The sequence below is a fragment of the Clostridium sp. UBA7339 genome, assembly GCF_002470865.1.
In the GTDB taxonomy this organism is placed as follows: Bacteria; Bacillota; Clostridia; order Clostridiales; family Clostridiaceae; genus Clostridium_J; species Clostridium_J sulfidigenes.
In genome coordinates, this window is record NZ_DKPI01000012.1 from 104,123 (window position 1) to 219,465 (window position 115,343).

Below are 115,343 nucleotides of genomic sequence, written 5' to 3' on the forward strand. Positions count from 1 at the left end.
AGATAAGTTACCTTGTATTTTAGTATACATATTTATCCCTCCTAAATGATGTATCGTACATTATAAACAAAACTTGATATAAATTTATGGTAAAAATTTACATTAAAGATATTAACTATTATACATATTAATGCTATAATTATATAGAACTATAAAATATGAGGGGATTATATCATGGGAAAAATTTTAAAAGGAAGAAAAGTTAAAGCTTTATTACTAATGTTAGCTTTAACGATCACAATGTCATTAGCACCTATAACTAGTGCTTATGCAGCAACAACTCCAAGTCTTAGTGTAACACATATCATCCAACCATAAATTTAACAACAAAAGATGTAGCTGTTATGTTTAAATGGACAGGTTCTTTTGGAAACTCATATGTATCTGTAGACGGTGTAAACTTAGGAACTACAGATTCATTTGATCCAAACTCAAAAGTATATTTTTGGATATCCAAACTTCTGGTAGTACGACTGTAAAAACAATTGTAGTAAAAGATCTTACACCAGGACAACACACAATAACAATTAAAGGAGTAACAACAACTGGAGTTACAAAAACTGATTATGCAACAGTAAATTTAACTTACTAATTATTTTCATATAGAAAAGGTAGAAAGCAATACAGTATTACTTTCTACCTTATTTTTCTTTTGTATAAGCACATAGCTGAGAGTGAACTCAAATAAATTATGGACACTTAGCATTAATTATATACATTAAATGTAAAATAATCAACAATTAGTTATATAAAATCAATGATAATATTGGAAAGTTAGGTTCAAAAAAGACACTTTCGTGCATTTATTAAAGAAAAATATGTATGTTTATGTAATAATACGGTAGATGCAAATAATTAAAGTAGGAAGCAACTTCAAACGAAGATAATATTATTAAAGAAAGAAGGTATCTATATGAGCATTAATAATATCACAGGAAATTATGGTGGATATTTAAATAGTTTATCAATGAAGAACTCTGAAATTAAAGGTGTATATTCATCAAAAAATAGTGTAGGAAAATCTTCAGAGTTTAAGGACATTTTAGATATTTCCACATCAAGAAAAAATATTTTAAGGACAAATGATATTGGAGGAATAACTATAGATAAAGGAACCGCAGCAAATACAACTTTATATGTTGATAGGGCTTCTTTTAATCAAATAATGAATTATACTACTAATAATCCAGCATGTCAGTGGGAAGAATTAGGTATTGATGATGAGAAAAGGTGGATTGTTGTTAATGGGCAACGGTTTGAATGCCCACTTAGCGAAGAGGAAAAAGAACTTCGTAGAAGACTTAGAAAGGGACTTGTTGAGATGTTAGATGAAGCTGATAAGGAAAGAGAAAAACATAAATCTAAATCAGAAAGACATGGTTCTGTTAAAATAAGTTTTGATGAAAATAATAAAATTAAGTTAAATGGTGATGTGAGTTTACAATCAAGTGATAAGATTAAAAATCTTATGAACAATGATAAGGTAATGATGATGTTAACAGATATTATGAACATGAATGGTGGACAAGGTGTTATGTTATCATTGTAATATGTAAATAATAAAATCTATATTTAAAATAGAAAAAGATTATTAAAATAGAAAGTAATTAAAGAGCCTGAATTAATTTCAGGCCTTATCTATTTTATTATAAACATTAATACTAACACCATAAAGAAAGATAATATCCCAAGTATAGATCCTAAAGTTAAAAATTTTAAAATGATATATAATTAAATTAAAAGGTAGAAAGCAATACAGTATTACTTTCTACCTTATTTTTCTTTTGTATAAGCACATGGTTTAAGATGTATTTAGATTATAGACAAAAATATAATATTTAAACATATATTATGATAATTTTTAGAAAAACATATAAAAAAAGGTTGACACCTTATACTATCCGTAGTATAATTAAAGTATAGAAAGGAGGTAGTAAGGTGCTGAAAGACATATTAGAAATAGTGGTTTTAACACTAACAATAGTAAAACTTCTAAAAGAATTAAAACCAAAGAAAAAAAGACAAAAGAAAAAGCGCCCCCACCAAAGGAAACGCTAAACAAAGGACAGAGGGAAATGCAACTTCCCTCTTCCATCCTTATATATATTATACCAGCACCTTAGAAAAATATGAAGAACAAAATTAATCTTAGTATCGACATAATTGTATTAGTAATAACAGCCATATGGATTTCAGACTTGAGTTTCTCCGATTTAACCACTCTGCAGTATATTGGGTTAGCATTAGCTGTAGTAATGGTAATATTAATGATCATTAAATTTATTAAGAAAGGTGAATAAGTATGAATAATAAAACATCAACACAAACTGAAGCTAATAAGAAATGGCAGCAAAAAAATAAAGAATACTCTAATTATTTGAAAAGTAGAAGTACATCTAGAAGCTTTATAAAAAACAAAGCTACACTAGAGGACTTAGAAGAACTAAAAAACTTAATTGAAGAAAGAAGAGAGCAATTAAAAAGCCTAGAATAAATCTAGGCTTTTACTTCATCTATAAATCTTTTATGTTATCTAAATCAGATAGATCTTTTCCAGTATATTCATTAAGAAAGCGTAATAGTTCTGCTCTAGTGACTTTAAGTCTTCCTAATTTCAAACCTATCAATACTTTTTTCTCAATAAGTTCATATACTTTATGTTGGTCAACTTTTAAAATTTTTGCTATTTCAGGAACAGTATAAAGTATTTCTTTACTAGATGAATTGGTAGAACTTTCATTAACATGAATCACTTTTGTAGGTGGTAGACTACGTGATTTATTAATATTGTCTATTATATTTTTTAATTCTATATCTGATATTTGAACATTAATATTGAAAGAGTACAAATTTATCACCTCATTATAATATTTATTAGAACATATAGTTTATACTAAGTTACTGTGACGACAATGTCGTCTATTTGCCACCAACGTACAACATTTGAAACATTGTGTAATATTCGGATATTTGTTATTAAATATTTTTATTTCCTTAAGAGTAGCTAGTATACCTTCTTTAAGAAACTAAAAGATATTCTAATTTACGAAAATATATTTTTATGGTGGCATACTCCGCATGTTGAGGTGGTCACAAAACTTACTAAGAGTTTTAGTATCAGGAAATAAAAATGCCATGAATATAAAGGATGTACCAATAGAGCTTAAAGAGAATTAATAATTTGGGTTAAAAGGGGGATGTGTTTTGAGTTTATTTGAGAATTTTACAGAAGACCTATTAGAAGAGGCAGCTATAGAGATACTTCGGGAGATGGAGTATAACTATAGCTTTGGACCAGATATTGGTCATGATGGGGAATATCCAGAAAGAAAAAATTATAGGGATGTTATTTTGGAGCAAAGAGTTAAGGATGCTTTGTTTAATCTTAATAGACATCTTCCAGAAGAAGCGTTAGATGAAGCTTATAGAAAGATAATTACCTTTAATAGTCCAATATTAGAGGAGAATAATAAGGAATTTCATAAACTCTTAGTTGAAGGTATAGATGTATCTTTTAGAAAAGACGGTCAGCCTAAAACTGAAAAGGCTTATATCATAGATTTTAAAAATCCTAAAAAGAATGATTTCTTAGTAGCTAATCAGTTTACTATAATTGAAAATGAAGAAAGAAGACCTGATTTAATAATATTTGTTAATGGCATTCCTTTAGTAGTTATAGAGTTAAAATCAGCTACGGATGAGAATGTAGGAATAGATAGTGCATATAATCAAATACAAACATATAAACAAGACATTCCATCATTATTCAACTATAATGCCTTCTGTATTTTATCAGATGGAATAAATGCTAAGGTTGGAACAATCACTTCAAATGAAGAAAGATTCATGAACTGGAGAAGTATTGATGGCATAGATGTTGCTAGCTTAGATGTACCTCAATATGAAGTAGTGCTTAGGGGAATGCTACAAAAAGAAAGAATTTTAGATATAGTTGAAAACTTTTTATTATTCCAAGAATCAACTAAGGCAGAGTATGATGTTGATGATAATAAAATAGGAGATAAGAAAACTACTATTAAAATATTAGCTGGTTATCATCAATATTTTGCCGTTAAAAAGGCAGTGGAAAAGACCAAAATTGCAACCAGTGAACAAGGTGATAAGAAGATAGGAGTTATTTGGCATACCCAAGGGTCAGGTAAGAGCTTTTCTATGGTATTCTATGCAGCGAGCCTTGTAAAAGAACTTAATAATCCTACCCTTGTTATATTAACTGATAGAAATGATTTAGATGATCAATTATTTGGAACATTTTCTAAATCAGCAGATATTCTAAGACAGACTCCAAAGCAAGCACATGTAAGAAAGCTTACAGATGATCAAAAAAGGCACAGACCAAGGAGAACTCTAAAGAAGTAAATGGATCATTTGATCTCTTAAATGAAAGAGAATCAGGTGGAATCATCTTTACTACTATTCAAAAGTTTAAGCCAGAAGATGGTGAAATGCCAGCACTTACGGATAGAAGAAATGTTATTATCATTGCAGATGAAGCGCATAGAAGTCAGTATGGTTTAGAAGCAAAAACTGGCACTAAAACTGGTGAAGTTAAGTATGGTTATGCAAAATATCTAAGAGATGCTCTTCCTAATGCTTCATTTATAGGATTTACAGGTACACCAATAGATTTAGAGGATAGATCTACTACATCTGTATTTGGTGAATGTATTGATACTTATGATATGACAAGAGCTGTTGAAGATGAAGCTACTGTTAAAATATACTACGAAAATAGAATTATTAAATTAGAAACTGATGATGAAGAACTTAAAAAAATAGATGAAGAATTTGAAGAAATTACAGAAGGACAAGAGGATAATGACAGAGAAAAATACAAGTCAAAGTGGTCAAGATTAGAAGCTGTTGTAGGTTCACCTAACAGAGTTAAGAAGCTTGCAGAAGATATAGTTAATCACTATGAAGAAAAAGCTAAAACTATTGATGGTAAAGCTATGGTTGTATGTATGAGTAGAAGAATAGCTGTAAACCTTTATGACGAAGTCATAAAGCTTAGACCAGATTGGCATAGTGATGATGTTAATAAAGGTAAAATAAAGGTTGTAATGACTGGTAGTGCAGCTGATAGTGAAAGACTTCAAAAGCATATAGGTGGAAAGCAAAGACGTGATACTTTAGCTAAAAGAATGAAAGATAATAATGATGAGCTAAAAATAGTTATTGTTAGAGATATGTGGCTTACAGGTTTTGATGTTCCTTCAATGCATACTATGTATATAGACAAGCCAATGCAAGGACATAATTTAATGCAAGCAATAGCGAGAGTAAACAGAGTTTTCAAAGATAAATCAGGTGGTGTTGTAGTTGATTATCTTGGAATTCTTGAGAGCTTAAAAAAAGCACTGAAGCAATATACAGATAATGATAAGCAAAATACAGGTATAGATACATCAGCTGCAATAGCTGTAATGATTGAAAAACTTGAAATTCTTCGTGATATGGTTCATGGACTAGATTACTCAGCATATATGGGTAGTTCTCAAGCTGCTAGAATTAGAGCTATAACTAGTGGTATGAATTTAGTTCTAGGTATGGAAGAAAAGCAGCAAAAGGAATTTAAACAGTATGCAATTGAACTAGCGAAAGCTCATTCTTTATGTGTAGCAACAGAGGTCGGTAAAGCTTTAGCTTTAGAAGTAGCTTACTTTAAGGCTGTTAAAGCAAGTTTAGCAAAACTTGACTCAAAAAATGTTATGAAAAAATCAAAAAAAGAAATTGAAGCAAGAGTTAATCAGATGCTTGAAAGATCCATTATATCAGAAGAAGTCATTGATGTTTTTGACACACTTGGTATTAAAAGACCAGAAATTTCAATTCTTTCAGAAGAGTTCTTAGAAGAAGTAAAAACTATTAAATATAAAAATTTAGCTGTTGAAATGCTTAAAAAACTTCTTGAAGGAAATTTAAAATCCATGGAGAAAAGAAATTTAGTTAAGTCTGAAAAGTTCTCAGAAAAACTAAAGAAAGCTCTTAATAAATATAGAAATCAAGCTATAACTAATGCAGAGGTAATAGAAGAGCTTATTAAAATGGCTCAAGAAATAAAAGCAATGAAAGATAAAGAAAAAGATTTAGGACTTAATGATGATGAAATAGCTTTCTACGATGCTTTAACTGCTGATGATATAATTAAAGAATTTATGGATGATGATACACTAAAGAAAATAGCCCATGAGCTAACAATGTCTATAAAAAATAATATTACTATAGATTGGAGTGTAAGGAAAGTGCCCAAGCAGGTATGAGAAGAATAATAAAGAGATTGTTAAAGAAATATGATTATCCACCAGAACAAGCAAAGCATGCCTTAGAAGTAGTTATGAGACAGGCAGAGCTTATGTGTGGAAATGTTGATATGGATGAGATAATTTGTGATAGAGTTGCTGAAAGTAAAGGAGATTACGGAATATATAATAGCTAAATATAGATATAGAAGTAAGGATATTAAATTATTAGAACTACAGAACTGCCTATCAAATAGAAATAATTTAGTTGATAGGCAGTTTTATTACATTATCAGAAGGCAGATTATTCTGAATTACATTAGAATTTTAGATGGAGATGTCGTTGATAAGCTCCAATGAAGCTTCCTATAAATACTTAACTAAATGATTTTTATAGCACTAATATTTTTGCAACATATGAAATGGCTAGACATACTTAGTAGTACTGTACCAGAAAAAGCGGAGCATTGAAAAAAATGATAATTGTTGATAAGAGAGGAGAAGATATTATATGCGTATACAAAAAATAAGAATTATATCTAACAATATCTGTTATGGTCCGGAACCTTCTCAAAAAGATGAAGTGGAACAACATTTAACTATATCAGCAAATGGACGAGTAGTACTTTCTAGATATAATTATGGTCAAGAACCTGGAAAATATGAATTGAGCAGTAGAAAAAAAATTAGCATTACAGAAGAAAATGCTTACATAATCTTAAATGCTATTGGCATATATTTTGAGAGTAATTCTGTAGATGTGTTTACAACCGATATCGGAACATGGGATTTAGTTATTACTGGTGATGATGGGGAACGAACTTATAGTGGTTCTCTCTGTAATTCTCTTGAAGTAAATGGAGATGATCTATCTGATCTTATACGCGATATATTGGGAAGTGAAAACTTGTTTGTTTTTGATGGAAACTATAAACCGGATAGAATTGAGAAAATTAATATGAACTATCATCGGGTTTCCAAAATAAAACCCAAAGCTCCTGTCGTAGAAATTGTTAATATTGAGTATTTCTCTGAAGAGGATGCACCATTTCCGATTGAAAAGACAAAATATATTATCAAAAAATGTACTGATGATGATTTTAATGTAACGAAATTTAATAATGCTGAAGAAAATAAAAGTTATATACATAGTGTGTTGGATAAAAAACTTAAGGAAAATATGTGGACTGAGATTAGAAATCAAGAAGATATTGATAAACTAATGTATGACTTTGGAGGGTTTCATGATGGATGCCTCAAGGAATTGAGGTATTTATCTGGTGAGTATGTTAATAAAGATTTAAGCATGTATCCCCTCAATTCAGAAAGAAATATATATGCTATTTTTCAACGTCAATGGAAAAACCCATCGGTTGTTGAAATGGTGTTTGAGGGAGTAGAATGTATGACATTAAATCCACGTAATGAAGATTATGATGGGATTATATATGGTGCATATATGGTAATCCAAGATGGAAAGTTTATATGGTTTGATTGCGATGATTTCAAAGATGATTATCGTGAACTATATGAATATAATGATGTTACTTGGATAAAAGCTGAAACTGTTAAATGGAGAGTGGTAGACAATTATCTAGGAGATGAGGATGTGTTTATTTACAGGGATTGATAGGTTGACGTATACCCAAGGTTTCTATTCATGTAAGATTCCTTTATGATGAGCAGATATTTAGATTCATTTATAATTTTAATGGAATGCCTTACAAGAATAAACTAATAATACCTTACAATGGTGCCAATGTACTAAGTCCATTTGTAAATTTAGGGGATAGATAAAAATAATAAATTATACTACAAGGAATTATAAAATTGGTAATGTTAATTGTATAATTTTTTTTATAGTGAATTGAAATTATAGAGCAAGTCGATAAATAGTAATTTGAAGAGGTGAGTATTATGACAGAAAGAGAAAAGATGTTAGCTGGTCAGCTTTATGATTGTGGAGATATGGAGTTGATTACACAATGGCATAAAGCAAAAAACTTGATTAGACAATACAATAATACTATGTCTGAGGATGCATATACAAAAAACAATATTCTTGATAATTTGCTTGGTAGTAAAGGAAAAAATCTTTGGATTACTGCACCTTTTTTTGTTGACTATGGAAATAATATTTATTTTGGAAATAATTGCGAAGTTAATATGAATTGTACTTTTTTAGATGATAATAAAATTATTATTGGAGACAATGCATTGATTGCGCCAAATGTTCAGATATATACGGCATTTCATCCTGTAAATGCAAGAGAACGTTTTGGTGAGCCTAAAGAAGATGGGGCTTTTCAATTTTGTAAAACGCAAACAGCACCTGTCACTATAGGCAACAATGTTTGGATTGGTGGTGGAGCAATCATAATGCCAGGAGTAAAAATTGGAGATAATGTTGTAATAGGTGCAGGAAGTGTTGTTACAAAAGATATTCCATCTAATAAGGTTGCATATGGTAATCCATGCAGAGTGGCTAGGGAAAATATTTAGAAAGACAAATTCCAATTTATAGATTAGATTTATCTTGAATAATAGTAGTGTTAATTGAATCATGATGTGTTAGATGAAGGTTTAAATTATGATTAGTTTAGTATACAATGAGATAAATACTAATCAGAGATATGGGGTAATATAATGAATACAATATATGAATATGTTAATCAATTTCAGGGTATAAAAAGGGAATGGCTAGAGAAGCTTGTAATATTTATGAGAGAAGAAACTCAATTACAAGAGTGTTTTGATTACAAGATGCTAACCTATAAGGGTCATAATTTTTATATTGCTTTTGCATCGCAGAAAAATTATTTTTCTTTTTATACAGATGAAGTAAGAGTCCTAGAAATCTTTAAAGCAGAAATACCTTCTACATCACTAGGCAAAAGTTGTGCTAGAATTAAATATAAAGAGCAAGATGCTGTAAATGTAATGATGCATATTATAAAGGAAATTATAGTGATGAACAGAGATACTAAAAAAGGTACTGTTTCGAACTTAAGTGCAATTAAGAAGTGGAAAGCTATTCCTGAACATGGAAGAAATATATTAATGGCCAATGTATTTTGTCCTAATTGTGGTGTAACTATTTTAAAAGATGGATTCATAATTCATGATGATGGTCCATATGGCATTATCTTAAAAGGAAAATGCAAAAAATGTGGAGAGCAAGTGGCACGTTATGTTGAAAGTAATTAAAGAATAGAAGAAATTGAAATGAATACAGAAAAGGAAACTTTATATGATATATTTCTAACCTATTCATATGGGGGAGTTAAAAGAATTATTTAAAAAAGCTAAAACAAGAGAAGAACAAGATTTTTACATGAATTTAGCTAATGTAGTGTTACAAAGAGAACAGAGAAGGATAATTGGTAATTAGTATACCTAGTTATACAATATTTGCTGGCGTTAATGGAGCTGGAAATAGGGGTAGAAACACATGAAATTGCGCAGGCTAGAGTTAAGCATAGAGTTGAAAATCGTTGGCATGTATACCATCTGATATAATTAATAGAAGATACTATGAGTCAATAAAAAATTTAAAAGAAATTATAGCGGTATGTAACGAAGTAAATATTTACGATAATACTGAAATATTCAAGGAAATAGCCTTTTTTAGTGGTGGGAAGCTTATATGGAAAGAGCTCAATGCCCCTAAATGGTTTAAGGAAGTTTTAGAAAAGTATGAAGAAAACTAAAGTGTTGAGACCGTAGTGAAGATAGAGAAAAAATAAATTTTCTTAATTCACTCTTGATTGACTTTTTAGATGTATAATAGTATAATGATAAAAAAATTGAAATTTGAGGTGAAAAAATGATTAATTTTTCTTGCTAATATTTAAAGTACATTTAATACAAAGATAAACAGGTGCATTCTGTTTGTTTTGTTGTACTTATGCAAGAAAGTTATTCTTTTTTCTCTTAATATATACACTTGTGTTATGCTATAATGATTAGCTTAACTACGTATATTTATGAGCTGTAAGAATAATTAATTCTTGCGGCTCTTACTTTTTTTATAAATAATTCGAATAAGGAGGATAAATAATATTATGATAAATAAAGACACTTTGCTAACACATGATAATCTCCATATAGAGTCGGATACTGCAGGCGACACTTATATGGAGTAATAACAAGGTCGCCTATTGTTCCGATTTTGTTATTTATACTATTAAATACAGAGGAGGACAAAAATATGTCTTTAATAAATGTTACAAACCTAACCTTTGCTTATGAAGGTAGCTATGATAATATTTTTGAAAATGTAAGTTTTCAAATTGATACTGATTGGAAATTGGGATTTACTGGGAGAAATGGAAGGGGAAAGACTACTTTTCTAAATCTTTTGCTTGGAAAATATGAATATAATGGAATCATTTCGGCTGATGTGACTTTTGAATATTTTCCTTATGAGGTGCAGGAGCAAAGCAATTTCACCATAGATGTCATAAGGGGGATTAGTCCAAATTCAATGGATTGGGAAATAGTAAAAGAATTATCTTTGTTAGATATGGACTACGATGCTTTATATAGACAGTTTTATACACTATCTAAAGGAGAGCAGACAAAAACATTGTTGGCTGCTATGTTTTTGAAAGAGAACTCCTTCTTACTTATTGATGAACCTACCAATCATTTGGATGCTGAAGCTAGGCAAAAACTAAGTAATTACTTGAAAAAAAAGAAAGGATTTATTCTGATTTCACATGATAGGTCTTTTTTGGATAATTGTGTTGACCATATCTTGTCTATTAATAAAACTAATATTGAAATACAAAAAGGAAACTTTTCTTCATGGTGGAGAAACAAAGAATTACAAGATGGTTTTGAGTTAGCAGAAAACGAAAAATTGAAAAAGGATATTAACAGACTTTCTAGCTCAGCAAAACGTACATCTACGTGGTCAGATAGCGTTGAAAGCAGCAAGTATGGAACTACTAATTCTGGGAGCAAATTAGATAAAGGATATGTTGGACATAAAGCTGCAAAAATGATGAAGCGTGCTAAAAATATAGAAGCTAGACAACAAGACATGATTGAGGAAAAATCAAAGCTTCTTAAAAATATTGAATCTAATGAAAGCTTAAAAATAGTACCGCTTACTTTCCATGATAAAAAGCTTGTAGAACTTACAGGTGTTGCAATTGAATATGATGATAGAATTGTCTGTGAAGGAGTAAACTTCACTATAGAGCAAGGTGAAAGAATTGCTATTCAAGGAAAGAATGGCAGCGGAAAATCAAGTATATTGAAATTAATTTATGGAGAAGACATCCCCCATAGTGGAATTGTAAGAAAGAATAATAAGTTAATCATTTCCTATGTTTCCCAAGATACTTCAGATTTATATGGTAACTTATCTGATTATGCAAATAAACACTGTATTGACGAGAGTTTATTTAAAGCGATGCTTAGAAAACTTGATTTTTCAAGAGAACAGTTCGAAAAGAATATCGAGGATTTTAGTGGAGGACAGAAGAAAAAGGTATTGCTTGCTAAAAGTTTGTGTGAACGGGCACATTTGTATATTTGGGATGAACCATTGAACTTTATTGATGTCATTTCTCGTATGCAGATTGAGAAATTGTTAATTGAACATGAACCTACAATTTTGTTTGTTGAGCATGATAGTGTATTTTCTGAAAATGTTGCAACAAAAATAATAAAATTGTAAAAGTAGAAATGGAAATTAATATGTTTAATGGGAATATACAAGTAACACACAATAGGCTCCATGCAAAGCCAGATGTTTTGAGTGACGCTTGCATGGAGTAGTATAAGTCGCTAATTATACTGGCTTTGCTTCTTAACTATTAATAGTGAGGAGGAGGCCTATATGAAATATACAAAAACAAAGTATGGAAAAATGAAACAAATAATATCAAATCTAAAATTACCTGATTATAGATATGAGCAGCTTACAAAAGCTATTTTCCATCAAAAAATAGATAGTTTTGATGATATGCATATACTACCAAAAGTGTTAAGGATAGCTTTAGTAAATGAGTTTGGAAGTAATGTATCTAGTGTAATACCTGTTTTTTCACAAGATTCTAAGCAAGCTCAAAAATTGTTATTCGAATTGACTGATGGAGAAAGAATAGAAGCTGTTGGACTAAAGTATAAACAGGGGTGGGAATCGTTTTGTATTTCTTCCCAATGTGGATGTGGCTTTGGATGTGGTTTTTGCGCAACAGGAAGTGCTGGATTTAAACGCAATCTTACTGCCGATGAGATAACTGACCAATTACTTTATTTCTATTTTAATGACCATAGATTGAATAGTATTTCATTTATGGGAATGGGTGAGGCTCTTGCAAATCCAGAGTTGTTTGATGCAGTAAAAATTTTAACTGATCAAAGTTTATTTGGGTTAAGTCAACGAAGAATTACTATTTCAACAATTGGCATTATACCAGGAATTCAAAGATTGACCAAAGAATTTCCACAAGTGAATCTGGCTTTTTCACTTCACTCACCATTTGAAAGTCAACGAAGCGATTTAATGCCTATAAATAAAAGATTTCCATTGAATGAGGTAATGAAGACATTAGATGAACATATCATTCATACGGGACGACGAGTGTTTATTGCTTATATTATGCTTGAAGGAATTAATGATTCCAAAGAACATGCAGGGGCAGTTATAGGTTTATTGAAAAATCGTGGTTCATGGGAGAATTTATATCACATTGATTTGATACCTTATAATTCTACGGACAAAACAACTTTTAAATTTCAACCTTCAAGTGCTATCAAGCAATTTTGTAGTATACTAAAGAAAGCAGGTATTAGTGTAACTGTTAGAGCACAATTTGGTTCTGAAATTAGTGCTGCTTGCGGACAGTTGTGTTATGAAAATGAATTATGATGCTAGTTAAAAATATCCACTTAAACAAATAAAAAGTTTAATTTAAATGATATTGAAGATTTTTAATTATATATTGAAGAGTGTTGTATGTCCCTCAAACTTTAGATTTGAGGGACGTTTTGGTTAGGATGGGTAAACTTTTGTGCAAGATTAGAGATGTTTGTGTAATTAGATCTATTTGTATTGAAGTTTATGCGGTATCTTAAGATCATTAAAAGCCTTCGATAAAAAATTAATTCTCTTCTTGATTTATAATTTATATATGTTTTTGAAAGTATAGTAGAAAAAATTATTATAGGTGGAATTGATGAATATGGAAATAAAGACGCTACACAAATTACATTTGTCTACAAAACAGGATTTAAGAATAGCTTAAATTAGGATAAATTTAGATCTCAAAGAAAAAAATAAGGAGGCAGACATAGAATTGATTAATTGTATTTACAGCTTTTCGAAAATCAAATTGAAATGATTATGAATAAGAAGGCAACAAAAGCCTGATACAGGTGATGGTCATCACCACCTGCTTAAAGCTTGCGCTAACCATATTATATAAATTAATATAAGCACCACAAGATATAGACACACCCCAAATTAATTATTAACTATAAACTCCACTGCCTTTAAAGTTTTCTCATCTAAATCTTCTGGGTACCAGTGCCCAATTCCTTTATTAATATGGTATTCATGAGCAAGTCCAACTTCCTTAAATATTTTTAAGAGATGCTGAACAACTGGGTCAGTGTCCTGATCCCCTTCAAGAATAACTATTTTTGTTTTTCTTTCTGCTAATTTCTTTGTATCTTCAAGTCCAATGATATCTAAGTAATCACCAGGGCATAATGCAATAACTCCTTTTATTGGAATAGTGTTATTAAAAGCCATATCAATAGAGGTAGTTGCACCACCAGAGAAACCTCCAAATAATACACAAGTTTCATCAATAGAATAGTCTAATAATAATTGCTCATAGCAATCTATCAGTTCTTTTCTTGATAGAGTGGGATCAGTAAGCCAGCCAAAGCTATTATGGAAATACATTTGTGATGATTGAGGATATACAACTATGTATCCTTTTTCTAAAAGTGCATCAGGCTTCCAATACCAGCTAGTATTTTTTATATTGCAATGAAATCCATCACCATGTAAACAAAAGAATAATGGATATTTTTTTGTTGGATCATAGGGTTTTGGAAGGTGAACTTCATATTGTAGCTTAGAATTTTCTTTAGCTTGGTGAAGTAGCTTTGTATTTAAATTATTAAGAGACTCATATTCAGGGTGGTTTCTTAATAAATCAAAGTTTGGCCAGTGTAGGGGAAATGTATAACCTTTTTCAAGTGATTTTTCTATAATATTAATACAGCTCTCACTATTATTGGTTTGAGTATATACCCTAGATTCATCGATTATAAGTTCAAATAGATTTTCTTCATATTCATCCTTTGGTAAAAGTTCATTTGCATGAAGGAGTATATTTAAAACTTCATCATACTTTTTTTCAGAGAAGAGTATTGAATAGTATTCTTCAAATTCATAAAAATTTCTATAATTCATAGGAATCTCCTTTAATTAATATTTATTTAAAATATTGCCAATAGGTTAATTATAACAGATAAGGGGTTACAGGTATATGGAAAGGTTGGTTGTAAGTGTAACATATTCATAAGTTATGCAGTTTATGTAGATAAATAGAGATAACCTTAACATAAGAAAACTAATGTAAGTAGCTTTATCCATGCCTGGATGGTAAAATAATAGAGAACTGAAGATGATTAGGGGGAATTTTTAAGAAATGAAGAAATTTTTGTCAAGCTTAATTGGAATAGTATTTGCTGTTTTAATTTTTGGCATGACCATGATGCCAAAAGACACAAAAAATCAACAAAATATTGCAAGTAATAAAATTGAAGCTAAAGAAGAGAAGAAAATTGAAGATAGTTCAGTGGATGAATCAACTGAAGCAGTTAAGGAAACTGCAAGTAATTTAAAGGAAGAATCAAAAAAAGAAACTTCAGCTGTTATCACAGAAGATATATTTTCAGGATATAAGCTGATAGTAGTTGATGGTGGAAATCTATCTGGACACAGAGAACCTAATGTTGTAGTTGACATAGGATTTGGAGATAGAGAATATTATGCTTTTACAAATGAATACGGTCAGCTTGTTAAGGTAATAGCAAAGGAGATAATCTTGCAAGATGATTCAACAGAGCCTGTTAATTCAAGTGGAAGATATTATCAAGATGAAGCGAAAGTGCCAGGAGTTGAAAGTAGGACCTTGGATGAGGGACATGTTATAGCAGATTCACTTGGTGGAGTTTCTAATGCATACAATATAACTCCTCAGAATAGTATCCTTAATAGGCATGGTGACCAAACTTATATGGAAAAGGTTATTCGAGATGCTGGAGGTTGTACAGAGTTTGTTGCAATAATAACTTATCCAGATACAACTACTCAGATACCAAGTCACTATAGCTACACTTATACAATTAATGGGAATGTAATTAATGATGAATTTGATAATGTGAATCCTGATGAATATAATGCAAGTTTAGAAACGAATACTTCAACTAACAACTCAAATTCTAGTAATAATACAAATACTACTATCAATAATTCAGGTAGTACAAGCAGTACAGGGAAAGTATATTGGACACCTAATGGAAATAGCTATCATACTACAAAGGGTTGTTCTACTTTATCTAGAAGTAAAACTATTTTAGAGGGAACAATACAAGAAAGTGGAAAGAATGACCCATGTGATAGATGTCATTAGTTTTTATAGATGTTTAGATATTTAGACAGGATTTTGATATTGAAAGCTTGTTTCATTTACTTATTGTAAACTAAAGATAGTTTAAGAGGAAGATGTTAAAAAATTCATTGAAAAGACAGGTGTTTGTACTATTTGTGAAGGGTGCAAAAGTGAGCTTGAGCAAATTCTTTCTTCTGTTTGTGGATGCAAGGGTGTTTCACTTAAAACTGTAGTTGGTGCTGTTAAAAATGGTGCTAATACTGTAGAAAAAGTTGGTGAAATTACAGGAACAGGTACGGGATAAGGTTGCGTAAGATGTAAGGTACTTATTGCAAATATAATTGAACTTGGTAGACAAGTTAAATTTAATAATGGGTAGCTAGAAGTTGTTCGTCGATTAGTTAAAGAAAATTGACGAACAATTTTTTTATTAGAATACCTAATTACAATAAATGAATAACCTATTATTAGCCATGTTATTAACCTAGATATATCTAAAAATCTTAGTGATTATTTACATAGAGCTGGAAAAGTTGGAAGAGCGAGAGAAATAGGGGAAGTATTTTCTTTAATCGATAATAGAGAAAAAAATATAGTAAGATGCATGAAAAGAGCTTTAAAATTAATATTAAAGAAAAACATCTTTATAAAGGCAATGTAGAAGAATAATATGAACTTTGTATGAACCTGTCGCAGACAGCCAAATTAAAGATTAATAATTTAAAAACTCCTGTGGGAGTTTTTTCTTTATAGGCTATTATATTGACACCAATACTACTGCGTGATACTATATACTAGTAATAAGTAGTACTGAGTACTGGTTATACAGAATAGCAAGGAGGAGTTACAGTGGAGAATCTTACAGAAATGCTCAAAGGTGTGCTGGAAGGCTGTGTTCTTGAAATCATCAGACACAAGGAAACCTACGGGTACGAGATCACGCGGCGACTGAACGCTCTCGGTTTTTCGGACATTGTGGATGGGACGGTATATACCATCTTGGTGCGGCTTGAGAAAAACGGATTAGTGGAAATTACGAAAAAGCCATCCGATATGGGGCCGCCGCGAAAGTTTTTCGCACTCAACGACGCGGGGCGCAAGGAACTACAGAAGTTCTGGGAAAAATGGGAGTTTGTATCATTGAAAATTAATGAATTAAAGGAGGGGAAATGATGAATTTTTGGGAGAAAATTACGGGAAGCGATATAACTAAAGAATTGAAAACTTTTGAATTGCGAGCCCAAAAGCTACCGGATGACTATCAAACAGCATGGGAAAAAATTAATGCTAATCTTTGGACACACTCAGATTTCACAGGTCGCAACCTCATGACAATTCTTGACGGTGTGCTTGGCCTGCTCGAAGAAACTGCTGCAGACGGTCAGAGTGTACAAGAGGTTTTGGGTGACGATATCAAAGGCTTCTGTTCAGCGCTGGTCGGCGAAGAAGGGGCAAAGTCTTTTCGTGACAAGTGGCGCAAGCAACTCAACAATAATATCACTAAAAAATTAGGTAAATAGGAGGATACAATGAGAATACAAGATATCATCGAAGGCAAAAAAGAGTGGCGAGCGCACGTGGCGCGTGTCAAAGTGCTCCCAAAAGATTATCAGATTGTTTATAAAGAGATTCAAAAATATCTCTTTAAGGTTGGTCCTGTTGAACTAACCAACGGTATAGGTTTGCTCTCGGGGATTATCGATCTTTTTGAAGAGGGAGCAGTCTTGGGGAAAGGCGTACTCGAAGTGACGGGTAGTGACATAGCAGCTTTTTGTGACGAGCTAATCAAAGATTCAAAAACTTACGCTGACATCTATCAAGAATCTGTTGATCAAGAAGTTAACAAGGCCATGAAAAAGGTTACGGATAAAACAAAGTAAAAGGGAGATATCTGGATTGAAAACTTCCAATTATTTTGTCCCAGGTGCAGTTACTCACCTATAGGGTTAGATTACACAAAAGGTTATTATGTCAATAACCTTTTGTGTAATTGTATAGATATTATGTTCTCACGCACGTTGAGTGTGTAGTGTTAATGTTAAGAAATTAAAGTGCGAAAAGCTATAAAACACTATGTCCTATAAGATATGAAAAATAAAAGTAAATCTGTTCACCCCCAATATACCCTGGATATACGTTCATGGGAACTATCGGGGGTAAAAGTTTAAGTGAAAAATGGGCTTAGTATTATCTTCAGGTGTTTTGGCTATAATTCTATTTACTTGGTGCAATACCTTTAATGAACAATTCTGTCCATTGGGCCGTATAAGGGAGAATCTTTGGGTAGATGTGAGGACTTGAGATACCTTCAACAAGGGCTTGAAAATAAGTCAAAAGAAATTCATCTGAATATTTCAGATCAACCTTGCCTTCTTTACGTCCACGGTGGAATAAATCCAGCATGATACTGTAGCTTTCTTTGACATATTGTTGCATCATCAAGGATAAACCGTCGTCCCCCTTTTTGGTTACAAAATCCATCAAATCCAAATAGAACTGCTTGTCGATTTTTTCTAAATAATTAATTTTGTTCTGACTCATGGCAATGAGTGTTTCTTCGAAAGGATTATTTTCCGCCATAATTTCTCTGGCTGTATTTCCTATCTTATCTAAAAAATGCCTAAAAACCTCGTGGATAAGATTTTCTTTACTACCAAAATACTTAAAAATTGAAGTTTTACCCACATTGGCGTTTTTAGCAATCTCATCCATAGTTAAATTTTCTATGCCGGTGTAGTTGCTCATCAAATCAAGAGTTGCTTCTAAAACTTGATTTTTTTTATGCTGTGTCCTTTTCTCATAACCATTCATTCAATAACCTTCTTTCTATCGAGTATGACTAAACAATATTTAAAAAGCTTATGATTATCGTTTTCTTTTTATATTATATAGTAAACGTTTTGGATTATCAAATGAATAATAGTCCAAAATGTAGTGGTTTTTATTGACATAGCGGATAAAAAGATCTATAATGGAACTTATAAATGAACTTTAGTTTAAAACATAGTTAAAAAATATAGTATATGGACTTTTATCGACAATATAGTTCATATTATGCTCTGTATTTTGAACTTTGGTTTAAACCGGAAAGCACGTTATAAGACTATTTCAAAATATTCTAAGAAGGAGTTTTATTATGAAAGAAATTGTAAAAGTGCAAGGGTTGCAGAAAAGATTCGGTAAATTTAAAGCATTGCATGATGTGAACTTCACGGTAAATGGAGGGGAAGTTGTAGGGTTTATTGGGCCAAATGGCGCGGGTAAATCAACAACGCTTCGTATTTTACTGGGAATTATAAAACGTGATGCTGGGGATGTGAAAATCTTTGGTAAAGATGTATGGAAGGATAGCCTTGAGATTCATAAGCGCATTTCATATGTTCCGGGAGATGTGGCTCTTTGGGGTAGCTTAACAGGTGGAGAAATTATTGATTTATTTATAAACCTACATGGCGGTGGGGATAAGAATAAACGTGACTATTTGATTAAGCGTTTTGAATTAGATCCTAAGAAAAAGGCAAAAGGCTATTCAAAAGGGAATCGACAAAAAGTCGGATTGATTGCGGCATTGTCAGTGGACTCCGATTTGTATATTCTTGATGAACCTACTTCTGGTCTTGATCCTTTGATGGAAGCCGTTTTCCAAGAGGAAATTGAAAACATTAAGCATGCAGGAAAAGCAATTTTACTATCCTCACATATTTTAAGTGAAGTAGAACGTTTAGCAGACAAGGTGGTAATTATACGTCAAGGAAAAGTCGTTGAGACTGGGACATTGGATGAATTGCGTCACTTGACTCGTTCTACGGTTACTTTGATGACGGAAGGGAATGTGGCTGAGATGGCATCAGTTAAAGGTGTTCATGACTTCAAGCAAAAAGGTACCCAAGCTACCTTCTCTGCAGATAATGAATATATCAATGATATTTTGTCAAAAGCATCAAAATTAGGTGTTAAGAAGTTTGAATCTGTGCCACCTACCCTTGAAGACTTATTCATGCGTCATTACGAAGTCTAGAGTCGGAACGGAGGAAATTATTATGAATGAAAAATTTGCGCGTTGGGGTGTATTATTTAAGCTATATCTGAAACGTGATTGGAAAAAAATTATTGTCTGGATTTTGGGTCTGGGCTTATTTTCAGGTGGTTTTGTTCCAGCTTTCGAAGAAATCGGTAAGGGGCAAGGTTTGATGGGAATGTATGAAACCCTCAAAAATCCTGCCATGATTTCCATGGTTGGTCCGACACCAGTAAAGTCGGCAGCGGATTATACGTTAGGAGCTATGTATACCCATGAAATGCTGTTATTCTGTGGTTTGTTTGCGATGATCATGGCTGCTTTACATGTTGTCAGCCATACTCGTAAGGAAGAAGATCATGGGCTTACTGAATTAGTACGCTCCTTCCAGGTAGGTCGTCAAGCTAATTCTTTTGCTGTGATTACCGAAATAGTACTTATCAATGTTTTATTAGCAATTTTTATTAGCGTGGTTATGACTAGCTTTGGTGCAGATACGATTACTGCCAAAGGATCATTCTTGTTTGGTGCATCGATAGGGATGGCTGGTATCATTGGTGGGGTTGTTGCATTAGTTATGGCACAAATTATGCCAATCTCTTCCGGTGCAACCGGTTCGTCTCTTGGAATTCTTGGATTACTCTATATTTTACGTGCTGGTACCGATGTGTCAAATGTTGATCTCTCAATGTTTAATCCTATGGGATGGACTTATCTGACATATCCCTTTACTAAAAACAATTGGGTTCCTCTGATTCTTGCAGTAGTCTTTTGTATCATTGCAGTGATCGTTGCTTTTGTCCTTGAAGGCGGACGTGATATGGGAGCTGGTTACTTACCTGTAAGAGAGGGACGGGAGTCAGCGAAAAAATCATTGCTGTCTGTACCTGGTTTGTACATCAAGATTAACAAAGGTGTAATGATTAGCTGGTTAGTTGCTTTCGTAATCATGGGGGCAGCCTACGGTTCGATTTATGGAGATATGCAAACCTTTCTAAGCAGCAATGAAGTGATGAAGCAAATGTTTACTCTAGCAGATGTTTCGTTAGAAGAATCATTTACTGGGACCATTATGATGGTAATGATTGGATTGGTTTCTGTTTTACCAATAGCCATTGTTAATAAACTTTACTCGGAAGAAGTAAGACTACATTTGAGTCAGCTTTATGCTACAAAAGTGACTCGTGCTCAGCTCTATTGGGTAAGTGTCATTTTGGCAGTGGTTACTGGAGTAGTTGGGATTTTGCTGGCTGCAGGCAGTCTTGGTGGTACAGCAATTTTTGCAATGGGAGATGGCTCAACTATGAATTTGCAACAATTTATAATCGCAGGGTATAACTTTCTGCCTTCTGTTTTGTTCTTTATCGGGCTTGCAGCTTTGGTTTTAGGTTGGGTACCAAAACTAGGTAAAGCTATTTATATGTATCTTGGCTATTCCTTTGCACTAAACTACTTTGGCGGAATATTAAATTTACCGAAATGGTTTTCAAAAACAGCCGTGCAAAGTTGGATTCCACGAATGCCGGTAGATCAGTTTGATGGAGTAATCTTTATTACTATGACTTTGATTAGTATTGCATTGATGATATTAGGGTATATTGGATATCACACACGGGATATGGTTGAAGGAGCTTAACACTTAATGTTGTTCTGAATACTCTCAAAAAAATAAAATGATAATTGTGTAATGGTATTAATCAGTAGAACCTCATACTCCCCTACACCTTATGGGGTATATCTTTATACAAAATCAATATTAATGTGTATTAGTATCATATTTCTATCAAAACACATGTGGAAACTTATGAAGTTGTTAATCATAGAAAGGCATATGGCTATGTGAAAAAGTGTATTGAGGAGATAAAGCTACTTGATGAAACTATTGTGAAAGATATTCATGAAATACTAACTGCTGGTATAATTCAAGGTGGAATTTATAGAAATCAAGAGGTCAGAATTAGTGGAGCAGGTCATGTTCCTCCAGCAGGAAATGATATGTATTTTCAAATTAAGAACTTCTTTACAGATCTTCAATATAAACAAGATATGAATCCAATTGAGCTAGCAGCATGGACACATGCAGAATTTGTAAGAATTCACCCTTTTATTGATGGTAATGGAAGAACATCACGTCTTATAATGAATTATCAGCTAATGATACATGGATTTTTACCTATTTCAATTGCAAAGGAAGATCGTCTTAATTACTATAATGCTCTTGAGGAATATGCAGTAAATGGAAACTTAGATTTGTTTGTAGATTTAATTGGAGATTTAGAAGAAACACAGCTTGATACGTACATTAAATTAATAAGAGAGTAAGTGTTTAAAAGATGATTTAATGTAAGTTTGGTTGAGTAGACTGAGATAGAAGTTGTAATTGAATAGATATTAAGGTTTGACCGCTAACTGAGTAATTTAATATTCTTAGTTAGCGGTCTTTTTAGCTTTTTAAGATCTAGTGGTTTCACCGCTTACTCTATAATGTCTATAGAATCATCTATTCTTACATATAATTCTTTAGGCATTCTTATATAAAAATCAGATGGCAGGTTATTCTCGTTTTGAGTATTGAGTGCATCATAAGGTCTAATTAATGGAGATGATCTAAGGTTTTCGAAAGAGCCTTGAAGATTTAATATGCCATAGCCCCATTGTGGATTAGGATATATATCACCAGACCTTTTACTAGTACCCCTTGTGAAATAAGAAATAGCTGTAGGGCCATATATGTTAGGGTCATTTCCAAGGATGATTCCCCATTCTAGCAGAAGAAGTGTGGCTCCGCACAGTACAGCACCAGCTACAGAGCCGCCGGAAAGTAAGATAGTTTCATTATTTAGTCCTGTAGTTAAAGCCATAACTCCACCTGTAGTTAAGTTAGGTTTTACTCTATTATCCGCAGTAAAGCCTCGACCTGATTCTGCAGCTATAGTATTATTATTTTGATTATAGAAAGAGGTAGTTATAGATTTTTGGGCATTAGCTGGTGCTTGAAGTGTGATGTATGGGTTAGGATTTATTACTCTAGTAGTTAATTGTATAAGTGGTCTTTGAGGCAACCACAGATTATATACTCCATTAACTATATAATCTCCTTTAAGTCTTAATTGCCAAAGTCCAGCTTTGGCATTTTTAATAGTTATATATATAGATTCATTTCCACTAGCAAATTCAGGGTTAAAAAAAGCGATGTTAATTATACTATTTTCAAGAATTAAATTAACTTGCTCAAACTTACTAGAAACAAGTCCAGATTGTATAGGCTTTGCAATCTCACCACTAGGAGAAATTATTTCAATAGATATTACATCAGGTCTTTGAACCCAGAACATGAGAACTAAATTATTTTCATTAGAACCTACAATAATCTCCAAGTTTTGAATTGTATTACTTTTTAGAAATCTACCATAACCATGTGTTAAGCTAGCTCCTTGATTACCAGTGTTAGTTACGAAGATAAGTCCCTTTCTTGTTGAAAAAAAGTTAATATCTTCTTCTATGGATGTAATACCTTCATGTCCACCCCAATTTGTTCCTGCAGAGATCAGAATACTCATAGGTTTTGTCGAAGGTGATGGATTGTAATTTATTACAAACCTCATTGCAATATAAATATCAATACCTTCAAAAATCGGTGTGCTTCTTCTATCATTGATTCCCGCTAATTTAAGATTACTAGTTTTAAATTCCTTAAGTTTTACAATTAAAAATTCACATTCAGGAGCACTGCCTATAACATTATTTAACCCTCTCGCACCAACTAAACCAGCTACATTTGTACCATGTCCTAACTCATCTCTTGAAGGAACTATATCATAAGGATTCCCACCTTGATTTGATACTTGAATAGCTCTATTAATTTCATTTTGGCTATAAACAGTGCCAAAAAATGCTATAGGGTCATCATTATTATTACTTTCAATAGTTTGATCCCATATACCTATAATTCTTGTAGTTCCATCAGGGTTTTGAAATTGAGGATTTAAATAATCTATACCCGTATCTATAATTGCAGCTACTGTACCTTTCCCTGTAAGATTTAAATAGGTTTCTCCGTGAAATTGGGTTATATTAGCAGCTTCTACTGGTTCTATAGCTGACAAGGTGTAAGGAAAACTAAAATCTATGTTAAGTATATTATTAAATCTATTTATGAAGTCAGTATAATTAGCAGTTCTCACAGAAGCAATGTAGGCACCCTCAGATACTTTAACAGCGCATACGTATTCTAGTTCTTTAACCAGGGTATTAAAGTCTCCTGTATACTTAATGAATAAAGTTACATAATCTTCGCTAATGTAGGCCTCTCTACACAGATTAATTTCTCTGGATGTACTTAGAGTATTCATTTATAAAATTACAACTCCCCCAAATATCTATCTATTCATATTATTCAATGAGACTTAAAGTAGTTACAAATTAAATAAATATAGAGTTAATATAAGATTATTGAATAAAAATTTAACTATAGCAGAAGATAGTAATGCTACACTCATAGGTTATAAAAATATAAGGAAGTAACAAGATATATTTTTATGTAGTATAGACCTTTAAAACTAAATTTTATAAAGAGATATAAGGAGGTATTTTTAAATGACAGATCATACAGGACACGTTAAGGTTGAAAACAAATGGGGGACTCCTATCGCATCAATTTTTTTAAGACATAGGAGAGGTAATGAAGAAAGTAAGGAAGAATCTACTACTTTTATTAACATACCTAATAATGAAAAGACTGAAAATATGGACTTTACATATACAACCGGAGCTGCTTCTCCATTTGATTATTGGTGGATTAAATTTGTTACCTCAGCAGGAGTTACATTTACATGCAAGGATAACTTCTATTGCTCTGTTGATAGTGATGATAATGGTTATGTTACTATAAAATTAAATGGTGATGATGAACAAATGTATGTTAACTTCTCACATTCAAGTGGATGCAAGTGTTCTTTAAAAAAGGAATAAAGGGTGTGGAAACTCAATGAAAATAAATTCAGATATAAAAGAAAAAGAATCTACTTTATCAAGTAATATATCCGCTGTAACAGTAGAGGATGTGGTTAGATGTTGTTTCAGTTCTCCACCTAGCTATGATATTTATAGTGGTGCGCCACACTTTATTTATGTGAACGGAGATTTTAATGATATCACTTTTCATTATAATGCTTATCAAAAAGCTCATAATGATATGTATTCTATAAGTAATTGTTATGATGAGGCTGCTTACCTTCAGTGTAATTTGAAGCAATATGGTTATAACTCAAAATATTGTTTTATGAATCCTTTTGGATATATAAATGAAACAAATTTAAAAGGAAGAGGAATGTGTAATAATCCGTTTTATGGGAGTACTGGTGATGCTAAAATTCTAAATTCTAATGACCCTAGGAGAACATCCTTTGGAAATCATGCTTTTTGCTATATAGAATCAAGCAAAAACATAGGAGATTGCTGTGCTGGTCCACATACTGGAAATGAAGATGTTAATAAATATATTCTAAAGTCAATTGATCAAACAAAAGCACATGGAGATACAAGAAATATAGCCTATTATGATGGTGTAAAAAGATTAGGCTACAATACGGGAATAGATGAGATTACTGATTTACAGTTTACTAGAGAGTTTTCAGAAAAAATAGGATATGTTCATAAGGGAAATAATGAAATGTTAGATAAATTTGTTGTTTGTGAATGGCCTAATCCATGTGAGTATCCATACTTAAAGGAACAAAATTGGAAATTGGATTATGAAGACTTGTTACCTGGATCAGATGAGGTAGTTAAGCTATGGAAAATAAGTAATGACAAAGAGAACATAATGGTTAGAGTTTTTGTTTCAAGTAAAGATAATAATATATCTTTAAATAGATTTCTATCATTAGGTTCAGTTACAGAATTATGTGAAAATCCTTTTGAAAAAGGACCAGAATTTTTAGGACAATATTCTGCTATGTTTAAAACTAAATATTACTCTACATATTTATGGGTAGTTAATAATGTTGTATTTGATGTTAGAGCTTATAACTTAACATGGGATGTTGAAGAATTTCTTAAATGGTTAATGTCACTTGCATTAAATAATATAAAGGATAGCATTGATGAATATAGGCCTATTGTGGACACATTAGATATATCAAATATAAGTGAAAAGAATTTTATAGATGACAATCTAAATGACCATATATTGAAATACTTTATTGTAAAAGATAAAACATTGATGATGGCACATAAAGAAGAAAAATCTATAGAAATTGTTGAAGATAAGAACTTAGATAATGAAGTTCTATATATAGCTGTTAATGAAAAAACATTACTAGCTAATGGTAAAAATATTTCTATGAAGATGAATTAATATTTTACTACTTAGTTATTTCAATAGAAATATTGGTTAAATAAGATAATTTAAGTTAAATGCGATAGCTCAATAAAAATGAGTTACCGCATTTTGTTTATATATGGTTTTATGCCTACTTTTAAGTATCCAAGTTTTGAAAAACTTTGCCAGTTTACTTATATAAGCAAGCAGGTTTTCCCATTGTGCAAGTATACTGAGAAAGCTCACTTAAGATAAATTTCTGATTAGCCTAAGGTTTCTTTGTCTCTCTTTAAGGGAGTTATTGTTTTACTTTTCAGCAGCGTCTGCATCAGCTTTAGTTATATGAACTGTATCACGTGGATGCTGAGGTGGAGCATAAATAGAGTACAATTTAATTGGTGTATTACCTGTATTGATTAGATTATGCCATTTACCAGCTGGTATGATGAAGGCAAAATCATCATAGACCTCTTTTTGAAAATCTAAGTTATCTTTTCTGTCGCCCATTTTAACAAGTCCTTCACCTTCTTCAATACGTATGAATTGATCAAGATTAGGGTGAATCTCTAAACCTATTTCTCCTCCAATAGGGATACTCATCAAGGTAAGTTGCAAATGAGTTCCAGTCCATAAAGCAGTACGGAAAGTATCATTTTGCTTAGTAGCCTCATCAATATTTACTACAAAGGGTTCTGGTCCATAATCCTTCAATTCAATAAAACTATTAGTATATTCAGATCTTAAAAAATTAAATCTTGATTCATAATCAATTTCATCAGTATAAGGGATATATTCATTAGGATACATATTTTTATTCCTTTCATAGAACTATAACATTATAGTATTCTCCAAGTTTGGAAAATGTGCTTGATTCACAGGAATACTATGCAACAAGGTCATAGCACTAAAATTAGAAAGTTCATGAATTTCTGATTATGTATATTTTCTATTAGTTGTATTTTTTTCTTGTCATAATTTACTTCTCATTAATATATCTCTTGTACGAGAATATCGTTACTTTTTCTCTACTACAACTATTTTACTATCTGAGGAGAGTATACTTTGATTAACAAATTTTAAAACTAAATTTGTCATATATGCTTAGTATTTCTTGGATATAAGCATAAACTTTAGGAAATAATAAGGCTACAAAGTATGAATGGTTAAGAAAGGATTGTAGTATGTCTAATAAAATACGTTATTTTATAGTTAGTTATATGAATTATTCATGTTTCTGAAAATATAGAGATATTAAAAAAATTAGAAGATTATTTACGAAAGAATGAGGAGTGGATTAAAAAATATCAATTAAAATTCTATGTAAGAGATAGGTGGTTATTATGAATACACAATATGTCCAAGGAGATTGTATATTTACAAGAATTAACAAAACGATAAAACAGTATGAGTATTTAACAGAGGATATAGAGACAGAAGTAATAATAATAGGTGGAGGAGTCACAGGGGCAATTTTAGGATACTATTTTAGTAAAAGTAATATTAATTGTGTTATTTTAGAGAAATCAAGAATAGGTCACGGCAGTACTAGTATAACAACCTCATTACTTGAATATGAGCTTGATAGTAATGCTATGGAGCTAAAGGCATATACGAGTATGGAGAATATAATAAAATCATATAAGTTAGGACTAAAGGCATTGGATGAAATTCAAGAGTTTATAGATAGATATGGTAATAGGTGTGATTATAAAAGAGTAGATAGTTTTTTATATACAGCTAAGAAATTAGAAAAGAAGGAGATGGAAGAAGAGTATTATATTAGAAAAGAGGCTGGATTACCCGTAGAATTTATTGATGAAGATAATAATCCTTTTTTATTTGATGTAAAGGCAGGTGTATTAGGTAAAGGTGGAGGAGCTGTATTTGATCCCTATAAATTTACTCATCATCTAATTGAGGTCAGTTGTAAAGAGGGATTAAGAGCATATGAAAACACAGAGGTTATAGATGCTAAATATAGTAATGATAGTGTTACCGTAGAAACTGTATACGGTTATAAAGTTAAAGGGAAAATTGTTATTATAGCTACAGGGTATAATACAGAACTTTTCACTAAAAGGACATTTGGAACTAAGACTACTACATTTAATATTGCAACTAGGCCAATAGATAACATTGAGGAAATTTATAAAGACATAGTTATTAGAGATAACAGAGTTCCTTATAATTACTTTAGAACAACTAGAGATAACAGGTTAATAATTGGAGGAGAGGATATAAACTTTATACCAGATATATATAATGAAAAGTTATGTAGTAAAAGTTATGAAATATTAGAACAAAGAGTAAAAAGCTTATTTCCAAAATTAAATATAGATATAGAATATAAATATTGTGGAGCATTTGCATCTACTCAAGATAATTTGGGTTTTATAGGTGAAGAGCCTACTAATTCTAAATTATGGTATTGTTTGGGTTATGGGGCGAATGGAATATTATTTGCTATGCTAGGTGGAATGATGTTAAGTAAATTATATTCTGGAGAAGTAGATAAAGATCTGAACCTGTTTAAAGTAGATAGATTTGAACATTAAAATTTGTGCAACCCTATTGATGCAGAACTTGTAATAGGCGTTGCACAAACTATTTCTATGAAAGAAAAGAATGTATTATTGCCTGTTTGTATTATTCCAGCTGTTGTAATAAATATGTTGTGAGATATCCTTTGGCGGATAATGTTCATCATCTTCATTGGTTTCACCAATTGGAGTCATTGCAACTACTTTGAATTTTTCAGGAATATCTAAAATCTTACGCACTGCTTCTTCCTCGAAAGAACCTACCCAGCAAGTTCCATAACCTTCATTTGTTGCTGCCAATACCAGATGTTCCATAGCAATACCGCAATCCAACATAAAATATGATTTATTATCAACATCACCACTTTCCGATGGGTCTGCAACTATAACAGCAATGATTGGCGCTTGTTTAAGTGCATTTGATGTTTTGTCAGTTTTGTTTATAATTGTATTGGAGATTTGCTCTCTTAAATTTTGTTCATTGATAAAAATAAATCGATAACAAGTTTTATTTTTCCATGAAGGTGCCATTAAAGCAGCATTGATAATTTTATCTAATTTTTCTGTGGGTATAGGAGTTGACTTGTAGCTCTTATTGCTTGTTCTGTTTTCAATTACTTTATAAAAGTCCATTATTATTCACCTTCCTTATTACAATAATTTTAAATTTACAAAATGATAATCTAAAGCTCGAATTTATGAAAAGAGCCGTCCTTATGTATTTTAGTATGTGTGAATATGTACTTTTTATACTTTAAGTAAAACTATAAATAATAAAAGAACTACAGATAGTATTTAGGTTATTGAAAAAAATGGTATAACTTATGTAGCTAAAATTATAATATGTTGATAAATAATGCTAGGCAGAATTGTCCTTAGCAGTTAGATTAGAAATTTTAGACGCTGATATAAATTTAAGATGGAATTTATCTTAGTACTATTTTAAATCTCACTCGTAAAAATAAACACAAAAAATAAAATATCATATTGACACTACTACTGCGTGATACTACATAGTGGTAGTAAGTAATACAAAATATCAGTAATACTAGATAGTTAAGAGGTGATTTATTTGGAAAATATTACGGGAAACAACATGACTAAAGAAATGAAAATTTTTGAATCGAGAGCTAAAAAGCTACCGGCTAATTATCAAGAGGCATGGGAAAAAATAAGGTTAATCTTTGGCAACACTCGGATTTCACTGGTCGCAACCTAATGCCAATTCTTGACGGTGTGCTTGGCCTGCTCGAAGAAACGGATGTGGACGGTCGGAGTGTAAAAGATGTTCTGGGTGACGACATCAAAGGCAAAAAAGAGTGGCGGGTGCACGTAGCGCGTGTTAAAGCGCTACCGAAAGATTTTCAGATTGTTTATAAAGAGATTCAAAAATATCTTTTTAAGGTTGGACCTGTTGAGTTAACCGACGGGATAGATTTACTCTCCGGGATTATTGATCTTTTTGAAGAGGGTGTGGCCTTTGGGAAAGGCATCATCGAAGTGACGGGCAGTGACGTAGCGGCTTTCTGCGACAATTTAATCAAAGATTCAAAAACCTACGCTGACATCTATAAAGAATCTGTTGACCAAGAAGTTAACAAGGTCATGAAAAAGGTTACGGATAAAACAAAGTAAAAGAGAGATATGGGTTACCCTTGCTTGATGTATAGCGATAATAGTTGTATTTTATATCTTTGCCATGAGAATATATATAAAATTATAATTTAACTTTGTATTAAGTATAGTTCTTACTCATAGGGATAGATTAATCTAAAAGAGTATTATATTAATAACCTTTTGTATAATTGTATAAGAATAATGTGGTAACACATGTTGAAAGTGTTGTTAAGCTGACTATACAAATTACGAATTAAAGTTGTTTTAATATTAATAAAAATATGATTTGCCACCATAAGTTTTGTATGAAATGTATATAGATTATTTTAGATGTAGGGAATTTGATGAGATATTTAAGATTATGACTAAAAATGCAGGTCAGATTCAATACGTAAGTATATTATCTAGCCTGCAAGTGATCATGTAAATTATACACATAAGATATAAAAAGGAAACTTCATGTAATAGATTTAATAGATTAAAGAAATTTATTTAAGTTCTAATTTACATTTAGTTAACAGTCTTGTTTTGGATTATCTACAGTAACGGATGATAGTCTTGCAGCGAAAACGCCAATATTACCTGTAATAGCACCTTCATCACCTTGACCGACTGTAACTATTACAGTATAGGTGCAACATTCATTTAAACATGAATCGCAATCACATAAAAAGAATGTGAACGTCCTAGCAATAAGAGATGGCGTCGCTACTGTAAAAGAAAATGGTCCTCCTATTGGGAGTGGCTGTTGATTATCACAGAATTTAAATAATTGAAATATTAAGGTTCCGGAAAAACCTACTCCAATTAGATTGCTTGTAAATTCAAGTTTTGTACATGGATTACAGAATTTAGAAGTATATATGGTGAGAGTAGCAACAGTAGCGGTAGTTCCTACTAGTGAGCCAGGTAGTACTACTTGACCAGGTTCGCCGCATTTTAAATCAACTGGACATTGGGAGTCACAGTTACAACTTTGAGTATAATTTAAATCAACTTCTGACATTGGATTCATAGATTATTTCCTCCTAGTATATTGAAAAATATTAATAATACAACTTAGAATTAATGTGAATTTTTTAAGAGTAGGCTGATTTAGTATTTATTAGAAAATTCTTATAATACAGGATATCAAATAAATGAATAATAGTGATTATTTTTTATGAATATTTGCTTTTAGTAAGCGAATTGAGTTAAATATGTTCTTTGAAAATTAAATAGTACAGTCTAAGAGGATTTTTTATGGAGGTATATAAATATGCAAAAGTAGTGAGTATTTTCGAAGGAAAATAATATAACCTGCGGTGCTTGTAAAGATTGTTAGGGGCAAGCTCTTGATACTTGTTATGATTTATTCCAAAATGTAAGCTCTTGTTTTATAGTTAAGTTTCATAATTTATTTTAGTTAATAAGTCTTCATTATAAGATAATATTACTTACTAAATTCATATTTTAAAGATGCAATTTATATTATCTTAAAAATATCACATAGTCAATAGATATTTAGAAGAAATGTGAAATATAACCAATGTTGAAGCTGATAAATTCATGGAGTAGTTCAGCATACTTTTATCATTTGAAATTAAATTACTTAATCTATATAATCGCTCTTATAATGAATCAAGGCAAAATACAGGGGGTATTAAACAATTATGAAAAATGATTTTACAAGAGTATTATTAGAAAATTGTTTAAATATAGAGGATTTAGATATTAATCTTAATAAGCTAAACTTTCAGTTTTCATCAAATCCTTTATTGATAGGTGGAAAAGCTAAGGAATATTATAAGATAAGAGAATCAGGTAAAGACATTGATTTTGTCATAACACAAGAAGATTATGAATTACTATCATTTAAGTATCCTAATAATGTAAAGGAAATATACGATGACTTTGGAGTTTGTAAATATGAATTTGAAATGTGGAAAAGTATTTGATTGTTTGATTATAAGTTTCTTTCAGAGGACGCAATTGAAAAAGATGAATTTTTAATAATATCATTTGAAAAATTAATGTTTTTAAACGTTTTAGCAATGAGACAACCTAAATACTTAAAGGATTTAAAATTAGTAAGAGATAGGATAGCTGAAATAAATACTTTATTGCATGACTTCTATTGATAATAAAACTAATTTTATTAGGTCATAATTTCATAAATAACATTCATTGTTATTTAATAGTAAAAACGCTTACTTTTAATCGTAAGCCTTTTTTAAGAATAATAATATTTTTTACAACCACCCATGCAAGGGCTCCCAAAGAATCCGAGCGGTAATATATCAACTACCCTGAATGTAATAGGGTAGTTGATAGGATAGATTTTAAATTTTTTAGTTTTTATCTCTTCCGAACAGGAATCCAAACTTCACTATAAGCATAATCTTTTTTGTCTCTATCCATTTTAGTAAAAGAAAATGTAGGGGCATTAATTACTGCATAATCGGATGATAGAAGCCATTCAGAGTATACTTTTGCCATTGTATTTTGTAGAGTCGATGGAAATGGACCTTCGTTTGGGAAGATTGCCCAAGTATATGCATCTACAGGCACTTTTTCTAATTGATCACTCACTTGATTTGTAGTTGTTAAAACACCTATCAAGTGAGTTAAATCTCCTTCTTCTTTTAAGAAATTAGCGTCAGCCTCATAAGAAGCATTGACTATTTCATAGGGCTCAATGTTTTGAAGAGAATGCATTTCTTTCCTTTGTTCTTCAGTGATGCTTTGTGCAAGCTTCACAATTTCATTATTAACACCTTCAAATTGCATAGGGATTCTTTTGCTTACACCTACTAAATTAAATGCGGGTTTGTCTTCAATTCTAAATTCCATATTAATTCCTCCTTTAACTGTTATAATAAATGAAAGTTTAGGGAAAGTTTTACTGATACCATTTTTCATAACTTCTGAGGGTAAAAAACCACACCATTTTTTAAAGGCTCGAGTAAAACCATCTATTGATTGATAACCGTATTTTAAAGCAACATCAGTAACTTTTTCTCCATGTAATAAATTCATACTAGCTTCAGATAATTTTCGATTTTTAATATATTCACTAAGCGTCATCTCTGAAAGATAAAAGAAAATTTTCCTAAAATGATAATCAGAAACACCAGCATAAATAGAAATTATTTCAAGAGATAGGTCATCAGTTAAATGATCTTCAATGTAATCAATTACTTTATTTAAATCTTTTAACATTATCTTCTCACCTTCCATATCTACATAATATCAAAGCTGCTTTTTTCATGCTCGACTTTTTTTACATAAAAAATATCGAATTGGACCTATATCAATAACTAAGTCATAGAAACATGCACTATCATAAGGGTTGATTTTACTGATAAAGGAATGAATATTTTTTTATCTGCTATCATTTGTTGAAATTGACTATAAATATATTGATTCCCAAGATCAATGAGAAGTATTATACATTTGTATTAGGTACAGCATATTTATGAATCAAGTAACTTTATACCCAATTAGCACCTTGTCATCGGCATAAATCACAGTTTACTGTTAGATTGAAAAATTACTAAATATTACCTTTATATAAAAATTGTATTGATATTGGAAAAATAATGAATTAATATTTTACTATAGCTTAATTTAATATGAAGTCGAAGGGAGTGTTATTATGACAGCAGTATTTGAGGTGGTTTTGAACTAATTAAATATAGAGCAAAAGGGTTTTTAAAATGGATGAAGATGCCATTTATTCATGTTGCCTTTTGCTGATGTTATGAGTATAACCGTTCGGCCTAAATAATTTTGGTGGTTAACGCGATGCAGGTTATCGTGTTTTTTTTATGCCTATAAATTTATTATCCCGCAGGAGGTCTATTCTCTTTGCGGGATTTTTGTATCCTTTTTTAGAAGACGGATCAAACTAATTTGTTCTAACACTTATAATAATGTTTTATATTATGGAATTAAAATAAATGAAGGTTCAATAAAGCCGTGATATTGTAATAATTTACGAATTAGGCTTAGTGATATAAGTTATTGTGATGAAAGGAAGATTTTATGAATTTAGAAAAATTAGGTTGGAATAATTATTTTGAAGAAGAATTTAGAGTGTATTTTAATAAAGGTCTTATTGCTGGAAGAATAGTTTCACAGCAGAAAAATAACTATTTACTACATTATGAAAAAGGTATAATAGCTGCAAAGCTTGCAGGTAAATTTAGATATAATGTAGCATACAGTAAAGACTTGCCAGCAATTGGTGATTGGGTAGCTGTTCAGTTAATAGAAGGCAGCACCAAAGGAATAATTCAAGGTGTTTTGCCTAGAAAGAATTGTTTTGCAAGAAAACAACCTATATCTGGTGGAAGAAAGATTAGAAATGGAATAATAGTAGGAGGGCACATTGAGGAGCAGGTTGTAGCTTCAAATATAGATACAGCTTTCATTGTAAGTGGGCTTGATGGAAACTTTAATATCACAAGAATAGAAAGATATATTACATTAGCATATAACAGTGGAGTAAATCCAGTAATCATTCTAAATAAAGCAGATGCATGTAATAAAATTGATGAATATAAAACAAAAGTAAATGATATTGCAATAGGAATACCTATTTACTGCATTAGTGCTATAAGTAATATAGGCATGGAGGTTTTTAAGGAGTACCTATCATATGGTAAAACAGTAGTATTCTTTGGTTCTTCAGGAGTAGGAAAATCAACTATTATTAATTATTTACTTGGAGAAGAAAAACAGAAAACAGGCTCTGTTAGTTCAGCTAATGGAAAAGGTAGACATACAACAACTAGCAAGGAACTATTTTATCATGATTCTGGTGCAATGATAATTGATACTCCAGGGCTTAGAGAGCTTCAGCTTTGGGGTGATCAAAATGGAGTTGAAGAGAGTTTTAAGGATGTAGCTAGGTTATCAGAAAATTGCAAGTTTAAGAATTGCAACCATGATAAAGAGCCAGGCTGTGCAATGAAACAAGCTATAGAAGATGGTATCATAAGTCAAGAAAGATTTGAAAGTTATATGAAGCAGTTAGGTGAGATAAAAAGGTTAAGTAAAGAAAAAGGGCAATATGAAATATTTAAAAGTAGGAAAAGTAAGAGGGGATGTATGTAGTATGGTAGTAGAACTTAATAGAGCTGATTTTAATAAGGTTACGGATTTATTTATAGATTTAGAATATAATTTATCAATTTTCAGTGTTATAAATAAAATCAATCCAGGCAGGATTTTTGTTAACAATGTGGACAATCCAACAACAGCATTAATAATAAGTCCCGAGGGTATGTATTTCGCAGGAAATGCAAAAGATGATGACTTTAATTGTGAGTTAAATAATGTATTGAAAGATGATATTTTTAAAAAAGCATTAGAAAAAAGTAAGGTAGATTATATAGTTTTTTATTCTTCAAAGGAATGGAAAAATTCATTTAAAGATATATTTAATTCTCTATATCCAATGGAGGATGATAGAAGATACCTAGAACTAGAAATAGATAAATTTCATAATGTGGAAGTATCGGAAAAGGTAAAAAAATAGATAGAAAAATGTTGCTAGATAGTAATTTGAAAGAAATTGATGATGTAAGAGAAAGTATAATTGAAAACTGGTCTTCCATTGATAATTTTTTAGAAAAGGGATTTGGGTATGTATATATAATTGATGGTGGTGTTGTAAGCAGATGTATAGCTGACTGTGTAGTTGAAGAGAGATGTGAACTAGGAGTAGAAACATAAGAGGATTATAGAAAAAAAGGATATTGCACACAAGTGGTTATTGCTGCTTTAAATCATTGTAAAAATAACAATATAAAAAATGTAGGTTGGCACTGTTGGGATAATAATATTCAATCCTATAAATTAGCTGAAAAAGTTGGATTCCAGCAAAAAAAGAATATTAAAGTATATTTTGGGTGGTATGATTTATACGATAATTATTTAATAAATGGTAATTATTATATCAAGAAAATGTTAATTACAAGCTTTCAGCTGAATTTTATACTAGAGCCTTTGAAAATAACCGTGGGTTTCTATGGCAATTTTATAACGCAGCATGTGCTTACTTTAAAATCAATAAGAGGGAAGAAGCTAAAAGATATTATCAGATTGCCTTGAAAAATGGATGGAAAGGCATTGAGCCATTAAAATCAAGTCCACTATGTGAATATCTCTATGATTTAGAGGATAGCAAAAGGATTGAAGCAGAATTAAAAATGTAGGAGACTATTTTGAGTATTGCATTTGCTCTTTATATGATTTAGAATGGTGTGGAAAATGAAGAAGCTAATTGAGCAATAAAGTTTGTTGCATGTCCCTTCCCTCTGATAGTTTAATGGAGCTTTCTTGAGAATATTAACATGTTTTATAAATATTTAAAGTATAATTTTATTAAAAGGAAATTAAGTGGGGGTATGATTTATGAAATCGCTGATAATATATTGTTCTGATTATAAAAAAAACACTGAAGAAATTGCACGGATATTGGCTGACAAAATCGATTCGGAGTTAATTAATATAAGAGATGTTAGTGATTTAGACATAGAAAGTTATGATCTGATTGGATTTGGTTCTGGGGTATACAGGGAGAGTTTCTCACCAAAGCTTTTTAATTTGGTTGATAAGTTGAATTTAGCAGGTAAAAATGTTTTTGTATTTTCAACCAGTGGAGTTGGGATGAAGTTCTATAATAAAAGGTTAATTAAACTTTTAGAGTCAAAAGGAGCAATAAACAGGGGGAGCTTTGCCTGTAAAGGTAGCTTTATAGCAAAGGATTTTACTAACAAAAAGCTTTTTAATATTATGGGCAGATTATCACAAGGGCATCCCAATCAAAGAGATTTTAAAGAAGCAGAAAGATTTATTGTAAGGGTATTGGATTCACTTTAAACTTATGGGTATTAACTCAGGGTGTTAATCTTCTTACCTAAGAACAAAAGAATATTTATATGTATTATAGTTGAGTAAAAGCAGAAGATATTTATTATAGAAGGGAGAAACATCAATGAATATTAATTTTTCAATAGAAGAATCAGTAAAAAAACGATACAGCGTAAGAAATTATAAAGAACAAGAGGTTGAACTAGATAAAAGAAAGGCAATTGAATCCTTTGTTAATTCATTGGATAATCCTTTTGGGAAAAAAGTTAACTTTCATTATCTTGACAATAGGGAAATGAAGGATGAAGATAAGCTTGGAACTTACGGTGTTATTAAGGGGGCAATGCAATATATTGGAACAACTATTAAATTAGAACCAATGGCATTAGAAGCCCTAGGATATGAACTAGAAGCAGTTATTCTTTATTTAGCTCATCTTGAACTTGGGACCTGTTGGTTAGGGGGAACCTTTAATCGTAAAGGATTTGCAAAGGCTATGAATATAGAAGAAGATGAAATATTTCCAATCATAACTCCCTATGGTTATGCTGCTACAAAGAAGCATATGAAAGAAATTGTAATGAGAAAAATGATAAAAGCAGATCAGCGTAAAGAATGGAATCAATTGTTTTATATAAATGATTTTCAGACAACTCTTACAAAAGAAAAAGCAGGAGATCTAGAGGTACCTTTGGAAATGGTTCGCTTAGGCCCATCAGCATCAAATAAGCAGCCTTGGAGAATTCTAATAAAGGATAATGCATGCCACTTTTATGAGTATAAACAGCCGGGATATAGTGACAGTTTTCCATATGATATTCAAAGGGTGGATATGGGAATTGCTGCAGCTCACTTTGATTTTTCAGTTAAAGAAAAGGGGCTCATAGGTTATTTTGATACAGAATGTGAACCAGAATTAGAATTGCCAGACCATATGGAATATGTGTTTTCTTGGATTAGAGAATAGGATAAGATATTATGTAATTTATTTATGTTTAAACTCCCCTTGGACTACGGTCTGAGGGGAGTTTTTTATAGGGTATACAAAAATGCAAAAGTATTAATTGGTATTTATGGTGTATGTAGTTTTCATACAGTCCTTACTTTCCGAAAACATTATTTATTTTCAAATATATAATCACACTTTTGGCATTGCACCATTATGTGTTCAGAATCTTCTTTGTGATATGCCCCTGACCAGTGACAAATACTTTGAAGTATTGGAACTACTGATTGTCCCTTGTGCGTCAAAGTGTATTCTACTCTGGGAGGAATCTCGTCGTAGGATTGGCGGTGTACAATTTCATCAGCAATCAGCTCTTTCAATGTAGCTGACAGAACAGCATCAGTAATATTCATCATTTCTTTTCTTAAGGAACTATATCGCAAGATTTTCTTTTCAGCTAATACACAGATGATACGTGACTTCCATTTTCCACCGAATATTTCCAGTCCATATTCAAGAGGGCAGCGAATATCTTTTTCTAATTTAGGTTGATACATTTTTTTCACCTCCATTTATAAATTATAATTCTAATACTCTAATGCAACAAGTTGCTATTAAATTTAATAGTAACTCAATAATTTGCTTATATCTTTTGGAGAATGAGTGTGAAGAATATAATAAATCTATGCTTAAGCTATTATCAAATAAAGGAGGAATTTATATGAATGAAAAAGTAATTAAACTATTTAAAGAACAGATGTGGTATCTAGCAACCTATTCAACTGAGCCAAATGCTGTACCTGTAGCATTTAAGAACGTGACAGATGATGGTAAGCTGGTAGTTGGGGATGTATTTTTGGAAACTACATTAAACAACATCAGAGCAAACGGAAAAATTGCGGTTTCAGCCAGTAACACATCCACAATGGAGGGGTATCAGATTAAGGGTACTGCTCAATATATTACTGAGGGACCAATGGTTGACACATTTAAGAACGTAGTTTCTGATATGTTTAAGGGAGAACTTACTGCAAAGGGTGCATTGATTATTACTCCGGAGAAAGTTATTGTCACTACTCCTGGTGCTAACAATAAAAATGAACTCTAATAGCATTTACATTACGGTTAGTTGACTGACACTTTCATAAAGAAAAAAATCGTTCTTAGTGCAGAGAAGTTTCTGCACTCTAATATTTTACTTGCGGTGGTTTTGTGATATCAGAGCCGCCGTTTATTTTTATTTTTAAACCAATAAATAATAAAAAGATATATTGTAAATAAAATAATACATATATTAAAAACAACATGATAAATGCAACACTTTTGTTGAAAAAAAGTATTGGACAAAAATTTCATTCTAATTGCAAGGCGAATAAATTAGTATAAAGTTGATAATTGACGAATACTTTTTGTAGACATACTCCTAAAATATAATTAAAATGTAATTAATGGTAAATTATTCGTTGAGATATTCATTTGAAAATAAACTAATAGTAAAAAAATTAACAATACAAAACTTAATGATACAAATATATTAATAAAATGTTTCTATAGAATGGGCTAAGGTATCGAGGCTTAATAGGCTGAAAGGAGATATAATGATGTATCAAAAATTCAAGGACAGAAAACCGTTAGAAACAATTGAAACGGCAAGAAGAGCACTATCAAATTGGGGAGTTTTTGTGACTGAAACATGGTTCGATAGTTTTCATGGACTATATTCAGTAGCATTAGTGGTGGATGGAACTGATTTCTATACATGCGGGAAAGGAACAGATAAGATATATGCACTGGCAAGTGCTTATGGTGAGATTATGGAAAGATTGCAAAATCTCGCCTTTTTTAGATTTAAAGGGAGAAGTCTTTTAAAAGATAATTGTAAATATAACGATGATTCTTTTGTTGAGAAACAGAATGATGATGTTATTTATTCTAATTTATCTTATTGGATAAACTGTGTGCAAGGAGAGACTGATGATAAAATACTTGAAAAAATGCAGCAGTTTAGTTATTCATCAGGAGAGTATATTAGATATGAAAGATTTCACAATATTCAAAATGATGAAGTGATAGCCCTACCTATAGATATTGTAGATCTTTATTATGGTACCAACGGAATGGTGGCAGGAAACACTAAGGCGGAGGCTTTTGTCCAAGGAATATCGGAAATTTTAGAAAGGTTTGTAATCAAAGAAATTATAGAAAAACATATTACACCACCTACTATTACTACTGAGGTTAAAAATAACATGCCAGATGTTATTAATTGGATAGATGCAATTGAGGAAACTGGAAATTATAAAGTAGAATTAAAGGATTTCTCTCTGGGGAGAGGGATTCCAGCCATTGGTCTGGTTCTGTACAACTGTAAGGATATTTCTTACTTTGTAAAAGCTGCTGCACATCCATCACTTGAGGTTGCTGTTGAGCGTTGTTTTACAGAATTAATGCAAGGTAAAAAGATTGAAGATTTCGAAGGGATGACACGGGGAAGTGATTTCTTAAAAGAAGGTGGCGATATTGATAATTTTATAGAAATATTTGTAGATAGTTCAGGTCGATATCCGTCAACATTTTTTGTGGGAAATCCATCATATGAGGGAAGTTTTGAGAAGAAATCTTATGTTGATAATCAAGAGATGCTATTTGAATTGATTTCTTTGATTAATGATTTAGGTCATTCTATTTTTGTGAGAGATGTAACAAAGTCTGAGATATTAGCTTATCGTATTTTAGTTCCCGGGATGAGTGAATTATTCAATGTTATGGATCCGGTGGTGATTGAAGATTGCATTGATTATGAAAGGCTTCGAAATATCATACAATTTAAGTTACATGACATATCTACTGATGAAGCTTATTTTGTGATTGAATTTCTAAAGAAAAAAAACTATTCTGAAAATCACACTCTTGACATCTTTATTGATGATATTAAGCTTACTGATGATAATATTTACTCCATTGTTTCCATAAAATTGTTCATGTGTCTTCTTTATATCAAAGTTAATGATCTTGAGAATGCTCTTCTATGGATGAGAAAATATAATGAGACGCTAAATCCTTCTGACCCAAGTAGTAGGTATTACTATTGTTATGAATTATACTTGGCTTTAAAAATTGAACATGATAACAATCAGCACATTAGTCAATTGTTATACTGCTATTTTGATGAAGAAATAGTTGATGAGGTTATGAGTGATGTAGATAATAACCCTTTTGAATATTTCTATCCACTAAATTGTAGTAATGATTGTTTGAACTGTGAATATTCTGCAATGTGTAAATGCAAAAATGAAAAGACTATATATAACTTAATAAGAAAATAATTGTAATAGTAGATTGAATTTAATGTTATTTTTAGTAGTACAAGCTTAAATTTAATCAAAATTAATATAAATATTAGGAGTGTTTAATTGCTTTGATGAAACTGGTATAGGATTCTACTTAAGATTTTAACTTAGGATATATACAAATTAATGATGTATATATATCCTAAAGGGAGAAAACTTACCATTTCAATAGATATAAATGTAGCAATGATGCAAGCTATATAGTATTCATCATGCTATATAAAAAGAAAGGAGGAAACCAAATGAAAATTATCAAAGTTAAGAGTAATGTAGTTAAGAAACCAGTTATCGTACCAAACAACTGTGGCGTGCATAAGAATCAAGCTACAACAATGTAAAGTAATAGTCTTTTATTGATACATTCTCAAACATGAGAGTATCATCGTCAAAGTTTTGATTACTATATTTATTTCCATGATTTTACAATAAGCTATTTATGGTGATAAATTAAAACAATAGTGAAATAAATAGACGATACAGTATGTATGGGTTTCATATAGTGCTTTTTACAAAATTTTATGTTGAGTTACTATATAGAGATTTTGAGCACTTATAAATTAATAGTAATGCAAAAGACACAATGAGTTATACGCTTACTATTTATTTAAATGGAAATCCAATCAAAAAGAAGACTTAGCAACTACTGATTAAGTAGTGACTAGGTCTTCTGATGTTTTGAAATGAATGTATTATTATAGATTTAAATTAATACAATGACAATTGGAGGTGCGAAAATGATATATGAATTTCCAGTAAATACATCAAAATACTATTTTGATGGCAATTCCTTGACGTTATATAAAGATTCATTTGAAAATGTTCAGGAAATGCCTAAATTTTACGAAATGGCAGATAGAACATTAGGGAAAGCACTATTTCTAACAACAATAAATTGTAATGGAAACTGTGCTTATTGTTATGAAAAAGGAGATTTTTTTGGAGAGGTAAGTCCTATTATGAGTGAGGAAGCTGCGGATAAAGCAGTTAAATACTTACAAGATAAATATGATAAAATATCTAAGGTTAGCTTTTTTGGTGGAGAACCCATTTTGAATTTTAAGATTATTAAACATATTGTGGAGCAACTTGAAGCTAATTTTATTATTGAAAATTATGATATTGTAACCAATGGTGCATTAATTGATGATGAAATGATTAGTTTTTTTGAAAAATATAAGTTTAATATAACAATAAGTGTTGATGGTCCGAGTTTCATTCATGATACACTTAGAGTAAATTGCCTACATCATAAAATAATTAGTGTTATAAACCGATTAAAAGAAACTGCAATTTCAGATAAGGTTAAACTTAATTGCACATTGACAAAATTTCATCTTGACAATATAAGTAGAGATGAACTTGCTACGTATTTTGAAAGCTTGGGAGTTGAATACTATATTTCTGAAGTAGCAACTGAAATAGATTGGCTTAAAATAAAAGATAATCAAGATGAAGAAAAAGATATTGAAAAGTATATTGATGAATCATATAGTAAGATTTATAAAAATGCACCAAATAAGAATATTAGTATCTTTGTAAAGGCAATAATTGAGTCGTTATTACATGGTATATGCTTTGATGACTTTTGCTGTGAGTTGAGTAAAGGATTTCTAGAAACCTTTGACACCGATGGGAATCGTCACCCATGTGTAAGTTTAATTAAATATGATATTAATGATCCATTGGTAAGGGAATGCAACAATAAAAACAATAAGGTATGCAATGAATGTTGGGCAAGAAATATATGTAGAGACTGTGTAGCACAGTATATTTCAGGTAAAGCAGAACGCCCATACTTAACAGGTATTTGCTATATGAAAGAACATTATGAGTATTCATTAAGAAAAATTGTAGAAATTCTTGAAGAATCAGAAGAAAGATTTCAACGCATAATTGACAATTATGAGCATTTTGCTTAATTTAGATTTTAATAATGAATTATAGGCTATAGAAATTTATTATAATCGCACATGTGACTATTAAGCACTAAAATATTTTAGGGGGATAATTAGATGTCAAATTTTAACTTGTTCACAAAAAAGACACTCGGGATACTTGATATCATTCGCATTCCTATTCATTACTGTCCCTTTTATTCTATTTCAATTGCAGTTGTTAGTTTTTTCAGTGGTGTAGTTCCAACACTTTCATTGCTAGCTGTTTCATACTTCATCAATTCTTCAATCAGATTTTTTACAGAAGGTTCAGGGGCAGCTCATATAAAGTTATCTGTATTGGCAATTGTTTTATGTTCACTGTATTCGAGTTTGTCTCCTTTATTATTAGAGTATCTTAATACTAAGCTTGAAAATATTTTAAGAGAGAATTTTTTTATTTCTTTAATAGGAAGGGTTGCATCACTTAAATATGAATATTTTGAGGATGACCAGAGTTTAGACTTAATATCTAGGGTTTCTAGACAACCTGAGACTCAATGTGTTAAGTCTTATGGACAGGTTTTGGGAGCATTTAGTCTAATACTTAAGATTCTAGGAATTATGGGTGTGCTTCTATTTAAGGTTGCGTGGGCGGCATTAGCAATTGCATTTATAGCAATACCAACATTCCGTATTGCGATAAGAGGCGGTAAGGAAAATTATGAAGCGAATCGAGAGTCTGAAAAACATATAAGGAAAGCTGGGTACCTATCAGAAATTTTGATAGGAAGAAATGCTGCTAAAGAAAGAACTCTTTTTAACTACTCAAAGAAGATTAATGATTCGTGGCATAAGCAATACGAAGTTGCTAGGAATCTCAAGTTTAAAGCCAGTTTAAAATGGTTAAAGGAGTCTGAAATTGGTGGAATTTTAACTTCCTTACTGATAGCGGTTATTATCTTAATTCTTGTGTTTCCGCTGAAAAGAGGTTTATTGTCTATAGGACTATTTATTTCTATTGTTAATAGTACGATATCGCTAATTCCAGATTTGGCTTGGCAATTGCCGGAGTATACTGAAGCAATAGCTCAATCCAAAGAATACTTAGAAGATTTTACGAGTCTATTGTCATTAAAGTATAAGAATGAGTACTTATGCGTTTCATCAGAGAATAGAGTTTTAGTGAATCGCATAGAATTTAGGAATGTAACATTTCGATATCCAGGAACTAAACGCGATGTTTTAAAGAACCTTAACCTTGTTATTGAAAGCGGAAAGCATTATGCTCTTGTTGGAGCTAATGGTTCAGGAAAGACAACAATCACTAAATTACTAACAGGATTGTATGAGGAATTTGAAGGAGATATTCTTATTAACAATATTTCAATCAAGATGTACAGCCAGGAGGAATTAAAATCCATGTTTGCTGTGGTATATCAAGATTTTGCAAAATACGAGATTTCTTTGAAGGATAATATTACATTAGGAAATGTGAATGGTTATAGCACTCAACGTTTTCAAGAAGCAATTGAAGAAAGTGGATTAATTGAGTTAGTACAAGAACTACCTAGAGGCATTGATAGCTATATTGGAAGAATTATAAAAGATAGTCTTGATTTATCAGGAGGACAGTGGCAACGAATTGCAATGGCAAGAACACTGGTAAGTAATGCATCGTTGAGAATTTTAGATGAACCAACGGCAGCACTAGATCCAGTAAGTGAGAGTCGGCTTTACGAGAACTTTGAAAAAATTAATCATGGGAAGACAACACTTCTCATTAGTCATAGATTAGCTTCAACGAAACTTGCAGACGTTATATATGTGATTGAAGACGGAGCTGTAAGCGAGCATGGTAATTTTAATGAACTAATGACGAAAAATGGTTCTTATGCAGAAATGTTTCATAGTCAGAGGAGGTGGTATGAGAATGAAAACTAATAAAAAATCTTCCTTCCTTACAATTGTTCAGGCCTTTCGGAAAGTAGTTGGTGCCTGTCCAATGTACTTCCTATTTATTTGCATTATTGACTTGCTATTGGGTTTAACACTTGCCCTTAATACTGTAGCACTTGACCGCTTTTTTAACGTTATTGGTAAATATATTACTGGTGAAGCAATGTTAGCAAGAATAATTGGTTCTTTTATATTACTTCTTCTTTGCATTTTAGCGAACCCAGTATTGAATGGAATAAGTACAGTTTTTGGTTTGGATTATGAGCGTAAAGTTACAGGAAAACTTGAAAAATTGTTTAATCAGAAATGTGCCATGCAGAAAACAGCTTGTTTTGAGGACACTTCTTTTTTAGATGATATCAATAAGGCTCATGAAGGTGTAAAAAATAGTGTATCACTTATAACAGGAATTGTGGATACTACACTTATCTACATACCATACTTTATGATTATAGGTATTTACCTTTATAGGTTAAAACCAAATTTAGTTATAATTATCTTTCTATTTTCTCTCCCTGTTATGCTTTCTCAAATGTTTAAAAGTAGATTATATGCTCGACTTGAAGATAAGGCTGCACCGTTACGTAGAGAGTGCGAGCATTATGAGGAATGCATCATTGGAAAAGAAAAGTTGAAAGAAACAAGATTACTAGGAGCATATAATTTCTTTATTAAGAGATATAAGAATAAATTAGAAACACTGAATGACGAAATTATTAATACTCAAGTTAAATCAATAAGAATTGAGCTGTTATTTAAAATTTCGGCATTATTGGGACATATACTTACACTTTTATTGCTTATTAAGTATCTTTTTGACGGTTCTATTTCAGTAGGAAATTTTGGTGCTGTTTTAGCTTCAACTGGAATGATTATGAGTATGCTAGAACAGATGATTTGCTACATAATAGGAAACGCAATGAAACGGATTGGTACTGTTGATAACTATCTTAAATTTATGAATATAAAAGAACAAGAAGAAAAGAAAATCAACTATAAAAAAGCTCCACAAATTGAGCTTAAGGATGTTTCCTTTAGCTATCCAGGAAGTAAGCTAGAGGCTATCTCAAATGTGTCTATTAAATTTGAGAGTGGCGAAATCGTAGCAATTGTAGGAGAAAATGGTGCTGGAAAAAGCACATTAACAAATCTAATTTCAGGAATTTACTTGCCCAATAAAGGTGGCGTATATTTTAATGATCAAGATACAAAATCATTAGACCATAAAAGCTTGATGAAAAATATATCTAGTATATTCCAAAATTTCCAACGATATAAGATGACATTACAGGATAATATTATTATAAGTGATACATCAACCACTGTGATAAATCAATGTGTTGAGAACTCATTAAAAGAAGCTGATTTAAATGTGAATTCCAAAGTATTTCCACAAGGTACAAATACAATGCTTTCACGAGATTTTGATGGGGTGGACCTTTCAGGAGGGTATTGGCAAAGAGTAGCCATCGCAAGAGGTTTTTATAAGCAACATAATATGATTCTTCTTGATGAACCTACTGCTGCCATTGATCCAATAGAAGAATCTAAATTATATATGAAATTTATCGAGTTCTCAAGAGGAAAAACATCTTTCATTGTTACGCACCGACTGGCTCTAACTAAGATGGCAGATAAAATAGTTGTTATGGACAAAGGTAAAGTTGTTCAGATAGGAACTCACAAAGAATTAATTAGTATAAATGGAAAGTATCAAGAATTGTATAATTCCCAAAGTAAGTGGTATATAGAAAGCTAATCGTAATTAATAGCAATATCACAAGTGTTTTATTGCTTAGATGAAACTGGTATAGAATTCTCCCTTTGATTTTATTTTAGGATATATCCAACAAAGGAGAAAACTTGCCATTTCAATAGATAAAGATGTAACAATAATGTAGGTTATAGGGTATGCAACTTGCTACATCAAAAAGAAAGGAGGGAACAAGATGAAAATCATTAAAGTTAAGAGTAACGTTGTTAAGAAGCCAGTTATAATGCCAAGCTCATGTGGAGTACACAAACAGCAAGTTTCAACAAAGTAAAGTTGTAGCTATGTTAACAAGTAAACACATTTAGAACCTTGAGAAATCAGGGTTCTTTTTAAGTGCAAAAAGTTATAAGTTTTCAAAGACATAGTAAGGAAACAATGAAAGTGATATAATAAAGCGAATGAGTATGACTTTTGAAGAAGAATACGTGAAAAAGCATAACAAGAAGAATTAAGATTGAATCTTTAAGAAGATAAATTAGAGGAGGATACATAATGAAAATTTCAAAAGAAGATGCGTTGATGTGGTTTGAGTTTTTTGCCATGCTGCCAGAGGATGAGGAGCTTATGACAAAACAGCAGGAAATCATATACGCTACCTTTGCACAAATAGAGGAGTCAATTGATCATAGAAATAATATCTTGATGTCAGAAATTAAAGACTTAAAAACTCTAGGGAATAGAACTTATTTTGTGGGAAATGAAAGAAAGTTTGCAATGGGATGCCGTTCTTGTCTTATGGGAACTGGCTTAAGTGCAATTAGAAAAACAAACAAATGTAACATAGAGTGTAAGTTCTGCTATAACTATGGAGAATTAGAGGATCAGCCTCCTATAGGTGAAGGTATGTGGGAAATCGGAGGTACAAAGTTTTATGATAAGGATATAGATTTACTTCTTTCCATCCATAAGAAGCCTACTGGGGTATGCTATGTTTATTTAGAGCCTTTTATGGAAATTGAAAAGTACTATCTTGTTATAAAGAAGTTTAGTGAGGCAGGGGTTCATCAACATTTATATACCAATGGTACTTTAGCTACGGAAGAAACCTTGAAGGATTTAGCAGAAGCTGGTCTTGATGAGATAAGATTCAACCTAGGGGCAACTAATTGTGCAGATAAAGTTATAAAAAATATTGGACTTGCTAAAAAATATATTAAAAATGTAGGGATAGAAACTCCAATGACTCCTGAGTTTTTTGAAGGATTTTTTGAGAAAAAAGAAGCAATTTTAGACACAAATCTGGATTTTATAAATTGTGCAGAGCTACATTTAAATGAGAATAACATACACAATTATGAAGGCGAAAACATGTATATTTCCAGACATGGCTATATTTCTCCAACTTGGAGCAGAGAATTAACTCTTAAGTTCATGAAAATAGCTGAGGAGGAAAACTGGGATTTAGCAGTTCATGATTGCTCAAATCATACAAAATTTGCGAGAAATTTAAACTTGAGTAGCAAAGAAGGTAAGTGGTTCGGAGCTAGTAGCTATGGCTGTGAGTTTTCAAGGATACCATACGAAGTATTTTTACCAATACTGAAGGATGATAACTTCAAATTTTTATGTGAAGAAGAACTGCCTGAGGGCTATAAAGTAGGAGAGCTGTTTTTTTAATTAGATAAATGGAGTTTATTAAAATCATATCAATGGTTTGAAGCCCTAGAGTGTATTTATGCACACTCTAGGGCTTTTGTGGGTGGAAATATATTTATAACATTGGTTGATGGTATTCGGTTTTCAATGGTATGTAAAGATTATTATCTTGAGAATCATATTTCAAATATGAAAGCTTTTAGAGAGCAGTATAAAGGTAAATTTATATTAGAAGTAACTATTCTAAAGGGCTATAACGATGATGAAGAATCCATACAGAAACTAAAAAGTGTTATTAAAGAAATATCTCCTAACAAGGTAATTATTGAAAGATTAGAAGGTGAAAGATTTAAGAAAAAACTTGGTATATCTGATGAAAGATTTGAGGGAATTTCAAATTCATTACTAAATATTTAACAATGCTCAGATTTAATATAAATAATAAATATTTTAAGAGAATCCTAAATGTAAAAAGGATTCTCTTAATTTTTAATAAGTATTAAAAATCAGTAAGAATATTATGGATTAAGTTGTGTCATTAATTCTTAAAATATGTACATTTATAGTAAATAATGGTATTATATTATGAAGCGTTGTACATATAAAGTTACTAATTCATACGAAAAAGGAGTAAATATAATGAGCGATGGATGGAATATAATAAAGAACAATAATGATATTGAGATTTATTAAATGGATATTGTGGCTTTCATGATTCTTGTATCTGTAAAGTTGACTATATAAGTGGTGCAAGCGTTAATGAAGAAAGAACAATGACAGGTTGTAGTGCTGAAACTTCAAAATTGAAGGTTAATTTTCAAAGCCAAATGGTATTGAAAACTCTTCAGTTACAGTTTATTGGTTTGCGTCGTATGAATTTAATAGGATATGAAAAAAACTATTTTAGTGATATTACATCATGTTATTTATCTATGCATGAGGGATATATACTTTGGGCTAATAATGATTGGTTTGATCCAGAAGCTCCTTGTGAAAATAAACTTTTAAATGAACCTATGGATACATTTATTGTAGCAGATAAGTTGCAATGGAGATTTATAGATGACAACAAAAAAGGTTAGAAGAGTAGGTAAAAGAAAGAGTATGGGGTGGAAATGTTTTTTCTGATTCGGAATTGCGAAACTTAAAGTATCCACCTTTGAAAGATTTTTAGAAAACTTTTTATATAAAAGGAGGAAAAAATGTTTTTTAATAATATAGAAACAGATAGATTATTTCTTAAAAACATATCCAGTGATGACAGAGATTTTATATTTAGCGAATTTTCAGATGATGTAGTTAATAGATACCTATTTGATGCTGAGCCATTAACTGATGTTGAAGGTGCAGATGAAATTATTAATTTTTATACACAGCAGGAACCACGATTACAGAATCGTTGGATTATAATAAGAAAATCAGATGGGATTAAAATGGGTACATGTGGGTTTCATTGTTGGAATCACACAGAGTATAAAGTGGAAATTGGTTATGATCTTAAAGAAGAATTTTGGGGAAATGGGTATATGCAAGAAGCAATTAAAGAAATTATTACATTCGCCATAAGAAATATGAATATAAAAGAAATAAGTGCATGCATTTATATTGACAATAAAAGGTCAATTAGTCTTGTTGAAAATCTTGGATTTGTTTTATCTGGTTCAACATATGAATTATTTAGAGATAAAAAATATTTGCATAATATATATTCCCTTTATCTAACCAATTTAACATAATCTATCTACGGCGTAATGGTGTTGACCAAGCTTTAAAAATTAATCTTCCAGACAAAACATAACAAAAAAAGTCGGGAATAACTGCTTGAAAAGCAATATGATATAAATGTAGACAGGAGTGATGAGTATGGGATGGATTGAATGTATTGGTGAAGCTATTAGTTACATCGAGGAAAATATCACCGAGGAACTTACAATAGAGGAAATTGCAACACAGGCTTTGGTGTCACCTTTTTATTTCCAAAAAGGATTTGCAATGCTTTGTGGTTTTACGGTTGGAGAGTATATTAGACAACGTAGGCTTACTCTTGCCGGCAGTGAGCTTGTATCTACTGATGAGAAAATTATTGATATTGCAGTGAAATATGGCTATAACTCACCAGATAGTTTCACAAAAGCCTTCACTCGTTTCCATGGTGTCACACCTACTGCAGTTCGAAAAGACGGAGCAATGATTAAATCTTTTGGGACCTTAAAAATCAAATTTTCATTGGAAGGCGGTTATATTATGGATTACAAAATTGTTGAAAAAGATTCATTTACAGTTATGGGAGTATCAAAGGTATTTAAATATGATAGTGCAACTAGAGAAATTCCACAGTTTTGGACAGAGCATTATCAAACAGGAAAGGGTAAAGTTGTGTGCGGAATGTACGGTGTATGCATTGATGAGAGTATGGGTTCAGATGAATTTGAATACTTGATTGCCGATAATTATATTCCATCCACATTAACTCCAGAGGGGTTTATTACAAAGATTATTCCTAAGCACACTTGGGCTGTTTTTGCCTGCAAGGGTGCAATGCCAAAATCATTGCAAGATGTAAACCAAAAAATCTTCTCAGAATGGCTACCTAACTGTAAAGATTATGAAATTGCAGCTGGTTATAACATTGAAATGTATACAAATATAGCTGATTATCCAAAGGGTAATCAGGATGAAAATTATTACAGCGAAATTTGGATTCCTATTAAGAAAAAATAAATAAAAGATAAAAAACCAATACTTAGTGTTATTAAGTATTGGTTTTTTATGTAATTAGCAAATATTAATGTGATATACTAAAAGAACACATATAATATAAATATTAAGCATATCTTTAAAGAAATATTTTTTCAAGAATATTGACAAACTTATTGCCAAATTAAAAGATTATATAATATAAAGGAGAAGATAAGAAATGTTTAGTTATAAAATATTAGATAAAACAAGTATTGAAACACTTCATAAAACGTTTTCAGATGCATTTTCTGATTATCAGGTTAAGATGGATTTACCTATCTGGAAGTTTAAGCAAATGCTTCAAAGAAGGGGTTATGTCTCCGAAATGTCCATAGGTGCATTTAAAAGTGAAATGTTAGTTGGATTCGTTTTAAATGGATTTAGAAATTGGAATGGAAAATCAACAGTATATGATCTTGGGACAGGCGTTACAGTTGAATATAGAAGACAAGGTATCACAAGCAATATGCTTTTAAATATCAAAAAAGAGCTTAAAGAAAAGCAAGTAGAGCAATATTTGCTTGAAGTAATTAAATCTAATACATCTGCGGTTGAACTATATAAAAAACAAGGCTTTGAGATTCAAAGAGAGTTCCAATGTTTTCATCTAGATAAAAATAAATATAATCCAATAACAACCTATATGGTTGAACATGTTGACAAAATTAACTTAAGACAATTAACAGGATTTTGGGATTTTGAGCCATCTTGGCAGAATTCTATTGATTCTATAAGCACTATACCAGAAGCATTTCAATATTCTATTGTGTGTTTTGATAACAAGATTGTTGGCTATGGCATTATTGATAAAAAAACAGGGGATATTCCCCAAATAGCAGTGAATAAGGATTATAGGGGTAAAGGAATTGCAAGAAGTATAATTACAGATATGATAAAAAATACAGAATCACATAAAATCAGCGTTCTTAACGTAGATGATCAATCTGAATCTACTAAAAACTTTTTACTCCAATTAGGTTTTGAATATAGTGTTAGTCAGTATGAAATGCTTTTGAAGATATGATTTAAATGATTAAGAAACAATTTTATAGATGAAGGGATAATAAGACAGGGATATTTTTGGAAGGATAGAGGGGTTGGAGATTTGGTGTTATATTCTATTTTAAAAGCTGAATATATGGATGGATAGTATATTCTGAGTATGATTTCCAAAACTAACATATAATGTTTACAAATATTTCAATTAGGTGTATAATTTTCATATGTAACAGTGTAATTTTGAAAGGTGGAGTGCCATTCGGTCAAATTAGTACTATGTAATCAAAAAGTATAATTTGGCACGGAGAAGTAAGATAGAATCATTTATTAAAATAGAGTGGTAAAACTGTTTGATGTGACAGTTTATTTGGTGAACCATTTTATTAGTATATGATTTTATTTTACTCTCTAGGCAATTGAACTATCTTTTTATGATAGAAGTCGTAGAGTAAAATCTACGGCTTTTTATTTTATTTAAATTATACTGTTACATTTATATTTTATATGACAAAATTAGTTTAAGAAGGAGATATAATTATGAAAAGACCATATGTGAACTTAAAAAGTGAAAATAAAATTAATGATTTTATGTTAGAATTACAAAATAGTATAAAAAAGCTTAAATCTTTAGAAGGAGTAATTGGAATAACCTTAAATGGAGGGATGTCTCGAGGTTATGTAGATTATCTATCTGAAATTGACATAGTTATTTATTTAGATAAAGAAAATTATGAACTATGGAATAATGGAAAATCACCTATACCAATTGGGATTACAATGGCTCAAAAATATCTTTACGATATAAAGATATTAAATTTGGAGGAAGAAAAACAGAAATCGTGGGATAGTATTGCTTTATGGGATTTATCTTACGCAAAAATTTTATATGATCCCAATGGAGAAATAAAAAAATTTGTAAGAGATAAACTTATAAATAAACCAGAACCATTACAAGCAGAAGGATTACTTTTTGATTGTTGGTGGTATTTTAGATTAGCAGGTGATATATGGATTCATAGGGGGGATACAGTGCAAGGTCATTATATGATGAATAATGCTGTCACTAAGTTAGTAGAAGCTCTATTTATAGTAAATGGTGAATACATTCCACATGAAAAATGGATTATTAATTTTAGTAGAACTCTTTCTTGGACACCAACACAATGGGAAACAAGAATTCTTAAAGTAATGAGTACAGGAGATTTATCATTAGAAAGTTTAATTAATAGGCAAAGTGTCATTGAAAAGTTATGGGAAGAAATAGATTTATATATTGTTAAAAAAGAGTGTCCACATTTTAAGCTTAGAGTTATGCAAAAAAGCTTTTATGACTTACTTAAACTGCTATTTGAAAATGATTTTGTAACAGTTGAGGAATGGAGTGAAAATGCCAGTTTATCCTTTTTATCAGGAGAACCTTTTTTTAGTTTTGTAACTATTAAAAATGGAAAAATAATTGTTGATAAAGAAAAAGCTTTTTCAATAAAACCCGAGGATTTATATTATTGGCATTATGAAATTTTAGAAAAAGTATTATTAGAAATATAAGGTTTGTTAATAAGTGGTATATTAGTAGAGTGATTAAGAGAAGAAAAATGCTCTTTTTTATTCGCAATGAAGGTCAAGAAATAGAATTCTTTATGATATATACTTTAGATATTGGAGGTGGAAGAATGAGTGAGGCTGAAACTATTATGGCGGTACAACGTATGCAAGAGTACATTGATGTTAATATTTTAAGAAAGATTACGTTAAAAGAACTAGCTGTTGTGGCAGGATATTCACCATGGCATGCTGCAAAACTTTTCAAAGAAGTTACTGGTAAGGCACCATTTGACTATATTCGTGCATTAAGGCTTACTAAAGCTGCGTTAATACTACGTGATAGTAATGAAAAGATTATAGATGTAGCGATGGATTTTGTCTTTGACTCACACGAGGGGTTTACAAGAGCATTTTCAAAGGAATTTGGGATGCCGCCAAGAAGATATAGTCAATGTACACCACCAATAAAACTATTTATGCCTCAGAAAGTTTTCGATACCTACCGTGCATTTCATAAAGGAGGAAAAAAGATGAGTGATAATTTTAATACCAAATCTGTATTTGTACAGGTTATTCAGCGTCCTTCACGAAAGGTTTTGTTAAGGCGAGGGAAAAAAGCAACGGGTTATTTTGAATATTGTGAAGAGGTAGGGTGTGATGTATGGTCAGTACTAACAAGTGTAAAAGAAGCCATATATGAACCAATTGGAATGTGGCTGCCAAAACATCTTATTAAAGAAGGAACATCACAATATGTGCAAGGTGTAGAAGTTCCCATTGACTACACAAATGATATTCCTAATGGGTATGAACTTATAGAATTACCACCTTGCAAATTAATGATTTTTCAAGGTGAATCCTATAATGATGATGATTTTATGGATGCAATCGATGAAGTGTGGAATCATATTGAAAAATTTGATCCTACTGTTTATGGATATCAGTGGGCACCAGAAACTGCACCAAGATTTCAGCTTGCACCAATGGGGTACAGAGGATATATTGAAGCACGCCCTATTAAATCAATAGGTTAAATACTAGATACAAAAACTATTTTAAAGGCACTAAGATAATAAAATCTTGGTGCTTTCTTTCTACGTGTTACTTATTGTACTATAATCCTTTTGGTATTAGCACTATATACAAGCAATATTGTTAACCTTATAAAAATTATTTTAACTATACCACTTCTGTAATAAAAAACAATTTAAAAATCTAACTTTCATTAGGATGAAATCATAGTGATAGTAGTGCATAGCTGATAATAAAATATTATAATAAAGTAAAAGATAAATATGACTAGTTCTCTATATAAATATTTACATAGGGAAATAGGTTTATAGAAAACTATTTATATAGTTAACTAGGGATATATTTAACTATAAAACTATATAACTAGTAAACTAGTTGTTCTGGTCATGCGGGTTTGAGGGCTTTCGTTAACTTTGTGGATGTAATAAATAGGCAGGGTTATAGTGAAAATTAGATGGTTATAAAGGTTATGATAGACAAAATAAAAAATACAAATATTATAGTGTTATGATAAGGGTGATTATAATGGTTTATTTAAGTGTTTTTACATTTCCAAATGATGATATAGAATTTGATTTTTTACTAGAGGAAAAAAGAACGTGCTACGACTCCTTTTATCCATTTAAGATATTATCAAAACATAGTTTTGAAAGAATTGATTTTGAACCAGTTACGATTTTATATGGTGGAAATGGTTCGGGAAAATCAACGGCATTAAATGTGATAGCAGAAAAAATAGGGATTAATCGAGATTCTATCTATAATAAATCTAATTTCTATCCTGACTATGTCAATATGTGTGAGATGGAACTTGAAGATGACATCCCTAAAAATAGCAGAATTATAACAAGTGATGATGTATTTGATTATATGTTGAATATCCGAAACCTTAACGAAGGAATTGATCAAAAACGGGAAAAACTTTTTGAAGAATACTTAGATGCAAAATATTCTCATTTCCAAATGAAGTCTATAGAAGAATATGAGCAACTAAAGAAAGTAAATATTGCTAGAAGTAAAACTCAGTCAAAGTTTGTGAGAAATGAAGTTATGGATAATGTAAGGGAGTATTCAAATGGAGAAAGTGCATTTCGGTATTTTATTGAAAAAATTTCAGAAAATGGATTATACATATTGGATGAGCCTGAAAACAGCCTTTCTCCCAAACGTCAGATGGAATTAATGAAATTTATCGAGGACTCTGCACGGTTTTTAGGATGTCAATTTATTATATCAACACATTCACCTTTTCTCCTTGCTATGGGTGGAGCAAAAATATATGATCTTGATGAAAATCCAGTTGATGTGAAAAAGTGGACGGAATTAGAAAATGTGCGTACATATTACGAATTTTTCAAAAGATATGAAAAGGAGTTTTGACGATGTAGGAGAGTAGATAGATGATTAGTATTCTATAGCCAATTTAATAAAAGGAAGGATTTCATAGTAAAAATCAGGGTGATTACGAAAATTTATGGTAGACAGAAGAAAGAAAAGTTAGTGATGTCTAATAACTAATAGGAATTACTTTTCAATTCTAGAGCAGGATAATAAAAAAATATCCCGCAATAAAAAGCAGGATAAATTCTATTGGAAAATCATATTTGGTTTTTATGGCAACTAGACAAAATAAGTTTATCTTTTGCTCTATTTATGATATTTTCCTGTACACTCTACCATATCAAGCTCAATCACAGCTGTACCCTTAATCATTTTATCAGGAAGCTCTTTTCCAGCAAACTGTGGAGTGTACTTTTCAACTAGCTTATTCAACACTTCATGTTTATAATCCAAGTCCTCAAGCAGTGAAGCGTTTCCAACAATTACAACGCTATTGTACTCTGCCTCGGTGTCACAGGCATTCTCGATATTGTCAGTCAAGAGACCAAACAATTCATCAACCTCAAAGCATACTTTGGGGTTTCTATTTATATTATCGATTTTTTGTCCCTTTGGTAGACCATGCATATAAATTTTGTTATTGTAATAAATAAAGTGCATGGCAACCACATATGGATAACCATCCTCATTGATAGTAGCGAATCGTCCGGTATCCGCACGATGAAGGAGCTCATCAATCTGCTCCAACGTTAACTGAAACTTCTTCATTCTATATTGCATAACTTAATTATCCTCCTAATCATGTAAACTTGATTTCTATTCAAGATATATATGTACTTGATATAGAATTAAACATATTATAGCATGGAAGTGAACCTATTAAAAGTTACACTTATATGATATAATATAGGATACACTTTGGTATAAGGATGGTTATAATTATATGATTTATATTCAAGAAAATTCAAATGATCCAATGTATCTTCAAATTTATAATCAGGTCAAAAAAGATATTGAACAAGGAAATATTTCACATGGAGAACGGCTTCCAGGTATTCGTACACTAGCCAAAACATTAGGTATTGCACGCAATACTGTTAGTCAGGCTTACACCCAGCTTGCAGTGGAGGGATATATTCAAGCAAGACATGGGTCAGGTTTTTTTGTTCTAGATACTTCAAGTGAATTTACAGAGAAAAATTATGTTCCGCAGAATATAAAAGCCTTATCTACCCAAAAATCAGAACTGAAGAAACCTGTAATTCTATATGATTTTCAGTACGGTACACTTCCTTATGAGCAATTTCCTTTCAAGTTATGGCGAAAATACACCTCTCAAATTCTCCTATCATCGCAAAAGGAAGTAGTTAATCATTATCCAGATAAGCAGGGTGATCTATTATTAAGAGAAGAAATCGGAAAACACCTGTACAAATCAAGAGGTATGGTTTGTAGTAAGGAACAAATTATCATCGGTTGTGGGCTACAATATTCCTTAAATATTTTGTGCACTCTTCTGCGTAAAGAAAATAACACTATTGCAATGGAGGAACCAGGATATAATGGAGCAAGGGATGTATTTATAAACAACAATTATAATGTACATGCAATCCCAGCTAGTAAAGATGGACTTATCCTTTCATCAATTTGCTGCTCTAACGCATGTGCTGCTTATGTAACACCTTCCCATCAATTTCCTTATGGAACTGTAATGTCAATTGTGCAGCGTAAGGAGCTCCTTAATTGGGCAAATGTTAACAATGCTTACATCATTGAAGATGATTATGACAGCGAACTCAGATATGATGTCAATCCAGTGCCAGCACTACACTCTTTAGATGCCGAAGATCGTACTATTTATATTGGAACTTTTTCAAAGTCTCTTTCCCCTTCTCTGAGGGTGAACTATATGGTGTTGCCAGTACGCCTCCTAAAGAGGTATCATAGTTTATTCTGTTCTCATAGTTCTCCTGTATCATGGTTAACGCAACGTGTTTTAGCTGCATATATGAGAGAGGGAAATTATGAGCGTCATATTCGAAAAATGTGTATTACCTACAAAAGGTGTCATGATATATTTTTACAGGAAGCGACGAAAATGTTTGGAAAAAAAGTAATATTACATGGTCGTGGAGCAGGGGTGCATTTCGTTTTGGAGTTTCCAGGTGGTGAAGAACAAGATTGGCTTATTAAACAGGCAGAAAAAGTCGGAGTCAAAGTATATTCTATGATTCCATTTTGGAATGACAGGAATGAATATCCCCGAAACATTATATTTGTAGGATACAGCTTACTGAGTGAACAACAGATACGAGAAGGTATCGCATTGCTACACTCTGCATGGTTCAATACATTAACATAATGAAAATTCAATGGTGAAACTTCGGAAGACATGGTAGGTAAATAAATGTATACTAAATATATAATATGGCAAGGATGTTATCCATAAACAAATAGAAAAAGAAATTGAGGATTTTTTTGATAAAAGATGGATAAAAATGCTTTTGATTAATTATATTGACATAATAATAAACCAATGCTATCCTTATAAAGAATTTAAAAATATAATATAGTATCTTATCAAGAGAGGCAGAGGGACTGGCCCTATGAAGCCCGGCAACCAAAGGTAGTTATTTTAAACTTTATGGTGCTAAATCCAGCAGGATTAACCTGGAAGATAAGAATTGGAAGAACATAACTTCTTGCATTATCTTTTAGGTAAGGCAAGAAGTTTTTTATTTTCAGATGCCTAAGATCACTAAGTCTTATACAAAAAAATTAAAACATTAATTAACTAAGGAGGAAAAAATGAAAGATAACTTGAAAAAGGGCAGAGCTATTGCTTTGTTACCATTATTTATTTTTATAGCAGTTTTTATGGGGATATCATTAGTTACAAAGGACTTTTATGCTATGCCTGTAACTGTACCATTTTTATTAGCAGCATTAGTAGCATTATTTATGAATAGAAAAGTATCACTAGATAAAAAGTTAGATGTATTCTGCAAGGGAGCAGGAGAACCAAACATCATTTTAATGTGTCTGATATTTATATTGGCAGGGGCTTTTGCAGAGGTTGCTAAAACTATGGGAGCTGTAGAATCTACTGTTAATTTAGGGCTTACATTTTTACCAAGTAACATACTAGTAGCTGGAGTTTTTATAATTGCATGTTTTATAGCAATATCTATAGGTACATCCATGGGAACAATAGTAGCATTAGTTCCTATAGCTACTGGAATTGCGGCTAAGACAGGTATACCTATAGCTTTAGTGGTTGGAGCTGTTGTTGGTGGAGCAATGTTTGGGGACAACCTTTCTATGATTTCTGATACAACTATAGCAGCCACCAGGACTCAAGGCTGTGAGATGAGAGATAAATTTAGAATGAATTTTACAGTTGTATTGCCAGCAGCAATAATAACAACTTTAATATTCACTTTTATAACATTGGGGCAAGATTCTAAGGTAGTAGGGGATTATTCATATAGTTTAGTTAAAGTTTTACCTTATGTAGGAGTATTACTTGCTGCACTTTTAGGGGTTAATGTGTTATTAGTGCTAGTTGGAGGAATCTTATTTGCAGGAAGCATAGGGATATTTACGGGAGCCTTTGATATAATAGGTCTATTGCAGGCCATAGGCAAAGGAATTGGGGGAATGTCTGAGCTTGTAATAATTTCAATGATAATTGGTGGAATGGTTGAAATTATAAAATTCAATGGAGGGATTGAGTTTATACTAGGATTTATTACAAAAAGAGTTAACAGTAAAATAGGAGCTGAATTTGGAATTGCCACATTAGTAAGTTTAGTTGATATATGTACAGCTAATAACACTATAGCTATAGTTACTGTAGGGCCTATAGCTAAAGATATATCCAATCAATATGATATTGAACCTAAAAGAGTAGCGGGTATATTAGATATGTTTTCTTGTGTGTCCCAAGGAATTATTCCTTATGGTGCACAACTTTTATCAGCATCAGCATTAGCTAAATTGTCACCATTTATCATAATGAAATATCTTTATTATCCATATTTAATGGGGATAAGTGCCCTTATAGCAATTGTATTTGTACCTTATTTAAAATTAAAAATCAAAGAGAAGCTATAAGAATATTCACTTGAAATCATATTTTATTATAAATACTTAGCAAAACAGGAACAGTTTTCTTTAAAGGTTGTTGTTATAATAAAATTAACTTATTAGAACGGGGCAGTTAGAGGTGACATTGAATTATAGGCAAGAATCGAAAATATTATTAGTACAAGGTCATTGTATAGTATGTCCCCCAATAAGTATTTACGATAAATCAAGGAAGAAAGGTGATAAATGATGTTAAGTTATTATGGTAGATTATCTTCAGAAGTATATGATATGGATAAGCCTATAGGGCATTCTTTTGGAGATGTAGAATTTTACATGAATAGATTAGAGTCTTGTAAAGGACCTATTCTTGAACCTGCAACAGGAACGGGGCGTATATTAATTCCGCTTTTAGAAAAAGGATTAAATGTGGATGCATTTGATATTTCAAAAGATATGTTAAATATATGTGAGCATAATTGTAAAGAAAGAGGTTTGAATCCTAAACTTTTTGAAGGTAAGATGGAGTCTTTTTCACAAGATACAAAATATGATGCTATTATAGTGCCAACTGGAACCTTCCTTCTACTACATAATAGAGAAGATTCAATAAAAGCATTACAAAACTTTTATAGGCATTTGTCTAATGGTGGTAGATTAATTGTTGATATATTTTTGCAAACAGATATTTCAACAGGTACAGTTTCCACAAAAACTTGGGACTGCTCTAATGGAGATATAATCACATTAGAAAATAAAATTGTAGAGGTTGACTATATAAATCAATATACCATTTCCCATGGGAGATATGAAAAGTGGCGTGAAGGGGTACTTTTACAAACTGAATTGGAGCGGTTCCCATTAAGATGGTATGGTGTAGAAGAGTTCAGACTAATACTTGAAAGTATAGGATTTAAAAATATTGTGATTTCTTCAGACTATAAATTTGGTCAGTATCCATCGAATTCTGAGCAAGTCGTTACCTTTGAAGCTGTTGCTATTAAATAGAAATATATTAATGTTCCCTCAGACTACGGTCTGAGGGATTTTTCCTTTAGGGAGTGATCAAATACGAAAAAGTAATAGCTTTGTGTAGTAGATATAAAAAATTATATTTAAATTTTTGATTAATTATAAATGTTAACGTAGATAAAAAATTACAAATAATATAATATTAATATATAATATTCTCGTATGAAGGTGAAATTTATGAAATGGTTACTAGAAAAATATAATGTGAAAACTATAAAACCATATTTATGGATATTTTCCATAGGAATAAGTAGTATATGCTATTTTTTTATAAATAATTATCAGAATCCCAAATTACATTCCGTATATACAGATATAGATGATTTAATTCCTTTTGTAAGTGTATTCATTCTTCCATATATGATGTATATGCCAAATTTAATAATCTCACTTATAATAATGTGTTATTGTGATGAGGAAAGATATTTCATTTCACTTTTGACTTTAAATATAGTTAATTGTATTTGTCTTATAATTTATCTAAACTTTCAAACCTATGTTCCAAGGCCAATAATAATCCATGATGATTTTCTATGCAATTTTGTAAAGTTTATTTATAGTAGGGACAACCCCTATAATTGTTTTCCTAGTATTCATGTAGCAGCAACTTTTTCAGCTTTAAAGGGAATAAATAAGCTTAAAAATATGCCAACAAAATATAAGATTGGATTTAATATAGTTGGATGGTTAATTATAATCTCAACTCAATTTGTAAAACAACATGTGATTATAGATTTGTTAGCTGGATTAGTTTTAGTGGAGGCTGTTTATAAGATTATAGAATATTTATATTACAATAAACATTACCTAAAGGGATTTATTAAAAATAAAAAGAAAGATGATGAAAAGGGTATGGCACAATAACTATGAAGTTGTGATATTATCCCCTCTCAGGCTTATGTTTGAGAGGGGTCTTTTTATGTGTCATTTTTCTTGTTCTTTTATAAACATATTTTTAATTTTGTGCTGGGTAACTACAACATATCAAAGAAATCCATGTAATTAATTCCCATATTAAAGCTACAAATGAAAATATAATGAAATTTAATGTATAGGTAAATTCAATTGAATGACAACTTTCTATTTGAAATTCAAATTAGACTGCCTTAAGTGTAAAATATATAATTAAAAGTATTGATGTATGGAGGGGAATTATGGGTACTAACATAAATATTGTTTCGGGATTTTTAGGGTGTGGAAAGACAACATTTTTAAATAAAGTAATTCCAAATATGCAAGGAAGTAATGCTTTAATTGAAAATGAATTTGGCAATATTGGTATTGATGGGGATTTAATACAACATAGTCTTCCAATTAAAGAGATTTATTCTGGATGTATTTGTTGTACAGTTAAAGAAAATTTTAATAAAGCCTTAGAGGAATTAGTCTTAGAGTATAAACCAGATAATATATTTATTGAGCCTTCAGGTGTAGGTAGTTTATCAGATATACTAAAGGTTTGTAATAGGGTTTCCTCAAATTCAACCTTAAATATAAAGATTAAGGATGTTATCACCATTGTAGATGTAGATTCCTTCAATGATTACAGTGAGAACTTTGGAAGTTTTTATTTAGATCAAATAGAAAATGCTCAGATGATTTTTTTAAGTCATTTTGAGAATCTAGTGGATAGTGAAGTTGAAGAGATTATTAAGAAAATAAGTTTAATAAATCCCAAGGCTACAATTTTTAAAGAGCCATGGATTTCTTTATCAGGGGAAGAAATTGTTGAAACAATAAACAGTATGGAATCCTATGAAATTGAGTTAAAGGATAGGCCTGCCTTTTTGGCAGCTAATAAGATGTTTGAAACTTTTTCTATAGATAAGCTAAGGACTTTTTCAGAGGAAGAAATAGATAAAGTATTACTTTCTTTAAATCAACAGGAGTATGGTTTTATTGTAAGAGCTAAGGGAATTGTTCAGCTTTCTACAAAGAAACTGGTTTACTTTGATTATACCCCACATCATTATCATTGGGAGTATTTAGAAACGGTAAAAACTACAAAGGTAACCGTAATTGGCAGTAACTTAGATAAGAAAAAAATAGTAGGAATTTTTTATTAATAAATTAGGGGGGTACCATGGGAAAAATAATTGATTATAAATGTACATATGGTAATGAACAGGGAATTAGTAAAGAAATTATTGAAAAAACCAATTTGAAATTTCCTGATGCTTATAAAAATTGGGATAGTATGGTGACACTTGCAAAGGAGCTTAAGGAATACTATAAGGACAATGTTTGTACACTACCCTTCTGTCATACTGTGGAAGGGGAGGCGCTAGGGGGAAAAGTTAATCTTGGGGATGAGAATATAGGACCAAGAGCCAAAGAATATATTTGTACAACTACAGAAGAACTGCTAGATTTACCTAAAATTGATTTTTCAAAGGGAAGAATTTCCGAAGTTTTAAAAGCCTGTAAGTCTTTGAGAGAACAAGGTGAAAATGTGGTTTTAAATGTTTCGGGACCATTTACAATAATGAATGTTTTAATTGAACCAAGGGTTGTTTTCAAAACTTTTAGAAAGAATCCAGAGTTAATTAGGGAAGTTTTTAATAAATTTCAACATGAAATAATTGAATTTATAGAAGAAGCACAAAAAGTAGGGGTAAACATCATTAGCTATGCAGACTCTTCTGGGGGAGTTAATATTCTTGGACCTAAGTTTGCAGAACAAGTAGTGGAAATGTTTACTTATCCTTTATTAAAAACAATGGATAAAATCATAAATGAAGAAATCATAATAGTACTTTGTCCGAAAACTACTTTTTCTTTATTAGGAACTGATAAAGCAGTGTGGAAGGATGTTTCTTTAGGAGGACCTTTAAACTATGAAGAAGGTTGCATAAAGGCTATAGGACTAGCAAAGTTTGTTGGACAAACATGCATGAAAAATAAAGACTTTCAGTTAAAAGATGGGGTTATTAAAACCCTTGAATTACTATAAATAAATAACACCTTAAAAAAAGGAGATGGTTGTATATGCACAAGGATGATAAAATGACCCCAATTGAAAGGTTAAATGCCTTCATGACAGGAAAACCTATGGACAGAATACTTGCAATGCCTGTAGCTTGCTCTATGTCTGGACTAGCATTAGGAATGACCCACAAAGAGAAAAGAAGTAGTGCGTTAAATGAAGCTAAAGCACAGATAGCTTGTTATGAAAGGTTTGGAAACGATTTATTAGTGGTTGAATATGGATTACATGGTGTAGGTATTGCATTAGGTAGTAAGATGAATGATCCAGAGGAATCTGTACCAGCAATTATGAGTTATGTTTTAGAGGATTTAAATGATATAGATAAACTTGATATGTCAAAGTTAGAATTAAAAAACGATAAACTTTTCCAATTACATATTGAGGCTGCAGAAATATTAATTGATAAGCTAGGTAAAGAGGTTCCAACAGGGGTTTTAATATCTGGACCCTTTACTGCAGCAGCAAGTATTTATAAAACAGAAAATTTTTTAAGAGCAACTAGAAAAAATCCAGAAAAAGTACATGAGTTAATTAAGTTTTGCACAGAAGCATTAAAGATGATATGTAGAGAATTTATAAAACGAGGTGTTCTTATATTGCTATGTGACCCAATTGCATCAGGAACAATTCTTAATAGAAAACAATATTTAGAATTTGTATTACCTTACACTATAGATTTAATGCAGGATATTCATGAGGCAAAAGGCTTAGTTTGTTACCATATTTGTGGAGACACAACATCAATAGTAGGGGATATGGTAAAGTCCGGTTGCGATATGTTAAGTATAGATAATAGAGTTGATTTAGCTTACACAAAACAAGTAGCAGGGGATAAAGTTCCAATTCTAGGTAATGTAGACCCAGTAGAAGTTCTAATTTTAGGAAGTACACAGGAGGTAGATTCTGCAGTAAAAACTTGCATGCAAAAGGCTTATGATAGTCCTTGTGGCTATATTTTAGCATCAGGTTGTGACCTTTCAGGAAATGTTCCTTTAGAGAATATTGATCAATTTATGGCCTCTGCAAGAAAATATGGAAAGTGGCCAATAGATCCGAAAAATTTCATGTAAAAATATATGTTTGAAAAATTTTGTAATTAAAATGGAGGAATAATAATGACAGCATCTAAAGAACAGTTATTAAAAAGATTATCTGATGGCGTATTAGAAATGGAAGAAGAAGAGGTAATAGAAGCCTGTGAGGAATATGTAGAGGCAAAGTATAAAGCCTTTGATGGTATTATGGAAGGACTTGTAGATGGTATGAACCGTGCAAGTCAATTATATGAAGAGGAAGAATATTTCGTAACAGATGTATTACTATGCTCAGATGCAATGTATGAAGGGCTATCAATATTAAGACCTCATCTTCCTATAGAAGAAGAAGGAAATAGCAAGCCAAAGGGAGTTATTGGAGTTGTAGAAGGAGATACCCATGACATAGGAAAGAATCTAGTAAAAATTATGATGGAAACTGCTGGTTTTGAAATGATTGATTTAGGAAGGGATGTTTCGCTTAAAAGTTTTGTAGACAAAGCTAAAGAAGTTAACGCTTCTTTTGTATGCATGTCAACCTTAATGACAACAACTATGTCAGGAATGGGAAAAGTTATTGAATTGTTAAAGGAAGCAGGAATTAGAGATGAAGTTAAAGTCCTTATAGGTGGAGGTCCGATTTCTCAAAAATTTGCAGATACCATTGGTGCAGATGGGTACAGTTCCAATGCTGTGGAGGCAGTAAAATTAGCAAAAAAAATGCTTAATATAGCTTAGAAAGAAGGATGTAATATGATATCTCCAAGAGAACGATTAAATATGGTTTTCAACAGAGAACAGGTTGATAGAGTTCCATGTATTTGTCCTGGTGGCATGATGAACATGGTTACAACAGAAGTAATTGAAGACCTTGGAATAGATTTTTCAAAGGCTCATAGTAATGCGCAAACTATGGCTGATTTAGCTACTGCAGTATATGAAAAGGACTGTTTTGAAAATTATGGAGTTCCTTTTTGTATGACCATTGAGTCTGAAGAGTTTGGAGCAACTGTGAATATGGGGTCAAACATATATGAACCTCATGTTGTGGAGTATGCGATAGATTCAGTAAAGGAATGGACGAAACTCCACGAGATTAATTTTCAGGAGGGAAGAGCTAAAGTAGTTATTGATGCAATTAAATTATTAAAAGCAAAGGGGACCAATGTTCCTATAATAGGGAATTTAACAGGGCCAATAAGCACTGCTAGTTCTGTTATGGAACCTGTAGTATTTTATAAAGAGCTGAGAAAAAACAATGAAGAAGCTCACAAATATGTTGATTATGTTACCGATCAATTAATTTTATTTGCAAAGAAGCAAATAGAAGCAGGGGCAGATATAATTGCTATTTCTGACCCTAGTGGAACTGGTGAAATCTTAGGACCTAAGCTATTTGAAGAATTTGCTGTGAAATATATTAATAAGCTAGTGGATGCTATTCAAGAAGTACAGGGAAAAACTATCGTGCACATATGTGGCCAAATGAAAAATGTGTATAAAGAGGTAAAAAAAATAAAAAGTGATGTTCTAAGCTTTGACTCCATTGTTAGTATGAGTGAGGCACGAAAGAATTTAGGAGATAGATTACTTATGGGTAATGTGAGTACCTATACAATTGAATTTGGAGAGCCTAAGAAGGTTTCTGATTTGACTAAAAAATGTGTTAAAGATGGAGTGAACATAATTTCACCTGCCTGTGGACTTGGAATGAAATCTCCTCTTACAAATGTCAAAGCAATCCTTGAGACTTTAAAAAAGGAGATGCTATAGAAATGCCTAAGATTTTTATTAAACAGTTAGGTAAGGACTTTGAGTATGTTCCAAAGAAAAACTTACTACAGCTATTATTAGAAAATGATATTTTTGTAGATAATCCTTGTAATGGAAATGGTTCTTGTGGGAAATGTAAGGTCAGGGTGTTGGAAGGAAATCTTCCGCCACTTTCGCCAACGGAAAGAAAGCTATTGAAAGAAGATGAAATAAACGCAGACATAAGACTTTCCTGCTTGGTAGTACCAAAAGAAGATATTACAATTGAAATTCTGCAAAAGGAAAGAAAGCATAAAATACTTACTACTGGGTATGTACCTGAATTTGAGTTTAATCCTACAATTTCTAAAAAAATCTTTGAAATAAAAATGCCTACTTTAGAAAAACAAAGTCCTTTTGAAGATTCTTTATGTGAGGCACTTGGGTCTAAAAAGGTCAACTGGAAGTTGCTAAGGGACTATGAAAGCAGCTATGGAACTGTAACTGGAGTATTTAATGACAGCGAGTTAATTGCCCTTGAGGCAGGTGATACTACTGAGTTTCTTTATGGTGTTGCCATTGATATCGGAACTACAACGGTGGTTGCAGCATTAATTGATATGAACAATGGTGAGGAATTAGCTACAGCTTCAAGAATTAATCCCCAAAAGAAGTTTGGGCTAGATGTTTTAACTAGAATAACCTATGAATTAGAACATCCAGAGGGTTCAAAAGAAGAGTTACAGAAAACTATTGTAGAAGCTATTAATGAAATGGTTGAAGAGTTATGTAGTGAGGGAAAAGTAAAGAAAGAAAATATTTATGAAATTTCTATTGCTGCAAACTGTACTATGATGCATTTTCTTTTAGGTGTTGATGCAACATCAATTGGAAAATCTCCCTACGCTCCTATATTTACAAAGGCAAAAAACATATCAGCAAGTGACCTTGGGATAAAGGCTGCTAAGTGTGCAAGAGTATATTGCCTTCCTTCTGTATCCTCTTACATTGGAGCTGATATAGTGGCAGGTGCCTATGTTTGTGAATTACATAAAGCTGAGGAAAATATACTATTTATAGATATTGGAACTAATGGAGAGATAGTTTTATCTAAGGGTGGAAGATTACTTTCCTGTTCCTGTGCAGCAGGACCAGCATTAGAAGGAATGAATATAAGTTCAGGGATGAGAGCAGCAGAGGGCGCTGTTGAAGGTGTGGAAATCACTGAAAATGGAATAGACCTTAAGGTTATAGGAGAGGAAGACCCTATAGGGATATGTGGAAGTGGGATACTAGCAGTAGTGAAAGAGCTTCTTAGAACAGGAATTGTAAAAAACAATGGAGCATTTATAAAAAAAGAACAACTAGAGGAATCTGATTATCGATATAAGATGATACAATTAAATGGGAATAAAAGAGAATTTATTTTAAAAGGTACTCCAGAACAGCTACTAATAACTCAAGGGGATGTTCGTCAGGTACAATTAGCAAAAGGAGCTCTGCTTTCAGGATTTTATGCCTTGTTAAAACAGGCTAAGATTGATATGGGTGAATTAGATAAGGTGATGATAGCTGGACAATTTGGCGCTCACCTTCCAGCAGATAGCCTTGTAGGAACAGGAATTTTGCCAGAAGAGGTAAAGAATAAACTAGTATATGTAGGGAATTCTTCTAAAACTGGAGCATACATGGCACTTATGTCTGTTAAAGTTAAGAAAGAAATAGAGGAATTAGCAGGTGAAATGGAATACATGGAACTTGGTGCCTCAGAGGGATATGAAAAATTATTTTCACAATGTCTTTTATTTGGAGATAAATAATAGATTCTATAAAACATATAAATAAAAGGCATATGGCATAGAACATAGGTCATAAAATAAAAATATATGAATTACCTTTGAAAAAGCATAGGTAATTCATATATTTTTTTATTCTCATTTAAGTAGAGAACCCAAATCTATGATTTGGTGTGAATCACTTACTCAGCGAACGCAGTGAGTCGAGTTTCAATTATTAAGTTGTTAGCTCTCTATTTGCTGTGAAATAAATTGCTTAATTTTAGATAAGCCTCCATGCTTAAATTTTAAGGTATAGTAATCCTTTGAAATATTAATAAGTTCAATATCAATTATATCTAAATTTAACAATGCTTCCTCTATTTTTTCTAAAGTTCCATCTTGGGAATTTTCAATAACTGCTTGCTTTGTTTTTAATCTTATCCATTCCATAAGCAGAGTATTATAGTTGTTTTTTATAAAATCCATATCCAAGCCTCCTTAAAGTAAAATTATAAAATATAAGAATGATCTATATTACTCCTTATATTTTATAAAACTGTGTTTTATACCTTTGGGAATAAATTTAATTGTATTTGGGTATAAATATAATTAAATATAATCATTTATATTTTAACATAATAATATGAAATATAATATAACTAATTAAAGTATAGTTTAATCTAACTTGATTAATTATAACTATATATATATAATAATATATAAGTGATAATAATTGAATAAGTCAAGGGTAAGTAGAAAGCTTAACTTGTGAATTAACATATTTAGATTTTAAATTAAAAGAAAATAGAAAGATCCTAAACATAAATGGGGGTAAATTTTAATGAATGATAATATGAGTGATAATGAGATTATGACTGTTAGTGAGGTGGCAGAATATTTCAAAATAAGTGAAGTTACTACATATAAACTAGTACAAGAAGGGAAAATTCCAGCCTTTAAAATTGGTAGGCATTGGAGAGTAAAAAGAAGTGATTTAACTGAGTTTATTGAAAAGTTAAAACGAGGAGAAAGAATATAAACTTAGTTTATAATAGGAGGATATGTTTTGAAAAGTAAGATTAAAAATAAAATTAGGGTTATATCTCTAGGGGGACTAGGGGAAATTGGTAAAAATATAACAGTTATAGAATATAAGGATGAAATTATTGTAATAGATTGTGGAATTTCATTTCCAGAGCCAGATATGTATGGGGTTGATCTAGTTATTCCAGATATAACTTATTTGCTAGAAAATAAGGATAAAGTAAAAGGTTTTTTCTTGACTCATGGACATGAGGATCATATAGGTGCATTACCTTATGTGTTAAAACAACTTAATGTTCCAGTGTATGGGACCCGTCTAACTTTAGGATTGGTGGAAAGTAAATTAGAAGAGCATAATATACTAAAAGATTGTGACCTTAATGTTGTAAAAGCTGGAAATACTATTAAATTAGAAAATATAAGTGTAGAATTTATAAGAAATAGTCATAGCATTGCAGATTCCTGTGCTATTGCAGTGCATACACCTATTGGTAGAGTTATTCACACTGGAGACTTTAAAGTAGATTATACTCCAATTGATGGAGAGGTTATGGATTTACAAAGACTTTCAACTTTGGGCAAGCAAGGGGTATTATTGCTACTTGCTGATAGTACTAATGTGGAACGTCAAGGGTATACCATATCAGAAAAGGTAATTGGAGAATCCCTTAATAGGATTTTTGGTAAAGCAACAGGAAGAGTAATAGTGGCAACCTTCGCATCAAATATTCATAGGCTACAACAGATTGTAAATGCATCTATTTTCTATGAAAGGAAAATAGCCTTTAGTGGAAGAAGTATGGAAAAAATATCTCAAGTAGCAATGAATCTTGGGTATTTAAACATTCCTGAAGAGAGTATTGTTGGTATAAATGACATTGGTAAGTACGATAGTGAAAACATTACAATAATCACAACTGGTAGCCAAGGTGAGCCGATGTCAGCGCTTACAAGAATTGCTGCAGGAATACACCGAAGTGTACAAGTAGAAAAAGGTGATTTGGTTATTATATCTGCATCTCCAATACCAGGAAATGAAAAGTGTATATCCAATGTAATAAATGATTTATTTAAAAGGGGTGCTGAAGTTATATATAATTCCTTAGAAGAAATCCATGTTTCAGGGCATGCTTGTCAAGAGGAATTAAAGCTAATACACTCTTTAGTTAAACCAAAATACTTTATGCCGGTTCATGGAGAGTATCGTCATTTAATGCAGCATGGATTACTTGCTGAGAAGCTAGGTATGGATAAGTCTAATATATTTGTATCCCAAGTTGGTGATGTATTGGAAGTGCACAGCAAAGCTGCTACCATATCAGGTAAAGTAAAAACAGGAGCAATAATGGTAGATGGACTAGGTGTAGGAGACGTTGGAAGTAGTGTATTACATGATAGAAAATTATTAGCACAAGATGGAATTCTAACTGTAGTAATTACAATTAAAAAAGATTCTTATACTATAGTAGCAGGACCAGACATAATAACTAGAGGTTTTGTTTATGTTAGGGAATCAGAAAACATCATTAATGATGCAAGGGGCATTGTATTAAAAGAAGTTGAAAAGAAATTAGCAGCTAAAGATATGAGTAGAAGAAATATAAAATTTGCAGTTAAAAATTCTCTATCACAATTCATATATATGAAGATTAAAAGACGACCAATAATTATGCCAATAATTATGGAAGTTTAAGATTTAAAACAATAATAAATAGAATTTTTTATTAAAAAACTTTAAGAAGATAACGTAATAGAAATTAAATAAGCTTTGAATCTAGTGAATAAGATTCAAAGCTTATTTTAGTTTTGTATATTAAGTGATTTATTTTCACTAATTGTAAGTTGTCTTATTTAATTTAACTTCAAAAATAATAATTGCAAACATATTGACAGTTATCTATGTGTAGTCATATAATGGATATAGACGATTATCTATATAGCTTTTAAAAGGAGTTAAGTAAAAAATTCACTTTGTAATATTGGAATTAATTAAAGTTAAAAAATATAATTTAAGGAGATGGGAATGTGTTTGTATTTGAATGGTTAAATAATCAACTATTGAAAATGGAATGGCTTAGTAATTTAGTTACACTTATAGTAAAAAATTTATTTGGCCTAGATGTTAGTAGCAGAATTGGAGGAAGTATTCACTTCTTTATATATGATGTTATGAAGATATTCATACTACTTTCAGTATTAATATTCTTAATTTCATATATACAAAGTTTCTTTCCTCCAGAGAGAACTAAGAAAATTTTAGGAAGATTTAATGGTATTTGGGCCAATATATTGGGTGCCTTACTTGGAACTGTTACACCCTTTTGTTCCTGCTCATCCATTCCTTTGTTTATAGGATTTACTAGTGCGGGTCTACCAATTGGGGTTACATTTTCATTCTTAATATCTTCACCTCTTGTAGATTTAGCTTCTGTTATTTTGCTTGCAAGCATATTTAACTGGAAGATTGCAATTGCTTATGTTGTTGTAGGTCTTATTCTTGCAGTTATTGGAGGCTCAATTATTAGCAAGTTGAAACTTGAAAAATATGTAGAGTCCTTCGTTTTTAACAATAAGATGATTGAAGTAGAGCAAGAAGATTTGACTAAAAAAGATAGGATGATTTTTGCTAAAAATCAGGTTTTGGACATTATAAAAAAAGTATGGCTATATATTTTAATCGGTGTAGGAATAGGAGCTGCAATTCATAACTGGATTCCAGAGAATGTAATTACTGCTGTTCTTGGTCAGGATAAATGGTATTCTGTTCTGATAGCAACTTTTGTAGGAGTTCCTATGTATGCTGATATTTTTGGAACTCTACCAATTGCAGAAGCATTGGTACTTAAAGGAGTAGGAATTGGTACAGCCTTATCATTTATGATGGGTGTAACTGCACTTTCCCTTCCATCTATGATTATGCTAAAGAAAGTAGTGAAACCAAAACTATTAGGTATATTCGTAGGAATTGTTACTATAGGAATCATTATCATAGGTTATGTCTTTAATGCCTTTGGGTATCTTCTACTATAAGAATATATATTTATATATTTAATTTTAATAGAATTTGTTTTATTTAGATTTTTTAAAATAATATTTAAGGAGTGATATGTATGATAATTAAGATTCTAGGATCAGGATGCAAAAAATGCATTACATTAAAAGAAAATACTGAAATAGCATTAAAAGAAACAGGGAAGGAAGCTGAGATAATTAAAGTTATGGATTTTAAGGATATTATGGCTTATGGAGTAATGACAACTCCAGCACTAGTTATTAATGAAAAAGTTGTTTCCTTTGGAAAGGTATTAAAACCAAAAGAAATTATAAAGATTCTTGAAAGTTCTAAATAAAAATTCCTTATGTCTTCATTGGAAAAAATTTGTAGTTTATCTTAGGGAATAGTCTTTAAATAATAAATTAATATATTGGAGTATATATAATACTAATAAAAGCTTCTCAGCAAGTTTTTAGGGACCTATGGGTTGTCTTCCTATTACCATTCTTCGTAATACGTGTGATATGGTAGTTAGATAACCTATAGGTCTTAGTTTGTTTGTTTATATTGGTTCATTTCTAATATAAATAAAGTTCTAAAAAACTTAATTGTAAAAAAGAATTGTTAATTCAAGAAAATTGTAAGAACCATAAGATAAGACAATATATTTGAGTATAGCAGAGTATTTTATTATATTAATGATTTTACAATTAATGGATATTATGACATAATGTACATCAGAGTAATAATGGAATAAATTGAAAAATATATGGATAATTCTCTTTAGCTTTTAAATTTTTTTAATATTAGTGTAAGATAATCAAATCAAAAGCGTCTTATAAGTGAGGAGGTGATAGAGTGACGGAGTTTGAGGATATATATAATAATTATTTTAAAGATATTTTTTTGTATATATATAGTTTATCTGGAGATAGGCATATAGCAGAGGATATCACAGCTGAAACATTTATGAAGGCAATAAAATCTATTGAAAAATTTAAGGGTAACTGTGATATACGAGTGTGGTTATGTCAAATTGCAAAAAATTGCTACTTTTCTTTTCTGCGCAAGAAGAAAAAAACTATACATTTAGATGAACTTTCTGAACAAAAAGATAATTTTAATTTTGAACAAATAATATCTTCAACAGAAGAATCTATGGAAATTCACGAAATTCTTCATAATCTTGACGAACCATATAAAGAAGTATTTTCACTGCGAGTTTTTGGAGAATTGAGCTTCAAACAGATTGCTTGTTTGTTTGGAAAAAGTGATAATTGGGCTTGCGTTACGTATCACCGGGCTAGAAATAAGATCAAAGAGCGAATGGAGGATTATAAATGAAAGTACCTTGTAATGTGATTAGAGATCTTTTGCCTTTATATCTAGAAAATATTGCCAGTAATGATACTTGCATTATTGTGGAACAGCATATTAGTTTTTGTGAGGATTGTAGAAAGCAACTTGATGAGATGAAATTATATAATAATCCACCTATAGATACAGATGTAGCCCCACTGAGAAATCTAAAGGCTACTTTGCGTAAGAAAAAACTCCAAACAATTATTTTTTCTGTTATGTTGACCATAGTTATTGCTTCAATTACAATTGCTTTTTTTACTGCGCCAAAGTATATTCCTTATAGTGAAGGCACAGTATCCTTAATAGAAAAGGATAATGGGTCGGTACTTGCTTTATTCAGTGATAAAGTATCAGGATATGATATAAGTAGTTATCCTAATGATGACAACACAGGTTATGTTTACAATATAACTGCATGGGATAGTATTTGGAACAGAAGTATTGCTAAAAATCCTGCAAATAATACTGTTTTGAATCCAAATGGTGAAGTGGTAGATTCCGTCTACTATTATATGACTAATGGAAGTGAAGATAGATTAATATATGGTAATGACCAAAATCCTGGTGGAGGTGTTTTCACATTGCCAAGACTTGTTTTGGCATATTATTTAGTTATTGACTTAGCATTGGTAATGCTTTGTGGAATAATTATGTTTGTATTCCGAGGATATGAAAAAGTAAAAAATGTGACAATAAAAATTCTATTTTTGCCTATATCATATTTTTTAGGTCATCTTTGTATTAAAGGATTTACAACGTCATCATATTCTGCAGCAAGGGATTTTTTTGCAATCTTGCTAGTGATGATTCCACTGTACATTGGATTCCTATCTGCTATCAGTTTAATGAGAGAATATAGAAATGGTAAAAGGGACTAATATTTAAGTAGGTTTTTAAAAATTTAATTTACTGGTAACAGAAACGCACGATATACCCTCTATTATAAAATTTCGAGAACCTAATTAGTATTGGGAAATTAAATATTATGTGGTATAATAAGAAATAGTAGGAATGGATTGTGAAAAAATAAATAATTAAAATTTCAAATAAAGAATTTTAAATTAGGGGGAATAAAAAAATGGTAAGATATCGTTGTTCAGTATGTGGCTATATTCATGAAGGGGAGTTGCCAGAAGGTTTTAGATGTCCTAAATGTAAACAACCAGCCTCAGTATTTGTTAAAATTGAAGAAGAAAAAGAGATTAAAAATATTTACGCAGGAACAAAGACAGAAAAGAATTTGATGGAAGCTTTCTCAGGTGAAAGCCAGGCGAGAAACAAATATACATACTTCGCCAATATTGCACAAAGAGAAGGATACGATCAGTTAGCTGAAATTTTTCTAATGACAGCTAGAAATGAACAAGAGCATGCTCGTATATGGTATGAAGAGTTGGGTAATTTAGGAAACACTGCTGAAAATCTTTTACATGCAGCTGAAGGTGAAAACTATGAGTGGACAGACATGTATGATGGTTTTGCAAAGGATGCAGAAGCGGAAGGATTTAAGGAGTTAGCTGAAAGATTCCGTAGAGTGGCTGCTATTGAAAAATCTCATGAAGAGCGTTATCGTAAATTACTAAAAAATATTGAAATGCAACAGGTATTTGAAAAAGGTGAAGAAACTATGTGGGAATGTCGTGTTTGTGGACATCTTATAATGGGAAAAAAGGCTCCTGAAGTTTGTCCTGTATGTAAATATTCTCAAAGTTATTTCGAAGTTAGAAAAGAAAATTATTAATTTTAAGCCGTCACTTATTGTGGCGGTTTTTTTATTTTGCATATTAATATTGATGGATAGTTCTTTATATAATTCAAAGTAATAGTTTATAAATATGTAAACATTATAATTTTTATTGACAATGGATAATATTTTTGTTATTGTTTAAAAGTATGAAATTTGTGTGAACTTATATTAGGAGGATATTATGCAAGAAACAAAGGTTAAAGTAGTAGTAGCTGATCCGTCGGCAATAGGTTTATTTGGACTAGCAATGGTAACATTAGTAGCATCATCTCAAAAGTTAGGATTAACAGAGGGAGTATCTTTAGTATTACCATGGGCAATATTTTTAGGAGCAACAGCACAATTGTTGGCTTGTTTAAATGATTTTAAGCATAACAACACTTTTGGAGCAACTGCTTTTGGTGCTTATGCATTCTTTTGGTATGGTGTTGGTTTTACTTGGTTAATTCAAAATGGAGTATTTGGACCAGCCCTAGCAGCTAAAGCTGACATAAATCAATTAGGAGTTGCTTATTTAGGGTATTTAATTTTTACAATATTTATGACTATAGGTGCAATGGAAACTCATAAGGTGTTATTTACAATATTCCTATTGATAGATTTCCTATTCTTAGGATTAACGCTAACAACTTTTGGAATAATGGAGCATGGAACACATATGCTAGCTGCTTATTCTGAGTTAGCAATAGCTTTAGTATCTTTCTATGGTTCAGCAGCAGCAGTATTAAATACTCACTTTGGAAGAGTATTTTTACCTGTTGGAAAACCTTTTGGAATATTTAAGAAGTAATATTTAGGTGATGAATTTTTTCATCACCTTTTGTATATCCATGATACACAAAAGGTGATTCTAATTTTTATAGTGGTTATAAAGGTTTAAAGCCTCCAAGAATAGTTTATAAGCTATCCTTGGAGGCTTTTATATTTATATAAGAATTACACTAGTATTTAATTTCTATTTAGAAATATTTATTTTTTTACCTTCTTTACGCCACTTACTAAATTCAGCTGTTGCTGTGAAAAGTGCATCTGTGGATGAGTTAAGTGCAGTTTCAGCAGAATCTTGAATAACACCTACGATAAAACCTACACCAACTACCTGCATAGCAATGTCACTTGGGACTCCAAATAAGCTACATGCTAGAGGAACAAGTAATAGTGAACCTCCGGCTACTCCAGAAGCTCCACAAGCACTTACCGCAGAAAGTACACTAAGAATTATTGCTGTACCAATATCTACTTGGATACCAAGAGTATGAACAGCTGCAAGAGTTAAAACAGAAATAGTAATAGCTGCACCAGCCATGTTAATTGTGGCACCTAAAGGAATTGATACTGAATAAGTATCTTTATCTAAACCAAGTTCTTCACATAAACTCATATTTACAGGAATATTAGCAGCAGAACTACGTGTAAAGAATGCTGTGATTCCACTTTCTTTTAAGCATTTAAATACAAGGGGGTATGGATTTTGACGAATAGCTACGTACACCATTATTGGATTTACAACAAGAGCTACAAAAATCATACTTCCAAGTAGAAGTAAAAGTAATTTTCCATAGCTAAGAAGTGAAGCTATTCCACTTGTAACGATAGTATCAACTACAAGTCCCATGATTCCTAAGGGTGCAAAATTTATTACCCATACAACCATTTGAGATAATGCATCAGAAACATTGGAAATTATTAATTTTGTAGAACTTGCAGCATTTTTTAAGGCAAAACCAAGAATTACTGCCCAAGCTAATATACCAATGTAGTTAGCATTGAAAAGAGCCTTTACTGGATTATCAACTAGGTTTAATAGTAATGCTTTAAGAACTTCTACTACACCGCCAGGAGGAGTAATATTTTCTACCCCAGCTACAAGGGTTAGACTTACCGGGAACATAAAGCTTGCAATAACAGCTACAAGTCCGGCTAAGAATGTTCCTAAAAGATAAAGAATAATAACGGTTTTCATATTGGTTTCATGACCACTTTTGTGTTGGGAAATAGCACTGGTTACCAAAAATAAGACTAGGATAGGTGCAATGGCTTTTAAAGCACCTACAAATAAAGATCCAAAAATTGATAATGGTTTTGCTACATTAGGAATGGTTACGGCTAATATAATACCTATGATTAAACCTATGATTATACGTTTTACTAAACTTAATCCATTCCATTTCTTCATTAGATTCTTCATAATATTTTCCTCCTATAACGTTAAATAAAAAAAATAAGTTTCTGTGGCTTTAAATTTGTTACTAGGAAATTCTTTGGTAAAAATAAGTTTATCATGAATCTTCACTAATGTGAAGTGGAAAAGCATAATGAATTTTCAATTAATTAATGGTCACCTTTACATAAATAACCTATATAATAAACAATTAGAAAATAAAATCAGTTTTTAAATTATCTATTAAGGCTTATATTAACTAGGTTTATAAGTCATATAAATTAAATTTAAAATATTAATAAAATCAATTCAATTGCAAGAAAAAAATTTTTTCAAGCATTATGGAAAGATGCCACTATATATCTCTATACTATTTTGGGATAACAGTTCTAAAATTATTCATTGAAAATAAAAATTTAATTGAGAATACAGATTTTACTGATGTTAGAGTTATTGGATTTTTACTAGAATATGTGTATTATTTAAATAGTAAATATAAAAGTGAAGTTATTGTAAAAAATTAGTGGTAAGAGAAAATTTCTAGGGTGTTCAAAGTGTTATAGAATAGGATTATTTTGCATGAGTATTTGGAGGTGGAAGTATGGGAGATGTTATATATAGAAAATTAGAATTAGAGGAATGTGAGTATATAAACAAAATGAATCCATCTCAATATATAGGAAAAGCATGGAGAGATGTGGGTGGCAAACGTAAATTAGTAGAAATAAATTACCAAGATTGTGATTGGCCAAACGGCTATGAATATCATCTAAGAAATTTGAAGAAAACCATTTTAAGTGGGGGAAGTGCCATTGCTGCTTTTGATGATAATAATAAATTACTGGGGTTTTCAACAGTTAATCGTGAATTTTTTGGTGAAAAATTTAATTATGTTTTATTAGATCAGCTTTTCATAACCTTAGAGTGTAGAAATAAAGGAATAGGTAAAAATTTATTCGTACTTTCTGCCAATGTTGCAAGAGAGTGGAAAGCAGATAAAATTTATATTTGTGCAGGTTCTGCTGAAGAAACAATTGCATTTTATTTTTCAATAGGCTGTAAAGAAGCAGAGGAAATAAATAAAGAACTATATGAAAATGACCCAAGGGATTACCAATTAGAGTTTTCATTATAAAAATCACACATATATTATTTATTTTAGCAATATAAAAATAAGGATGCTATGTAAAAATTATAAGCATCCTTGTTTTATGTAACTTAGTTTAGGATTTATTTTTTTGCATAAATATAGGAATACTTTCTGCGAAAAATCTCATAAAAGTGTCTTTAAATTCTTGATCTTCCTGTTTTAAAACCCCTAGAGAATATTGCATTGCAACACCATCTAGAGCTGCTATTAAAATAGCAGCAAGACTTTTCTTACAGTTTTTATTTTCAATACCAAATGCGTAGAAGTACATATCTGCTACCTTGTTTATTATTTCATTATAATCTTGTTTAAGGCTTTCACTAAGAGAGCCACCCTTGGATAATACGTAGCCTATTAATAAAACCAAAAGGCGTTGCTCATTAACCTTAGACATACGTTCTCTAACTTTATTACTAATTTCATTTAACATATTTTCAGTGCTTTTAAGATTACTACTTTCATCTTTTTCAGAAAGTTTTTGAGCAAAGTACATAGCTTCCTTTACTGCGTGGTAGAATAGCTCGTCCTTATTCTTAAAATGATGATATATTGCACCAGTAGTAAGCCCAGCAGCTGAGGCTATTTGACGCATACTTGTTTCTTCAAAGCCGTTTTCTATAAATACACTAATTGCAGCATCTAAAATATGTTGCTTTTTTTCATTAGGTTCATTAGCGTTCATTTTATTCACCCCATTTAAAAATAGTATATCATATTTTTACAACATCATGGTTCACATATCATAGGACTATTATATCAAGGACATAATAGTCTGTATTTTCATAACATATTTATTATTTCGAATGTTAATTCATTGACAAAGGTAGGTGTGTATTATATTATAAACATAACAACTGTTATGTTATATTGTGGAACGGTTGGTAATAATATATTGTAACCTACTTCAATAAAGTAACCTAAATTAAATATGAAATGGGGGAGAGTTTACATGGAGGCATTTAAAGTTTTAGAAATTAAGCAAAGTGTTTTTGACAACAATGATCGTCAGGCTGAGCTACTTAGAGAAGAATTGAAAAAAGATGGGGTCTTTTTATTAAATCTTATGTCATCACCTGGTTCAGGGAAAACAACAACTGTTTTAAGAACAATTGAAGCTCTTCAAAATGAAATGAACATTGGTATTTTAGAAGCTGATATTGATTCAGACGTGGATGCACACAAGGTTTCAAAGACTGGAGTTAAAGTAATTCAACTGCATACAGGAGGAATGTGTCATCTTGATGCTGATATGACTAGACAAGGTTTAAAAGGTCTTGGAATAGATAATATTGATTTTGCAATATTGGAGAATGTTGGAAACTTAGTGTGTCCTGCGGAATTTGACACTGGTGCATCAAAAAATGCTATGATTCTAAGCATACCAGAAGGAGATGACAAGCCTTTAAAATATCCTTTAATGTTTTCAATAGTTGATGTTTTATTAGTCAACAAAATAGATGCATCGGACTATTTTGAATTTGATATGGAGGCAGTAAAAGAGAGGGTAAAAAAACTGAATCCTAATATTAAAGTTATTCCAATTTCAGCTAAAACTGGAGAAGGAATTGGAGAATGGGCTGACTGGATACGTGGACAAATAGATAATTGGAAAAATAAATAACTTTAAATAATTCATGACATTAAAAATATTATAAACTTACTTTAAAATATTTTGACTATATATAATAATCAGCTTCTTTCGGTTACTTTTGTTTTAATAACTTAATAAAACCTAAAAGTGCTGATTATTTTAATATAGTTAATAATAATAATAATGAGTCTTGCCATCTTTGCAATTCATTGTAAACGCTGGTGTTTATAGTTTTGTTTATGATGACATATAATTATTTTGGGGAGGGATAATATATGGTCAAGGAAAAGGTACTTGATCTTGCAAATCACATCAGTAATAAGAAACGTGGCTCGAAAAATGAAATCAAAGCTACAGATCCAGAGTATATGATTCTTGAACCTGTTGTTTCAGAAGAAATGGCTGAGGTGGTACTTTGTATGGAAATACGTAAAAAGGTTACTGCTAAAGATGTTGCTCCTTTATGTGGCAAATCTGTAGAGAGAACAACAGAACTTTTGTTAGAATTAGCGGATGCAGGGGTTTGTTTTGTAAATGAAATTGATGGAGTAGATACATTTTGGTATGAGACCTGGGTTCCAGGTATCATGGAAATGATGGTTAACAATAAGGAGAATGTTAAAAAGTATCCTCAGATTCCTAGGGCTTTTGAAGCCTATGGAAGAGTAAGAGGACCTAAGACAGCAGGAAGTTTTCCTGTAGGAGTAGGTCTTATGCGTGTTATACCTATAGAACATGCCATTGAAGGTGAAACTAGAAGAGCATCCTATGAGGAAGTTTCTAAGTATCTTAATGATAATGATATTTTTTCAGTTGCTGATTGTTCATGCCGTACAGCAAGAGAAGCTATGGGAGAAGGCTGCGGTCATCTTAAGGAAGACATGTGCATTCAGATGGGTCACGCAGCAGAATACTATATACGTACGAAGAGGGGCAAACAGATTACTCGTGAAGAAGCCTTTGAAATTATTAAGAGAGCAGAAGAAAACGGCTTAATGCATCAAATACCTAACTTAGATGGTTCTGGTAAAACTCATGCTATTTGTAATTGCTGTGGATGTTCTTGTCTTGCTTTAAGAACTGCTAGTATGTTTATTAACGCTGACATGGTACGTTCAAACTATGTTTCTAAAGTGGACAAAGAGAAATGTGTTGCTTGTGGAGAGTGCGTTCAAAATTGTCCTGTTAATGCACTACAATTGGGGCAAAAGTTATGTTCAAAAACACCAGTAACTACTGAGATAAAGAGAATTGATACTCCACGAGATACTGAGTGGGGTCCAGATAAATGGAATCCTGATTATAGAACCAATAGAAAAGATGTAGTTGATACAGGTACAAGTCCTTGTAAAACCAATTGTCCAGCTCATATTGCAGTTCAAGGTTATGTTAAACTTGCATCTCAAGGAAGATATAGGGAAGCTCTTGAACTTATCAAACAAGAAAATCCGTTTCCTGCAGTATGTGGACGTATTTGCCCAAGAAAGTGTGAAACAGATTGTACTAGGGGAGATATTGACGATCCAGTTGCTATTGATGAAATCAAAAAATTTATTGCTGAACAAGATTTAAATACTGATCATAGATATGTGCCTAAACGTAAGCACGAGTACGGTAAAAAAATTGCTGTTGTGGGAGCAGGGCCTTCAGGTCTTAGCTGTGCATACTACTTAGCCATTGATGGGTATAAAGTAACTGTGTTTGAAAAAGAAAATGTTCTTGGTGGAATGTTAACTTTAGGAATACCTTCATTCAGGCTTGAAAAGAATGTAATAAATGCTGAAATTGACATACTGAAAGAATTAGGCGTTGAATTCAAGACAGGGGTTGAGGTTGGAAGAGATATAAGTCTTAATGAATTAAGGGATCAAGGTTTTAAAGCCTTCTATATTGCAATCGGTGCATGTATGGGAAGGAAACTTGGTATTGAAGGTGAAAATGTAGAAAATGTTATAACCGGTATAGATTTTATGAGAGATGTTAACTTGGGTAAGGAGTTAAAACTTGAAGGCAATGTAATCGTAATCGGTGGTGGTAACGTTGCCATAGATGTTGCGAGAACAGCTACTAGAATTGGGAATACACAAATTAAAATGTACTGTTTGGAAAGTCGTGAACAAATGCCTGCACTTCCAGAGGAAATTGAGGAAGCATTATCAGAGAATATTGAAATTAATAATTCTTGGGGACCAAAGAGAGTAATTGTTGAAAATGGTCGTGCTACAGGAGTAGAATTCAAGAAATGTATTTCTGTATTTGATAAGAGTGGAAGATTTAATCCATCTTATGATGAAAATAACACTATCATAGTTAAGGCTGATACTGTACTGCTTTCAATAGGTCAAGGAATGAATTGGGGAGAACTTTTATCAGGTAGTAAAATTGAACTAAATAGAAATAATACTATTAAAGCAGATCCATTTACATTACAGACAGGTGAGCCTGATGTTTTTGCTGGTGGTGATGCATTAACAGGACCTAAGTTTGCAATAGATGCAATTGCTTTAGGTAAAGAAGGTGCAATTTCAATTCATCGTTATGTTCAGCCAGGACAAAGTTTGATTATTGGTCGAGATAGAAAAGAATATCATGCATTAGATAAGGAAAATATAGAACTTCAAGGATATGATAGTACTCCTAGACAGAGTGTAGGTCATGTAGATGGAAGCAAGTCAAGGAAAACCTTTAAAGACTTGCGTGAAACATTTACTGAAGACCAGATAAAAAGGGAAACAGAACGTTGTCTTAGCTGTGGTGCAACGGTTGTAGATGAATTCCTGTGTGTAGGATGTGGACAATGTACCACTAAATGTAAGTTTGATGCTATTTCCCTTGTAAGAAAATATGATGGTGAGGGTGTAGCCTATGAGGATTTAAAACCTGTAGTTATAAAGCAAATTCTTAAACGTAAAGTGAAAATTACAACTAAAAAAGTAAAGAAACTTTTTAAATAACTTAGTTAACTATAAAAGATTTTATAAAGTAATTTTAAATTTAGATAGGGGTAGAGGGTGAATAAAATGTTTGAATTTAATTATGTTGAAGGAGCAACAATGTTTTCTGCATGGGGAATGTGGTTTGTAGTTTTTGCAGGTTTGTTTTTATTCAATGAATTTTCTAGAAGACAGAAGTGGGCAGGATTTTTTAGTTTTGTTATTTTGCCAATTATTTTAACAGTTGTTTGGATGACTGTTTTAAAGGATGTTACCTATACTGACTGGTTCCATCTAGCTAAAGTTTATTCTGCAACAGCAGGATGTATTGGATTTTGGTGTATTCGTCATATCGAGAAAAAGGATAAAATTACTGGTGAGGTTGTTTGGAGACTAGCTGATAATAAAATTGCACTATGCTTTCCACCGTTGATTCTAGCTATTAACATTATAGAAGCAGTGGCAAGAGATATTGAGGTTGGATCCACTTATTGGATGATGAATTCAGGAGCTATTGAAGGAGAAGTAGTAGGTGTAATGGGTGGTCCATGGAATTATATGAATGCAGCGGCTGGTATACTAAATATCATTGCTATAACTGGTTGGTTTGGAATAGTAATTAGAAAACAAACTAAAAAGGACAAAAGTAAGGATATGCTATGGCCTGATATGCTTTGGTTCTGGATTATTGCATATGATTTATGGAATTTTGTATATACTTATAATTGCATACCTACTCATTCTTGGTATGCAGGCTTAGCATTACTCATTGCACCAACTCTATGTGCATTTACTGTTGGAAAAGGTGCTTGGCTACAGCATAGAGCTCAGACCTTAGCTATATGGTGCATGTTTGCTCAAACTTTTCCAAATTTCCAGGATACAGGAATGTTTGTAGTTAAATCAACTTACAATACTACTATTTATACAATTTTAGGAGCTATAGCTCTTGCAAGTAATATAGCTGTATTTCTTTATATGATATATAAAATAAAGAAAACTAAGAGAAATCCATACAAGGGAGAACTTTATACTGACCTTGATGAGTTTAAAGAAATTAAAATGATGATGTAAAGCGATATATTATGATTATAGAAGGCAAAAAATAGGCCTATAGGCCTATTTTTGCTATCTAGAACTATTAAGATAATACAATATACAATAATTAAGTTCTAATACGTATCTATTAATTGAAAATAATAGATTATACACTTATTGGTTATTGTTGTTTACAAATTTAGATACTATAAAAATTATTATTGCTGATATAATAGCTATGCCAGCAAATAAAAATCCTATTGGTATAAGAAAGAATGGTTCAGATAGAGTTCCATCTGGCAAGACTTCGGAACCTACTACATTAAATATCGTAAAACACGCTATACTAGCTACTACTAAAAGAATACTAAATAAATATTTTTTCATTTTTAATTTTCCTCCTATAAATTTTTGTACTTCAGATTAATTTTTGTTTGCAATTAAGTACTTTATAAATTCTGTACCTTTTAATATCATTTTATACTTGGAAAATAGAATTGTCAATAAATATTTATTGATTTACAATAAATATTTATTATTAATACAACCTAATTGGTGTCGAAAGGGTTGCGTTTCGATTTACAACTGAGGTTCCGATTTACAACTACGGAGATAAAATAGATGGTTTTAAATGCTTGACTTTGGGGAGCATTTTATTTTGTAAAGGAGTGAATATTATGCATATGGCTGATGCTTTGATTTCACCAGTGGTGGGAGGAACTATGTTGGCTGCTACTACTGGAATTACAGCTTATTCAATTAAAAAAATACAGAATGATATGGATGAAAAGAAAATTCCCTTAATGGGGGTAATGGGAGCCTTTGTTTTTGCTGCACAAATGATTAATTTTTCAATCCCTGGTACTGGTTCTAGTGGACACATTGGAGGAGGAATACTACTTGCAATATTATTAGGGCCCTATGCGGGATTCTTAACTATGGCTTCTGTTTTGTTAATTCAAGCACTGTTCTTTGGAGATGGCGGGTTACTTGCCTATGGTTGTAATGTATTTAACCTTGGATTTTATACTTGTTTTATAGCATACCCTTTAATTTATAAATGGTTTACACGTAAAGGGATTACTACTAAGAAGATCTTTGGTGCCTCAATGGCATCTACTATAGTTGGTCTTCAAATAGGAGCTTTTAGCGTTGTACTTCAGACTCTTATGTCTAGAAAGACTGAATTGCCTTTTGGAACCTTTTTATTGTTAATGCAACCAATACATCTAGCAATCGGAGTAGCTGAAGGGTTTGTTACATCAGCAATTGTTACTTTTGTATGGAAGGCTAGACCAGAAATTCTAGAAAAGGCAGCTAGAGGAGAAGCTCTTGGTAATATATCTATGAAAAAGATACTTACTAGCCTGGTAATTGGAGTAGTTTTAGTTGGCGGAACGCTTTCTTGGTTTGCCTCTTCAAATCCTGATGGATTGGAATGGGCTATGGAAAAAACTTCAGGAACAGCAGAATTTGAAACACCAGATGGAATTCATAATACATTATCAGAAATACAAAGTAAGATAGCGTTTTTGCCTGATTACAGTTTTAAGGCAAAGGAAGACGAAAGTGAAAAAGAAGCAGCTGTAGAAGTTGAAGAGCAATGGCCTGCAGTTAGTGCTGGAACAAGTGTTTCAGGTATCGTTGGTGGAATATTGACACTTGCACTGGCAGCATTCACAGGATTTGTTATCAGCTTAGTTAAAAAAAGAAAAGAAAAGTTTAATAATAAAAATAAGCTAGGTGGTAATGAAACCACCAGTAAAATTCTACAATAAGGATTTGATTTTACATGGCAAAAGTAATAAATTCTCTTTATAATATGAGACTTCTAGGTGATTTAGCAGGGAAAGAAACCACAATACATGGGCTTCATCCCATTACAAAGTTATTAACTACAATTGTTTACCTAACTGTAGTTGTATCATTTGGAAGATATGAAATTAGTAGTCTTTTGTCTTTTATTTTCTATCCTGTGGTTATTTTTGTGTTAGCAGAGCTGCCAGTTGTTCCAATCCTTAAAAGACTATTACTTGTAGAGCCTTTTATTATTGGAATTGGCATATTAAACCCCTTATTTAATCATCATACAATGGCTCTAGGAGGTATTGTTATTTCAAGAGGATGGGTAATATTTTTATCTATTTTTATAAAATGTGGTTTAACGGTAACTGTTAGTATTTTATTAATTGCAACTACAGGAATGGATAAATTGGCTGTAGCATTGCGTATGCTGAAAGTTCCTAAAATCTTTGTATTACAGTTATTATTAACATATAGATATATATCTGTGCTGATAGAAGAGGTTTCTAGAATGATGAGAGCATATTTACTTAGGGCGCCTGGACAAAAGGGCATACATAGAAATGTTTGGGGTTCTTTTGCAGGACAGTTGATACTTAGGACATTTGATAGGGCACAACGGGTGTATCAATCTATGAATATGAGAGGATTTACAGGTGAGTATAATACAGGAAATATTGAAAAATTAAGCTTTAGTGATTTTGCATATTTAGCAGGTTGGAGTATATTTTTCATTTTAGCAAGAATTTATAATATACCTATGCTTATAGGTTCATTAATTACGGGGGTGATTAAATAGATGAGTTGTCATAAACTTGAGGTAAGGAACTTATATTTTTCCTATCCTGATGGACATGTAGCAGTAAAAGATATATCATTCACAATCCATCACGGTGAATCTGTGGGAATTATTGGTGCCAATGGTGCAGGAAAGTCCACACTATTAATGCTTTTGATGGGAGTTCTATTTCCAAGTAACGGAGAGGTGGTCATAGGAGATGTGTATGTATCAAAAAAAACATTACCCTTGATTCGTCAGAGGTTAGGAATGGTTTTTCAAGATCCTGATGATCAGTTGTTTATGACAACTGTATATGATGATGTGGCTTTTGGACCACGAAATTATAATTTTGATGAAAAAGAAGTTGAAATCAAAGTTACAAAGGCTTTAGAGTTAGTAGGAATATCTCACTTGAAAGATAGAGCACCCTTTAAATTATCAGGTGGAGAAAAGCGAGCTGCTGCAATTGCATCGGTTCTATCAATGGAACCAGATGTATTAGTTATGGATGAGCCAACAGCAGCTTTAGATCCTAAATCAAGACGAAGATTAATCAATTTATTAAAAGGCTTTCAGCACACAAAAATAATAACTAGTCATGATTTAGATATGGTATTTGATACTTGTAAAAGAATTATTGTGATAAAAGAGGGTGAAATTGCTGCAGACGGAAACACAGTGGATATTTTAAGTAACGCGGATTTACTAAATGATTGTGGATTAGAAATACCTCTTTCACTTCAAAATTGTCCAATCTGTGGAGCTTCAAAAAATGATTTCTATAACATATAAACCACCCAATAATTATGGCTTTTGATTTGGTATAATATAGGGGGATAAAATGCGAATTGTAGTTATAGATGGACAAGGTGTGGAATATGGAAGGAAAAGAGTAATTATTTTCACATTTATAGATACCTAGCATAATATATTATTGAATTATTATTTCTGGAGGAAATTTTAGTGTATATTAAGCCTAGAGTAGAGAATCAAATGATGTATAATACTCAGTTACAAGAGGCTCTTGAGAGAGTGAAAGAGGCAGTTCAAGGTGAAAGAGAAGATGAACTTTTTTATGATTTTCTCATAAGTATGGCACCTACTGTGGAAGAAAAAGACATTATAACGTCTATACGAGATGATGAACGTAGACATAATAGAGAGTTTAGAAAAATTTATAAGGACTTTACCGGTATGGAGATTCCAACGGTAGAAGACGAGTCTTTTGAAAGACCAGAGTCATATATAGATGGTATTAAAAAAGCTTTATTCGGAGAGCTAAGAGCGGTAGAAAGATATAGAGATATTAGAAAAGCTTTAGGTATGGGCCCACAAAGAGATGTTTTATTTGATATAATTACAGATGAATTGAAACACTCTTCAAAATATAATTATCTTTTTACTTTGAACAGAAGTATGGAAAGTCCATCTATGAATAGACGTTCAATGCAGGATACTTCTAAATTTACGCCAGATGACTGGGTAAGGTATATAACTCCATTAGTAACTCGTGCTTTAGCAGAAGCGAGAGAAGGGATTAATCCTGAACATTTATATCAAGAATTTATCCTATCAGGTGTCCTTGTCGGTTTGGGAAAAACTCCTCAGGAAGCTATTGAACAGGTGGAAGAGTGGGAAAGGACAGGTGCATCTAAACTGCTTGCAGAGAGTAAAATGGCAAGGGGTTACTATTATTACTAGAGTATGAAACTAAAAAGTAAAATGCGATATCTTAGTATTTAAGTTATCGCATTTTTGTTTTTAATTGAAAAGAATATCGATTAAATATTAGTATCATAAGTTATAGAGGTTATTATAGCTATGTATATTAATATCATCAATAAATGAAGTGGATCTAATACTTTTACAAAAGCTTGAAAAAAATCATTTATTGAGGAAGGTTTTTCTACATAGATGCAGAATAGTAAATAGAGACAAAGATTTACTATAGGAGGTAAATAAAATGGCAGAAACACAAGGTATATTAACATGGACACTAGTATCTGAATGCCCAATTCCAAATGATGTTAATGATTTATTGGTTGAAGGAGAAGTAGCAATTGCTGCTTATAAAACATTCCGAGATAGTGCAATTTTTACTAATAAAAGATTAATTGTAAGAGATGCACAAGGGCTTACTGGCAAGAAAGTAGAGGTGTATTCTTTACCATATTCTTCTATTAACATGTGGTCTACTGAAAATGCAGGGAAGCTTTTTGATCTTAGTGCAGAAGTTGAATTATGGACTAGAGCAGGTCAAATCAAAGTAAATCTACAAAAGGGAGTAGATATCCGTAAATTGGATAAATTAATAGCTAATGCACTTTTAAAATGATAATCATAGACATATGTAAAGTGAATAAGTTTTAAATTTTATTTAGTGATTTATTCCACATCATAGGTTGCAGTAATATAATTCTGATATTTAATAAACAGCCGTTATTTAAGTTTTTAAGTAGCGGCTTTAACTTTTATAAACATTACCTTGAAATTTATTATCTACAAACTGGCTTATTATCCTTTGTTGCATTTCGATGGTATTTAATGTAAAATATTATTAGGGGGTGATTAAGATGGAAGAAGACATGAAGTTGAAATCAACACCAATACAAAGGAATGAATATGATGTTGCCATTGAATTGACTAATTTATATTTTTCATATCGAACAGATTCACCAGAAGTTGAAGAAATTCAACAGGTATATGCTAGATTTTATGCTGTAGTTTGTGGAATGGATGTTAAATTCAGAAATGGTATACCAGTAAACAAGATTGAAGAATTATTACCAGAAGCATTAAAAGAAAAATAAGTTCATTGGAGAACTCTCATTATGAGGGTTCTTTTTTTCTATTTTTTAATAGAGTAGCATTTTAATGAAAAAATAGTGATTTAATCATTTAAATATGTAGAATTATTATGTATAATGTAGCTAAATGGAATAGTATTTTATATAAAAACAAAGGAGGAAGGTGATTATTATTAGAAATAAAAGAATTTATATTTTCATTGTAATTATGGCTGTAATGATGCTTTGTTTAACTACTTATAGCGAAAATATAATAATGGCTAAGTCTAAAGATGATGAATTAATTAGTAATAAAATTAAAGCGCCTTTTTATCCATGGGATAATGAATTACCCAATATAGAAACACCAGAGGGATTTCAATGGAGGGAATTTCAAGGTACTACCCTTAATTTTGTAGTAGAAAATAATATAAATGCTAATATTCTTTCTAGGGAGTGTAGAAATTTTACTGAAAAAACTGGTATTAGAGTAAACATTAGACCAATGGACTATAGTACAATGATAAATAAGATAAATAATGATTTTATATCTGAAAGAGCAAAGTTTCAACTTGTTTATGTAGATCCATATCAAACTCTTAACAGGTTTCATAACAATCTAGAGGATTTAAATTTATATAATAATGATCCTAAAATGCCTCATATACCAGGTGGTATGGAGGATTTCTTTGATGATCAGGTAAATATTTTATCCTACTTTGGAGATAAAACTAAGTTATGTGCTATACCTTTTGATACTACAACTATGATTTTCTTCTATAGAAAGGATATTTTCGAAAAGTATAGAGAACAGTTTATGGCTGAAAATGGATTTGATTGGACTCCAGGACAGAAAGATTTTACTTGGGAAAGGTATTGTATTGTTTCAAAATGGATTGATGAAAATGTTCCAGATGAGGAAGTTAAATATGGAAGTGCACAAATGGCTCAATTACATAATTCAGTATATTGCGATTTTTCTAATGTCCTTGAATCCTATGGAGGGGATTATTTTGATGATCCCTATGTTAATACATTAGGAGTAGAAAAACCCAAAATGGTTTCAGTTAAAAATCATAACCTTGAAGATGGATTAAGTATGTACAAGCAGATGGTAGAAGTGGGTGAACCAGATAGTATTAATTGGAATTGGACTGATACTGCGGAAGCTTTTAAGAATGGTGAAATTGCAATGATGGCAAACTGGGATGAAAATGGAGCTGTAGTAGAAAATCCTAATTTATCTAAAGTGGCAGGTAAGGTTGGTTATAGCATCTTGCCCTATGGAAATGTGAGAAGTGCCAATATATATGGAGGAGCAGGAATAGGAATTAATAGTAATGCTTCAGAAATTGAAAAGAAAGCTGCCTGGTTATTTATAGTTTGGGCTACTGCACCTCAGACTCAAAGTATGGTTTTATGGGAACCAGAAGGTGGAAGCATGCCACCAAGAAAATCTGTATATAATAGCAAGGATGTACAAGACATTATAGAAAATGTAAAAAGTAATACAAATGAAATAAGTAATTTAAACCACTTACCTGCACTACTAGAGGTCTGGAAAGAGGATAATGTATATTTTAGATCTAAGATTAGTAATTTCTATTTTGTAGAGCAAATTATTATTAATAATGTAAGAGATATGGTTAAGAATGATTTAGATCCTAAGGTAGTAGCAGATAAAATTTTAAAAGAGTTGAGTTTACTACAATGAAGAGCGGGGATAAAATGAGAACTTCATGGATTAGAAAGAGCTTTAGAAATAAATTGCTAGTTATTTTTATTCTATTAATATTTATACCTATTGGATTTATATATATTATTTATAACAATGTAATGAAATCAATTATTACTACAAAGTATAGTGAATCTGCAAAACAATCTGTATATGAGGCAGGAAGCAATATTGATTTTATAATTGATAGCATTGCTGACCTGTCAGACATGGTTGTTACCAATAGAGATTTTATTGAAAGCTTGAAAGGCTCATCAACTAAAAGTCATGAGGAATTAAATAATATACTGAGAAATTTTTGTACTACAAATGAAGAGGTGGAAAGTATATATCTTACAACTAAACATAATATTTATAATGTAGGGGCTAGCAAAACCTATGTTAAACAGGGAATTGATATTAATAATATCAATATGACTCATGGTGAGTTAGTTTGGTTTGATACAATTCCTGTTAGAGTTAAGATATTGTCGGGAGAAATTCCTAAGAACTATTTTTCTTTAGGAAGAAAGATAATAGACTTAAATAGCTTAAAGGATATGGGAACAATATTTATTGATGTAGATGAAACCATATTAGAGGATTCTTATAAAAGTCTAATTACAGAGGAGAATAGTGAATTATTTATTTGTAATGAAAAGGGTCAAATAATTAGTCATCCTAATAAAGAAATTATAGGAAAGAATATAGAAGAAAAAAATTATGCAAAAGAAGTTCTATCATCTAAAATAGATATGGGTTCAATAGAGTTTACTGATGATAATGTTGAAAAGGTATGTATATACTCTAATATTACATCAACAGATTGGAAGATTGTAAAAATAGTAACTAAAGATTATCTATACAAAGAAATTACAAATATGCAACGATATATGTTAATAGGTGTAATAATTTATGTAGTTATAACTATAATAATTTGTTTATTCTTTTCGTCTCAAATTTCAAAACCCATGGTGAGTATGAGAAATATGATGAAGAAGGCTGAAGATGGAGATTTACATGTGCGCATAAATATAGATAGAATTGACGAGTTAGGGGAACTTGGAAACAGCTTTAATAATATGATAGGGAAGATGAATGAAGTTGTTGATAAGCTAGTAGAAGAAGAAAGAATAAAAAAAGAGTTAGAACTTGAGACATTGCATGCTCAGATTAATCCACACTTCCTGTATAATACACTAAATACTATAAAGTGGATGGCAAAGATACAAGGAGATAAATCTGTAAGTAATGCAGTAACTTCACTGATAAAACTTCTAAGGGTAAGTATAAACTTAGGAAAGGAAATGATTACTCTAGAAGATGAGGTAGATTACGTTAAGAATTATATTAAAATACAAAATCTAAGATTCAATGAAAAAGTTAACATTATTTATAATATTCATGAAGACTGCCTTAATTGCTCAATACCGAAATTAATTTTACAGCCTATTGTAGAGAATTCTTTGATATATGGAATTAGGGAAGATGAAGAAGAGGAACCATTGGAAATATCTATAGAAGCATGTATAGAAGGTGAAAACTTAATTATTCTTGTAGAAGATAATGGACCTGGCATCAGTGAAGAGGATTTAGAAAAAATCTTTACTAAAGAAAAGGATGTAAATAAATTTAGTAAAGTTGGATTAAACAATGTTAATGAAAGAATAAAGCTTTATTGTGGTGAAGAATATGGGATTAAGATAGGAAATAGAAGTGAAATAGGTACATATGTTAAGGTGACGATTCCTAGGAGTATAATGAGGAAACCTACTGGTGACTTTTTAGTAGATAAAGAGGGTGATGAAAGTTTATAAGGTTTTAATTGTAGATGATGAGGTTCTTGTAAGAGTAGGATTAAAATCCACAATAGATTGGAATAGCATAGGCTTTACAGTTATAGGTGAGGCTCCAAATGGTGAAAAGGCCTATGAGATGTATAAGCTATATAACCCAGATGTAATTATAACAGATATAAAAATGCCTAAGAAGGATGGTTTATGGTTAACTGAAGAAGTAAGAAAAGAAGATAGCTTAACTCAAATACTGGTATTAACTTGCTATGATGATTTTACAAATGTAAGACAAGCTCTAAAATGTGGAGCTAATAATTATATTCTTAAATCAGAGGTAGAGGATGAGGAACTTATAAGTACCATGCTAGAGGTAAAAAGAAATTTAGATAATATGGATAAGGATGCACTAGGTAAGGATAAGGCTAGTGAAACCTTAATGAAGGGTAAAAGTCAGCTTATAGAATATCTTATAGATGGTTCAAGTTCCTTTGATGAAGTAGATTTTGAGGGGTTTAAACAGATAGACTTTAATATTTATGGAGGAAAATATTCTATTTTAGGTTTCTTCCCTGAAACTAATGATATTATTACATCCATTAAAGAAAGAGAAAATGAAAATGTGAAAAATGCTATGATAGAGCTTATAACGTGGATATTTTCTAAAGAAAAAATACAATGTGTTCTGAAGGAACAGGAGGATGGACTTATATATTTTATATCCAAGGAAGATATTAAATATGGTGAAGTACAAGAGGTAATTAAATATATAAAGACCACTGTAATGCAATATTTTAATATTAAGCTAGATGTAATATATACACCTATGTTTAGTGAGCTTAGAGAATTTCCAAATTGTTTTAAGGAATATATAGAAAGAACAAAAGATATATTCTATTTGCCTTTGGGTTCTGTAGTAGAAACTAGAGAAAATAAAGAATTGAAGGATATAAATATGCTGAAGTTCGAAAAACAATCTAAGAGTATTCTTATAAACTTTATAGAAGAAGGAAATCTAGAGGGTGGAAAAAGTCATATAGAGAGTATAGAGAAGAAAATAAATGGTTGTAAAATATCAGAGTTAACATGTAAGCTTATGTATTGTAATATTATTGTTAGTATATTAGAAAAGTATGAAGAATATTTTCAAGGTAATGATTATGATACCTTATATCAGGGGTATTACAATAAAATTATGGATTCTACAAGAATTATGTTTATATCAAAACTAATGTGTAAATTTTTAGAGGAGATATGTCAGTTAGTTCTAAGAATAAGGGATGATCAGAATTCTAAATATATTATAAATAAAGTTGTGGAGTACATTGAAAAAAATTATTCAAGTAAAGTTACCCTAGAAGATATCGCTACTCATATTAATCTATCTAAACAATACCTATCATTTTTATTTAAAAAAGAGACAGGAATAAATATTTCTTCGTATATTATTAATCTGCGTATAGAAAAAGCGAAGGAAATGATTAATAAAGGTGAAGATAGCATGAAAGTTATCTATCAAAGGGTCGGATTTACAGATCAACAGTATTTTTATAAGACTTTTAAAAAAGTAACAGGATTAACTGTAGGTCAATATAAAGATACCATATAAAAATAGATAAAGTGTAGCATATTAATACTATTTAACTATGTTAAGTAGTATTTTTTTTATATAAAATTAAGATTAATGAAAAAAATGTAGAAATATATATAATTATGTTGCACAAATATATTAATATATTACACAAAAATATTAATATATTACACAAAGAACTTTGTGAAAAATTAGGCGAGAATAATTTGCACAAAACTAAGGTTATTTTCCATTATAGGTTAATTATTTTTTTATTATAATTATGCCATAGAATGAAATTAAAAGTTTACAAGGGGGGATAAAGGTGGAGAGCAATATACCAAAGCTGGAATTAAAAGGTATACAGAAATTTTTCCCAGGAGTAACTGCCTTAGCAAATGTAAGTTTTTCTGTTAAAAAGGGAACGGTTCATGTGCTTTGTGGAGAAAATGGAGCTGGTAAGTCTACACTTATGAAGATAATAAATGGTATATATCAGCCTGATGGTGGAAGTATTCATATAGATGGAAAAGAAGTTAAGATACAGAATCCTATTGAAGCTCGTAAGCATGGTATATCTATGATATTTCAAGAGCTAAATTATATACCTGAGATTACTATTGAAGAAAGTATATTTTTAGGAAGAGAGCCTGTAAATAAATTAGGAAAAATTAATTGGAAGAAGATTAGAAAAGATACAGAAGAACTTTTAAAACAAGAAAATTTACCCTATTCGCCAACAACACAATTTAAAGATCTTACAGTATCAGATATACAAATGCTAGAGATACTAAAGGCTATGTCTTATAATTCACAGGTTATTATCATGGATGAACCTACATCTGCAATTACTAGAAAAGAGGTAGGAATTCTCTTTGATAAGATTGCTGAATTAAAAAGTAAGGGTGTAAGTATAATATACATATCTCATAAGATGGAAGAAATCTTTAAAATAGCTGATGAGATAACAGTTATAAGAGATGGGGTTGTTATTGATACTAAGCCAGCTAGTGAGTTAGATATAGACAAGGTTATTTCTCTTATGGTAGGCCGTAAAATTACCAATGCATATCCTAAGGAAGATATTAAAATCGGAGAAACCATGTTAGAGGTTAAAGAACTAACTGATGGAAAACATTTTGAGGATATCAATTTCCATGTAAAAAGAGGAGAAATTGTAGGTTTTGCAGGTCTTATGGGAGCAGGTAGAAGTGAAGTGGCTAGAACAATATTTGGACTAGACCCATACATATCAGGTGAGATTAAAGTTAAGGGTAAGGAAGTAAAAATAAAAAATGTAAAAGATAGTATTAACAATGGAATAGTTATGCTATCAGAAGATCGTAAGAGATATGGAATAGTAGGAATTAGAAGTATAACTGAAAATGTATCCATATCTAATTTAGAAAAATTCTTTTATAAGGGTCATCTACATAGTAAAAAAGAGATTAGTAGTGTATCAAATATATGTGAAAGAATGAAGGTAAAATGTCCTAATTTAGAAACCTCTATTGATTCTCTAAGTGGAGGAAATCAACAGAAGGTAATATTTGCAAAGTGGATGCTTAGAAATCCAGATGTTCTTATACTTGATGAGCCAACAAGGGGAATCGATGTAGGAGCAAAGTACGAAATATATAAACTTATTACAGAACTTGCAAAAGAAAATAGAGCAGTAATAATAATAAGTTCTGAATTACCAGAGCTCATAGGTATGTGCGATAGAATCTATGTTATGGCATCTGGAAAAATTACTGGAGAAATAGATAGAGAAAAGGCTACACAAGAAGCTATTATGAAGTTAGCTACAAGGGGGGAATAGAAGGATGAAGATGATAGATATTAGACATAAATGGTCAAAAACCTCAAGTAAATATAGTATTTACGTTGTATTACTTGCTATGTTTATGGCATGTTCTTTAATCAGTCCTGTATTTTTATCAGGAGAAAACTTAACTAATATATCAAGACAAATATCAATAACCACTATTATTGCTTTTGGTGAAACAATTTTAATTATATGTGGACTTATAGATTTATCAGCAGGTTCAGTTCTGGCTTTATCAGGTCTGCTTTCTGTTGCAGCCTTTAAGGCAACAGGTTCTTTGGAAATAGCAGTGCTAGTTGGAGTGCTTGTAGGTGTTATTTGTAACTTTATCAATGGGATAATGGTAACTAAGTTTAAAGCACCTCCATTTATTGCCACATTAGCTATGCAAACTGTAGCAAGAGGAGCAGCCTTATTATTTACAAATGGTCAAAATATTTATCAAATAGGAGATTTTATTGTACTAGGACAAAACTCTATAGGATTTATTCCTATTCCTGTAATATTCATGACTGGAATTACTCTTTTAACTTGGTACATCCTAAAACATACAAAGCTGGGTAGATGTGTTTATGCTGTAGGTGGTAGTGAAGAGGCTTCAAGAGCTTCAGGAATAGACGTAAATAAAACTAAGATGAAGGCTTATCTTATAAATGGTATATTTGTTGGAATCGCAGGTGTGTTATTTATGTCTCGTGTTAATGCTGGACTTCCTAATGCTGGTATAGGAGCAGAATTTGAAGGAATGACTGCTGCAATAATTGGTGGAACAAGCTTTACTGGGGGAATAGGAACTGCAGGTGGAACCCTTGCAGGAGCATTCATTATGGGATTCTTAAACAATATAATGAACCTAGTAGGAATACAATCTTATATGCAACAAGTAGTAAAGGGAGTAATTATTGCATTTGCAGTAATTTACGATATAAAATCTAAGAACAAAAGAGAAAGTAAAAAGCTAGGTAGTATTACTGATAAAACAAAAGACAAAACCCTAGTGAAAACCAAAGGAAGTTCTGTTTAAACTAAATCAAGTTAAGTAAAAATCAAAATATAATAAAAATAATATAATTAGGGGGAGAAAATGATATGAAAACAAAGAAAATATTAGCTTTAGCCATGTCATCGTTACTAGCATTATCACTTACTGTGGGATGTACTAATACTTCAAAGGAGGAACCAGCTGCAGAAGGTGAAAAGACTTATAAAGTTGCATATATTGCAAGGGCACAAGGAGATTCTTTTGCTGCATGGCTTGCAAATGCAGTAAAGGATGAAGTAGCTGCAAACTATAAGGATGTACAGGTAGATATATTTGATGGAGATAGCAAGAATGAAGTTATAGCATCTCATATTGAGAATGCGGTTACAAAGAAATATGATGCAATTCTTCTTCAACCATTTGATTCTGAAGCACAAGTAGCACCAGCTATGGCAGCTATGGATAAAGGTGTTAAGGTTATTACAGTAAACAACCGTATTAATGATAATGATAGAGCAGCTGCAGTAGATGCAGACCCAGTAGATCAAGCTGCTAAAAATGCAAAACTTGCTTTAGAGCAAGTTCCTCAAAATGGAAAAGTTGTAGTTCTTATGGGACCAGCAGGTAATATGCACTCTGATAAGAGACGTGAAGGATGGGGAAAAGAATTCTTTGCAAAGAGACCAGACGTTAAAATCTTAGATGAGCAAATTGCAAATTGGAATAAAGATGAAGCGATGAGATTAATGGAAGACTGGATTCAAACTCATGGAGAAATTGATGCAATAATATCTATGAATGATAACATGTGTGTAGGAGCTCTTGAAGCAGCTAAAGCAGCAGGAAAGACAAATATATTATCATATGGTGTTGATGGAACAGCAGAAGCTTGTTTAGCTATAAAAAATGGTGAAATGACATCAACTACTCTTCAAAGTGCTTACGAGCTTGCAGAAAAAGCTGTTAAGCTAACATATGATGTTATGACTGGTAAAGTAGAGCGTGATACTATAATGGTAGATTGTCCATTAATCACAAAGGATAACGCTGATGAGTTTATAGAAATTCATAAAAAAGCAGGTAATATAGACTAATAAAAAATGTAGACCTTGTACAGTTTTGTGCAAGGTCTATAATTGAACTTAATTTAGGAGGAATAAAGATGATAAACAAGGCAGTATATATGTGTGGAACTCATAATATGGAAACAAGAGATATTGAGGTTTCAGCTCCAAAGGATAAAGAAGTACTTATAAAATTAGAATATGTAGGAATATGTGGTTCAGATGTACATTATTATGAGCATGGTAGAATAGGAGACTTCATAGTAGATGGAGATTTTATTTTAGGTCATGAATGTGCTGGAGAAATAGTTCAAGTAGGCCCTGGAGTTAAGAATTTAAAAGTTGGAGATAGAGTTGCTTTAGAGCCAGGTCAAACTTGTGGTCAATGTGAATTTTGTAAAAGTGGTAAATATAATCTATGCCCAGAGGTTGAGTTCTTAGCAACACCGCCATATCATGGTTCTTTAATGAATTATATAACATATCCAGAAAGTATGTGTTTTAAACTACCAGACAATGTATCAACTAAGGAGGGTGCTTTAGTCGAACCTTTAGCAGTAGGATTACATGCCGTATCACAAGGAAATGTAAAATTAGGGGATACGGTTGTAGTTTTAGGTGCAGGATGTATAGGTTTAGTAACTTTATTAGCTTGTAAGGCATATGGTGCTACAAATGTTATTGTTGTAGATGTTATAGATAAGAGATTAGATTATGCCCTAAAATTAGGTGCAACTAAAGTTATAAATGCAAAAAATCAAGATGTACTAGCTGTAATAAATGAGATTACAAACAATGCTGGTGCTAATGTGGTTATTGAAACAGCAGGATCTGAGCATACAATAAAGCAGACACCTTACTTAGTAAAAAGAGGTGGAGCTATTGTATTAGTAGGACTTGCGCCAAAGGATATAATTGAGTTCGATTTCATGCAAATAATGACTAAAGAGGTTGAAATAAAAAGTGTATTTAGATATAGAAACATATATCCAGCAGCTATAGGAGCAATTTCTGATGGGAAAATTGATGTTAATGGAATAGTTACCCATGAATTTGATTTTAGTGACACAAAGGAAGCCTTTGACTATGTTATAGAAAATAAGAATGATGTAGTAAAGGCAGTTATTAAGCTTTAATAATTTTGATTGGAGTGGCTAGAAGATGAAGTACTTATTAGGCATAGATATTGGAACTTCAGGTACTAAAACAGTGCTATTTGATAGGGGAGGAAATCCTATTTCCTCTTCTACAGCAGAATATCCATTATATCAGCCAGAGATTGGTTGGGCAGAACAAGACCCACAAGATTGGTGGAATGCAGTATGTATAACAATTAATCAAGTTATAAAAGATAGTAATATAAATCCGGAATCCATTAGTGGTATTGGCTTATCTGGACAAATGCACGGTTTAGTTATGTTAGATGGAGATGGAAATGTATTAAAAAAATCTATTATTTGGTGTGATCAACGTACAGCTAAGGAATGTGTTGAGATTACAGAAAAAGTTGGAGAAAAAAGATTAATAGATATTACAGCAAATCCTGCTCTAACAGGATTTACAGCATCTAAAATACTTTGGGTTAGAAATAATGAGCCTGAAATATATGAAAAATGTAGGAAAATATTATTGCCTAAGGACTATATAAGATATATGCTTACAGGTGAATTTGCTACGGAGGTATCTGATGCTTCAGGAATGCAGCTTTTAGATATTAAAAATAGGTGCTGGTCTAAGGAAGTCCTTAATGCTTTAGATATTCCTATAGAGTATTTAGGAGATGTACATGAATCAATTGTAGTCAGTGGAAAAGTTCATAAAAAAGCAGCGGAGGTTACTGGTCTTAAAGAGAATACACCAGTAGTTGGGGGAGCAGGAGATCAGGCAGCTGGTGCAATAGGAAATGGTATTATAAAAAGTGGACAAATATCTTCGACTATAGGTACTTCAGGAGTAGTATTTGCTCATTTAGATGAACCTATAATTGATGAGAAAGGAAGAGTACACACCTTTTGTCATGCAGTGCCAGGTGCATGGCATATGATGGGAGTAACCCAAGGTGCAGGACTTTCTTTAAAATGGTTTAGGGATAATTTTTGTACTAATGAAATTGAATTAGCAAAAGGTATGGGAATTAATCCATATGTACTTATGACTAAAGAAGCAGAAAAAGTGCCTGCAGGTTCAAGGGGAGTAATATATCTTCCATATCTCATGGGAGAGCGCACACCACATTTAAATCCTAAGGCAAAGGGTGTATTCTTTGGACTTTCAGCTGCTCATACAAAAAATGAAATGCTAAGAGCTGTAATTGAAGGAGTATCCTATTCACTTTTAGATTGCATGGAAATCATTAAAGACACAGGAATGAATCCTACTAATGTGATGGTGTCAGGTGGAGGCGGAAAAAGTGAACTATGGCGTCAAATATTAGCAGATATGTTTAACTGCAAAGTATCTACAAATAAGTCTTCAGAAGGGCCAGCCTTAGGGGTAGCATTACTAGCAGGAGTTGGAACTGGCGTATATAAGGATATAGATGAAGCTTGTAGCATAGCAATTTCTGAAAATAGTGTACAATTTCCAAAAGAAGAAAATTCCCTAGTATATAAAAGATATTATGAGATTTATAAGAAGATATATGATGATTTAAAAGGAACTTTTGAATTATTATAATAGATTAATTATATTATAATTTATTAAGTTAAGAATGAGCACTCTTAGGGGTGCTCATTCTTATTTGACACCACAAGTATTAATAACTTTGTTTATATATTTTAGAATTTTATATATAATATTTATAGAAACTTATTTAGATATAAAAACAACTGGTAAAATATTCGATATATGTTTTTAAAATATGCATTTAGTGAAATGGAGTTAATTTTAATGGTAGAATTACTAAGAAATCTTACGAATAATTTAGGGTATGTAATCCTTATTGCTTTCTTTGTTTCAAGACTAGGGAGCTTTAAGAAAATAGTACAAAAGGATAAATTTAAAAAGAAAGATCTAATTGTGCTTTCAATAATTTTTGGAGCCTTTGGAATTTTGGGAACCTACACAGGAACAGAGGTTAATGGAGCCATTGCTAATACAAGAATTATTGGTGTAATGACTGGGGGAATACTATGCGGACCTTTTGTAGGGACAATGGCAGGTATTATAGCTGGAGTTCATAGATTGCTTGTAGATATTGGAGGAATTACATCAATACCTTGTACAATAACTACTATAATTTCGGGAATAGTTGCAGGTTTAATATATAGTAAATCAAATGAAAATAACAAGTGGTTTTACGGGTTATTTGGAGGACTTTTAATTGAAATTTTAGAAATGATTTTAATACTTACAATTGCACATCCCTTTAGCAATGCATTAACCATTGTAAAGAGCATATATTTTCCTATGAGTTTTGCTAATGCTATTGGAATTGCAATTCTAATATTGATAATTCAAAAAATACTTAAAGAAAAGGAAGAAATTGCAGCAAAACAAGCACAAATCGCTTTAGAGATTGCAAATAAAACTTTACCTTATTTTAGAGAAATGAATGAAAATTCCTTAGAACAGATATGCGGAATAATAAGGGAATCAATTAATGCAGATGCAGTATCTATAACAAATAAAGAAAATATATTAGCTCACGTAGGAGTAGGAGCTGACCACCATATAAAGGGCCAGAAAATTATAACAGAGGCTACAAAAAAGGTTATTAGAGGAGGGAATTTGCTTTCTCTAACAAATGCAAATCAGATTGAGTGTCCTAATTTAAATTGTAGTTTAAAATCTGCAATTATTGCTCCTTTAAAAGAAGGGGATGAAGTAATAGGTACATTAAAAATATATTATTGCACTGATAATGCTATTTCCTTTAGAAATATAAATTTAGCTGTAGGCTTATCCCAAATTATTTCTACCCAGCTAGAAATAAGTAAGCTTGGAGAACTGAAAAATATGGCAAATAAGGCTGAAATAAAGGCGTTGCAATCCCAAATAAATCCTCATTTTCTATTTAATGCACTAAATACAATAATTTCCTTTATTAGATTTAATCCTAATAAAGCAAGAGAGCTAATTATTAATTTATCTACCTACTTAAGGTATAATTTAGATATAGGGGAAAACCATGTAGATATTTATAAGGAACTAGAGCAGGTTAAAGCATATGTAGAAATAGAAAAAGCAAGATTTGGGGAGAAACTTCATGTAGTTTATAATATTGAAGATGATTTAGATGTTAAAATCCCAAGCCTTATCATTCAGCCAATAGTTGAAAATTCCATAAAACATGGTATTTTAAAAGGTAAAGGTGAAGGGACAGTGACAATTGAAGTTCAAAAAGTTTCCAAGGACAACATTATGATAATTATTGAAGATGATGGAATTGGAATTTCAAAAGATATTATAGAAAAAGTCTATGAAGATAAAATGGAAGAAAATAAAATAGGCATATCAAATGTTCATAATAGATTAAAATATATTTATGGTGAAGGATTAAAGATAGAAACATTGAAAAGCGGTACTAGAATCAGTTTCAATGTAAGTAAAATAAGGGAGTGATGGTATGAATTGTATTATTGTTGATGATGAATCTCCTTCAAGAGAAGAGCTAAAATATTTTATAAACAATTTCAGTAATATAAAAATAGTGAATGAATTTGATGATTCTATTAAGGCTTTAGAATATATTGAAGAAAATAAACCAGATATTATTTTCCTAGATATTAATATGCCGAAACTAGATGGCATTGCATTATGTAAAATTATTAATCATTTTCCAAAGCAATCCCTTGTAATTTTTATTACTGCCCATAAAGATTATGCTGTAGATGCCTTTGAAATTCAAGCTTATGACTACATATTAAAGCCTTATTCAGAAGAACGAATAGTTAGTACATTAAAGAAAATTGATAAACTTTCAGATAAAAAGAGTATAAATAATAAAATAACCCTTTGGAAAGATAATAAGATGATTGTAAAAAATATAGTAGATATTTCCTATTGTGAAGCAAAGGAACGAGAAACTTTAATTTATATTAATGGAGTACAATATAATGTAAACTGTAGTATTTCAGAATTTTATAAAAAACTTCCCAAAGAACTCTTTTATAGAAGTCATAGATCATATATTATTAATACTGATAAAATTACAGAGATAGTTCCGTGGTTTAACAACACCTTTATGTTAAAATTACAAGGTGAGAAAGTTGATATACCCGTAAGTAGAAATAATATAGGTGAGTTTAAGCATATAATGGGCATATAAAAGCACTTGATGTGCTTTTTTTGTTTTTTCATGTATGAAACCGTATAAACTCCTAAAAAACATATTATAATTTTGTTAACAAATAATTAATTAGGAGGGGTCCAAATGGTATCATTTATTTTAGCGATTATTGCTCTTATTATAGGTTATTTTATTTATGGTGCAATTGTGGAAAAGGCTTTTGGAGCAGATGAAAAAATTCAAACTCCTGCTGTAAGGCTAGAGGATGGTGTAGACTTTGTTAAAATGCCTGCATACAAAATTTTCTTAATTCAATTTCTTAACATAGCAGGTTTAGGACCTATTTTTGGTGCAATTGCAGGTGCAATGTGGGGTCCATCAGCATTTTTGTGGATTGTCTTTGGATGTATATTTGCAGGTGGAGTTCACGATTATTTTTCTGGTATGCTTTCAGTAAGGCATGATGGGACAAGTATTCCTGAAGTTGTAGGTCAATACCTTGGAAAAGGCTTCAAAAACTTTATGAGAGTATTCTCAGTAATACTTTTAGTTCTTGTAGGAGTTGTATTTGTAACTGGACCAGCAAGTATATTAAAAGGATTAACAGGATTAAACATTACATTATTAATATATATTATATTTGCATATTATATAATTGCAACAATGGTTCCTATAGACAAGCTTATTGGAAAGATATACCCTATTTTTGGAATTTGTTTATTAGTTATGGCAATTGGTGTTGGTGGTGCATTAATTTTTGGTGGATTTGATATACCAGAAATAATACCGGCTAATTTGATTAATATGCATTCAAACCCAGATAAAAATCCAATATTCCCAATGTTATTTATAACTATTGCTTGTGGAGCTATTTCAGGGTTCCATGCAACACAATCACCTTTAATGGCAAGATGTATAACTAGTGAAAAGCAAGGTAGAAAAATATTCTATGGTTCAATGATAGCAGAAGGTGTAGTTGCTTTAATTTGGGCTGCAGCAGCAATGAGCTTCTTTGGTGGAGTAGCAGAGTTAAATGCTACTATGGCAATAGAAGGTCATACAGCAGCTTGGGTAGTAAACGAAATTTGCGGAAGCTTACTTGGAAGAGTAGGTGGATTACTAGCTATACTTGGAGTTGTAGCATGTCCTATAACTTCTGGGGATACAGCATTTAGAAGTGCAAGATTAACTATAGCTGATTCATTTAAACTTGATCAAGGACCTATTAAAAATAGATTTATAATTAGTATTCCTTTATTTGTAGTAGGCTTTATATTAACTAAGATGGATTTTGGAATAGTATGGAGATATTTTGGATGGTCTAACCAAACTTTAGCTACAATAGTATTATGGACATCAGGCATGTACTTAGTTACTAAAGGTAAAAAACACTGGATTGCTACTATACCAGCAACATTTATGACAGCAGTATGTACATCTTACATTTTAATTGCACCAGAAGGCTTTAAGCTTTCTCAAAGTATTTCATATCCAATAGGAATTGTAAGTGCAATTGTAGCAATGGTAATTTTCTTAATAGCAGCAAAAAAAGTAGAAACAAAAGCAAAAGGTAAAATTTAAAATTCTATAAAGTTCATTATAAAAATACTAATGGAATAAAAGTACTTATAGGCTAGATACACAAAAGTGTTTAGCTTATAGGTACTTTTTTATATATTTTTATACGGTTGATATCATCTCTAATACTTCCATCTAATTTAAAGAGGGAGTGAAGAGTTATTACATACCTGGATAAGGATTATATTATAATAAATAAAATAGTTTACAAATTGTAACTATAAATTTATTATAAAAGTATGTAATTGTAATAATAGGCTCTATATTCGATTAAAGTAATAGTATTTTAGGGTAAATGGTAGTTATAGTTTATTCGGTTACTAGGAAGGAGTGAGTGGTAAATTGGCTATATACATAGTTAGACATGGTATGGACAATGAAAATTATAGAGGTGGATGGAGTGATTTGGGTTTAATAGAGGAGGGCATGGAACAAGCCCAATTATTAGCAAATTATTTAAGTGATAATAAAGAAAAGTACAGCATTAATAAAATTATAAGCAGTGATTTAAGACGAGCTGTTGAAACAGCTAAGGAGATTGAAAGTAAATTAAATATACCAGTGAAGTATTGTAGTGATTGGAGAGAAATAAATAATGGAGTTCTGGCAGGAATGGATAACAAGGATGCATTAATAAAATATCCTGGACTCTTTTTTAATACACTAGACATGAGTGAGAGATATCCAAATGGGGAAAGCCCTAGTGAGTTTTACAAGAGAATACAAAGTACTTTTCTAGAACTTTGCAACAATATTTCAACAGGAATGGAAGAAGATGATGTAATGATTCTTACTCATGGTGGAGTAATAAATGTTTTATACTATATATTAAATAATATAAAGTGGACAAATAAGTCACCTAAACTATCTAAAACATCTACTACTGGAATGCACAAAATTGAGCATATAGAAGGAAAATGGGAAATAGTTATGAGCAATAGTGTTGAGCATTTATATTATCATAGGGAAATATAAACCTAGATTTATAGAGAAATAGGAGTATATAAAACTATATGTCTATATAAATATTTAAACAGGAAAATAGTTATATAGGAAACTATATAAATATAAAACTATATAAATAGTTGTGCTGTTCATGGGGGTTTTGGGGCGTTTTAAATATTTGACCAAAGAGTCAATATGTAATATAATTACTAAGATAACAGATAAATATATTTAAACTTTAAATATTTACATATCTTTGCTTGTTATGAAGAGACATAATAGAATTATGTCAAATATTATTTTTAGGGGGGGAATATTATGGGTTTTTTTTATGAGTCAACCAATTTTACAGGTTGGGCTATTTGGCTTTTTATTCTTTTTGCCTTAATGGCTTTTAATGAGCTTGGTCGTTCAACAAAATGGGGCGGAATTATACTTTTTTTAATTGTTCCTATAGGTTTAACTATTTTTGTTTGGCCAACAACTGCAGCTCCAGGAAATGAATATGGAACAGGTACTTGGTTTAACTGGGTAAAAACTTACTCAGCACTGGCAGGGTGCCTTGGATTTATGGCTATTCGCTATATTCCATCACTTGCTAAAAAGAAGTGGGTATTATGCTTTCCACCACTTATTTTGGCAATTAATATTCTCGAAGCAGCTATTCGTGATTTTCAATGCTTTACATATGGTGCATGGAACGGAGCATATGTAGACAATCTTTGGGTAATGTCAGGATCATGGAATATCATGAATGGTATAGCTGGATTACTAAACATTATTGCCATTTGCGGATGGGTTGGTATTTTTATTTCTAAAGATAAAACAAAGGATATGATATGGCCTGATATGATATGGCCTTGGATTATAGCATATGATTTGTGGAATTTTGCCTATACATATAATTGTATAGCAGATCATTCATTTTATTGTGGTTTGGCACTGTTACTTTCTTGCACCATACCTGCTTTCTTTATCAAAAAAGGAGCATGGCTACAGCATCGTGCACAGACACTTGCCCTATGGATTATGTTTGTTATGACAGTACCTTCCTTTGCAGATCGTATAGCACCTGTAGCTACTACACATAATCCAAAAACATTTTTTATTTTAAGTTTATTATCTTTAATAGCAAATGTAGCATTAGTAATTTATCAGTTTAATAAGATTCATAAAAATAAACTTAATCCACTAAAAGATGAAATTTTTGTAGAAACAAAAGCCTATAAGAAGGTAGTTGAAGAAAATAGATAATATAAAAAGTATAATAATTTAATATGTATATAGGAGATTATATTTTTGGAATTTATGGGCATAATACCTTTAAGAAATTAAAATTTCTATTAAAGGAGGAATTCTTATGCCAGATAATAATGAGGTAAGAAAAGAAGGTTCTAGTGGAAATAGTATTTTAAGATGGGCAGGAAGATTGATATTAGTTGCAATTATTTTAGGTATAACATCATTTTTAACTCCAGGATTTAGTATTTATGGATTATGGTCATATCTAATTGCAGCAGTTGTAATAACTGTATTAGACTATTTCGTAGAAGCATTCATGGGAGTTGATGCATCACCTTTTGGAAAAGGAATAAAAGGTTTTATTATTGCAGCTGTAATAATATATGTAGCACAATTTTTAGTGCCAAATATGAGGGTATCTCTTCTAGGCGCAATATTAGCAGCTTTAGTAATTGGTGTAATAGATGCTGTATTTCCATCAAGAGCAATGTAATTTTTAAATACATCATATTGAAATGATTAAAGGAAGAACTCTAGAAATAGGGTTCTTTTTATTTATGTAAAAATGGAACATTAACATGAATACTTAATAATATAAATAAAGTGTGCATTGATATATGATTTATTTAAGTTTGGAGGATAGCAGCATGAAAAGAAAGATTTACAATGTTTTATCTAATATGATATTACGTGGAGATAACGCCTCTAGAGGGAAAGCAAAGAGCGGTATTTCAAGAGAACTTCCCTATGAAGTTGAAGTTATTGCTGAAAATTTATATGTACCTTGGGCCATAGATATAAGCAATGAAGGTAAATTATATTTTACAGAGCGGTCTGGAGCAGTTAGAATTATTGAAGATGGCAAACTTCTTCCGCAGCCACTGATCAGATTTAGTGCACCCTTTGTAAGCCAAGGGGAAGGTGGATTGATGGGAATTGCATTAGATCCAAATTATTCTCAAAACCATTATATATATGTTATGCATTCATATGCAGAAGGTAATCAAGTTAACAATCGTGTTGTGAGATTGATTGAAAATAATAACAAGGCATCTATTGACAGAGTACTTATTGATAAAATCCCTGGTGGGCGGATTCATAATGGTGGTAGGATAAAGATAGGGCCAGATGGAAAATTATATATTACGACGGGGGATGCAGGTAATTCTGCATTGGCACAAAATGTCACAAGCACAGCAGGGAAAATACTGCGAATAGAATTAGATGGTAGTATTCCTGAAGATAATCCAAATGTAAATTCACCTGTTTATAGCTTTGGTCATAGAAATCCTCAGGGTTTAGCCTGGAATTCAAGAAATATATTGTATGCATCTGAGCATGGGCAGACCGCTCATGATGAAATAAATATTATACAGCCAGGAGCTAATTATGGATGACCTCTGGTTCAAGGAAATGAAGACTCTAAGGAAGTTATAGTGCAAAAGCCATTAATACACAGTGAAGAAGAGACGTGGGCACCTTCTGGTATAGCCTTTGTAGAACAAGGACCGTGGCAAGGGAAATTACTAGTTGCTACTTTGCGTGGAGAACAACTACTTACTATTTCATTGAATGGAAAAGGAACGAAAGTAAATAGCGTAGATTCATGGTTGAAGAATAGATATGGGCGCTTACGTGAGATTATTCAGGGGAAAGATGGATCAATTTACCTAACAACAAGTAATAGAGATGGAAGAGGTAATCCTAATATAGGTGATGATAAAATTATTCGGATTATTCCAATTAGGAGTAGCCAGCAAAAATGAACATAAGATTTACAATAATTATAACTCTTACTTTCATAATATGATATATATTTTTACCTATTGCTGTACAGTGTGTTTTTCTTTATATAAGAAATTTTTGCTAAAGTCTATTGACACGAATTATAGGTGAGAATATAATATTTACATGAACATATGAATAAGTATTCATATAAATAATATTAGTAAAAAGTAATTTTAAAGGTGGGAATAATTATGGGGTTAATAGAGATAGTTTCATTTGCATTACTATGTATATTTGGTATTTCATATATAGGTAAACTAATAATATTATCAAAGAAAAACAACATTAAAGCTAATGTTTTTGGTAAAGGTACTAAAAGTAAAGAAAGTCTTATTATTGAAAGGTTTCTAAAAGCAATGACTTTTGCAGGGATAGGGATTTGGACTATTAGTGCTTTATTTCCATCATTTACAGAAAAGTGGTTTGTTGGACTTGGCAAAGGCTTTACAGTAAGCATTATTGGAGTAGTCATTACATTAATAGGAGTTTCACTCTTTATATTGGCTATGGTTTTCATGAAAACTTCTTGGAGAGCAGGTATAGATAAATCAACAAAAACATCACTTATAACTTCAGGACTTTATAGATTCAGTAGGAATCCAGCCTTTGTTGGAATGGACTTGATGTTTATTGGAGCTGCAATTACCTATGCAAATCTTATTATCGTAATTGTAGGTTTATTAGTTGTAGTTGGTATACATCTACAAATACTTCAAGAAGAAAATCATATGGAAGAAGTATTTAAAAAGGAATATAGTGAGTATGTAAATAAGACACCAAGATATCTGTTATTTTGAGAAGTATAATGATGTTTTATAACAGAAATAAGGTCAATATTATCAGTTAGCTATATGGAGATTAGAGAAATCTAGTCTCTTTTTTTCATTTATATAAGTTTTACTCATTATATGTAAGTGATTGTAAGAAGACCTATATTATTATACAATTATAAAGGACTTAACTAATAATGGGGAGAAATGATGAGAAAAATACTATCAATGATTACTGGTGGATTATTAATTTTAGGATTAGTAGGATGTAGCTCTAAAACTGTAGAGACACAAAATGATACAGCAAGTAATTCGCCAGCAGTTACAGAGGAAAAGAAAACAGACACAAAAGTTACCTATGAGAATTTTTTGAAAATAAATATGGGTGCTAAATATGATGAGGTCAAAAATATACTTGGAGATGGAAAAGAAGAAAGTTCATCTGAGGTAGCTGGGATTAAAACCAATCTATATTCTTGGAATGGTTCTGGTATAAGTAATTTGACCATTACCATGCAAAATGATGAAGTTACGGCAAAGGCTCAAGCTGGATTAGAAAGTATGGATGCAAAAATAACATTAGACAAGTATAATCAGGTTAAAGAAGGAATGACATATGATGAAGTTAAAGGTATATTAGGTGAGGGACAAATACTTTCTCAAACAAAAATTATGGATATGGAAGCTATAATCTATGCATGGATAAATAAAGATGGCTCAAACGCTAACTTTACTTTTTCAGATGGAAAACTAGAAATGAAAGCTCAATTTAACTTAAAATAGTATTTAATTTATGATATAAATCTAAAGGTATATGAATTGAAACAAATATAAATAAAAGACTAGGGAAACCTAGTTTTTTATTTATTTTAAGGGTTGAGTTTATGCAAATAAATTTTTAAAGAGGATATTGTTTATTTATTTTAGATACTCTAAAGTTTCTTCAACAGGCTTATGATTGCATTTACTAAATAAAAGAAACTTTTTTATTTATATATGAACAAAAAGTAGAAATTCATATATTATATAGTATAAGGTCTCACTAACTATAGTTTAATTAGATAAAAATGGGGGAAATGTTATTATGAATGACAATAAAATAAATGCAAATAACAATAGATGTGTAGGAAACTCTTGTGCAACAGATTCTTGTGCAACTGTTACTACCCAAGTACAATCACTAACTGAACAACTTCCTGTAACTCCGATTGTTATTGCACCTGGACCTGCATTTGTTAAGATTCCAGTTGTGTTAGCAGAAGTAAATATAACCATTCCGGTTGAAGCTACTATCACACTAGACCAACCAGCTATAGAAATTAAACGAATTAGAAAGAATGTATATTTAACTCAATCCCGTATTATTCCATTTTCTCAAGATGATCAATTTAATACTGGAATACTATTTATAGCAGGTTTTATAAGAAAGAATATCGAGTATGCAACTAAAACTTGTAGGACAGCTGGAACTCCAAATGTTTGTGGAGATATAAGACATTGTACAGTTGAAGTACCTTTTAATTTCACAACAAGAATTGCTTTCCTTAGACCACCAATTTTTATTGAAAATAGCATTCCGAGTGAATTAGAATTTTTTACAGATAAACTTCAAGGTTGCGATGCTTGTTCAGATAGAGTAATTGGACGTAATCCTTGCGATCAGAGCTCCTTCTTTACAGAGTTCTTTAACGAAAAACCTTTTACTGAATTAGTAAGAGCGGATATTGCTGAAGTTGATATTCACACAAATCCAACTATAAATTGCGCAGTTCCTACAGAGCAAGTATTTACTCAACTTACAGAAAAAGTAGTAGTAAATTTAACACTAAAAGTATTACAAGAACAACAGGTAGAAATTACAGCAACAGAAGCAACACAAGCAACATGCAGGAATTAAATTGAAAAATTAATCTTATTTAAATGATATATTGCAGACCTAAAGCTTACTAAGAGAGGTTTTGGGTCTGTTTTTAAGAGAAATATTATCTTTATCAAGCATTACAATACTTAATATAAGCTTCATCGGAAGCATGAGATATCTTTATATCATGAATCCATAGCAATGTTTTTCCTTTGGATGTTTTGATTGGCTTTGCGATTCAATTATAACAGAAAAAAAGGGGGCATTGATATATATAATTTTAAAAAAGAATTAGTGTAAAAAACTTTACACTAACAATTAGATAGATAAGGAGGAAATCTTATAATGAATGATAGCCCAAAAAATACAAGTGATTATGAATGTGTAGCAGATCCTTGTGCAACTATTACGTCTAAAGTACAATCATTAACTAAACAAATCCCTGTAACACCTGTTGTTATTAAATCTGGACCTGTATTTGTTAAGATTCCAGTTGTATTAGCAGAGATAAACATAACAATTCCTGTTGAAGCTACTATCACATTAGACCAACCAGCTATGGAAATTAAACGAATTAAAAAAAATGTATTTTTAACTCAATCTCGTATTATTCCATTTTTTCAAGAGTGTGCACCTGATACTGGAATACTATTTATAGAGGGGTTTATAAGAAAAAATATTGAGTATGCAACCAAAACTTGTAGTATAATTGAAAGTCCAAATGTTTGTGGAGATATAAGATGTTGCACAGTTGAAGTTCCTTTCAATTTTACAACAAGAATTAATTTTATTAGAGAACCGATTTTTATTGAAAATGACATTCAGAGTGAATTAGAATTTTTTACAGATAAACTTCAAGGTTGCAATGCTTGTTCAGATCCCGTAATTGGACATAATCCTTGTGGTCAGAGTTTTTTCTCTACAGAATTCTTTAATGAAAAACCTTTTACTGAATTAGTAAGAGCAGATATTGCTGAGGTTGATATTCATATAAATCCAACTATAAGTTGCATAGTTCCTGCAGAACAAATATTTACTGGATTCACAGAAAAAATAGTAGTGAATTTAACACTAAAAGTCCTACAAGAACAACAGGTAAAAATTGCAGCACTATAATTATTAAATAATATAAATATAAAAGTGTAACATTGCTAAATGAATATAAGTGTAAAAGCTTTTATTACTTGATAATATTAAACAGGCCTAAAATCTACTAAGAGAGGTTTTGGGCCTGTTTTTAAGAATAGATAAATATTCATTAGTTTATATTGTAATTGAATACCACAATTTAATTCCTATTAAATGGAAGAAAAATGTTTTGATAAGGCATGTTTATTTAAAAATAATGGATTAAGACATGATTTATTATTACCTTAGTCCATTTTATCCGATGACTACCCGCTCTAATACTCCCATCTTCTTCAAAGTGGGAGTAAAGAGCGGCTACGACCCTGGATAACGATTTCTAACCTTCAGAGGGAGTAAAAAACTCCCTCTGAAGGTTAGAAATCTGTTTATGTTTATATTATCTGTATCAAAATACTACCTTATTAATAAATGAACATCTTTACTCATAGATGAAAGTAGTATATATTATTATAGTTACTATTTTACTTAGGATAAGAGAACTAAAATTATTTTACTGATGAAAAGAAGAGGGTAAATATGAGATTAGACAAATTTTTAGCAGGGTCATTCGTTGAGACACGTAAAAAGAGTAGGGATTATATTAAAGAAGGTAAGGTTAAAGTAAATGGGGAAGTGATAACAGAGCCTGCAATGGAAATTAAGGAGAGTACCGATATCATTGAGTATCTTGATAAAGTAGTTGATTATAGAGAAAAGGTGTATTATATGTTTCATAAACCTACAGGATGTATTACTGCAAGAAAGGATGCTGATAATAAAACAGTCTTTGATTTTTTTTATGAGGATAATATAAATGGGATATTTCATGTTGGAAGATTAGATAAAGATACAGAAGGATTATTGCTTTTTACCAACGATGGTGATTTTGATCATCAATTAATGTGTCCGGAAAGGCATGTCGAAAAGAAATATTTCTTTTGGGCATTGGGTTCATTAGATGACGAAGATAGAGATAGATTAGAGAATGGAATTTCCATTGGAGAAGGTGAAGCATTAACAAAGCCTGCCAAAATTGAAGTGGTGAAATGTGGGAACTATGAAGAGTTAGAACAGGAAACTGATATTGGAAAGTTTTATAATATAGAATCAAAACATTATAATCAGCCTATTGTCTGTGGATATCTTACAATTTCTGAGGGACGTAAACATCAAGTTAAGCGTATGTTAAAGGCAGTTGGTTGTTATGTGGTATATTTAAAGAGGATTTCTATTGGGGAGTTAACCTTAGATGAAACCCTTGAAAAAGGCCAGTATCGAATGCTAACAGAAGAGGAAGTTCACAAGTTAGTGTAAAAATTATAATTTTTGGAGATAGATATAAAAAAATAACTATAAGGCAAT

106 protein-coding genes, 6 pseudogenes and 1 riboswitch (1 of these 113 cut by a window edge) are annotated in these 115,343 nt (G+C 31.2%); of the genes and pseudogenes, 97 read left to right on the forward strand and 15 right to left on the reverse strand.

What is annotated here, in order from left to right; translation table 11 throughout:
• The first annotated feature begins 174 nt into the window (after window positions 1–174).
• A complete protein-coding gene (locus B2S02_RS12310) occupies window positions 175–318 on the forward strand; it encodes a hypothetical protein (RefSeq protein WP_346891382.1) in 144 nt (47 codons plus the stop codon).
• On the opposite strand, the gene B2S02_RS12315 is transcribed toward B2S02_RS12310, so the two are convergent.
• Window positions 305–457 (reverse strand): hypothetical protein, encoded by a 153-nt coding sequence (locus B2S02_RS12315; protein WP_346920810.1) that lies wholly within the window; start codon window positions 455–457, stop codon window positions 305–307. The genes B2S02_RS12310 and B2S02_RS12315 overlap by 14 nt on opposite strands.
• Before the next feature lie 456 nt (window positions 458–913).
• Between B2S02_RS12315 and B2S02_RS12320 the strand changes: the two genes are divergently transcribed.
• The 3 genes from B2S02_RS12320 to B2S02_RS12330 all read left to right on the forward strand — a co-directional run bounded on the left by B2S02_RS12320 (window position 914) and on the right by B2S02_RS12330 (window position 2,494).
• A complete protein-coding gene (locus B2S02_RS12320) occupies window positions 914–1,549 on the forward strand; it encodes a hypothetical protein (RefSeq protein ID WP_346879291.1) in 636 nt (211 codons plus the stop codon).
• A gap of 580 nt (window positions 1,550–2,129) precedes the next feature.
• On the forward strand, window positions 2,130–2,300 hold the full coding sequence (locus tag B2S02_RS12325; RefSeq protein WP_346877102.1) for a hypothetical protein: 171 nt from the start codon (window positions 2,130–2,132) through the stop codon (window positions 2,298–2,300).
• 2 nt (window positions 2,301–2,302) lie between these two features.
• Window positions 2,303–2,494, forward strand: coding sequence for a hypothetical protein (locus B2S02_RS12330; RefSeq protein WP_346879290.1), 192 nt, complete (start codon window positions 2,303–2,305; stop codon window positions 2,492–2,494).
• A gap of 19 nt (window positions 2,495–2,513) precedes the next feature.
• On the opposite strand, the gene B2S02_RS12335 is transcribed toward B2S02_RS12330, so the two are convergent.
• Window positions 2,514–2,849, reverse strand: a complete 336-nt coding sequence (locus B2S02_RS12335) for a helix-turn-helix domain-containing protein (RefSeq protein WP_346879289.1) — start codon at window positions 2,847–2,849, stop codon at window positions 2,514–2,516.
• A 355-nt stretch (window positions 2,850–3,204) separates the two neighbouring features.
• Between B2S02_RS12335 and B2S02_RS12340 the strand changes: the two genes are divergently transcribed.
• From B2S02_RS12340 to B2S02_RS18255, 9 genes and pseudogenes are all read left to right on the forward strand, one after another.
• Complete coding sequence (locus B2S02_RS12340; protein ID WP_346920811.1) at window positions 3,205–4,380, forward strand: type I restriction endonuclease; 1,176 nt, start codon at window positions 3,205–3,207, stop codon at window positions 4,378–4,380.
• Window positions 4,381–4,424: 44 nt separating this feature from the next.
• Window positions 4,425–6,460, forward strand: a pseudogene (locus tag B2S02_RS12345) (type I restriction endonuclease subunit R).
• A 314-nt stretch (window positions 6,461–6,774) separates the two neighbouring features.
• On the forward strand, window positions 6,775–7,893 hold the full coding sequence (locus B2S02_RS12350) for a hypothetical protein (RefSeq protein WP_346879286.1): 1,119 nt from the start codon (window positions 6,775–6,777) through the stop codon (window positions 7,891–7,893).
• A 287-nt stretch (window positions 7,894–8,180) separates the two neighbouring features.
• The gene (locus B2S02_RS12355) at window positions 8,181–8,765 is read left to right on the forward strand and encodes a sugar O-acetyltransferase (RefSeq protein ID WP_346879285.1); all 585 of its coding nucleotides are present in this window, start codon (window positions 8,181–8,183) and stop codon (window positions 8,763–8,765) included.
• 144 nt (window positions 8,766–8,909) lie between these two features.
• Entirely contained in the window at window positions 8,910–9,470 is a 561-nt protein-coding gene (locus tag B2S02_RS12360; protein WP_346879284.1) for a DUF1801 domain-containing protein, read from the forward strand.
• Window positions 9,471–9,757: 287 nt separating this feature from the next.
• Window positions 9,758–9,973, forward strand: a complete 216-nt coding sequence (locus B2S02_RS12365) for a hypothetical protein (protein ID WP_346879283.1) — start codon at window positions 9,758–9,760, stop codon at window positions 9,971–9,973.
• Between the two features lie 500 nt (window positions 9,974–10,473).
• Window positions 10,474–11,952 carry an Lsa family ABC-F type ribosomal protection protein gene (locus B2S02_RS12370; RefSeq protein ID WP_346879361.1) on the forward strand — a complete coding sequence of 493 codons (1,479 nt, stop codon included), beginning with the start codon at window positions 10,474–10,476 and terminating at the stop codon, window positions 11,950–11,952.
• A gap of 162 nt (window positions 11,953–12,114) precedes the next feature.
• A complete protein-coding gene (locus tag B2S02_RS12375) occupies window positions 12,115–13,149 on the forward strand; it encodes a Cfr family 23S rRNA (adenine(2503)-C(8))-methyltransferase (protein ID WP_346879282.1) in 1,035 nt (344 codons plus the stop codon).
• A gap of 261 nt (window positions 13,150–13,410) precedes the next feature.
• Window positions 13,411–13,527, forward strand: a pseudogene (locus tag B2S02_RS18255) (recombinase); the annotation flags it as partial.
• A gap of 216 nt (window positions 13,528–13,743) precedes the next feature.
• On the opposite strand, the gene B2S02_RS12380 reads toward B2S02_RS18255, so the two are convergent.
• Complete coding sequence (locus B2S02_RS12380; protein WP_346879281.1) at window positions 13,744–14,706, reverse strand: hypothetical protein; 963 nt, start codon at window positions 14,704–14,706, stop codon at window positions 13,744–13,746.
• Between the two features lie 238 nt (window positions 14,707–14,944).
• Between B2S02_RS12380 and B2S02_RS12385 the strand changes: the two genes are divergently transcribed.
• From B2S02_RS12385 to B2S02_RS12405, 6 genes are all read left to right on the forward strand, one after another.
• Complete coding sequence (locus B2S02_RS12385; protein ID WP_346920812.1) at window positions 14,945–15,931, forward strand: DNA/RNA non-specific endonuclease; 987 nt, start codon at window positions 14,945–14,947, stop codon at window positions 15,929–15,931.
• 163 nt (window positions 15,932–16,094) lie between these two features.
• A complete protein-coding gene (locus B2S02_RS12390; RefSeq protein ID WP_346920924.1) occupies window positions 16,095–16,214 on the forward strand; it encodes a (2Fe-2S)-binding protein in 120 nt (39 codons plus the stop codon).
• A 186-nt stretch (window positions 16,215–16,400) separates the two neighbouring features.
• Window positions 16,401–16,571 (forward strand): hypothetical protein, encoded by a 171-nt coding sequence (locus tag B2S02_RS18260; RefSeq protein WP_414632896.1) that lies wholly within the window; start codon window positions 16,401–16,403, stop codon window positions 16,569–16,571.
• 188 nt (window positions 16,572–16,759) lie between these two features.
• The gene (locus B2S02_RS12395) at window positions 16,760–17,083 is read left to right on the forward strand and encodes a PadR family transcriptional regulator (protein ID WP_346877078.1); all 324 of its coding nucleotides are present in this window, start codon (window positions 16,760–16,762) and stop codon (window positions 17,081–17,083) included.
• Entirely contained in the window at window positions 17,083–17,430 is a 348-nt protein-coding gene (locus B2S02_RS12400) for a DUF1048 domain-containing protein (RefSeq protein WP_346879279.1), read from the forward strand. The genes B2S02_RS12395 and B2S02_RS12400 overlap by 1 nt, the downstream gene beginning before the upstream one ends.
• A gap of 9 nt (window positions 17,431–17,439) precedes the next feature.
• A complete protein-coding gene (locus tag B2S02_RS12405; protein WP_312061154.1) occupies window positions 17,440–17,790 on the forward strand; it encodes a DUF1048 domain-containing protein in 351 nt (116 codons plus the stop codon).
• Window positions 17,791–18,124: 334 nt separating this feature from the next.
• On the opposite strand, the gene B2S02_RS12410 is transcribed toward B2S02_RS12405, so the two are convergent.
• A complete protein-coding gene (locus tag B2S02_RS12410; RefSeq protein WP_346879278.1) occupies window positions 18,125–18,721 on the reverse strand; it encodes a TetR/AcrR family transcriptional regulator in 597 nt (198 codons plus the stop codon).
• Between the two features lie 325 nt (window positions 18,722–19,046).
• On the opposite strand from B2S02_RS12410, the gene B2S02_RS12415 reads away from it, so the two are divergent.
• The 3 genes from B2S02_RS12415 to B2S02_RS12425 all read left to right on the forward strand — a co-directional run bounded on the left by B2S02_RS12415 (window position 19,047) and on the right by B2S02_RS12425 (window position 22,250).
• Window positions 19,047–19,928 (forward strand): ABC transporter ATP-binding protein, encoded by an 882-nt coding sequence (locus B2S02_RS12415; RefSeq protein ID WP_346879277.1) that lies wholly within the window; start codon window positions 19,047–19,049, stop codon window positions 19,926–19,928.
• Window positions 19,929–19,950: 22 nt separating this feature from the next.
• A complete protein-coding gene (locus tag B2S02_RS12420; protein ID WP_346879276.1) occupies window positions 19,951–21,564 on the forward strand; it encodes a tetronasin resistance protein in 1,614 nt (537 codons plus the stop codon).
• 158 nt (window positions 21,565–21,722) lie between these two features.
• Window positions 21,723–22,250: a Fic family protein gene (locus B2S02_RS12425; RefSeq protein WP_346920813.1), complete on the forward strand. Its 528-nt coding sequence runs from the start codon at window positions 21,723–21,725 to the stop codon at window positions 22,248–22,250.
• 152 nt (window positions 22,251–22,402) lie between these two features.
• Here the strand turns inward: B2S02_RS12425 and B2S02_RS12430 are convergent, their stop codons facing one another.
• A complete protein-coding gene (locus B2S02_RS12430) occupies window positions 22,403–24,280 on the reverse strand; it encodes a S8 family peptidase (RefSeq protein ID WP_346920814.1) in 1,878 nt (625 codons plus the stop codon).
• A gap of 244 nt (window positions 24,281–24,524) precedes the next feature.
• Between B2S02_RS12430 and B2S02_RS12435 the strand changes: the two genes are divergently transcribed.
• A complete protein-coding gene (locus B2S02_RS12435; RefSeq protein WP_346846369.1) occupies window positions 24,525–24,899 on the forward strand; it encodes a hypothetical protein in 375 nt (124 codons plus the stop codon).
• A 16-nt stretch (window positions 24,900–24,915) separates the two neighbouring features.
• Window positions 24,916–26,286: a hypothetical protein gene (locus B2S02_RS12440; RefSeq protein WP_346846370.1), complete on the forward strand. Its 1,371-nt coding sequence runs from the start codon at window positions 24,916–24,918 to the stop codon at window positions 26,284–26,286.
• A gap of 270 nt (window positions 26,287–26,556) precedes the next feature.
• Here the strand turns inward: B2S02_RS12440 and B2S02_RS12445 are convergent.
• A pseudogene (locus B2S02_RS12445) lies at window positions 26,557–27,048 on the reverse strand (cupin domain-containing protein); the annotation flags it as partial.
• Window positions 27,049–27,590: 542 nt separating this feature from the next.
• On the opposite strand from B2S02_RS12445, the gene B2S02_RS12450 reads away from it, so the two are divergent.
• The gene (locus B2S02_RS12450; RefSeq protein ID WP_346920815.1) at window positions 27,591–28,805 is read left to right on the forward strand and encodes an FAD-dependent oxidoreductase; all 1,215 of its coding nucleotides are present in this window, start codon (window positions 27,591–27,593) and stop codon (window positions 28,803–28,805) included.
• 75 nt (window positions 28,806–28,880) lie between these two features.
• Here B2S02_RS12450 and B2S02_RS12455 read toward each other — a convergent pair whose 3' ends face one another.
• Window positions 28,881–29,423: a nitroreductase family protein gene (locus B2S02_RS12455; RefSeq protein ID WP_346877070.1), complete on the reverse strand. Its 543-nt coding sequence runs from the start codon at window positions 29,421–29,423 to the stop codon at window positions 28,881–28,883.
• A gap of 463 nt (window positions 29,424–29,886) precedes the next feature.
• Here B2S02_RS12455 and B2S02_RS12460 point away from each other — a divergent pair.
• Together B2S02_RS12460 and B2S02_RS12465 are read left to right on the forward strand one after the other, a co-directional pair.
• Window positions 29,887–30,101 (forward strand): annotated as a pseudogene (locus tag B2S02_RS12460) (DUF1048 domain-containing protein); the annotation flags it as partial.
• Window positions 30,081–30,425 (forward strand): DUF1048 domain-containing protein, encoded by a 345-nt coding sequence (locus B2S02_RS12465; RefSeq protein ID WP_346877193.1) that lies wholly within the window; start codon window positions 30,081–30,083, stop codon window positions 30,423–30,425. The pseudogene B2S02_RS12460 and the gene B2S02_RS12465, both read left to right, overlap by 21 nt.
• Before the next feature lie 496 nt (window positions 30,426–30,921).
• Here the strand turns inward: B2S02_RS12465 and B2S02_RS12470 are convergent, their stop codons facing one another.
• Window positions 30,922–31,422: a DUF4489 domain-containing protein gene (locus B2S02_RS12470; protein WP_346920816.1), complete on the reverse strand. Its 501-nt coding sequence runs from the start codon at window positions 31,420–31,422 to the stop codon at window positions 30,922–30,924.
• 637 nt (window positions 31,423–32,059) lie between these two features.
• On the opposite strand from B2S02_RS12470, the gene B2S02_RS12475 reads away from it, so the two are divergent.
• Window positions 32,060–32,344 carry a hypothetical protein gene (locus B2S02_RS12475; protein ID WP_346879272.1) on the forward strand — a complete coding sequence of 95 codons (285 nt, stop codon included), beginning with the start codon at window positions 32,060–32,062 and terminating at the stop codon, window positions 32,342–32,344.
• A 400-nt stretch (window positions 32,345–32,744) separates the two neighbouring features.
• On the opposite strand, the gene B2S02_RS12480 is transcribed toward B2S02_RS12475, so the two are convergent.
• Window positions 32,745–33,608, reverse strand: coding sequence for an AraC family transcriptional regulator (locus tag B2S02_RS12480; RefSeq protein ID WP_346920925.1), 864 nt, complete (start codon window positions 33,606–33,608; stop codon window positions 32,745–32,747).
• A gap of 825 nt (window positions 33,609–34,433) precedes the next feature.
• Between B2S02_RS12480 and rsgA the strand changes: the two genes are divergently transcribed.
• The 5 genes and pseudogenes from rsgA (at window position 34,434) to B2S02_RS12505 (ending at window position 38,235) form a co-directional block, all read left to right on the forward strand.
• Window positions 34,434–35,507 carry a ribosome small subunit-dependent GTPase A gene (gene rsgA, locus B2S02_RS12485; RefSeq protein WP_346920817.1) on the forward strand — a complete coding sequence of 358 codons (1,074 nt, stop codon included), beginning with the start codon at window positions 34,434–34,436 and terminating at the stop codon, window positions 35,505–35,507.
• On the forward strand, window positions 35,464–35,931 hold the full coding sequence (locus B2S02_RS12490; protein ID WP_346920818.1) for a GNAT family N-acetyltransferase: 468 nt from the start codon (window positions 35,464–35,466) through the stop codon (window positions 35,929–35,931). The genes rsgA and B2S02_RS12490 overlap by 44 nt, the downstream gene beginning before the upstream one ends.
• An 8-nt stretch (window positions 35,932–35,939) precedes the next feature.
• A pseudogene (locus B2S02_RS12495) lies at window positions 35,940–36,506 on the forward strand (GNAT family N-acetyltransferase).
• Between the two features lie 303 nt (window positions 36,507–36,809).
• Complete coding sequence (locus B2S02_RS12500; RefSeq protein WP_346920819.1) at window positions 36,810–37,277, forward strand: flavodoxin domain-containing protein; 468 nt, start codon at window positions 36,810–36,812, stop codon at window positions 37,275–37,277.
• A gap of 115 nt (window positions 37,278–37,392) precedes the next feature.
• Entirely contained in the window at window positions 37,393–38,235 is an 843-nt protein-coding gene (locus tag B2S02_RS12505) for a nitroreductase family protein (protein WP_346846375.1), read from the forward strand.
• Window positions 38,236–38,384: 149 nt separating this feature from the next.
• Here the strand turns inward: B2S02_RS12505 and B2S02_RS12510 are convergent, their stop codons facing one another.
• Window positions 38,385–38,771, reverse strand: coding sequence for a helix-turn-helix domain-containing protein (locus B2S02_RS12510; protein ID WP_346846376.1), 387 nt, complete (start codon window positions 38,769–38,771; stop codon window positions 38,385–38,387).
• Window positions 38,772–38,812: 41 nt separating this feature from the next.
• On the opposite strand from B2S02_RS12510, the gene B2S02_RS12515 reads away from it, so the two are divergent.
• The 14 genes from B2S02_RS12515 to B2S02_RS12580 all read left to right on the forward strand — a co-directional run bounded on the left by B2S02_RS12515 (window position 38,813) and on the right by B2S02_RS12580 (window position 56,462).
• Window positions 38,813–39,322, forward strand: coding sequence for a pyridoxamine 5'-phosphate oxidase family protein (locus tag B2S02_RS12515; RefSeq protein ID WP_346846377.1), 510 nt, complete (start codon window positions 38,813–38,815; stop codon window positions 39,320–39,322).
• A gap of 493 nt (window positions 39,323–39,815) precedes the next feature.
• Window positions 39,816–41,540, forward strand: coding sequence for a YcaO-like family protein (locus tag B2S02_RS12520; protein WP_346879267.1), 1,725 nt, complete (start codon window positions 39,816–39,818; stop codon window positions 41,538–41,540).
• 758 nt (window positions 41,541–42,298) lie between these two features.
• Complete coding sequence (locus tag B2S02_RS12525; RefSeq protein ID WP_312654270.1) at window positions 42,299–43,483, forward strand: radical SAM protein; 1,185 nt, start codon at window positions 42,299–42,301, stop codon at window positions 43,481–43,483.
• Window positions 43,484–43,831: 348 nt separating this feature from the next.
• Complete coding sequence (locus B2S02_RS12530; RefSeq protein ID WP_346920820.1) at window positions 43,832–45,382, forward strand: ABC transporter ATP-binding protein; 1,551 nt, start codon at window positions 43,832–43,834, stop codon at window positions 45,380–45,382.
• Window positions 45,372–47,156 (forward strand): ABC transporter ATP-binding protein, encoded by a 1,785-nt coding sequence (locus B2S02_RS12535; protein WP_346920821.1) that lies wholly within the window; start codon window positions 45,372–45,374, stop codon window positions 47,154–47,156. Before B2S02_RS12530 ends, B2S02_RS12535 begins: the two co-directional genes overlap by 11 nt.
• Window positions 47,157–47,663: 507 nt before the next feature.
• Window positions 47,664–48,788: a radical SAM protein gene (locus tag B2S02_RS12540; protein WP_346920822.1), complete on the forward strand. Its 1,125-nt coding sequence runs from the start codon at window positions 47,664–47,666 to the stop codon at window positions 48,786–48,788.
• A gap of 78 nt (window positions 48,789–48,866) precedes the next feature.
• Window positions 48,867–49,184 (forward strand): hypothetical protein, encoded by a 318-nt coding sequence (locus B2S02_RS12545; protein ID WP_414632893.1) that lies wholly within the window; start codon window positions 48,867–48,869, stop codon window positions 49,182–49,184.
• A gap of 356 nt (window positions 49,185–49,540) precedes the next feature.
• A complete protein-coding gene (locus tag B2S02_RS12550) occupies window positions 49,541–49,849 on the forward strand; it encodes a hypothetical protein (protein WP_312654259.1) in 309 nt (102 codons plus the stop codon).
• Between the two features lie 120 nt (window positions 49,850–49,969).
• Window positions 49,970–50,503: a GNAT family N-acetyltransferase gene (locus B2S02_RS12555; protein ID WP_312654257.1), complete on the forward strand. Its 534-nt coding sequence runs from the start codon at window positions 49,970–49,972 to the stop codon at window positions 50,501–50,503.
• Window positions 50,504–50,630: 127 nt separating this feature from the next.
• Window positions 50,631–51,488: an AraC family transcriptional regulator gene (locus B2S02_RS12560; protein ID WP_346846383.1), complete on the forward strand. Its 858-nt coding sequence runs from the start codon at window positions 50,631–50,633 to the stop codon at window positions 51,486–51,488.
• A gap of 196 nt (window positions 51,489–51,684) precedes the next feature.
• Window positions 51,685–52,530, forward strand: coding sequence for a GNAT family N-acetyltransferase (locus tag B2S02_RS12565; protein WP_346920823.1), 846 nt, complete (start codon window positions 51,685–51,687; stop codon window positions 52,528–52,530).
• Window positions 52,531–53,042: 512 nt separating this feature from the next.
• The gene (locus B2S02_RS12570) at window positions 53,043–54,053 is read left to right on the forward strand and encodes a DUF4037 domain-containing protein (protein ID WP_346846384.1); all 1,011 of its coding nucleotides are present in this window, start codon (window positions 53,043–53,045) and stop codon (window positions 54,051–54,053) included.
• Between the two features lie 125 nt (window positions 54,054–54,178).
• Entirely contained in the window at window positions 54,179–55,084 is a 906-nt protein-coding gene (locus B2S02_RS12575) for an AraC family transcriptional regulator (RefSeq protein ID WP_346920926.1), read from the forward strand.
• 523 nt (window positions 55,085–55,607) lie between these two features.
• Window positions 55,608–56,462: an AAA family ATPase gene (locus B2S02_RS12580; RefSeq protein ID WP_312654276.1), complete on the forward strand. Its 855-nt coding sequence runs from the start codon at window positions 55,608–55,610 to the stop codon at window positions 56,460–56,462.
• Between the two features lie 267 nt (window positions 56,463–56,729).
• Here B2S02_RS12580 and B2S02_RS12585 read toward each other — a convergent pair whose 3' ends face one another.
• Window positions 56,730–57,203: a pyridoxamine 5'-phosphate oxidase family protein gene (locus B2S02_RS12585; protein WP_346846385.1), complete on the reverse strand. Its 474-nt coding sequence runs from the start codon at window positions 57,201–57,203 to the stop codon at window positions 56,730–56,732.
• Window positions 57,204–57,366: 163 nt separating this feature from the next.
• Between B2S02_RS12585 and B2S02_RS12590 the strand changes: the two genes are divergently transcribed.
• The 10 genes from B2S02_RS12590 to B2S02_RS12635 all read left to right on the forward strand — a co-directional run bounded on the left by B2S02_RS12590 (window position 57,367) and on the right by B2S02_RS12635 (window position 69,139).
• On the forward strand, window positions 57,367–58,785 hold the full coding sequence (locus B2S02_RS12590) for a PLP-dependent aminotransferase family protein (protein ID WP_346920824.1): 1,419 nt from the start codon (window positions 57,367–57,369) through the stop codon (window positions 58,783–58,785).
• Between the two features lie 212 nt (window positions 58,786–58,997).
• Window positions 58,998–59,107, forward strand: a riboswitch (SAM riboswitch).
• 124 nt (window positions 59,108–59,231) lie between these two features.
• Window positions 59,232–60,539, forward strand: a complete 1,308-nt coding sequence (locus tag B2S02_RS12595; protein WP_346920825.1) for a Na+/H+ antiporter NhaC family protein — start codon at window positions 59,232–59,234, stop codon at window positions 60,537–60,539.
• A 222-nt stretch (window positions 60,540–60,761) separates the two neighbouring features.
• On the forward strand, window positions 60,762–61,520 hold the full coding sequence (locus B2S02_RS12600) for a class I SAM-dependent methyltransferase (protein ID WP_346879255.1): 759 nt from the start codon (window positions 60,762–60,764) through the stop codon (window positions 61,518–61,520).
• A 201-nt stretch (window positions 61,521–61,721) separates the two neighbouring features.
• Window positions 61,722–62,408, forward strand: coding sequence for a phosphatase PAP2 family protein (locus B2S02_RS12605; RefSeq protein ID WP_346877045.1), 687 nt, complete (start codon window positions 61,722–61,724; stop codon window positions 62,406–62,408).
• A 290-nt stretch (window positions 62,409–62,698) separates the two neighbouring features.
• Window positions 62,699–63,610, forward strand: a complete 912-nt coding sequence (locus tag B2S02_RS12610) for a GTP-binding protein (RefSeq protein WP_346880061.1) — start codon at window positions 62,699–62,701, stop codon at window positions 63,608–63,610.
• Window positions 63,611–63,627: 17 nt separating this feature from the next.
• Window positions 63,628–64,497: a uroporphyrinogen decarboxylase family protein gene (locus B2S02_RS12615; protein WP_346879250.1), complete on the forward strand. Its 870-nt coding sequence runs from the start codon at window positions 63,628–63,630 to the stop codon at window positions 64,495–64,497.
• Between the two features lie 35 nt (window positions 64,498–64,532).
• Window positions 64,533–65,603 carry a uroporphyrinogen decarboxylase family protein gene (locus tag B2S02_RS12620; protein ID WP_346879249.1) on the forward strand — a complete coding sequence of 357 codons (1,071 nt, stop codon included), beginning with the start codon at window positions 64,533–64,535 and terminating at the stop codon, window positions 65,601–65,603.
• A gap of 45 nt (window positions 65,604–65,648) precedes the next feature.
• Entirely contained in the window at window positions 65,649–66,305 is a 657-nt protein-coding gene (locus tag B2S02_RS12625; RefSeq protein ID WP_346846393.1) for a corrinoid protein, read from the forward strand.
• 15 nt (window positions 66,306–66,320) lie between these two features.
• Window positions 66,321–67,340 carry a methylcobamide:CoM methyltransferase MtbA gene (locus tag B2S02_RS12630; RefSeq protein WP_346877041.1) on the forward strand — a complete coding sequence of 340 codons (1,020 nt, stop codon included), beginning with the start codon at window positions 66,321–66,323 and terminating at the stop codon, window positions 67,338–67,340.
• A gap of 2 nt (window positions 67,341–67,342) precedes the next feature.
• Window positions 67,343–69,139 (forward strand): ASKHA domain-containing protein, encoded by a 1,797-nt coding sequence (locus B2S02_RS12635; protein ID WP_346846395.1) that lies wholly within the window; start codon window positions 67,343–67,345, stop codon window positions 69,137–69,139.
• A gap of 201 nt (window positions 69,140–69,340) precedes the next feature.
• Here B2S02_RS12635 and B2S02_RS12640 read toward each other — a convergent pair whose 3' ends face one another.
• Window positions 69,341–69,583 carry a hypothetical protein gene (locus B2S02_RS12640; protein WP_346846396.1) on the reverse strand — a complete coding sequence of 81 codons (243 nt, stop codon included), beginning with the start codon at window positions 69,581–69,583 and terminating at the stop codon, window positions 69,341–69,343.
• A gap of 355 nt (window positions 69,584–69,938) precedes the next feature.
• On the opposite strand from B2S02_RS12640, the gene B2S02_RS12645 reads away from it, so the two are divergent.
• From B2S02_RS12645 to B2S02_RS12680, 8 genes are all read left to right on the forward strand, one after another.
• Window positions 69,939–70,136, forward strand: a complete 198-nt coding sequence (locus tag B2S02_RS12645; protein ID WP_198028608.1) for a helix-turn-helix domain-containing protein — start codon at window positions 69,939–69,941, stop codon at window positions 70,134–70,136.
• A 27-nt stretch (window positions 70,137–70,163) separates the two neighbouring features.
• A complete protein-coding gene (locus B2S02_RS12650; RefSeq protein WP_346846397.1) occupies window positions 70,164–71,834 on the forward strand; it encodes a ribonuclease J in 1,671 nt (556 codons plus the stop codon).
• Window positions 71,835–72,166: 332 nt separating this feature from the next.
• On the forward strand, window positions 72,167–73,171 hold the full coding sequence (locus tag B2S02_RS12655; RefSeq protein ID WP_346846398.1) for a permease: 1,005 nt from the start codon (window positions 72,167–72,169) through the stop codon (window positions 73,169–73,171).
• An 80-nt stretch (window positions 73,172–73,251) separates the two neighbouring features.
• Window positions 73,252–73,491, forward strand: a complete 240-nt coding sequence (locus tag B2S02_RS12660) for a thioredoxin family protein (RefSeq protein WP_035135794.1) — start codon at window positions 73,252–73,254, stop codon at window positions 73,489–73,491.
• 503 nt (window positions 73,492–73,994) lie between these two features.
• On the forward strand, window positions 73,995–74,480 hold the full coding sequence (locus tag B2S02_RS12665; protein WP_346877037.1) for an RNA polymerase sigma factor: 486 nt from the start codon (window positions 73,995–73,997) through the stop codon (window positions 74,478–74,480).
• A complete protein-coding gene (locus tag B2S02_RS12670; protein ID WP_346846400.1) occupies window positions 74,477–75,376 on the forward strand; it encodes a zf-HC2 domain-containing protein in 900 nt (299 codons plus the stop codon). The genes B2S02_RS12665 and B2S02_RS12670 overlap by 4 nt, the downstream gene beginning before the upstream one ends.
• A 200-nt stretch (window positions 75,377–75,576) precedes the next feature.
• Entirely contained in the window at window positions 75,577–76,239 is a 663-nt protein-coding gene (rbr, locus tag B2S02_RS12675; RefSeq protein WP_346846401.1) for a rubrerythrin, read from the forward strand.
• Between the two features lie 187 nt (window positions 76,240–76,426).
• Window positions 76,427–77,035, forward strand: a complete 609-nt coding sequence (locus B2S02_RS12680; RefSeq protein WP_035130633.1) for an acetate uptake transporter — start codon at window positions 76,427–76,429, stop codon at window positions 77,033–77,035.
• A gap of 165 nt (window positions 77,036–77,200) precedes the next feature.
• On the opposite strand, the gene sstT is transcribed toward B2S02_RS12680, so the two are convergent.
• Complete coding sequence (gene sstT / locus B2S02_RS12685; RefSeq protein ID WP_346846402.1) at window positions 77,201–78,433, reverse strand: serine/threonine transporter SstT; 1,233 nt, start codon at window positions 78,431–78,433, stop codon at window positions 77,201–77,203.
• A gap of 314 nt (window positions 78,434–78,747) precedes the next feature.
• Here sstT and B2S02_RS12690 point away from each other — a divergent pair, with 314 nt between their 5' ends.
• The gene (locus B2S02_RS12690) at window positions 78,748–78,930 is read left to right on the forward strand and encodes a hypothetical protein (protein ID WP_346846403.1); all 183 of its coding nucleotides are present in this window, start codon (window positions 78,748–78,750) and stop codon (window positions 78,928–78,930) included.
• 77 nt (window positions 78,931–79,007) lie between these two features.
• Window positions 79,008–79,541 (forward strand): GNAT family N-acetyltransferase, encoded by a 534-nt coding sequence (locus tag B2S02_RS12695; RefSeq protein ID WP_346846404.1) that lies wholly within the window; start codon window positions 79,008–79,010, stop codon window positions 79,539–79,541.
• An 88-nt stretch (window positions 79,542–79,629) separates the two neighbouring features.
• On the opposite strand, the gene B2S02_RS12700 is transcribed toward B2S02_RS12695, so the two are convergent.
• Window positions 79,630–80,238 (reverse strand): TetR/AcrR family transcriptional regulator, encoded by a 609-nt coding sequence (locus tag B2S02_RS12700; protein WP_346846405.1) that lies wholly within the window; start codon window positions 80,236–80,238, stop codon window positions 79,630–79,632.
• A gap of 267 nt (window positions 80,239–80,505) precedes the next feature.
• On the opposite strand from B2S02_RS12700, the gene hypB reads away from it, so the two are divergent.
• The 3 genes from hypB (at window position 80,506) to B2S02_RS12715 (ending at window position 85,154) form a co-directional block, all read left to right on the forward strand.
• Entirely contained in the window at window positions 80,506–81,177 is a 672-nt protein-coding gene (gene hypB / locus B2S02_RS12705; RefSeq protein WP_346920927.1) for a hydrogenase nickel incorporation protein HypB, read from the forward strand.
• Window positions 81,178–81,422: 245 nt separating this feature from the next.
• A complete protein-coding gene (locus tag B2S02_RS12710) occupies window positions 81,423–84,101 on the forward strand; it encodes an FAD-dependent oxidoreductase (protein WP_346846407.1) in 2,679 nt (892 codons plus the stop codon).
• 66 nt (window positions 84,102–84,167) lie between these two features.
• Window positions 84,168–85,154: a DUF5692 family protein gene (locus tag B2S02_RS12715; protein WP_346879359.1), complete on the forward strand. Its 987-nt coding sequence runs from the start codon at window positions 84,168–84,170 to the stop codon at window positions 85,152–85,154.
• Window positions 85,155–85,292: 138 nt separating this feature from the next.
• On the opposite strand, the gene B2S02_RS12720 is transcribed toward B2S02_RS12715, so the two are convergent.
• Complete coding sequence (locus B2S02_RS12720) at window positions 85,293–85,505, reverse strand: DUF3955 domain-containing protein (protein ID WP_346846409.1); 213 nt, start codon at window positions 85,503–85,505, stop codon at window positions 85,293–85,295.
• Window positions 85,506–85,795: 290 nt separating this feature from the next.
• Here B2S02_RS12720 and B2S02_RS12725 point away from each other — a divergent pair, with 290 nt between their 5' ends.
• The 27 genes and pseudogenes from B2S02_RS12725 to B2S02_RS12855 form a co-directional block, all read left to right on the forward strand.
• A complete protein-coding gene (locus B2S02_RS12725; protein WP_346846410.1) occupies window positions 85,796–86,896 on the forward strand; it encodes an energy-coupling factor ABC transporter permease in 1,101 nt (366 codons plus the stop codon).
• A 14-nt stretch (window positions 86,897–86,910) separates the two neighbouring features.
• Window positions 86,911–87,720, forward strand: a complete 810-nt coding sequence (gene cbiQ / locus B2S02_RS12730; RefSeq protein WP_346846411.1) for a cobalt ECF transporter T component CbiQ — start codon at window positions 86,911–86,913, stop codon at window positions 87,718–87,720.
• Window positions 87,721–88,494, forward strand: a complete 774-nt coding sequence (locus tag B2S02_RS12735; RefSeq protein ID WP_346846412.1) for an ABC transporter ATP-binding protein — start codon at window positions 87,721–87,723, stop codon at window positions 88,492–88,494. It begins immediately after the preceding gene.
• Window positions 88,495–88,665: 171 nt separating this feature from the next.
• A complete protein-coding gene (locus B2S02_RS12740; RefSeq protein WP_346846413.1) occupies window positions 88,666–89,403 on the forward strand; it encodes a ferritin-like domain-containing protein in 738 nt (245 codons plus the stop codon).
• A 262-nt stretch (window positions 89,404–89,665) separates the two neighbouring features.
• Window positions 89,666–90,037, forward strand: a complete 372-nt coding sequence (locus B2S02_RS12745) for a PH domain-containing protein (protein WP_035130653.1) — start codon at window positions 89,666–89,668, stop codon at window positions 90,035–90,037.
• Between the two features lie 238 nt (window positions 90,038–90,275).
• Window positions 90,276–90,512, forward strand: a complete 237-nt coding sequence (locus tag B2S02_RS12750; RefSeq protein ID WP_346846414.1) for a hypothetical protein — start codon at window positions 90,276–90,278, stop codon at window positions 90,510–90,512.
• A 160-nt stretch (window positions 90,513–90,672) separates the two neighbouring features.
• Window positions 90,673–92,202: an ABC transporter substrate-binding protein gene (locus B2S02_RS12755; RefSeq protein ID WP_346846415.1), complete on the forward strand. Its 1,530-nt coding sequence runs from the start codon at window positions 90,673–90,675 to the stop codon at window positions 92,200–92,202.
• Window positions 92,199–94,019 (forward strand): sensor histidine kinase, encoded by a 1,821-nt coding sequence (locus tag B2S02_RS12760; RefSeq protein ID WP_346846416.1) that lies wholly within the window; start codon window positions 92,199–92,201, stop codon window positions 94,017–94,019. Before B2S02_RS12755 ends, B2S02_RS12760 begins: the two co-directional genes overlap by 4 nt.
• Window positions 94,006–95,604 carry a response regulator transcription factor gene (locus B2S02_RS12765; RefSeq protein ID WP_346880053.1) on the forward strand — a complete coding sequence of 533 codons (1,599 nt, stop codon included), beginning with the start codon at window positions 94,006–94,008 and terminating at the stop codon, window positions 95,602–95,604. The genes B2S02_RS12760 and B2S02_RS12765 overlap by 14 nt, the downstream gene beginning before the upstream one ends.
• A 286-nt stretch (window positions 95,605–95,890) precedes the next feature.
• The gene (locus B2S02_RS12770; RefSeq protein WP_346920826.1) at window positions 95,891–97,387 is read left to right on the forward strand and encodes a sugar ABC transporter ATP-binding protein; all 1,497 of its coding nucleotides are present in this window, start codon (window positions 95,891–95,893) and stop codon (window positions 97,385–97,387) included.
• Window positions 97,388–97,400: 13 nt separating this feature from the next.
• The gene (locus B2S02_RS12775; RefSeq protein ID WP_414632291.1) at window positions 97,401–98,417 is read left to right on the forward strand and encodes an ABC transporter permease; all 1,017 of its coding nucleotides are present in this window, start codon (window positions 97,401–97,403) and stop codon (window positions 98,415–98,417) included.
• Window positions 98,418–98,482: 65 nt separating this feature from the next.
• Window positions 98,483–99,469, forward strand: coding sequence for a sugar ABC transporter substrate-binding protein (locus tag B2S02_RS12780; RefSeq protein WP_346920827.1), 987 nt, complete (start codon window positions 98,483–98,485; stop codon window positions 99,467–99,469).
• Window positions 99,470–99,537: 68 nt separating this feature from the next.
• Window positions 99,538–100,575, forward strand: a complete 1,038-nt coding sequence (locus B2S02_RS12785; protein ID WP_346920828.1) for an NAD(P)-dependent alcohol dehydrogenase — start codon at window positions 99,538–99,540, stop codon at window positions 100,573–100,575.
• Window positions 100,576–100,600: 25 nt separating this feature from the next.
• Window positions 100,601–102,115, forward strand: a complete 1,515-nt coding sequence (gene xylB / locus B2S02_RS12790) for a xylulokinase (RefSeq protein WP_346920829.1) — start codon at window positions 100,601–100,603, stop codon at window positions 102,113–102,115.
• Window positions 102,116–102,328: 213 nt separating this feature from the next.
• On the forward strand, window positions 102,329–104,002 hold the full coding sequence (locus B2S02_RS12795; protein ID WP_346877192.1) for a sensor histidine kinase: 1,674 nt from the start codon (window positions 102,329–102,331) through the stop codon (window positions 104,000–104,002).
• Window positions 104,003–104,006: 4 nt separating this feature from the next.
• On the forward strand, window positions 104,007–104,708 hold the full coding sequence (locus B2S02_RS12800; RefSeq protein ID WP_346846424.1) for a LytTR family DNA-binding domain-containing protein: 702 nt from the start codon (window positions 104,007–104,009) through the stop codon (window positions 104,706–104,708).
• 105 nt (window positions 104,709–104,813) lie between these two features.
• The gene (locus tag B2S02_RS12805) at window positions 104,814–106,250 is read left to right on the forward strand and encodes a carbon starvation CstA family protein (RefSeq protein WP_346877025.1); all 1,437 of its coding nucleotides are present in this window, start codon (window positions 104,814–104,816) and stop codon (window positions 106,248–106,250) included.
• 339 nt (window positions 106,251–106,589) lie between these two features.
• Entirely contained in the window at window positions 106,590–107,222 is a 633-nt protein-coding gene (locus B2S02_RS12810) for a histidine phosphatase family protein (RefSeq protein WP_346877024.1), read from the forward strand.
• Window positions 107,223–107,510: 288 nt separating this feature from the next.
• Window positions 107,511–108,446, forward strand: coding sequence for a DUF5692 family protein (locus tag B2S02_RS12815; RefSeq protein WP_346920830.1), 936 nt, complete (start codon window positions 107,511–107,513; stop codon window positions 108,444–108,446).
• A 106-nt stretch (window positions 108,447–108,552) separates the two neighbouring features.
• A complete protein-coding gene (locus B2S02_RS12820; RefSeq protein WP_346846428.1) occupies window positions 108,553–108,927 on the forward strand; it encodes a phage holin family protein in 375 nt (124 codons plus the stop codon).
• 187 nt (window positions 108,928–109,114) lie between these two features.
• A pseudogene (locus B2S02_RS12825) lies at window positions 109,115–110,200 on the forward strand (PQQ-dependent sugar dehydrogenase).
• Between the two features lie 213 nt (window positions 110,201–110,413).
• A complete protein-coding gene (locus B2S02_RS12830) occupies window positions 110,414–111,019 on the forward strand; it encodes an isoprenylcysteine carboxylmethyltransferase family protein (RefSeq protein WP_346877023.1) in 606 nt (201 codons plus the stop codon).
• A gap of 183 nt (window positions 111,020–111,202) precedes the next feature.
• Window positions 111,203–111,775: a DUF3862 domain-containing protein gene (locus tag B2S02_RS12835; RefSeq protein WP_346880048.1), complete on the forward strand. Its 573-nt coding sequence runs from the start codon at window positions 111,203–111,205 to the stop codon at window positions 111,773–111,775.
• Window positions 111,776–112,076: 301 nt separating this feature from the next.
• Entirely contained in the window at window positions 112,077–112,889 is an 813-nt protein-coding gene (locus B2S02_RS12840) for a CsxC family protein (RefSeq protein ID WP_346846432.1), read from the forward strand.
• A gap of 309 nt (window positions 112,890–113,198) precedes the next feature.
• Window positions 113,199–113,969, forward strand: coding sequence for a CsxC family protein (locus B2S02_RS12845; protein WP_346846433.1), 771 nt, complete (start codon window positions 113,199–113,201; stop codon window positions 113,967–113,969).
• A gap of 549 nt (window positions 113,970–114,518) precedes the next feature.
• On the forward strand, window positions 114,519–115,295 hold the full coding sequence (locus tag B2S02_RS12850; protein WP_346920831.1) for a pseudouridine synthase: 777 nt from the start codon (window positions 114,519–114,521) through the stop codon (window positions 115,293–115,295).
• An 8-nt stretch (window positions 115,296–115,303) separates the two neighbouring features.
• On the forward strand, window positions 115,304–115,343 hold the beginning of the coding sequence (locus B2S02_RS12855) for a serine hydrolase (RefSeq protein WP_346920928.1). The gene runs 1,094 nt beyond the window's last position; the window shows 40 of its 1,134 coding nt (coding positions 1–40); its start codon is at window positions 115,304–115,306; its stop codon lies beyond the right edge, outside the window.

What these genes read in the sequence shown, in the direction of transcription:
- B2S02_RS12660 (WP_035135794.1), top strand. Translation starts at nt 73,252, where the DNA reads ATGATAATTAAGATTCTAGGATCAGGATGCAAAAAATGCATTACATTA.
- B2S02_RS12440 (WP_346846370.1), top strand. Translation starts at nt 24,916, where the DNA reads ATGAAAATAAATTCAGATATAAAAGAAAAAGAATCTACTTTATCAAGT.
- B2S02_RS12520 (WP_346879267.1), top strand. Translation starts at nt 39,816, where the DNA reads ATGTATCAAAAATTCAAGGACAGAAAACCGTTAGAAACAATTGAAACG.
- B2S02_RS12470 (WP_346920816.1), bottom strand. Translation starts at nt 31,422, where the DNA reads ATGAATCCAATGTCAGAAGTTGATTTAAATTATACTCAAAGTTGTAAC.
- B2S02_RS12385 (WP_346920812.1), top strand. Translation starts at nt 14,945, where the DNA reads ATGAAGAAATTTTTGTCAAGCTTAATTGGAATAGTATTTGCTGTTTTA.
- B2S02_RS12350 (WP_346879286.1), top strand. Translation starts at nt 6,775, where the DNA reads ATGCGTATACAAAAAATAAGAATTATATCTAACAATATCTGTTATGGT.
- B2S02_RS12680 (WP_035130633.1), top strand. Translation starts at nt 76,427, where the DNA reads ATGCAAGAAACAAAGGTTAAAGTAGTAGTAGCTGATCCGTCGGCAATA.
- rbr (WP_346846401.1), top strand. Translation starts at nt 75,577, where the DNA reads ATGGTAAGATATCGTTGTTCAGTATGTGGCTATATTCATGAAGGGGAG.
- B2S02_RS12410 (WP_346879278.1), bottom strand. Translation starts at nt 18,721, where the DNA reads ATGAATGGTTATGAGAAAAGGACACAGCATAAAAAAAATCAAGTTTTA.
- B2S02_RS12815 (WP_346920830.1), top strand. Translation starts at nt 107,511, where the DNA reads ATGGGTTTTTTTTATGAGTCAACCAATTTTACAGGTTGGGCTATTTGG.
- B2S02_RS12700 (WP_346846405.1), bottom strand. Translation starts at nt 80,238, where the DNA reads ATGAACGCTAATGAACCTAATGAAAAAAAGCAACATATTTTAGATGCT.
- B2S02_RS12355 (WP_346879285.1), top strand. Translation starts at nt 8,181, where the DNA reads ATGACAGAAAGAGAAAAGATGTTAGCTGGTCAGCTTTATGATTGTGGA.
- B2S02_RS12690 (WP_346846403.1), top strand. Translation starts at nt 78,748, where the DNA reads ATGGAAAGATGCCACTATATATCTCTATACTATTTTGGGATAACAGTT.
- B2S02_RS12535 (WP_346920821.1), top strand. Translation starts at nt 45,372, where the DNA reads ATGAAAACTAATAAAAAATCTTCCTTCCTTACAATTGTTCAGGCCTTT.
- B2S02_RS12625 (WP_346846393.1), top strand. Translation starts at nt 65,649, where the DNA reads ATGACAGCATCTAAAGAACAGTTATTAAAAAGATTATCTGATGGCGTA.
- B2S02_RS12845 (WP_346846433.1), top strand. Translation starts at nt 113,199, where the DNA reads ATGAATGATAGCCCAAAAAATACAAGTGATTATGAATGTGTAGCAGAT.
- B2S02_RS12580 (WP_312654276.1), top strand. Translation starts at nt 55,608, where the DNA reads ATGGTTTATTTAAGTGTTTTTACATTTCCAAATGATGATATAGAATTT.
- B2S02_RS12780 (WP_346920827.1), top strand. Translation starts at nt 98,483, where the DNA reads ATGAAAACAAAGAAAATATTAGCTTTAGCCATGTCATCGTTACTAGCA.
- B2S02_RS12405 (WP_312061154.1), top strand. Translation starts at nt 17,440, where the DNA reads ATGAGAATACAAGATATCATCGAAGGCAAAAAAGAGTGGCGAGCGCAC.
- B2S02_RS12480 (WP_346920925.1), bottom strand. Translation starts at nt 33,608, where the DNA reads ATGTTAAAAGATTTAAATAAAGTAATTGATTACATTGAAGATCATTTA.
- sstT (WP_346846402.1), bottom strand. Translation starts at nt 78,433, where the DNA reads ATGAAGAATCTAATGAAGAAATGGAATGGATTAAGTTTAGTAAAACGT.
- B2S02_RS12320 (WP_346879291.1), top strand. Translation starts at nt 914, where the DNA reads ATGAGCATTAATAATATCACAGGAAATTATGGTGGATATTTAAATAGT.
- B2S02_RS12620 (WP_346879249.1), top strand. Translation starts at nt 64,533, where the DNA reads ATGCACAAGGATGATAAAATGACCCCAATTGAAAGGTTAAATGCCTTC.
- B2S02_RS12500 (WP_346920819.1), top strand. Translation starts at nt 36,810, where the DNA reads ATGAAATCGCTGATAATATATTGTTCTGATTATAAAAAAAACACTGAA.
- B2S02_RS12585 (WP_346846385.1), bottom strand. Translation starts at nt 57,203, where the DNA reads ATGCAATATAGAATGAAGAAGTTTCAGTTAACGTTGGAGCAGATTGAT.
- B2S02_RS12795 (WP_346877192.1), top strand. Translation starts at nt 102,329, where the DNA reads ATGGTAGAATTACTAAGAAATCTTACGAATAATTTAGGGTATGTAATC.
- B2S02_RS12750 (WP_346846414.1), top strand. Translation starts at nt 90,276, where the DNA reads ATGGAAGAAGACATGAAGTTGAAATCAACACCAATACAAAGGAATGAA.
- B2S02_RS12375 (WP_346879282.1), top strand. Translation starts at nt 12,115, where the DNA reads ATGAAATATACAAAAACAAAGTATGGAAAAATGAAACAAATAATATCA.
- cbiQ (WP_346846411.1), top strand. Translation starts at nt 86,911, where the DNA reads ATGGCAAAAGTAATAAATTCTCTTTATAATATGAGACTTCTAGGTGAT.
- B2S02_RS12595 (WP_346920825.1), top strand. Translation starts at nt 59,232, where the DNA reads ATGAAAGATAACTTGAAAAAGGGCAGAGCTATTGCTTTGTTACCATTA.
- B2S02_RS12310 (WP_346891382.1), top strand. Translation starts at nt 175, where the DNA reads ATGGGAAAAATTTTAAAAGGAAGAAAAGTTAAAGCTTTATTACTAATG.
- B2S02_RS12575 (WP_346920926.1), top strand. Translation starts at nt 54,179, where the DNA reads ATGAGTGAGGCTGAAACTATTATGGCGGTACAACGTATGCAAGAGTAC.
- B2S02_RS12515 (WP_346846377.1), top strand. Translation starts at nt 38,813, where the DNA reads ATGCAACAAGTTGCTATTAAATTTAATAGTAACTCAATAATTTGCTTA.
- B2S02_RS12800 (WP_346846424.1), top strand. Translation starts at nt 104,007, where the DNA reads ATGAATTGTATTATTGTTGATGATGAATCTCCTTCAAGAGAAGAGCTA.
- B2S02_RS12765 (WP_346880053.1), top strand. Translation starts at nt 94,006, where the DNA reads ATGAAAGTTTATAAGGTTTTAATTGTAGATGATGAGGTTCTTGTAAGA.
- B2S02_RS12745 (WP_035130653.1), top strand. Translation starts at nt 89,666, where the DNA reads ATGGCAGAAACACAAGGTATATTAACATGGACACTAGTATCTGAATGC.
- B2S02_RS12415 (WP_346879277.1), top strand. Translation starts at nt 19,047, where the DNA reads ATGAAAGAAATTGTAAAAGTGCAAGGGTTGCAGAAAAGATTCGGTAAA.
- B2S02_RS12610 (WP_346880061.1), top strand. Translation starts at nt 62,699, where the DNA reads ATGGGTACTAACATAAATATTGTTTCGGGATTTTTAGGGTGTGGAAAG.
- B2S02_RS12510 (WP_346846376.1), bottom strand. Translation starts at nt 38,771, where the DNA reads ATGTATCAACCTAAATTAGAAAAAGATATTCGCTGCCCTCTTGAATAT.
- B2S02_RS12370 (WP_346879361.1), top strand. Translation starts at nt 10,474, where the DNA reads ATGTCTTTAATAAATGTTACAAACCTAACCTTTGCTTATGAAGGTAGC.
- B2S02_RS12715 (WP_346879359.1), top strand. Translation starts at nt 84,168, where the DNA reads ATGTTTGAATTTAATTATGTTGAAGGAGCAACAATGTTTTCTGCATGG.
- B2S02_RS12325 (WP_346877102.1), top strand. Translation starts at nt 2,130, where the DNA reads ATGAAGAACAAAATTAATCTTAGTATCGACATAATTGTATTAGTAATA.
- xylB (WP_346920829.1), top strand. Translation starts at nt 100,601, where the DNA reads ATGAAGTACTTATTAGGCATAGATATTGGAACTTCAGGTACTAAAACA.
- B2S02_RS12640 (WP_346846396.1), bottom strand. Translation starts at nt 69,583, where the DNA reads ATGGATTTTATAAAAAACAACTATAATACTCTGCTTATGGAATGGATA.
- B2S02_RS12720 (WP_346846409.1), bottom strand. Translation starts at nt 85,505, where the DNA reads ATGAAAAAATATTTATTTAGTATTCTTTTAGTAGTAGCTAGTATAGCG.
- B2S02_RS12540 (WP_346920822.1), top strand. Translation starts at nt 47,664, where the DNA reads ATGAAAATTTCAAAAGAAGATGCGTTGATGTGGTTTGAGTTTTTTGCC.
- B2S02_RS12565 (WP_346920823.1), top strand. Translation starts at nt 51,685, where the DNA reads ATGTTTAGTTATAAAATATTAGATAAAACAAGTATTGAAACACTTCAT.
- B2S02_RS12735 (WP_346846412.1), top strand. Translation starts at nt 87,721, where the DNA reads ATGAGTTGTCATAAACTTGAGGTAAGGAACTTATATTTTTCCTATCCT.
- B2S02_RS12835 (WP_346880048.1), top strand. Translation starts at nt 111,203, where the DNA reads ATGAGAAAAATACTATCAATGATTACTGGTGGATTATTAATTTTAGGA.
- B2S02_RS12455 (WP_346877070.1), bottom strand. Translation starts at nt 29,423, where the DNA reads ATGGACTTTTATAAAGTAATTGAAAACAGAACAAGCAATAAGAGCTAC.
- B2S02_RS12555 (WP_312654257.1), top strand. Translation starts at nt 49,970, where the DNA reads ATGTTTTTTAATAATATAGAAACAGATAGATTATTTCTTAAAAACATA.
- B2S02_RS12785 (WP_346920828.1), top strand. Translation starts at nt 99,538, where the DNA reads ATGATAAACAAGGCAGTATATATGTGTGGAACTCATAATATGGAAACA.
- B2S02_RS12550 (WP_312654259.1), top strand. Translation starts at nt 49,541, where the DNA reads ATGACAGGTTGTAGTGCTGAAACTTCAAAATTGAAGGTTAATTTTCAA.
- B2S02_RS12330 (WP_346879290.1), top strand. Translation starts at nt 2,303, where the DNA reads ATGAATAATAAAACATCAACACAAACTGAAGCTAATAAGAAATGGCAG.
- B2S02_RS12490 (WP_346920818.1), top strand. Translation starts at nt 35,464, where the DNA reads ATGAAATATTTAAAAGTAGGAAAAGTAAGAGGGGATGTATGTAGTATG.
- B2S02_RS12525 (WP_312654270.1), top strand. Translation starts at nt 42,299, where the DNA reads ATGATATATGAATTTCCAGTAAATACATCAAAATACTATTTTGATGGC.
- B2S02_RS12570 (WP_346846384.1), top strand. Translation starts at nt 53,043, where the DNA reads ATGAAAAGACCATATGTGAACTTAAAAAGTGAAAATAAAATTAATGAT.
- B2S02_RS12600 (WP_346879255.1), top strand. Translation starts at nt 60,762, where the DNA reads ATGTTAAGTTATTATGGTAGATTATCTTCAGAAGTATATGATATGGAT.
- B2S02_RS12380 (WP_346879281.1), bottom strand. Translation starts at nt 14,706, where the DNA reads ATGAATTATAGAAATTTTTATGAATTTGAAGAATACTATTCAATACTC.
- rsgA (WP_346920817.1), top strand. Translation starts at nt 34,434, where the DNA reads ATGAATTTAGAAAAATTAGGTTGGAATAATTATTTTGAAGAAGAATTT.
- B2S02_RS12435 (WP_346846369.1), top strand. Translation starts at nt 24,525, where the DNA reads ATGACAGATCATACAGGACACGTTAAGGTTGAAAACAAATGGGGGACT.
- B2S02_RS12635 (WP_346846395.1), top strand. Translation starts at nt 67,343, where the DNA reads ATGCCTAAGATTTTTATTAAACAGTTAGGTAAGGACTTTGAGTATGTT.
- hypB (WP_346920927.1), top strand. Translation starts at nt 80,506, where the DNA reads ATGGAGGCATTTAAAGTTTTAGAAATTAAGCAAAGTGTTTTTGACAAC.
- B2S02_RS12645 (WP_198028608.1), top strand. Translation starts at nt 69,939, where the DNA reads ATGAATGATAATATGAGTGATAATGAGATTATGACTGTTAGTGAGGTG.
- B2S02_RS12605 (WP_346877045.1), top strand. Translation starts at nt 61,722, where the DNA reads ATGAAATGGTTACTAGAAAAATATAATGTGAAAACTATAAAACCATAT.
- B2S02_RS12420 (WP_346879276.1), top strand. Translation starts at nt 19,951, where the DNA reads ATGAATGAAAAATTTGCGCGTTGGGGTGTATTATTTAAGCTATATCTG.
- B2S02_RS12670 (WP_346846400.1), top strand. Translation starts at nt 74,477, where the DNA reads ATGAAAGTACCTTGTAATGTGATTAGAGATCTTTTGCCTTTATATCTA.
- B2S02_RS12820 (WP_346846428.1), top strand. Translation starts at nt 108,553, where the DNA reads ATGCCAGATAATAATGAGGTAAGAAAAGAAGGTTCTAGTGGAAATAGT.
- B2S02_RS12590 (WP_346920824.1), top strand. Translation starts at nt 57,367, where the DNA reads ATGATTTATATTCAAGAAAATTCAAATGATCCAATGTATCTTCAAATT.
- B2S02_RS12710 (WP_346846407.1), top strand. Translation starts at nt 81,423, where the DNA reads ATGGTCAAGGAAAAGGTACTTGATCTTGCAAATCACATCAGTAATAAG.
- B2S02_RS12560 (WP_346846383.1), top strand. Translation starts at nt 50,631, where the DNA reads ATGGGATGGATTGAATGTATTGGTGAAGCTATTAGTTACATCGAGGAA.
- B2S02_RS12840 (WP_346846432.1), top strand. Translation starts at nt 112,077, where the DNA reads ATGAATGACAATAAAATAAATGCAAATAACAATAGATGTGTAGGAAAC.
- B2S02_RS12360 (WP_346879284.1), top strand. Translation starts at nt 8,910, where the DNA reads ATGAATACAATATATGAATATGTTAATCAATTTCAGGGTATAAAAAGG.
- B2S02_RS12760 (WP_346846416.1), top strand. Translation starts at nt 92,199, where the DNA reads ATGAAGAGCGGGGATAAAATGAGAACTTCATGGATTAGAAAGAGCTTT.
- B2S02_RS12400 (WP_346879279.1), top strand. Translation starts at nt 17,083, where the DNA reads ATGAATTTTTGGGAGAAAATTACGGGAAGCGATATAACTAAAGAATTG.
- B2S02_RS12830 (WP_346877023.1), top strand. Translation starts at nt 110,414, where the DNA reads ATGGGGTTAATAGAGATAGTTTCATTTGCATTACTATGTATATTTGGT.
- B2S02_RS12630 (WP_346877041.1), top strand. Translation starts at nt 66,321, where the DNA reads ATGATATCTCCAAGAGAACGATTAAATATGGTTTTCAACAGAGAACAG.
- B2S02_RS12725 (WP_346846410.1), top strand. Translation starts at nt 85,796, where the DNA reads ATGCATATGGCTGATGCTTTGATTTCACCAGTGGTGGGAGGAACTATG.
- B2S02_RS12850 (WP_346920831.1), top strand. Translation starts at nt 114,519, where the DNA reads ATGAGATTAGACAAATTTTTAGCAGGGTCATTCGTTGAGACACGTAAA.
- B2S02_RS12475 (WP_346879272.1), top strand. Translation starts at nt 32,060, where the DNA reads ATGAAAAATGATTTTACAAGAGTATTATTAGAAAATTGTTTAAATATA.
- B2S02_RS12615 (WP_346879250.1), top strand. Translation starts at nt 63,628, where the DNA reads ATGGGAAAAATAATTGATTATAAATGTACATATGGTAATGAACAGGGA.
- B2S02_RS12430 (WP_346920814.1), bottom strand. Translation starts at nt 24,280, where the DNA reads ATGAATACTCTAAGTACATCCAGAGAAATTAATCTGTGTAGAGAGGCC.
- B2S02_RS12450 (WP_346920815.1), top strand. Translation starts at nt 27,591, where the DNA reads ATGAATACACAATATGTCCAAGGAGATTGTATATTTACAAGAATTAAC.
- B2S02_RS12805 (WP_346877025.1), top strand. Translation starts at nt 104,814, where the DNA reads ATGGTATCATTTATTTTAGCGATTATTGCTCTTATTATAGGTTATTTT.
- B2S02_RS12505 (WP_346846375.1), top strand. Translation starts at nt 37,393, where the DNA reads ATGAATATTAATTTTTCAATAGAAGAATCAGTAAAAAAACGATACAGC.
- B2S02_RS12695 (WP_346846404.1), top strand. Translation starts at nt 79,008, where the DNA reads ATGGGAGATGTTATATATAGAAAATTAGAATTAGAGGAATGTGAGTAT.